Source organism: Halobellus sp. EA9 (assembly GCF_051195055.1).
Lineage (GTDB): Archaea > Halobacteriota > Halobacteria > Halobacteriales > Haloferacaceae > Haloquadratum > Haloquadratum rubicundus.
This window is the reverse complement of record NZ_JBNTJW010000003.1, coordinates 108937-220182: the sequence shown is the minus strand read 5'-3', so window position 1 is coordinate 220182 and position 111246 is coordinate 108937. Positions and strand designations below refer to the sequence as shown.

Sequence of the window (111246 nt, the reverse complement as noted above, 5' to 3'; positions counted from 1 at the left end):
GCGGCCGTCGCGTTCGCCGGCGGCGTCGGATCGATGGCGATCCTGCCCTCGGTCCTGATCGGGGGTCTGTTCGGCCTCACGGGCGCGCTGACCGGCGAGGTCATCCAGCGGATCTTCTACTCGCACTCCGACACCCACTTCGACCCGCCCGCGGCGGCGATCGTGATCAACACGTTCGCGATCGCGCTGCTCTACTTCGCGGGCGTCTTCCCGAGCGCGGCCTGGGTGCCGCTGCCCTGATAGTGGTTACTCTCGCTGTTTACCGTCGAACGCCGTCATCGGGGGCGGTATTCGGCGGGAAGAGACGAGAGTGATCACTGTGAAACAGCGCCCTCTCTCCGTTTCCTCGGACCGAGCGCCTGACCGACCGAGCCGCAGAGCGAGCGTCTGACCGATCCGGACTCCGGAGCCACCGATGCACCGCCGCCCCGTCCGCGCCCGCCCGCTCGCCAAGCCGACCGCTCGGCGGCGACACCGACCGCCGGGACGCCGTCCAAGGGGCGTGCGCGAGCGAAGCACCTTTTTACTAGGTGCGAAAAGACGCTGGTAAGAAAATACGATACAGCTATGGACCTCGACGCGCGGATCAAACGACGACAAAGACGCGAGGGCGAAAAGCGGCTGATTCGGGACTACGAGGCGCTGTCGCCGGCCGCCCACATCGAAAATCCCTCCGACCGGGGCCCGGCCTTCGAGCGGCTGCTCGATCACCTCGATCCCGTCTTCGACGGGACGCTGCCGCCGAACGCGTACGTCCACGGTGCGTACGGTGCGGGGAAGTCGGCCATCATCACGGCGCTCTTCGCGCGCCTGACGCGCCTCTCGACGCAGTCGGACGCCGTGATCCACACGAGCACGCGCGCCCGGTCGCCCTCGATCCCGGAGTTCGTCTACCTGGATCTGCGCGAGACCGCGAGCGAGTTCGCCTTCTACCACCGGATCCTCGACGGCTGCGTCGAGGAGTCGATCCCCCAGCACGGCATCAGCACCGACGAGCTCCTGGACAAACTGCACCGCGCCCTCAGCGGCTGGACCGCGGGCGCGGTCGTGGCCATCGACCACGTGGACGAACCCGAGGGCGTCGACACGGAGGGCCTCCTCGATCGGCTCTCCAGCCTGCCGAGCAACGTGAGCTGGCTCGCGATCAGCCGCACGCCGCCCGCGGAGACCGACCTGACCACCTACACCGCGACGTCGATCGAGATCGGCCGCTACCAGCGACAGATGCTCGTCGACGTGCTGATGACCCGCGCCTCCGCGGGCTTCACCCGACAGGGGCTCGATCACGACCAGGCCCGCCGGATCGCCGAGTGGGCCGAGGGCAACGCCCACGACGCCCTGGCGGCCCTGTTCCTCGCGGCCGACCGCGCGGACCGGGCGAACAGGACGCGCCTCCGCGACGAGGACGTCGAGGCCGCGATCGATGAGATCCCGCGTCCGTCGGTGTCGCTGGCACGGATGCAGTCGCTCCCGGAGAACAAACAGCGGGTGCTCAGAGAGCTCGTCGACCTCGACTCCGCGGCGCGAGCGTCCGTCGCGGACACCACCGACGCGATCAGCGACAGCCCGGACCTGGACCTCTCTCGGGGGACGGTAAAGCGGTTCCTCTACGAACTGGCCGAGGTCGGCGTCCTCGATCGGGTGCAGGCCGAGGGCCACGGCGGGAAGGGCCGCCCCCCGAGCCGACTCGAACTGCGGTTTCCCGCGCGGCTCTTCAGCCGCCTCTACGACCTCCGGCAGGCCCCCGAGAGCACCTCCTGACGAGCGCGGTCGGGACGGCTCCCGAGACGCGATCCGCGCGGCCGATAGGCTGATTACACCGTAGTCCTGTGTGACTGACGTCACTCGCCGCCCGCGCGTCCGGCGATCGGACCGCCGGCGTCCAGCCCACGATGAACAGACGATCGCTGTACTTCACCGGGCCGTACGAGACGAGCGTCAGACGGACGAGCGTCGAGCCGGCCCCCGACGAGATCTGCGTCGAGACCCGCGTTTCGGCGGTCAGCGCCGGGACCGAACTCCTCATCTACCGGGGCGAGGCGCCGACGGACCTCCCGGCCGACGAGACCCTCGACACCCTGGAGGGCGACCTCTCGTTTCCGCTGCGCTACGGCTACGCGGCCGTCGGCGACGTCGTCGCGGTCGGCGAGGCGGTCGACGACGACTGGGCCGACCGCACGGTCTTCGCGTTCAACCCCCACGAGACGCGGTTCGCCGTCCCGACCGACCTCGCCGTCCCGCTCCCCGACGGCGTCGACGCCGAGGGGATGGCGCTGTTTCCCTCCGTGGAGACCGCGACGTCGCTCGTCCTCGACGGCCGGCCGCGGATCGGCGAGGACGTCGTCGTCTTCGGCGCCGGCGTCGTCGGACTGTGTACGATCGCCGTCCTCGCGTCGTTCCCGCTCGGACGCCTGATCGCGGTCGAGCCGATCCCCGAGCGCCGGGCGCGCGCCCGCGACTTCGGCGCCGACGTCGCCGTGCCGCCGGCGGAGTTCGACGGGGCGCTCGATGCGGACGCCGACCGCGAGGGCGCCGACCTCGTGTACGAACTCTCCGGCCGTCCGGCGACGCTCGACGACGCGGTCGACGCGGTGGGCTACGACGGCCGCGTCGTCGTCGGGTCGTGGTACGGCGACGAGCCGGCGGTGCTCGACCTCGGCGCGGACTTCCACCGCGACCGGATCTCGTTCGAGTCGAGCCAGGTCAGCACGCTCGCGCCGGAGACCCGCGGCCGCTGGACGAAGGCCCGCCGCGCCGAGACCGCGCTCGATCGCCTGTGTGAGATCGACGCGAAGTCGCTCGTCACCCACCGGATCCCGTTCGACGACGCGCCCGAGGCGTACCGGCTCCTGGACGACCGCGCCGACGGCGCCCTCCAAGTCCTCCTGACGTATCCGTGAGGCGACTGCGCTCCCGCGCTTCCCTACACCGATGACACACGAACGCCCATCCACTGACGCGCCGGCCTACGAACTGACCGTCACCCGCGACTTCGTCGCCCAGCACTTCCTCACCGTGCCCGACCCGGGGCCCGAGGGCGAGGTCCACAGCCACCACTTCACCGTCGAGGTCCGCTTTTCGGGGCCCGAACTCGGCGAGTACGGCTACCTGGTCGACATCGACGCGGTCGAGGCGATCCTCGACGACCTGGAGGCGCGCTACCGCGATTCGCTCCTGAACGACCTCCCGGAGTTCGAGGGACTGAACCCCAGCGTCGAACACTTCGCGCGGCTGTTCGGCGACCGCGTCGCCGACGCGCTCGGTGATGCGACGCCGACGGGGCTGTCGGTCCGGATCTGGGAGGACGACGTCGCGTGGGCGAGCCACCGGCGCTCGCTGGAGTGAGATGAATCACGCCCGGCCGCGGTACCTCGAAGCGAAGCGCACCGTCGACGACCGCGCGTTCTCGGCGCGCGTCCGCGACCGGCTCCTGGCGGCGCTCCCGGCGGAGCCGCAGATTCTGGAGGCCGGCTCCGGGACGGGCGCGACGGTCCCGCGGCTGCGCTCGTGGGGCGTCGACGCCGGGCGCTATCGGGGCGTCGACGCCGATCCTCGCATCGTCGCGTTCGCGCGCGACGTCCGGCCGGCGGCCCTCCGGCACGCGGGCCAAGACGTCGAGAACGAGCGCACCCCACGCGACGACGAGACCCCGGATTTCACCGTCGCCGACCTCGACGTTCGGTTCCGGGTCGGCGACGCACTCGACGCCCTGGAGGCGGCCGCGGACGTCGATCTGGTGGTCGCCCAGGCGTTCGCGGACCTCGTCCCGCTCCCGCGGCTCGTCGCCGCCGCGGAGTCGGCGCTCCGGCCGGGCGGGCTGGCGTACTTTCCGATCACCTTCGACGGCGGGACGATCTTCCAGCCCGACCACCCCGACGACGACGCGATCGAGCGCGCGTACCACGCGGCCATCGACGCCCGCCCCGGCCGCGACGTCCGCGCCGGGCGACACCTCGCGGACCTGCTCCGGCGGCGGGACGGTGAGCTCCTCGCGGTCGGGGGTTCCGACTGGATCGTCCGGCCGCGGGCCGGCGCGTACCCGGCCGACGAGCGGTACTTCCTCTCGCGGATCCTGGAGTTCGTCGCCGAGGCGGTGCCGTCCTCGCCGGTCGCGGCGCCGGATCCGGATTCGTGGCTCGCGGCGCGCCGCGCGCAACTGGCGGCGGGCGAACTGACCTACGTCGCCCACCAGTACGATCTGCTCTACCGGGCGCCGATCGGTGGCTCTTTGCCGTCGGCGACGAATCGGCCCGGATAGATGCCGCTGTTCGGCCTCCTCTCTCACTCGCCGGCCGTCGACGTCGTGGTCGTCCTCGTCGCGACGGGGTTCATCTGGTTCGGTAGCGGGTGGCTCGAAACGTCCGCCGAGCGGCTCTCGGCGTACTACGGCCTGCCGCCGGTGGTGCAGGGGTCGGTCATCGTCGCGATCGGATCGAGCTTCCCGGAGCTGTCGAGCGTCGTGTTCGCGGCCCTCGCGGGGGTGTTCGATATGGGCGTCGGCGCGATCGTCGGCTCGGCCATCTTCAACATCCTCGTGATCCCCGCGCTCTCGGGGCTCGCCTCCGACCGCTCCCTGGAATCGAACCGCACGCTCGTCTACAAGGAGGCGCAGTTCTATATGATCGCCGTCTCGGTCCTCGTGGTCACCTTCGCGCTGGCGGTCATCTACGCGCCCGCACCGGACGCGACGCTCGTCGGCTACATCACCCGACCGCTCGCGGTGCTGCCGCTCCTGCTCTACGGACTCTACACCTTCATCCAGTGGCAGGACGTCGCCGACTCCGAGGCGGCGAGCGTCGACGACGGCGTTCCCGTGATTCGGCGGTGGCTCCTGCTCGCGGCCGGGCTCGTCGTCATCCTGCTCGCCGTCGAACAGCTCGTCGGCAGCGTCGAGGCGCTCTCTCACTCGTTCGGCGTGCCGGATTTCCTCGCGGGGGTCACCGTGGTCGCGGCCGCCACGAGCCTCCCGGATCTCATCGTGAGCGTCCGGTCGGCCCGCGGCGGCAACAGCCTCACCAGCCTCGCGAACGTCTTCGGCTCGAATACCTTCGACCTCTTGGTGGCGATCCCGGTCGGGGTGCTCATCATCGGGAGCGTCCCGATCGACTTCGCGACGGCCGTCCCGATGATGGGGGTTCTGACCCTCGCGACGATCCTCCTCTTCGCGGCGCTCCGGACCGACCTCTCTCTCTCACGCAACGAAGCGTACCTGCTCGCGCTCGGCTATCTCCTGTTCGTCGTGTGGGTCGTCGCCGAGACGGTGGGCGTGACGAACCTCATCAGATAGCGTTAGTAACATAAGCAAAAAAGTATGTATAGAATATAGACTCGATATTTGGCTTGGGCCCACAGAATCCCTGGAATACGCGGAACTGTCGAACCACAAATTCGTTACTTCCGCAGAGAAAACAATAAATAAAATTATATTTACTGTATAGTACCGGATTCCAGTTCGAATTGCGGAGTCTCACTCTCCCGGATCCGCTACGGACTGGCAGTGTCCCACGGCGCCGACGACGGAAGGGAATCGAGAGGGTGGGATCCGTATCCGAGAAACGATCACCGTCGCTCTCGCCGGGGCGGATATCAGCGAGCGAACAATTTATCGCCGAACGGCCAGCGGCAGTAACGGACGAAACCGATCTACCGAGGGCTCGAAACGATGAGTTTCGACGACCGCGTTCGTCGTATCGAATGCCGGCGCGACGCTCTGATAAGTAGTTTTCTCGTAGTCGGACCTTCCAGCCTCCGATACGACCGATAGTAGCGTTTGCAAGTCTTCACTGATAGTGATTACTCTCGTCTCTTCCCGCCGAACGCCGTCACCGGGGGTGGCGTTCGGCGGTAAACAGTGAGAGTAATCACTATCACTCGATCCGCTCCGTCGTGCGATCGGATGTGTCGTCAGTTGCAACCGCTACTATAGTGTCGTATATATCGAACGGGGGGATACGAATCGGTCCCGAACTCTCAGGTCGATGGGGTCCACGATGGATCGCTCATAGTCGGACTCTTTTGCTGGCGTCCCAAGGTTGCCGGTAATGGCGCAGATCCTGTACGGCTACCCGGATACGCAGTTCGTTGCGGAGTTCATCGGGAGCCCCGCGATGAACACCGTCCCGGTCACGCTCGACGAAGCGGACGGCGACGTCGTCGCGGTACACGACGGCTTCGAACTGTCGCTGCCGACCCCGGACCTGTTCACCGACCGGCCCGACTCGGGCACCTTCGGCGTCCGGCCCGAGGACATCTCGCTCGTGCGGAACGTCGGGGACGCCGCCCAGACGTTCGAGGCGGAGGTGAGCGTGACCGAACCGCTCGGGGAGTCGCTGCTGCTTCACTGCAACCTCGGCGGCGACGACATCCAGGTCAAAGCCGCGCCCCGGAGCACGATCGAACCGGGCGACCGCGTCGAACTCACCGTCGACGAGGACCGGCTCCACGTCTTCGACCCGGTCGGCGACGCCGTCAATCACTCCTCGCCGCGGGGCGCGGCCAGCGAAGAGCGCGTGAACACGCCGGAGGCCTGATCGGTGCGTCCGATCGCCCACCGGGGCTGTCTCGCGCAGTATCCCGAAAACACCCTCGAAGCGTTCCGGCAGTCCGCGGCGGCCGTCGGTATGATCGAGACCGACGTCCGGCGCTGTGGGTCCGGCGAGCTTGTGCTCTTCCACGACGAGACGCTCGACCGCGTCACCGACGCGACGGGCGCGGTCGCCGAGACGCCGCTGTCGGAGCTCAGAGAGGTGTCGATCCTCGGCTCCGAGGAACAGGTCCCGCTCCTGCGGGAGCTCTTCGAGGCCGTCCCCCCCGCGGTCGGGCTGAATCTCGAACTGAAAGCGCGGGATATCGCCCGGGAGGTGACCGAGGCGGCCGCCGACCACGACCACGACGTGCTCGTCTCTTCGTTCCACCCGAGCGAGCTCGCCGCGGCCGCCGAGGCGGGCGCCGAGACGGCGCTGCTCCTCCCGTCCGAGGAGACGACCCCCGCGGAGTTCGACGTCGGGGCCGCCCTCGACGTCGCCGCCGAGCACGCGTGTTCCAGCGTGCATCCGCACGTGAGCCTCTGTCTGGAGACCGACATCGTGGCGGACGCACACGCGCGCGGTTTCGACGTGAACGCGTGGACGGCCACGTCCGCATCCGAGATCGAGCGGCTCCGCGAACGCGGCGTCGACGGCATCGTGATCGACGACTGCGAGCACGCGGCCCTGTGCCGTGACGCGTAGGGCTCGGCACGATCCTTCTCTGTCGGCTCCGTCTGCTGTCGTTCTTCACCTTCACTCGGGCCGTCGGTCCCCGCGGTCGATCCGGCGACGACCGGTACTACTAAGTGAAGTTGTGTGAGTACTGCTAACACGGGTGTGTGCCATGTCAGGAGACGATACCCTATTCGTCCGAGAAGCGACGGGGCTAGTCAGAGACTGGTCCTCGTACGACGCAGGAATCTACGCGTTCCTGTCGGTGAACATCGTCACGTTGGGCTTCTACATCTGGACGTTCAACGCGTTCATCCCGCAGGGAAGCCCGATCTTGGCGACTCTCATCTCAGTCGTGGCGATCACGCTCCAGAACGTGGTCTACGCGACGCTCGTGGCGTCGATGCCGCGGGTCGGCGGCGACTACGTCTGGCAGAGCCGCTTGCTGTCGGGGTTCTGGGGCTTCTTCCTCTCGTGGCCCGGTTGGGTGTTCATCCTGTGGCTGTGGGTACCGATCTACGGGTCGATCCTCTCGTGGCTGGTGCTCGGTCCGGTCTCGGCGCTGTTCGGGTTCGTCGAACTGGCGAACTTCTGGAACTCCAGCCTCGGGCTGTTCGCTTCGTCGATGATCGTGGTCGCGTTCGCGTTCATCTACGTCAGCCTCGGGATGAAGTGGTACGCGCGGATCCAACAGGTGCTGTTCTACGTCGGCGTCGCGGGCCTGCTCATCTTCGTGGGCGGGCTGCTCACGACGAACCCCTCGGGGTTCCAGTCGGCGTTCAACAGCCAGATGAACGCGTGGGGGATGGACCTCACGTACAACGGGATCATCGAGGGCACCTCGGTGAGCTTCGCTCCGATGTGGAACCTCAACTGGAGCGCGTCCTACAAGCTCTTCCCGATGCTGTTGTTCTGGATAATGTGGACCGTCTGGGGATCGACCCTGTTCGGTGAGGTCCGCGAGGCGGGCGAGTTCAAGAAGATGTTCGGCGTCTTCGAGGGCGCGCTCCTCGCCGCGGCCGCGCTGGCGATCGTCCTCTGGCCGCTGTTCGACTCCGCGGTCGGATACACCTTCTACCAGGCGCTGAACTACAACTACTTCGTCGGCGCGGGCGCCCAACAGTGGCTCTCCTCGCCGACGACGATCGCAGCCATCGCGATGGGCAACGGCGTCCTCGCGAAGCTGATGGCGATCCTGATGGGCGGGTGGTTCTTCGCGTGGTCCGGAACCGTGTTCCTCTCGTCGACCCGCGTGATCTTCGCGACGGCGTTCGACCGGACCATCCCGGAGGTCTTCTCCGAGGTGAAGGGCCGCTACAACACGCCGATCTACGCCATCCTGCTGATGGTCGTCCCCGCGGCCATCCTGACGGTCATCTACTTCTTCGCGCCGGGCTTCCAGACGCTCACGCTGGCGGCGACGTTCGCGATCGCGGTCACGTTCTTCGGCACGACGATCGCGTGCCTGCTGTTCCCGTGGCGCCGCCCCGAACTGTTCTCGAAGAACCCGGTCTCGAAGTACGAGATCGCCGGCGTCCCGGTGGTCTCGATCGTCGCCGGCGTCTACGCCGTGATCCTGCTTTCGGTGTTCTACCTCTGGGCGACCGAGAGCGTCTACGGGCTCAACAACGTCACCTCGATGACGTTCCTCGGCGTCCTCTACCTGCTGGCGGCGGTCATCTACTTCGGAATGAAGTACTACCGCGCCCAGCAGGGCGTCGACCTCGACAACCTCCACTCGGAGATCCCGCAGGACTGAGCGGCGCCCGACGCAGTCGGTGACGGCCGCGTCGTTCCTTTTTTCCCGCGGTTCCTCGCTCCGTTCGCGTTCAGCCGACGATCCGCCACTCGCTACTCGGGGGCGTCGAAACAGGCCGTCGGAGGCGGGCGTCGCGGTCGCGACTCGAAGATCAAAGAATCCGGCTCAGCCCAGCTCGGGCCGCTTGTACCACTGCTTGTGCTCGCCGACGATCGACCGGAGCTTCCACCGCAGCGACTTCGAGTGGTCGTCGATCGCGGTTCGGAGGGCGTCGATCCTGCCGGCGAGTTCGCCCTCGTCGATCGGCAGGTCCTCGTCTTCGACGTACTCCTCGACGCGGTCGAGGCTGTAGGTCACGGTGCGCCACAGCCCCCAGTCGCTGCCGCAGCGGTCGGCGATGTACTCGGGATCGATCTTCTCGGTGTCGTCTCCGGGCTCGACCGGGTGGTCCGCGAGCATCGCGAGGATGTCGCGGACGTCGCGGTCGCTGACCTCGACGATCTGGAGCTTCGAGAGGAGCAGGTCCTCGATGGGGACGGTGGGGTAGTCGACGTCGATCCGCTCGCGCAGGTCCCACGCGTGACAGAAGTCGAAGCGGTCGATGATGTAGTCGGCCTTGCGCTCGTTGACCGGATCGAAGTACTCCAGGCGGAAGCGCCGCATCGTGTTGAAGCGCTCGTTTGCCTCGTAGCCCAGGTCGGCCATCATCTCTTCGACCGCGCTCTCCTCCTCGCGGGTGGCGACGAAGTCGACGTCGCGATAGCCGCGTTTGAACGGCTCCTCGCGGGCGGTCTCGGCGTGGCGGTTGATCGCCGTGCCGCCGATGAGTCGCACGGTCAGCCCGCGGTCGTCCGCGGCCTCGATGACTCGCTCGGCCTCTTCGATCGGATCCGACAGCGGTTCGGTCTGGCTCACGGCGGAATCACCTTGCTAGGTGGTAGCACCTCGTGACGGCATTTAGTTCTATCCCCGCACGAGGCCGACCACGTCGACTTCGGGCCGGAGGTCGACGATCGCCCCCTGGAGCGACGCCTCCGAGTAGACGCTCCCCGGATTGATCGCGTCGGTGTCGCCGATCTTCGTGTGCCCGCGGGACTCGTGGATGTGGCCGTGCAGCGACAGTGGCGGCTGGTACTCCTCGATGATCTCCCTGATCGCCTCGCTGCCGACGGGCTCTGTCGACTGCGCGCCGAACTTCGGCCGGAGGTCCTCGTCGAGTTCCGGCGCCTCGTCGAGCTGGGAGTCGTACGGCGGCTCGTGGAAGTTGAAGATCGCGCGGTCGTAGTCGTCGATGCCGCTGACGATTCCCTCGATCCGCTCGCGGAGTTCGTCTTCGGGCTCCTCGCGGTCGGTGTCCCACGGCGTCGGGTGGGTCCACCCCGTGCTCGCCATCTGGTACCCCTGCGGGAGGTCGACGACCTCGCCCTCGACGAGGTCGACGACGTCCGAGGACTCCCACACCTCGTCGATCTCGAACGGGTCGTCGTTGCCGGGGCAGGCGTACACCGGCGTGTCGTCCAGTTTCCCCTCGGCGAACTCGACCCACTCGCGGATCCGCTCTTGCATCTTCGTGAGGAATATCTCGTTCTGTCGCTCCTCGGCGTCGTCGGCGTTCTGGAGCTGCTCGTACTCGGCTTCGTCCATCACGTACGGGTAGTAGCCGGTGTCCTCCAGCGAGTCGAGGAACTCATCGAACTCCTCGTCGTCGTCGATCGTGTGCTCGTCGCCCTGGCGCGTGTAGGTGTACCGGTCGCCCTCGTCGACGATCGGGAAGATCGCCTTTCCTGTCGTGTCGCCGCCGAGGACCAGGACGTCGGCGTCGTAGAAGTCCGCGCTGTTGACGAACTTCCGCCAGCAGGCGCTCGATCCGTGGACGTCCGTCGCGAAGAACAACCGCGTCACGCCCGGGTCCTTCTCCATTCCCGCCGCCTCGTCGGAGGTCGTCTCCTGATTGAGCTTCTCTTTGATCGACGAGATGACTCCCATAAGCGGTCTCAATCTCTCGATTGCAATATAAAAAACTTGGGTGAAAAACGGTCCGATTCAGAGTTCGGGCTCGTCGAGGTTGACGTAGACGCTCTTCTGTCGCTGATAGTGGTCCAGCGCCTCGAGGCCGAGATCCTTCCCGAATCCCGATTGTTTGAAGCCGCCGTAGGGCGCGTCGGGCATAATCGGGCCGTACTCGTTCACGTAGACGAGGCCTGCATCGAGGTCGTCCGCGGTCCGGTGGACGAGGGAGGTCTTCTCCGTGCCGATGCCCGCGGCGAGGCCGTACTGGGTGTCGTTGGCGAGGTCGATCGCCTCCTCGTACTCGGAGAACGTCTGGATCGTCTGGACGGGACCGAAGATCTCCTCGCGGGCGATCGTCATCTCGTTGGTGACGCCGCCGAAGACCGTCGGCTCGACGTACCAGCCCTCAGCCAATGCCGGATCGTCGGGCGTGCCGCCCCCGCAGAGCAGGTCCGCTTCTTCCCGACCGGTCTCGATGTACTCCAGTACGGTCTCGAACTGGCGCCGGGAGGTCAGCGGGCCCATCGTGGTTTCCTCGTCGAGGGGGTCGCCCAGCACGTAGGATTCGGCTTTCTCGACGAAGCGCTCGGTGAACTCCTCGGCGACGGACTCGTGGACGAGCGCGCGCGAGAACGCGTCGCAGATCTCGCCAGTGCTGTAGAAGATCCCGTCCGCCACGGCATCGACGACTTTCTCTAAATCCGCGTCGGGGAAGACGATGAAGGGGGACTTGCCGCCGAGTTCGAGGGTGACGGGCGCGACTCGATCCGCGGCCGCGCGCATCACGCCGCTGCCGACGGCCGTACTCCCGGTGAAAGAGATCTTTCGGACGTCGTCGTGTTCGGCGATCGCTTGCCCGACCTCGCTGCCCGGGCCGGGGACGACGTTGAGGACGCCGTCGGGGAAGATGCCCTCCGAGAGTTGGGCCGCTCGAAGCGTCGACAGCGGGGTGTCGTTGGCGGGCTTGAGCACGCAGGCGTTACCGGCGGCCAGCGCGGGGCCGAGTTTCCAGGCGGCCGCCCACAGGGGATAGTTCCACGGGACGATCTGGCCGACGACCCCGTACGGCTCCTGGGTCGTGTAGAGGTGGACGTCCTCGCCGCCCGGAATCTCACTCCCGCGCTGGGCCCGGCAGACCGACGCGTAATACTCTAGGGTGTCGATCGCGCCCTCGACCTCGCCGCGGGCTTGCGAGATCGGCTTGCCGCAGTCTAAACACTCCAAGAGCGTGAGTTCGTCAGTGTGGTCTTCCAGGACGTCGGCCCACTCGAAGAGACGCGCCGAGCGGTCGCGGACGCCCGCGGCCTCCCACTCGTGCTCGAAGGCGTCCCAGGCGGCCTCGACTGCGGTATCGACGGTTGCGGCGTCGCCCTGGGGCACTCCGACGATCGAATCCCCAGTCACGGGATCTTCGACCTCGCTCTTCTCCCCGTGAGTGCGGAGTTCGCCGTCGATCCACGCGCCGAATTCGACGTCGGTCGTCGCTTCCTCGTGTTTCGAGCGGTGGCGCTCGATCACTGGACTCTCGCCCGATCGGGAACTGCTCATACTGTCACTCCCTGGCACGTGGGCAAAAATCTTCTTCCGGTCGCGCTTCTCGACTCTTGTGGCAAATGTTTCTGTTACATTCTCTTTTTTATACTGACTTCTCCGACTTGGGGACGGATGCCACAGTACAGCCGCGACTACCGGTCTAGTGCAGAGTGTACGGACGGTCGCCCTCGGGTCTCAAAACGATGAGCCTCGGGGAGTACTCGCTGTCGTTCCCGATCAGCGTGGAGTTCGGCAACGGCACGAGCGAGCGAACGGGCGAGGTGATCGCCGCGAAAGGCTGGGAGACCGCCCTGGTCGTCACCGATCAGGGCATCAGGGCCGCGGGGATACTCGACGGGGTCAAAGCCTCCCTCGAAACCGAGGGGATCGACTACGAGATCTACGACGACGTCGAGCCCAACCCGACCACGGCGATGGTCCACGACGCCCTAGAGACCCTGGAGGCCGGCGAGTTCGACGTGGTCGTCGCGGTCGGCGGCGGCAGCGTCATCGACACGGCCAAATGCGCGACGCTCCTGAAGACCAACTCGGGCGACCTCTCGGAGTACGAGGTGAACGTCCCCGAGGACGTCACGTCGGGGAGCATCGAGAACCACACCCACCCGTTGATCACGATTCCGACGACCGCGGGGACCGGCAGCGAGGTGGACTACTGGGCGGTGATCACCGCGCCGGACCGGAAGTTCAAGATGGCGATCGGCCAACCGCCGCTCTACCCGGACGGGCCCTACCTGGGCGCAGACGTCTCGTTGGTCGATCCGGAACTGACCGCGTCGCTGCCGCCGAGACAGACCGCCGCGACGGGCTTCGACGCGTTCTCCCACGCTCTGGAGAACCACGTCGCGGCGGGCGCGCCCGAGCTGGTCAAGCCCTATACGCGGCACGTGATGGGGCTCGTGCCGGAGTACCTCCCCGAGGCCTACGAGTCGGGCGCGATGGAGGCGCGCGAGCAACTCCTGTTCGGCTCGCATATGGCGGGCTTCTGTGAGAACTTCGCGGGCTTCGGCGCGATCCACTCGCTGGCGGAGGTGACCGGTGGAATGTACCCCGAGATCCCCCACGGCGAGGCGATCGCCGTGTTCACCCCACCGGTGATGCGGTACAACCTCGAAGCATACCCCGCTCGCTACGCGGAGGTGGCCGAGGCGATGGGCGTCGACACGTCCGGGCTATCGGAGACGGAAGCCGCACACGAGGCGGTCGCGGCGGTCGAATCCCTCATCGACGAGGTCGACCTGCCGTCGAGCCTCAGCGAACTCGGCGTCGAAGAGGACGACCTCCGTGAGATCGCCGAAAAGTCGATGGAGACGATCGAGATCCACGACAACCCCCGCGAGGCCGACGCCGAGGACCTGCTGGATGTCGCACGCGACGCCTACTGACCTTCGGCGCTTCCCCCCAGTTATTGTTCTACGGATTCCTACGCGCCGGGCGCGGTCGCCGCCAGTTCCGCTTCGAGGGACTCGACCACCTCGGACAGCGCGCGGGGGATCTCCCGATCGAGGACGGAGCCGTCGATCCGATAGGTCGGCCCGGAGACGCTCAGGGCCCCGATGACCGCGCCGTCCGGGCCGAACACCGGCTTGCCGATGCTCCGGAGCCCCTCGGTGTAGTACTGGTCGCCGACGGCGTAGCCGCGCTCCTCGGTGCGGTCCAGCTCGGCGAACAGCTCCTCGCGGGACGTGATCGTCTGGTCTGTGAGCTCGGGCATCCCCCACTTGTCGACGACGGCGTCGACCCGTTCGGGCGCGTACGTCGAGAGGATCGCGAGGCCCGAGCCGGTCGCGTGCATCGGGTAGTAGGTCCCCATATACGCCCGGTAGCGCTTCGATCCCTCGTCGCCCTCGTACTTCGCCCACTTGTGGTAGGACTCCACGATCGTGATCACGCGCCCGTGGTCGTCGACGACGAAGTCACACTCCTCTTCGGTGCGCTTTGCGAGCTCCTCGACGGCACCTTTGACCGCCGAGAACCAGTACCACTGCTCTCGGGCGTACTCGCCGTAGTTCAGGAATTTGAATCCGATGTGGTACCGGTCACCGGACTTCCGGAGAAATCCCGCCTGTTCGAGTGTGACCAGGTGCTTGTGCGCCGTGCTCTTCGCGATCCCGTGCTCCTCGACGATGTCGTGGAGCCTCGCGCCGTCTCGGTCCCGGATGGTCGACAGGATGTCGAGGGACGTCTGCGTCGTCTCCACCGTGAGTGTGCCATCTGGCATTACACCACACAACTCGGAGTGGGTAATTAATAGTTTCGCAGAATCGAACTCAGTGGTCGATAGCGAACCGAGATAACACGACCCGGAGATATCGGTATCGAGTGACACGAGAGTCCTGGCATCGGATCGTCGGACGAGACCGATGTCGATAGTGGAGTGTGAAACCAAGGATTGATTAGATTCCGAGAGTAAAAAATTACAAAGTATAATTCTATCTGGCTTACAAAAACATACAGTCTGTTATACACTGAAAAGACATTCAATATATAATTTCTAGTGGTGATCTAACGTCTAGTTCGACTGAACGAAACTGAAGTATGGTTTGAGACCAATTGCCAATTTGACTAACAAGCGTACGTCCGTTATGAAAGGGTGCGGCCGTTCGACCAGGAGATCTCCGAGATCTCTTTCTCTGCTCTCTCCGCAGATACGCCCGATCTCACTACGAGGGGCGGCAATATTTGATAAGTGTAGCGGCCGATTGTGAGGTGTTCCTCGGATCACATCGACTCGTACCAGATTCGGGATGCATACCAGTTTCATCAAGTCGAACTGGTCTGATGGGGTGTATAACGGACTCGGATAGCTGATCAGATACTGTCTTGTGTCTATAATATCAGAAATATTATTTAATAACTAAAATTGTGTATATCTCTGAGACATTTTTGAAGTCAATTGAGACGACTCAACAACTTAATTTGGTATAGAAAATCGGATTATAGCGACTCTAATTTTATCTGTAAATTACAGCAATAGTTCGATATCATATTATTCTTCTTCGTCGACGTACAGCCCGTATCGATACAGTTCGCCGTCGTACCAGAGAAGCCGTCCCGTCGCGGCCGTCTCGACGGTGTCGACTCCGAGCGCTTCGAGGACCGCGTCGAAGCCGGGCGAAAGCGGCGCGGTCTCGGCGTATCGCCCCCGGGAGAGGCACCGTTCGAGCACCTCTCGCGCGTCGGCAGCGAGGTCGCCGGGTGCCAGTTCCGCGTCGATCCGTGATCCGAAGACCACCTCGCGGAACGCCGACTCGGAGTCCGCCACCTCGATCGCCAGCGCGGTGTAGGCGGTTTCGAGGATCGGCCGGCGCGCGACCCGCACCCGGTAGGCCCAGGTGCCGCTCTCGGTCATCGTGACGACGCGCCCGTCGAAGTCGTCGGAGGCGAGTCGGCTCTCCAGCTCGGCCGGTCGGCGGAGCACGTACGCGTCGCCGCGCAGCAGGTCCGCGGATCCGGACTCGCCGTCGGTCTGCGCGTTGGCGTGGAGGATTTTCACCACTCGCGCGCTGGGCCGGTCGAGGTCGTCGACGAGGACCGCGTCCTCCGGCACCGACCCCTCGGCCACCTTCTCGATGCGGACGAACGGCCGCGCCATCCGTTCCCGTCCGGTGACGACCGACTCCGTCCGGTAGTAGGTCCCGTCGTGCCGCACGTAGGCGCCCGCGGGTAACGACTCGTAGCCGTAGGTCGTGTATCGGCCGTCCGGGAGGATCGAATCGAGCGCGGTCCGTGCGGGAGCGCCGAACAGCGGGTCGTCCTCGTCGGGGTCGTAGAGGGCGTGTTCGACCGGCGAGGCGTCGATTCGGTCGGCGGTGAGGGTGTACTCCGGCTCCGTATCGTCGGTGCCGAACGACGGGAGCGCCGCACAGCCGGCGACGGCGGTCAGTCCGGTCGCCGCCGCGCTACGGAGGAGGGCTCGTCGGGAAGGGACCATATCGGGACGCGACCGCCCTCGGGGTTGAGTCTGTCGCCCGACTCATTCGAGGTGGTAGTTTCGGTACCGCCGGATCGCGTACCGGTACGATCCGTACGAGACGCCGGCCGTGAACAGGAGATAGATCCCGGCGACGACGCCGAACACCGGCGTCGGGACGAGGCCGCCGGTGAGCAGGAACCACGTGCCGACCAGGGCGATGGCCGTGCCGATCCCGACGACCGCGAGGTAGACGAGCATCACGAGCGTCGAGGGCACGACCGTCTCGGTCCCCCAGAACTCCCGCTCCTCGTAGATGGGGTAGGCGGCGCCGAGCCCCAGCGCGAACGCCGCGGCGGCGAGGACGGATCCGGTCCCGAGAGCGCCGAACGCGACGGCCCGGACCGGGCGGAGGCCGAGCGCGACGCCGACGGCCGGGAGGCCGAGCGCGAACGGGAGGCCGAGCGCGACTCCCGCCGCGAGCCGCCCGCGCACCAGCGTCGCGGCGTCGGTGCCGCTGAGGAGCAACAGCGGGAACTGCGGCCGATCGTCGCCGATCGGATTCAGCCCGAAGGTGCCCCCGGCGAGGTACGCTCCGAGGCCGACTCCCACGCCGGCCGCGAGCGGGCCGAGCGCGCCACTCGATCCCTGGACGGCCGTCGTCCCGATCGGTCCGAGGAAGAAGACGACCATCACCAGGTGGCTGAACTCCTGGGGCTTCCGGACGGCTCGGACCAGGTGACGCCACGCGATCCGTCCGGTCTTCGCGGCGGCGAACGGCCGCGGGACGGACAGCCCGCCCTCCCGACCCGTCGCTTGCGACGTCGCGCCGTCGGCCGGCACGTCACCGAACCACAGCGCCGAGGCCTGGCGGGTCGCGACGGCGAGCCCGATCGGCGCGGACGCGACGACCCCGACGAACACGGCGACGGCGGCGAGCGTGGGCGGTCGCTGAAGCGGCGTCCCGAGTGCCGCGAGCGCGACGTACTCAGTCAGCGGGGCGACCGTGATCGCAGCGAGGACCCCTCCCACCGAGATCGACCCCTCGGCGAGGAGTTGCCCGACGGCCTGGGAGCCGAGGACTATCGCGATCAACGCCGCGACGCCCAGGACCTTCAGCACGCGACGGAACGTCGGCAGCCAGCGAAAGACGCGGAGGAGCGCCAGCCCGACGGCGTAGCCCCACACGGCGCTCCACGCGAGGAGCGGGACCGCGACGAGCGCCGCCGTCAGGAGGACGACGGGCGTGCCGAGCCCGACCGCGAACGCGACGACGAGCGCGGCGATCGGGACGCCGAACCAGGCGGCGAGCCGGCCGAGCTCCGCGCCGATGAGGCCGATCACGACCGCGCGCGGGTGGACCGTCGTGAGGAGCAGCGCCTCGCCCTCGGCGCTGCCGATCCGTTCGAGCGTCCGGAGCGTCGCGACCCCGACGAGTCCGAGCGGGAGGAGCGTCCCGGCGGGGCCGAGGAACGGGATCGCCTCGACCGATCTGGCCGTCCGTCCGAGGACGAACGCGGCCGGCAGCGAAAACAGCAGGTAACCGCCGAAAAAGAGGACGGAGACGCCGAGGCCGACGAGCCGTCGCCAGTCCCGCGAGTAGGCGCGGAGGCTCCGGCGGAACTCCGCGCGGGCGATCCGCAGGCCGTGGCGGGCGTCGCGTCGGAGCGTCATCGCGGCTCGGCCGTCGGACTCTCCGCGGACGCGGACGCCGCGTCGACGTCCGCGGCGCCGTCGCTCGTGACCGCGAGGAAGGCGTCCTCCAGCGATCCGGACTCGCCGGTCTCGGCGCGCGACTGGAGCTCCTCGGGCGTGCCCTCGGCGACGAGGCGGCCGTCGAGCAGCACGCCCACCTCGTCGGCGACCGCCTCGACGACAGAGAGGATGTGCGTCGAGAGGAAGACCGTCGTCCCGTCGTCGGCGAAGCCCGCGATCGACTCGCGGATCCGCCGCGCGGCCCGGGGGTCGAGCCCCGAGGTCGGCTCGTCGAGGAAGAGGACGTCGGGGTCGTGGAGGACCGCCTGCACGAACGCGGTCTTCTGTTTCATCCCCTTGGAGTACGCCTCGATGCGCTTGTCGGCGTCGTCGGTCAATTCGAACTTGTCGAGGTAGCGCCCGATCCGCTCGTCGGCGACCGACGGGGGGATGTCGCGGAGGTCGGCCACGTAGTCGAGCTGCTCGCGCGCGCTGAACTCCTCGTAGAGCGGCGGCGTCTCCGGGAGGTAGCCCACGCGGGAAGCGAGCGCGCGGCGGTCGCCCACGTCGACGCCGACGACGCGGACCGACCCGTCTGTCGGCTTGGTCAGTCCCGTGAGGATCCGCATCGTCGTGGTCTTGCCGGCGCCGTTGGGGCCGAGGAAGCCGTACACCGTCCCGGGCGGGATCGACAGCGAGACGCCGTCGAGCGCGACGGCCGACCGGTAGACCTTCCGCAGGTCGGTCGCCTCGATCGCCGCGTCGCCGTTCGTGGAGGGCATCGTGCGTTGTGGATTCGGCCCCGGGTGCCTAACAATTGTGGGTGCGGCCCCCCGTCCAGCGCCGCGGAGGTGCGCACGTTTTTTCCTCTCCTCCGCGTACGGCCGTCCGTCCCTATGCCCCGCTCGCGACGGTCCCTCCTCGAAGCCGCAGCCGCCACGCTCGGCGGCGTCGCGCTCGCATCGACGACCGGCTGTCTCAGCGCCTCTCGCTCGCCCGCGACTGCGACCGCGACCGAGTCGCCGTCGACCGCAACGCCGCCCGACTCGGATTCGAGCGCCGAGGTCGACTTCGGAGAGTGGCTCCCGGATCCGACGGCGACGCCGCTGCCGGACGGGTACGGCGTCCGGTACTTCGACGTCGACGGGATCCGCGCCCGGCGGGCCGCGATGCACCCGAACGCCTACGACCGGCTCCGGCGACAGATGCGCCGTCCGGTTCCCGAGGAGTTCGACGGCGTCGAGGCGGTGTCCGCCACCCTCGGCCTCGATTACGTCGCCTCGCTCGCCTTCGGCTCGTTCGATCCGGACGCGTTCGCGGCGGACCTGACGGGCGGCGATCGGCCCCCGACGTCGGCCACGCGGACACCCACGACCGCGACCCGAACGCCGTGGCCGGAGCCCGAGCGGTACGGCGACTTCGACATCTACGGGTGGGAGCGGGTGTACGCCGTCTCGCCGGACGCGGTGCTCGCGGTCCACCCGTTCTTCGACGGCGACGCGGTCGCCTGCGCGAAGGCGATCATCGACGCTCCGAGTCCCGACACCGGCCGGTACGCCGACGGCAACGACTACGTGGCGTCGATGCTCGGACGCGTCGACTCGCCCGACGCGCTCTGGTGCTATCCCGAGGCGATGGACGGGTCGACCTCGCGGGGGTTCCGCGCCGACGACATCACGGGCCAGCTGAAGGCGTGGCGGTTCTCGGCGGAGGCGGCACGGCTCACCTTCGCGAACACCTACGTCGACGCCGAGACCGCCGAAAGCGGCGAACTGCGGCGGTCCCTCGTTTCGGCGTCCGCGCGGTTCGAACCCTACGACGGCCTCGATGTCGCCGTCGACGGACGGCTGGCCTGGACCGACGGCACGGCGCCGATCGCGGCGTTCGACCACCTGTCGGCCGGCGGCCCCGCCGACGGCGTCACGACGCCCAACTGAGGGCCGGTCGGCCGCGGACGTAACACCGTTATACCGAACGGGAAAATGGCCCCCTATGGACTACCTCCCGTGGGTGATCGTCGCCCTCGTGTCGTACGGGGCGTTGGCACCGCTGACGAGCAAGGTGACAGAGGAGGTCCCGCCGGCCGTCTCGCTGTTTCTCGCCACCGCGGTCTTCCTCGTGCTCACGCTCGGCGTGATGGTCGCGACCGGCCTGAATCCGCTGTCGTACGTGGCCGACCCCCGCGCGGGCTACATCTACGTCGGCGGCGTGTTCCTCGGGGTCGGTATCCTCTCGTACTACTACGCGCTGCAGCGCGGGCCAGTGAGCGTCGTCGTCCCGATCTACGGGATGTTCATCGTCGGGAGCTCGGTGATCGGCATCCTCTTTCTCGGGGAGTCGGTGACGCCGACGCGGATCGGCGGCATCGCCTCGGCGATCGTCGCGGTCTATCTGAGTTCGGGGGCCGAGTGATATGCGACGGTACCTGGGCTTTTCGCTCCTGGCCTTCCTCACCTACAGCCTGGTGGCGCCGCTCCTGAAGATCGCGATGGAGACGATCCCGAGCACGCCGGCGGTGTTCATCTCGAATTCGGTCCTCCTCGTCGTCGTCGGCGTCGTCCTGGCCGTCCGGGGGCAGTCCCCGGTGCCGTACCTCCGCCACCGGTACACGCCGCACGTCGTCGCGCTCGGCGTGCTCCTCACCGTCGGCCTCCTGACCTACTACCGCGCGCTCGCGCTCGGTCCGGTGAGCATCGTCGTGCCGATCTACGGCCTGTTCATCGTCGTGAGTTCGGTGATCGGGATCGTCGCGTTCGACGAGGCGCTCAGCCCGCGGAAGGTGGCGGGCATCTTCTTCAGCGTCCTCGCGATCGTCCTGATCTCGATCTGATCGCTCCGAACTGTCAGGGCTGTCAGATCCGGTCCGAACTGTCTGAACTGTCCGATCCGGTCCGGTCTGCTCCGGTCTGGTCCGATTCGATCCCCGGCCTCGATCTGTGGACTGGCGCCGCAGCGACCGCAGCGACCGCAGCGACCGCAACGACTTTGTTTACTCGTGCTGATACGTCGCTCGCGATGTGCAGAATTGGTCCCCTCCCTCCGAGTCGTAGCGACACCCCGCCAGACCGACGCCCCGCCAGGTCCCCGGAGGGCCGTCGATGACGCTGTACGCCCTCGATGCGGTCGACGACGCCGGCGCCGCCGCCCGCGACCTGCTGTGGCCGTTCGACCTGGGTCGGTGGGCGCGGTTGGCGCTCGTGGTGTTCTTCGTCGGGAGCTCCGGCGTCGGCTTCCCCTTCCAGTACACGAGCGGCGTCCCCAGCGGGGGCGAGGCGCCGTCGGTCACCGCTGGCGCGCCCGAGGCCGCCCTTCCCGGCGGCACCGAACTGTTCCTGATCGGCGCCGTCGCCGCGGCGATCGTGCTCGTCGTGCTCGCGTTCCTGCTCGTCGGGTCGGTGATGGAGTTCGTCTTCGTCGAATCGCTGCGCAAAGAGACCGTCCGCGTGCGGGCCTACTGGAGCCGGTACTGGCGGCTCGGCCTCCGACTGTTCGGGTTCCGCCTCGTCGTCGGGCTGCTGTCGCTCGCCGTCTTCGCGGCGCTCGCCTTCGCGGTCTTCGGTCCGGCGTTCCTCGGATACGGCGGGATTTCCGTGGCGTTAGTCCTGCTGGCGATCCCGGTGTTCCTCGTCGCCTCGATCGTCACGGGCCTGCTCTCGGGGTTCACGACGATGTTCGTCGTCCCGATTATGCTCAAAGAGAAGCGCGGCCTGCTCTCCGCGTGGCGGCGCTTCTGGCCGACGCTCTCGGGCCAGTGGAAGCAGTACGCCGCCTACGCCGTGGTCGGATTCGTGCTCCAGCTCGCGATCGGCATCGCCGTGAGCATCGTCACGGTGTTCGTCGCGGTCGTCGCTGCCATCCCGCTCGGGATCGTCGGCCTCGTCGGCGTCGGCCTCCTCAGCGTCGCCGAGGTCGCGGGCTGGGCCGTCATCGCCGTCGCCGTCGCGGTGTTCGTGCTGGCGATGCTCGCGTTCGGCCTGCTGGCGGGCGTGCCGGCCCAGACGTACCTCCGCTACCACGCGCTGTTCGTCCTGGGCGACACCGAGGCCGACTTCGACCTGATCGAATCGCGGCGCCGCGCGATCCGGGAGTGAGTCGGAAACGGCAGGAACAATTATGTGTGCTTGCTCCAATATTACGGTATGGAGCGAAACGTCGGTCAGACTGATAGTATCGCGCGGATCGTCGTCGGCGCGCTCGCCGGCCTCGTCTCGCTCGGCATCCTCGGGAGCGTCGTTCCCGGTCCGGGGATCCTCTCGCTCGTCCTCGGGATCGTCGCGCTGCTGATGCTCGGGACGGGGCTCACGGGTCGGTGCGGCGTGTACTCGCTCGTCGGCATCGACACCTGCGAGGTGCGCTGAGCCGACGTGAGCGTCCGAGTGCCGTTCGGATAGTTTTATAACTGATTGGATATATTCACGTTCGGACCGTCGAGGTCGGTCCGACAGAGTGCGTGGAGGAAGCACGTCTGCTCGGACATATCGAGCAGTTCCCGCGCGAACGACTCGTCTTCCCCGGTGTCGACGAAGACGTGCGTCTCCACGGGCGAGGACCGGGCGGGAGTGCGCTCGCCGCTCCCGCCGGCGTCGCCGCGGGCGACGTGGGTGTCCTGGACGATCCGGTAGGCGTCCAGGTCGGCGTCGACGATGTCGGCGTAGCGGCCCATCTGCGTCATGAAGCAGAAGCCGATCCCGGCGGCGACGTAGGTCATCGGATCGGGCGCGCGTCCCTCGCCGCCGCGCCCCGGCGGGTCGTCCGAGACGAACTCGAAGACCGTCCCGATCGGGCTGAACAGCTCGACGGCGACGTGCTTCGTGCCGTCCGCTCGGAGCGTGCAGGTCCCGCGGAGGTGGAGGATCCGGTCTTGGTCTTCGGAGAGGCTGGAGCCCTCGCCGCTCGTGTACTTCTCGTCGCCGTCGGGGAGCGGTTCGGTCTCCCGTCCCGTGCGGTGGACGATCGGCGGTTGCCGCTCGTCGGCGTCCCGCGGGATCGACTCGAACAGGCCCTCGGGATCGGCTTCGACGGGGCCGTCGAGCCGCGTCACCCGATCGGGCGCGACCTCCTCGCCGTTCGCGACGAGCGCGAACGCGCTGTCGTGGACGCCGTCGATCAGGCCGTAGACGGGCGCGGTCCGGACGGCGTCGCCGACCAGGTCCCGCAGCGTTCCCTCGTCGGCGTCGGCGTCGACGGTCACGTCGAGGTCGACCGGGAGCGCGCCGCCGGTCATCGTCCCCGCCAGCGCGGAGCCGGTCATCGTGTAGTAGCTGTCCTGGGTCACTTCGAGGTCGCGGACGTCGATCCCGCGCTCGTCGGCGAGCGCGAGGATCTCGCTGGCGAAGGAGCTCACCATCCCGGTCGTCATATGCGCCAGCGGCGCGGGCGCCACGTCGTCGCCTTCGAGGTACTCGCCCTCGTCGCTGGCGAGCCGCCAGGTCGTCCCCGTGCGGGCGTCGGTCACGAGCGCTTCCTTCTGCATCCCGCCGAGCGAGCGGACGCGGGCGCGGTGCGCCTGGCCGAGCGCGGGTTCGGGCGCGTCGAGCCCCGCGACGGACTCCTCGATCGGGAAGGCGAGCGGGTAGCCAAGGTCTTCGAGCGGCGAGGTCATCGGAGCATCACCGAGCGCACGTTTCGAACTATGGATTATGAGGGTTGCGACCGCGGGTGTGACTGCGGGCCCCCGAGCCGGTCCCGGGTGCTCCTCCGAGGGATCCGCGAGCGCGTCGACGTTCCGCGCGACGCCGGACGAGCGGATGTGAGCGCCGCCGGCCGAAACCAAAGTTCGTATATCGGCGGCATCGCGTAGTGGGACACAGAATGATCGACGTCAGCGTCATCGGCTGCGGGAACATGGGGAGCGCCCTGATCACGGGGCTCGCCGAGGCCGGCGCCTACCGGATCACGGCCTACGACGTGGACCCCGAGGCCTTCGAGGCGATCGAACAGTACGCCGACCGGACGACCACCGACCTCGACGACGTGCGGGATTCGGACGTCGTCGTGCTCGCGGTCAAGCCCGACATCGTGCCGCTCGTCTTGGAGGACCTCGAACTCGACGCTGACCGGACGCTTCTCACCATCGCGGCCGGGGTCTCCCGGGCCGTCGTCTCCGCCGAGACCGACGCGGAGGTCGTCCGCGTGATGCCGAACCTCGCGGCCGAGACGCGGAACATGGCCGCGGCGGTCGCCTGGGACGAGCCGAACGAACACGTCGCGCAGATGCTCGACGACCTCGGCGAGTACGTCGTGATCGACGAGGACCTGATGCACGTCGCCACGGCGCTCAACGGCAGCGGCCCGGCCTTCGTCTTTTACCTCCTGGGCGCGATGGCCGACCGCGCCGTCGACGAGGGGCTCGCCCCCGACGACGCCGAGGTGCTGGCGGCCCAGACGTTCAAGGGCGCGGCCGAGACGGTGCTCCGGTCCGATCGGGACGTCGAGACGCTGATCGACGCGGTCTGCTCGCCCGGCGGCACCACCATCGAGGGGATGGACGTGCTGTGGGACAGCGACGTCGAGGAAGTCGTCGGCGACGCGCTGACCGCCGCGCGGCGCCGCTCCGAGGAGTTGGCCGACGACGCCGAAGGCGGAGAGCAATGAGCGGCGCGGTCGCGGACGCGGAGGTCGACCGGGCCCGCACGCTCGCGGCCGAGGCCGGCCGCGTCGTCGTCAAGGCTGGCACCAACTCCCTGACCGACGAGACCTCGAACCTCGACGACGGAAAGCTCGACAAGCTCGTCGACGACGTCGCGGACCTGATCGAGCGCGACAAGGAGGTCATCCTCGTGTCCTCGGGCGCGATCGGCGCCGGGAAGGGCCGGGCCGGCTTCGCCAGCGACGACACCGTCGAGGAGTCCCAGGCGCTGTCGACGATCGGCCAGAGCCACCTGATGCGGCGCTACACCGAGAGCTTCGAGCGCTACGGCGTCACGGTCGCCCAGATCCTCGTGACCGAACACGACCTGGAGAACCCCGAGCGCTTCACGAACTTCAAGAACACCGTCGAGACGCTGCTCGACTGGGGCGTCGTCCCCATCGTCAACGAGAACGACGCCGTCGCGACCGAGGAGATCCGGATCGGCGACAACGACATGATCTCGTCGTCGATCGCCATCGGCGTCGGCGCCGACCTGCTCGTGACGCTCACGGACGTCGACGGCGTCTACACCGGGAACCCAAAGCGCGACGCCGACGCGGAGCTGATCGAGGCCGTCGGCCGCAACTACGACGAGGTCGAGCGCATCATCGAATCGAGCGCCAGCGGCTCCTTCGGCGGGATCCGGACGAAGGTGAGCGGCGCCCGCCGGGTCAGCGAACACGGCATCCCGGCGATCATCGCGCGCTCGACAGAGCCCGACGTCTTGGAGAAGGTCGCGACCGCGCAGGCGGTCGGCACCATCTTCACGCCGATCAACGGCCACGAGGATCCCGAGTAGCCACAGATAGCCCGCGAATATCGTGGCGTTCGCACGTCTTCACTCACTCGATCACACGCTGGCGTGCGATCGGATGAGAAATCAGATGCGAACGCTACGATAGCGTAACAGGTATTGACCGTCCGCCGACTACCTTCTCACAACAGCCGATGACCGACACAGAAACCAAGATCACGCAAGCACAGTCCGCGGCGCTGGACCTCGCGAACCTCGACGAGAAGACGCGCAACGACGCCCTGCACGCGATCGCCGACGCCATCGAGGCCCACAGCGAGGAGATCCTCGAAGCCAACGCCGCCGACGTCGAGGAGGCCGAGAAGCTCCTCGAAGCCGGCGAGTACACCCAGGCGTTCGTCGACCGGCTGAAGCTCTCCGAATCGAAACTGGAGAGCATCGCCGAGATGGTCCGCAGCGTCGCCGGCCAGGAGGACCCCCTCGGGAAGACCCTCGAAGCCCGTCGCCTCGACGAGGGCCTGGAGCTGTACAAGCTGTCGGTCCCCATCGGCGTCCTCGGGACGATCTTCGAGTCCCGCCCCGACGCCCTGGTGCAGATCGCCGCGCTCAGCCTCAAGTCGGGCAACGCGGTCATCCTCAAGGGCGGCAGCGAGGCGGCCGAATCGAACCGCGTTCTCTACGAGATCATCTGCGAGGCCGCCCAGGAGGTGCCCGACGGCTGGACCCAGCTCATCGAGGCCCGCGAGGACGTCGAGACCCTCCTGGAGCGGGACGACGCGGTCGACCTCCTGATGCCCCGTGGGAGCTCGGCGTTCGTCGAGTACGTCCAGGACAACACCTCGATCCCCGTCCTGGGTCACACCGAGGGCGTCTGTCACGTCTACGTCGACGCCGACGCGGACCTCTCGATGGCCGAGGACGTCGCCTTCGACGCGAAGGTCCAGTACCCCGCGGTCTGCAACGCCGTCGAGACGCTGCTCGTCCACGAGTCCGTCGCCGAGGAGTTCCTGCCCGCGATGGCCGACCGCTACCGCGAGGCCGGCGTCGAACTCCGCGGCGACGAGCGCGCCCGCGAGATCGCCGAGATGGACGCCGCCACCGACGAGGACTGGACGACGGAGTACGGCGATCTCGTCCTCGCGGTGAAGGTCGTCGACTCCCTGAAGGCGGCGATCCGCCACGTCAACGCCCACGGCTCGAAGCACACCGAGTCGATCCTCACCGAGACCGCAGAGCACGCCGAGACGTTCATGCGGGGCGTCGACGCCGCCTCCGTCTTCCACAACGCCTCGACCCGCTTCGCCGACGGCTACCGCTTCGGCCTCGGCGCCGAGGTCGGGATCAGCACGGGCAAGACCCACGCCCGCGGGCCCGTCGGCCTCGACGGGCTGACGACGTACAAGTACCACCTGGAGGGCGACGGCCAGCTCGTCGCGACGTACAGCGGCGAGGGCGCCCGGCCGTACCTCCACGAGGACTTCGACGGCGAGTGGGTCCCCGGGCGACTCTCCGAGGAGTAGGCGTCGCGGCGGACGATCGGACCTCCGATCACATCTTTCAGTATTTTTCCTCAGAAATTCCTGAATGAGGTCTATCGTATCGAATAATAGTTCACACGCTGAAATCAAATTTGATTCTCTTCCGAAACATATATTCTGAACAGCGCGAATGGGGGCGTCTATAGATGGAGCCCCGGGAGCTGGACGCGGTCGCCCGCGACCCCTACGAACACCTCATCGAACGCGTCCAGGACGCGGTCGTCAAGTTCGAGCTGGTGGACGGCGAACCGATCGTACGGGACGTCAATCGGGCGTTCGCGGACATCTTCGGGTACGCCACCGCGGCGATCTGCGGCGATTCCCTCAACGACTGGATCGTCCCCGAGTGGCTCCTCGACGAGGCTGAGCGGCTCGACGAGCAGACGGGCGCGGGCGAGGTCAACTACCAGCGGGTGAAACGCGAGATCGACACCGGGCTCCGGGAGTTCCTCTATCGCGGCATCCCCTACGCACGCGACGACCGGCCGATCGACGGCTCCGCCGTCTACACCGACATCACGGACTTCGTCCGACAGCAACACCGCCTCCAGGTCCTGAATCGCGTGCTCTGACACAACCTCCGCAACGAGGCGAACGTCATCCTCGGCCACACCGCCCGCCTCCTGGATCAGCTCCCCGAGGGGTCCCGGCAGACGACCGGCGCGGCGGCGACGATCGAGCGCGCCGCCGACAATCTGGCGTCGCTGTCGCGGGAGGCGGGGGAGATCGACGCGGTCCTGTCGGCCACCGACGACGCCGACGTGGTCGACAGCGTGCCGCTCGTCCACCGCATCGTCGACGACCACCGCAAGCGAGCGCCGTCGGCCACCATCGCGGCCGAGCTGCCCGACCAGCTGCGGGTCCGCGGCAACGGCCACCTCAGTTCGGCCGTCAACAGCCTCGTCGAGAACGCGGTCGAGCACAACCCCGCGCCCGAACCGTTCGTCCGCATGTCGGTCCTGCGCTTCGACCCCGGCTGGGCGGAGATCCGCGTCGAGGACGACGCGCCGAAGATCCCGGCCGACGAACGCGACATCCTCACGGGGGACCTGGAGGCCACACAGACCCACCACGGCAGCGGGCTGGGGCTGTGGCTGGCGAAGTGGGTCGCCGAGAGCTACGGCGGCGAACTGCTCTTCGATGAGAGCGACCGCGGCGGCAACAGCGTCCGGATCCGCCTGCCGAAAGCGTGAGCGGCGCCTGCGTTCGCGCGGCGGCCTCGGCGCGGGCGCGGATTCATAGTGATTACTCTCACTGTTTACCGCCGAACGCCACCCCCGGTAACGGCGTTCGGCGGTAAGAGACGAGAGTAATCACTATCAGTCCGACGTCGCGGCCTCGGCGTCGAGCAGTTCCGCGAACTTCTCGCGCACCTTCTCGACCTTCGGCTGGGCGTGCATCCGGCAGTACGCGTCCGAGGGGTTCTTCTCGAAGTAGTCTTGGTGATACTCCTCGGCCGCCCAGAAGCGCTCTAAGGGCTCGATCTCGGTCACGACCTCGTCGTCGTACTCCGCATCGAGCGCCTCGACGTACGCCTCGGCCTGCCGGCGCTGCTCGTCGTCGTGATAGAGCACGATCGAGCGGTACTGCGTGCCGACGTCGGGGCCCTGGCGGTTCAGTTGCGTGGGATCGTGGGTCGCGAAGAACACCTCCAGCAGCTGATCGTAGCCGATCGCCTCGGGATCGTACTCGACCTGGACGACCTCGGCGTGGCCGGTCGAGCCCGAGCAGACCTGCCGGTAGGTGGGGTTTTCGACGTCGCCGCCGGCGTACCCCGAGGTTACGGCGCTGACGCCGTCGAGGACCGTCATCGCCGCCTCGGTACACCAGAAGCACCCGCCGCCGAACGTGGCCGTTTCGGTCGTCATCACTCCGAATTGGGCCCGGATTCGTATGTACCTGACGCGGGCTCACTCGACGTATTCGACGAGTCTGTCGACGACCAGTCCCCACGCACCCGAGTCATTCATCCGCGTCCGACTCGTCGGATCCGGCGGCGTGCTCCCGCCACTCGGCGGCGTCTTCGGCACCGAATCGCTCGTTCAGCGACGCCGTGACGCGGTGGAACTGAAAGGCGTCCCGCACCCGCTCTTCGTCGCCGATCGCCCAGTAATCGCCCTTGTGACGGACGAGGTCGCGCTCGCGGAGCCGACGGAGCACGGTGCTGATCGAACTCCGCTTCACGCCGGCTCCGTCGGCGATCTCCGCGGGCGTGAATGCCTTGTCGTCGTTCCGCGAGAGGAAGCGAACGACGCGCTCGGCGTTCGTCACCTCGGACAGCTCCTCGTCGCTCGCCTCGGCGAACGTCTCGATGTCGATCGGCACACTCGACACTGCTGTCCGCACTGTCATAACCGCCACTTCGTCAGAGCTGTCACCGACGTCAGCCGTGTACTTCCGGTGCTTACGACGCCGCTCGCCGCACCCACTCTTCGAGCGTGAACCCCGGTTCGTCCGACCGCGACACCAGTTCCCACTCGTCTGCGTCCCACTCGGGATACCACGCGTCGCCGTCGTACTCGCCGGGGACGCGGCTGAGGACCATCCGGTCGACGCGCGGCTGGAAGAGGTCGTAGATGCCGGCGCCGCCGAGGACGTACGCGCGCTCGGCGCCGAGGCCCTCGGCGATCGCGACCGCGTCGTCGACGTCGCCCGCGTGGAACGCGGTCGGGACCGCGAAGTCGCGCTGGCTGCGGCTTAGGACGATCTGGTGGCTGCCGGGGAGATCCTCCAGCATCGACTCGAAGGTCCGGCGGCCGAGGATCACCGGCGCGCCAGCGACGCGGGCGCGGTACTGGCGCTTGTCGGCGGGGATGCTCTCCCAGGGGAGTTCGCCGTCCTGTCCGATCACGCGGTTCTCGGCGACTGCGGCGACGGAGACGAGTTCCATCGCCAGCCAGTAGGGCGCGCGAGTACAAAAGCCTACGATCGAAAGGGCGTCACACGGTCCGGGATCTCCGGGACTGCGATCACATCGCTGCCTTCTATATCCGGCGGGCGGCACGTCGGGACGATGACCACGCCACCCGAAGCGCGCGACGCGGCGGACCCGCCAGCGACGCGGCAGTCGGGGTGGGAACTGCGCACCTACGGACTCCTGGCCGGCGCGGGGCTCATCTCGGTGAGCCTGGCGGCCTACGAGATCGTGCCGGCGAGCGTGACGCCGCTCATCCGGGACTCGCTCGGGATCGGCCCGACCGTCGCGGGGCTACTGGTGGGCGTGATGTTCGGGACCGCCGTCGTGGGGAGCCTCCCGGCGGGGGTCGTGCTCGACCGGACGGACTCGCGGCGCGTGATGGCGCTGGCGGTGCTGGCGCTGTTCGTCGCGGGCGTCTGGGGGTGGGTCGCGGCGCGCGGCGGCTCCTACCGGTCGGTGATCGCCTCCCGGGCGGTCGGCGGGCTGGCGTACGTCGTCGTCTGGAACGCCGGCATCGACATCGTCAGCCGGGCCGTGAGCCCGGACATCCGCGCGACGGCCGTGGGGATCTTCACCGCGAGCGGCCCCGTCGGCTTCGCGGTCGGGCAGGCGACCGGGCCCGTGATCGCGGCGCGGTTCGGCTGGCCGGCGATCTTCCCGGCCTTCACCGGCGTCGCGCTCCTGGGGCTCGTGCTCTTCTGGCCGTCGAGCCGCGGGCTCGGAGCCGCCCGCGGCGACGCGCCGTCGCTGCGGGAGTTCGGGACCGTCCTGCGGAATCCGACGGTCTGGCACCTCGGCGTCCTCGGCTTTCTCAGCTACGCGCTGTACCTGTTCATGAACAGCTGGGGCTCGTCGTACCTGAATCAGGAGATCGGCCTCTCGCTGGCGCTCAGCGGACTGCTGGTGTCGCTGTTCCCCGCGGTCGGCGTGCTCTCGCGGGTGAGCAGCGGGCTCCTCTCGGACGTGGTCTTCGGCGGGCGGCGACAGCCGGTGCTCCTCGGCTCGTTCGGGCTCGCGGCGCCGCTCGTGTTAGTCTTCACCCGCCTCGGGTCGGTGCCGCTCCTCGTCGGCGCCTTGCTGCTCTCGGGGTTCGCCATCCAGCTCACGCTCGGGCTGTCGTTCACGTACGTCCGCGAGGTGGTCACAGAGCGCGTCGCCGCGACCGCGGTGGCGTTCCAGACGAGCGTCGGCCTCGCCGGCGCGTTCCTCTCGCCGATCGCGGGCGGCGCCGTCGTCTCCCGGTTCGGTTTCGACCTCGCGTTCCTGCTCGCGGGCGCGCTCGCCGTCGTCGGCGTCGGCCTGGCCTGGCTCGCGCCCGAGCCGACGCGGTAGTCACCGGCCCCCTCAGTCGCTTACGACCAATAGCCCCGCCGCGACGACGAGGCAGGCGATGAAGCCGACGAAGGCGAGGTCGTAGCTCGCGTAGGTGGCGACGACGCCGACGTACGCCGGGCCGAGCGCGTTCGCGCTCAGGAACAGCGCCCTGGCCGCGCCGAGGTCGGCACCCATCCCGTCGTCGGGCGCGCCGTCGATGATGATCGCGTCCGCCAGGGGAAAGCCCGTCTTGTAGCCGAGCGCCAGCACGCCGATCGCGACCCAGATGGCGAGGTTCGTCGAGACCACGAGTAGTCCTCCGAGCGCGGCCGCGGCGATCAGGAGGCCGGCGACGGCGATCCCCCGCCGGGAAAAGCGGTCGCCGAGCGTGCCCGCGGCCGGCTTGACGGCGAAGCCGACCGCGAAGACGATCCCGAAGCTCAGCCCGGCGAGGCTCTCGCTGAAGCCCTTCGCCTGCGCGAGGTAGGTGGGTGCGAAGTTGATGAAGCCGCCGACCATGAAGTAAAACAGCGTGAACGCCACGAGCGTCCGCCGCTGCTGGGTGCTCTGGACGAGCCGGCCGACGGTCCCGCCGAGGTCCAGCGACGCGCTCCCGACGCGGTACCCCTCCCGCGTCGCGGTGGCGTAGACGACGGTGACGACGGCGAGCGCGATCGCGACCGGGAAGAACGGCGTCCGCCAGGTGAAGTAGGTCAGCGCGAGCACGGCGACGCCGGAGGAGACCAGCCCGCCGATGTCGGTGCCGGCGGCGTAGATCCCCAGGGCGCGCCCGCGGTTCGCGGTGAAGAGGTCCGAGAGCAGCGCCCGAGAGGGGATGGCGAACAGGCCCTTGCCGACGCCGACGACCGTCGAGGCGACGACGAACAGCACGATCCCCTGCGCGAGGCCGAAGAGGGCGAAGCCGACCGCGAGGACGACGAGCCCGGGGACGATCAGCGTCGTCCGGTTCCAGCGGTCGGAGTACTCGCCGCTCGGGTACTGGACGAGCGCGTAGGAGCCCTGGAAGATCGCCAGCGCGATCCCCGCGGTCGCCTCCGTGATCCCGAGGTCGCGGATGATCGTCGGCAGGAGCGGCGAGAGGAGAAACCGCCCGGTCTGGAGGAGCGCCCAGCCCAGCGAGACGGTGTAGAGCATCCGCCGGGCGTAGGCCGTCGTCTCGGTCGCCGGCTCCGTCGTCGCCGTCGCTTCGGTCACGTCTCGGGGTGTGCGGTCCTCGGTTACGTGGGTTCCGATTCGTCGGCGTCGACGTGAGGGATCACAGATTCGACGAGCTCTCGCCGCCGTCGATCGGCAGCGCCGTCCCCGAGACGTACGACGACTGCGGCGAGGAGAGGAACGCGACCACGCGCCCGAGGTCCAACGGCTCGCCGATGCGGCCGGCCGGGATGTCGCCGCCCCACTCGTCCAACCCCGCCTCGTAGGAGTCGTACTTCCCGGACTCGACGCCCTTCTCGATCAATGTCTCGACGCGCGGCGTCTCGTGAGTTCCCGGGAGGACGGCGTTCGCCCGGATGTCGGGGGCGAGTTCCTTCGAGGGCGTCTTCTCTAAGCCGATCACGCCCGCGCGGACGGCGTTCGAGAGCACGAGGTCGTCGACGGCCTCCTTGACGCTCACCGAAGCGATCGTCACGACCGTCCCGCCGCCGTCGGCCGCGAGGTGGGGCGCGGCCGCGCGAACGGCGCGGACGACGCTCATCACCAGCAGGTCGAAGGCCTCGTACCACTCCTCGTCTGAGGTCTCCAGGAAGGGTTTCGCCGGGGGACCGCCCGCGGAGGTCACGAGGTGGTCGAGCCGGCCGAACTCCTCGACCGGTCGCTCGACCAACCCCTCGACCGCGTCGGGATCGGTGATGTCGGCGGCGTGGCCGAGGACCGTCGCGTCCGCGGCGGCGTCCGCGCGGACGTCTTCGACCGCCTCCGACAGTCGGTCCTCGTCGCGGCCGTTGAGCAGGACGTTCGCGCCTTCGGCGGCGAGCGCCCGCGCCGAGGCCTTCCCCAGGCCGCTGCTCGATGCCGTCACCAGTGCGGCGTTGCCGTCGAGTCCGAGATCCATACCGGGGGGTGTCGCGGCGGGACCAAAACGGTTGCCGCCCCGGACGAGTGTCGGTCTCGCTTCGACGGACTGGCGGAGTATTCGGGCCAGTCCGACGACGATCGGTTCCGCTGCTCACTCCTCGGTCTCGGCCTTCCCGTCGCGGCGATCCGCCTCGCGCGCCTCGGGGTCGCGGTCGGCCGGATCGCCGTGTCCGCCGCCGCCGGGCGTCCGCACCGTGACCGTCGTCCCGGCTTCGACGTCGACGGTCGTCTTCGCCGGCACGGGCTCGCCGTCGACCAGATTTTCGCCGAGCGCGCCCGGTCCGCCGCCGGCGACGCCCGAGGGCCGACGGCGGCGCCGTTCGGTCAGGAGCGAGACGGTGGCGTCGCGCTCGACGGTGAGCGCGCGTTCGAGGCCGAGGCCGCCGCGACGCGCGCCGTCGCCGCCCGTGCCCGGTCGGAGGGCGTAGCGCTCGACGGAGAGCGGGTACTCGGCCTCCAGGACCTCGACGGGCGTGTTCAAGGTGTTCGTCATCCCCACCTGGACGCCGTCGATGCCGTCGGTCGTCGGGGTCGCGCCCGCGCCGCCGCCGATCGTCTCGTAGTACGTGAAGCCGCCCTCGCGGGAGCCGACGATGAGGTTGTTCATCGTGCCCTGGCCCTGGGCCGGCGCGCGGTCCGGAACGGACTCCGCGAGCGCCGCGAACACGACGTCTGTGACGCGCTGGCTGGTCTCGACGTTGCCGCCGACGACCGCCGCGGGCGAGGTCGGATTCAGGAGCGAACCCTCGGGCGCCGAGACGGAGACGGGGTCGTAACACCCCTGATTCGGCGGGATCTCGGGGTCGGTCAGACAGCGCACGACGAAGTAGACTGCGCTCTCGCCGACCGACAGCGGCGCGTTCACGTTGCCGGGGACCTGCGCTTCGGTCCCCGCGAAGTCGACGTCGAGGGTCGCGCCGTCGACGGTGACGGTCACCTCGATCGCGACGTCGCGGTCCGCGCCCGTCCCGTCGCCCTCCAGGACGTCGCGCGCGGTGTAGACGCCGTCGGGGATCGAGTCGAGTTCGGCCTCGATGCGGTCGCGGGAGTACTCGATCACGGCGTCGAAGGCGTCGCGGACGACATCGCCCGAGCGCGCCAGGAGATCGCCCAGTCGCTCCTCGGCCCGCTCGTGCGCGGCGAGCTGGGCGCGGACGTCCGCGCGGCGCTCGTCGGGCGTGCGCACGTTCGCCAGGAGGAGCGCGAAGACGTCGTCGACGAGGTCGCCGTCGCGGACGAGCCTGACGCCGGGAATGCGCAGGCCCTCCTCGTAGATCTCGCGCGCGCCAGCCGGCATACTCCCCGGCGTCGCCCCGCCGACGTCGGCGTGGTGCGCCCGCGAGACCGCGTAGCCGACGATCTCCCCGCCGCTCTCGGGTCGCCCCGCGACGTCGGGCGCGATCGGCGAGACGAGCGTGACGTCCGGGAGGTGCGTCCCGCCCTCGAAGGGGTCGTTCAGCGCCCAGACGTCGCCCGGCTCGGGGCCCTTCGCCATCACGGCCTCGACCGCGCGCGGCATCGCGCCCAGATGCACCGGGATGTGCTCGGCCTGGGCGACCATCCGGCCCTCGCCGTCGAACAGCGCCGTCGAGCAGTCCTGGCGCTCCTTGATGTTCGGCGAGTATGCCCCGCGGATGAGCACCTCGCCCATCTCCTCGGCGATCCCCTCCAGCCTGTTCCGGAGGATCTCCAGGGTCACCGGATCGACCGCGTTTCCGTCTTTCTCTCCGCTCATCGGTCGCCCTCCGCGTCGTCCGCTTCGGTGAGCACCAGCGCGCCGTCGTCGCGGACGCGCCCGTCCCACGCCGGCGGCACGACCGCGGTGCTCTCGGCCTGTTCGATCACCGCCGGCCCGCCCAGGGTCGTCCCGGGCGCGAGCCCCGATCGATCGTACACCGGCGTCTCGTAGCGCTCGCCGTCGCCGAATCGGGCTTCCCGCGTCTCGGTGGGAGCGCCCTCGCCGTCGGCCGCGTACCGCGTCGCCGGCGTGGGTCGCGCCGCGGTCGCCGCGACGCGGAGATTCACGAGGTCGACGGGGTCGTCCATCCGGTAGCCGTACGTCGTCTCGTGCGCCCGGTGGAACCGCTCCCGGACCGACTCGGGGTCGAAGGCGTCGCCGACGTCGACGGTGAGCTCGAAGCTCTGGCCGGCGTACCGGAGGTCGGCGCGGCGCCGTACGGTCGCCGTCTCGGGGTCGCGGGCGTCCGCGAGGACCGCGGCTTCAAGATCCGCGAATCGGTCTTCGATCGCTTCGGGGTCGGCCTCCGAGAGCGACGCGCGGTGGGTCCGGACGGCGTCGTGCTGTTCGTCCGCCGAGAGTAATCCGTACGCCGACAGCACCCCGCAGGTGAGCGGGACGACGACCGTTCCGATCCCGAGGTCGTCCGCGAGCGCGACGGCGTGCATCGGGCCGGCGCCGCCGAACGCGACGAGCCCGAACTCCCGGGGGTCGTGGCCGCGCTCGACCGTCGCCGAGCGGATCGCCCGCGCCATATTCGCGTTGGCGATGCGGTAGACGCCGCGGGCGGCCGCGGCGGGGCCCGCGAGTCCCGCCTCCTCTGCCAGCCCGGCGAGCGCGTCGTGTGCGGCGTCGGCGTCGAGCGAGAGTTCGCCGCCGAGCGCCGTCGACTCGCCGATGTACCCGAGCACGAGGTTGGCGTCGGTGACGGTCGGGTCGGTGCCGCCCTTGCCGTAGCAGGCCGGTCCCGGCACCGCGCCGGCCGAGCGCGGCCCCACCCGGAGCGCGCCGCCCTCGTCGACCCACGCGATCGACCCGCCGCCCGCGCCGACGGTGGTGACGTCGACCATCGGCGTCCGGATCGGCTGGCCGTTGATGGCCGCCTCGGTGGTGCGTTCGGCCTCGCCGTCGCGGACCAGGCTCACGTCGCTGGAGGTCCCGCCCATGTCGAACGTGACGAGGCCGCGCAGCCCGCGCTCGTCGGGGACGCCGCCCGCGGCGGCGTTCGCGCCCACGACGCCGGCGGCCGGCCCCGACATCGCCGTCGTGACCGCGTGCTCCCGCACCGTCTCGACCGACGCGATCCCGCCGTTGGCCTGCATCACGAGGGGCGCGGGGAGTCCGGCGTCGGCCGCGCGTTCGGCGAGCCGGCCGAGGTAGCGGTCGATCGCCGGCGTCACGTACGCGTCGACGACGGTGGTCGAGGTCCGCTCGTACTCGCGGAACTCCGCGAGCACCTCGTGGGACGCCGAGACGGGGACGTCGAGTTCCTCCTCCAGCACCTCGACGACGCGCTTCTCGTTTTCGGAATCCGCGTAGGCGTGCAACAGCGAGACGGCGACGCTCTCGGCGTCGCACTCGCGGATCCGCGCGGCGACCTCGCGGACTTCGCCCTCCTCGATCGGGTCGGTCACGCCGTCGGGCGTCGCGCGCTCGCCGACCTCGAAGCGTCGCCGCCGCGGGACCAGCGGCTCGGGCCGCGTCGCCGAGAGGTCGTACAGCGAGGGGCGGTCCTGCCGGCCGATCTCCAGGACGTCACGGAAGCCCTCGGTCGTGACCAGGGCGGTCTTCGCGCCCGCCCGCTCCAAGAGGGCGTTGACCGAGACGGTCATCGCGTGGGTGAACTCCTCGACGTCGGCCGGATCGACGCCCGCGGCGTCGCAGGCCTTGCGGACGCCCTCGACGACGCCGACGCTCTGATCCTCGGTGCTCGGGACCTTCGCCGTCACGAGCTCGTCGCCCGTCGCCAGCACCACGTCGGTGAAGGTCCCCCCGACGTCGGCCCCGAGCCTGATTCGCTCCGCCATACCACCCGTTCTCGACGCGGCGAACAAAAGCGTAGAGGAACCCGAAATCGGCCGGTGGAGTCAACAGGCGAGGACGCCTACGCCTCGCCAGCACCGATGAGCGACGGTCCCGAGTACGACGTCGACTTCCGCGCACACCCCGAGGAGTACGAGATCGGCCGCGGCGAAGAGGGGGCGTTCAAGATCCAGCCGTACAAAGACGAGCTCCTGCCGCTGTGGGGGATCAAGACGCTCGAAGACGCCGAGGAGGGGGCCGAAGCCATCTACGAGCGGTTTCGGGAGTACAAGGCGCGCGAGGAGTTCGTCGGGATGGATATGGCGCGGAAGTACCTCCAGATGGGCTGGACGCGGAGCCTCCGGTACGCGAAGTACCCGGGCGGACGGAAGTACGACGACGACGGGACCGAACGCGAGCCCCAGCAGTGGTACGACGAGGAGAAGTACCGGATCTCGCAGGTGTATCGGGAGTACCTGGACCGAGTGGAGTCCGACCCGGAGTACCAGCGGCGGCGGGAAGCGTGGGAGGACGGCTGACGGACGAGGTCGCTCCCGGTCGACCGACTATGGGGGTCCAGTCGCAGATGCCTCTCAGAGCCCGGAGCCGATCGCGACTCGTGAGAAAACGTCAGTTCCCGGGGCGCTCCTCGGCCGGTCGCGACTGAGCCGGCTCGTCCGAGCGATCGAGCGCGGGAAGCAGGAGGACCGCGAGCGATCTGATCCCGTGCTAGCGCACGACGCCGACGAGGTTCGCGGCGAAGACCGCGAACCCGACGCCGCTTGCGACGCCGCCGAACAGCGTCGCCGCCGCGGTGCCGGTCTCGATGCCCATCCCGGCCCACGGGACCGTCCGGGCCGCAAACACGCCCGACTCCGCGAGCGTCAGCGCCGCCGCGCCCGCGACGAGCGCCACGAGGTCGACACGCGCGAGGCGGGCGTCGTAGAGGTCGTCGATCATCGGCACGGCCTCGAAGCCGAGGCGGTCGCTGTACCGGTGGACCCAGACGATGAACGGCACGACGTGGTACAGCGTCCCCGCGACCACGAAGCCGACGACGCCGAACAGCAGGAGATTTACGCCCGCGGGCGCGCCGAAGGTGTGGGCGGGGTCGAGCGGCGCGAGGAACCACGCCCGCGCGGTCGGGACGGCCCACAGCAGCATCGCCGCCGCGGCCACGCCGTAGCGGCGGAGCATCGGCGTCCACTCGACCGTCCGCTGCCGGAGCCGGCGCCCCAGGATCACCGCCATCGCGACGACGCCGGCGACGACCAAGAGCGCCCCGAGTCGCCCCGCCAGCGAACTTCCGAAGAGCCGCCCGCCGGCCAGCGCGACCACGCCGATCGGATACCCGATCTCCTCGACGGTCCGCAGCGGGGCGTCCAGCCGGTCGAGGTCCGACTGCGTGAACATCGTCGCGAGCTGGTACAGCGCGCCGAAGACCGTCGTCAACACGACGCCGAAGACCGCGAGCGTCGCGTGCGCGGCCCGCACGTCGCCCCGGACGACCGGTAGGTCCGCGAAGACCGGGCGGACGTACCCGACCGCGAGCGCCAGTCCCAGGCCGGTGACGGCGACGAGAAAGCCCAGCGCGAGCGCGAAGTGTCGCTCGGTGACGTCCCACGGCCGCACGCCCAGGAGCGTCCGCCCGAGGTTGTAGACGAAGACCCAGAAGCCCGCCAGGAGGACCGCCCCGAACGCGGGCAGCCAGGCGTACGCGCCCGTCAGAAGGCAGCCCGCGAACCCCGCGAGCCCGACGCCGACGCCCCACAGCTGGGCCGCGGCGAGCCGCTCGGAGTGGATCGCCGTCCCCGACCACACCGGGACGAACTGCGTCATCGCGCCCATGATCGTCACGCAGACCCACCCGGCGAGCAGGAGGTGGACGTGCGCGAGGGTCGCCCGGCCGGGAGCGACGCCCAGCGGCGCGAGCGCGCCGAGGACGACCCCCGCGAGCAGGAACCCCAGCGCGACGACGAAGTGCCACAGGGGGACCGTCATCGGGGGCTGCGTGTCGGTCTCGATGTCGGCGGGGATCGCGCCCATACGCGTCGGTAACGTCCGTGAGCCCGTGTGTCTGAGCGCGAATATGTTCGCGGACAGGGTTAGGCCGCCGCCCCGCCTCGTTCCGGTGATGACAGATCGGGAAGCCGAACTGGAACGACTCGTCGAGCGCGCGCGCCAACACGAGGCGGTCGCCGACGCCTTCCTGGCGAAGAGCTTCACCGACCGGCTCGTCGTCGTCGACCTCGAAGCGAGCGAGTCGCTGCCCCGCGAGCTCGTCACGCTCTTCACGAGCCACGACTGCTACGGCGCCGACGAGGTGTACGACTGGGACGGCGAGGACTCCTCGGCCGGCGAGTTCGGCGACGCCACGCGGTACCAGTTCGTCGATCAGCGCACGCGCGGCGAGCACCGCTCCTACGTCGCCGAGTAGCCGCCCGCCCTTCGGGTGCGGTCCGCCGTGACACGTCCCGTCACAGCGCGGCCCGACGCGACACAGTCCGTCACAGCGCGGCCCGACGCGAAGATGTTCGCGCAAAGACCGATCGGTCGAGACCGTCTTCTCCCGACCGATGCCACGAATCGACTTCGAGGCCACCGGCGGATACCGCGAGGAGCGCTTCGACGCGGCCGAGGCGTTCCGCGGCGACTCGGCGAAGGCCGTCGTCACGCGCTTCGAGCCCGGCCAGTACATCCCGGTCCACGCGCCCGACAGCGACGTCGTCGTCGACGTCCGGGCCGGGCGCGGCACCGTCCGCGAGGGCGAGACGGCCCATACGGTCGGCCCCGGCGACGCCGTCGCGATCGAGGCCGGGACGCGCCGCGGGATCCGCGCCGCCGACGACGAGCGACTGGAGGCGCTTCTCGTCACCACGCCGCCGCCGACCGACGCGGAACACGAGCCGGTCCGCCGCGGCCTCGCGGCCGACGAGTTCGAACCGACCCTCGAAGAGGAATCCGACCGATGACCCGAATCGAACACCTCCCCGACCTGGAGGCCGCCCCGCACGCGAACGTCTTCCCCGACCGCGAGCCGAAGACGGTCAAACTCAGCCTCGACGCCGGCGAGCGCGTCCCGCCGCACGACCACCCCGACCGCGAGATCGTTCTGTACCTCCTCGACGGCGCGCTGCGGCTGGAGCTCGGCGGCGAGACACACGCTCTGAAGGCGGGCGACGTCGCCCGGTTCGACGGCGACCAGCAGATCTCGCCGGTCGCCGACGAGCCGAGCACCGCGCTGTTAGTCCTGGCGAAGAGCGCCGAAACCGAGTGACCGCTACTCCCCGTCGGGGTCCCATATCGCGGTGAGGACCCCGTCGTCGGTCTCTTTCGTCTCGTAGGCGACGCCCTGCTCGTCGAGCTTCGGGAACAGGAACTGCGGCACCCGGTCGTTCAGTTGGACGAACACCGTCTCGCCGTCGAGGTCCGCGAGCCGCGTCATCGTCTCCTGGAGCGGCTCCGGCGGCGGCAGGTCGCGCGCGTCGAGGAAGTCGATCGCCCGGTCGCTCGGCGCGTCGAACTCCGCGAGGTGTGTTTCGGGGTGCATACTATCGTGTACGACCCCACGTGGTAGGTATCCGACGCCGAATATATTCGCCGACGGCGCGCCACCGTTCCCAGGAACTGAAGATGTTCGGTGTGAATTATTGGGGGGCCGAGGCCAAACCACGCCCTATGAGAGACGCCGCACCTCCCCGCCGTGGCCCGAGCGACGAACCGGAGCGCGGACACCCCGGCCGCCCCGACGACTCCGCGCCGCCGGAGGGCGTCCGGAAGAAGGACCGAGCGCCCCCGGACCCGAGCGCGATCGACACCAGCCGGCGGCCGTTCGTCCTCGTCTGGGAGGTGACCCAGGCCTGCGACCTCGCGTGCGATCACTGCCGCGCGGACGCCCGGCCGGAGCGCCATCCGGACGAGCTCTCCACCGAGGAGGGCAAGCGCCTCCTCGACGAGGCCCGCTCGTTCGGCGACGGCCAGCTCGTCGTCCTCTCCGGCGGCGACCCGCTGGCGCGCTCGGACCTCCTCGAACTGATCGAGTACGGGACCGACCGCGGACTTCGGATGACGCTGACGCCCAGCGGGACGAACTCGCTCACGCCGGACGTCGTCGCGGACCTCGCCGACGCGGGCATCGAGCGCCTCGCGCTGAGCATCGACGGGGCCTCGGCCGAGGCCCACGACGACTTCCGAGGGGAATCCGGGAGCTTCGCCCAGACCGTCGCGGCCGCCCGCGCCGCGCGGGAGGCCGGCGTCCCGCTCCAGATCAACACCACCGTCTGCGCCGCGACCGTCGACGAGCTGGAAGGCATCCGCGATCTGGTCGCGGACCTCGGCGCGGTGCTGTGGTCGGTGTTCTTCCTCGTCCCCGTCGGTCGCGGCCGCGTGCTCGACCCGGTGTCGCCGGAGCGCGCCGAAGAGACGATGGCGTGGCTCTCGGCGGTGAGCGAGTCGGCGCCGTTCGGCGTGAAGACGACCGAGGCGCCGCACTACCGCCGGGTCGCCATCCAGCGCAAGCGCGACGCCAGCGACGCGCCCGGCGACGACGGGATCGGCCGCCGGCTCGGCATCACCGCCGGCGACGGCTTCGCCTTCGTCAGCCACACCGGCGACATCTACCCCTCCGGGTTCCTCCCCCGATCGGCCGGAAACGTCCGGTCGGACAGCCTCGTCGAGCGCTACCGCGAGAGCGACCTCTTCCGGTCGCTCCGCGATCCCGACGCGCTCCGCGGAAAGTGCGGCGCCTGCGAGTTCCGCCACATCTGCGGGGGGAGTCGCTCGCGCGCCTTCGCCCACACCGGCGATCCGCTGGGGAGCGACCCGCTGTGTGCGTACGTCCCCGACGGGTACGACGGCGCGATGCCGAGCGGACGCGCCGAAGCGGACTGATCCGGACAGGCGAAACGCCCGCGCGGACGCGACACCTCTCCCCGCGTGACGATCCGATGGGCGAGGGAGCCGAGCGGGGCGACGACCGGGGCCGGAGCGAGCGACAGCGCCACCGGCGTGAGCGGACCTGTAGTAGCGCTTGCAAGTCTTCACTCACTCGATCGCACGTCGTCGTGCGACCGGACGAGTAATCAGTCGCAAACGCTACCATAGTAGCTGTACCGAGCATCCGCGAGCGAAGCGAGCGGTTCACCGCCGGCGAACGGCCGGAGACCGTGACGTCGGCGGCATTTTTCCCTCCAGGTTTTTGCGCCGAGCGGTGCGCGAAGCGCACCCGAAGCGGAAAAAGGTGGGTTAGTAGAGCGGCCCTTCCTCGTCCTCACTCGGGGGCGTGTCCGGGCTCGGATCGAAGACCTCGGGGCGCTCGTCGCCCTCGACGTCGATCTCCGCGAGGAGCCCGCGGCGGGCGACGCGCGAGAGCGCGTGGTCGACGAGCTTGATGCGCTCGGGGACGGGCGTCTCGATCTCGCCGACGAAGCAGCTGCCCGGCGGGACCTTCGCGGTCTGGAGGTGCTTCTCGATCGGCGGCTCCAAGGAGCCGTCGCGGTAGCCCTTCGACCAGACGTTCCCGATCGGGTGGAAGTTCGACGAGTAGTTCGGGCCGCCGTCGACGAGGAACACCCGGACCCGCTCGCCCTGCTGGGCCTTCATAGTGCCGTACTTGTCGGGCGTGAACGGGTACTTCTCGCCGTTGAAGACCACGTAGGTCGGCTGCTCGTTCGCCATGTTCTCCATACTGAAGCCGTGGTGGCCCGTCTCGCCCACCGCCTTGTCGGTGTAGATCTCGTGTTGCCCGAGGTAGAACTCCCGGTCGACCTCCGGCAGGCCCTCTTTGGGCTCGACCACGATCATCCCGAACATCCCGCTGGAGATGTGGTAATCGAGGTTCGCGACGGCGCAGTGGTAGATGTAGGCGCCGGGGTACATCGCCTTGAACTCCATCGAGTTCTCCTTACCGGGCGCGGCCGTGGTGGCGACGTTCCCGCCGCCGGTCCCGTAGACCGCGTGGAGGTCGACGTTGTGACCCATACTGTTCTCGGGGGGGTTCTCCATCGTGAGCGAGACCGTATCGCCCTGGCGCACGCGGATCATCGGCCCCGGGATCTGCCCGTCGAAGGTCATAAAGGAGAACGTCACGCCCTCCTCGATCTCGGCGGTGACCTCCTCGACGGTCAGCGTGACGTCGTGGTGCTTCGGCTCCGACCGCGAGATCGGATCCGGGATGTCGCCCGGATCGGCGGCGACGCGGTCGACGTCGGTCGGTTTCGGCGTCGACGTCGCCTTCGCGGTCGCCGCCTGCGTCTCTTCGACGGTCTCAGCGGTCGGGGCCTGCGTCGAACACCCCGCGATCGAGGCCGCGCCGCCGATCCCCAGCCATTCGAGCGTCCGGCGTCGAGTAGTGTCGAACATTGGTCGTCATCTCCCACTTGGACGATGGCACCGGTTTTCCATATAACGCGGGCGCGGTTACTATCCCGAACAGAACCACGCGAACATATTCATTCGATGTGTGCGGACCGAAATCCGTCTGCGGTGGACAAACGAATTCCGTCGTGAGTCCCGACCTCGCCCACAGCAGTCCGCACGGGCTCTCGGCCTGTCGACGCGACGCGCCCTCCCGACGTCTCGTCGTCCGCAATGGTGGACGCGAACGTGTTCGGGACTGGAGTCATACCCTCCCCTCCGCAACCTCCGACTGCACGGCGAGGACGCGTCGCGTTCGGCGACCGCCGCGTCGCACAGGGGGACCGCGCCGCCGACTGACCACGCCGCTGCGATCATACGATGTGTGCGAATCCGCTCTCGGACGCGATGGAGCCCGACCTCGGGCCCGTGTTCGACGCGCTCACGAGCGAGCCGTGTCGCTCCATCCTCCGCGCGCTGGACCGGCCACAGACCGCCTCGGAGGTCGCCGAGCACTGCGACCTCTCGAACGGGACGGCCTACCGCGCGCTCGAACGGATGGTCACCGCGGGGCTCCTCCGGAAACAGGAGGGAGAGAACGCGGCCACCTACGCGGTGGACTTCGAGGAGGTGATCGTCCGCGCGACCGACGGCGAATTCGAACTGGAGGTCAGCGAGCCCTCGCGGTCTGCGGCCGAACAGCTCTCGGAGCTCTGGTCGGAAGTCCAGGCGGAAGCCGGCGGCGAACGGTAGCCCGGGGGATCAGCGCCGACCCGGCGCCGGGTCCCGCCCGTCGCCGTCGCGGCCGGTGAGCCAGAGAAACGCGCCGAACAGCCCCGGCGACGCGAGCGCGACCCCGAACGCGCCCGCCAAGAGGAGGCCTCCCGCCCCGGGATCGATGTTTTGTCCCCCGTCGCCGGAGCCGCCACCGCCGCGTTCGACGATCACGGCGCCCTTCATCCCGAGCGTCTCGTGGGGCGTGCAGGAGTAGGTGTAGGTCCCCGTCTCGGAGAAGGTGTGTTCGAAGGTGTGGCCCGCGGCGTCCGTGAGTTCGGACTCGAAGGCGCCGTCGGCGTCGACGACGTTGTGGGCGCTCCCGTTTCCGGTCCACTCCCAGGTGACCGTCGTCCCCGGGGAGACGCGGATCGCGGCCGGACCGAAGCCGAACGCGCCGCCGTTGGCCTCGACGCCGACCTCGACGGTCACGGAGGACTGTCCGGTCCGGTCGACGACGCCGTCGAAGTTCGAGGTGTCCGAGAGCCACGATTCGACGTCGCCCGACTGCGCGGAGACGCCCGTCGCCGCGCCGCCGAGTGCGCCGCCGGCGAGAGCCGCCGCGCCCAGTCCGCGAAGCGCCCCGCGGCGTGAGATCCGCGGCGCGCCGTCGCCGGAATCCGCCGCTGATTCGCTGTCGCTCCGTCCGCCGGCGGAAGTACCTGTCGTGGTCATCGTACAGTCGGGAGATGGTCCCCGCGACGGATAATCCGGGAGCGCGGTTCCAGATCGCTCGCGCGTCGGGCGAACATATTCGTCCAAAGGGGTTCGTCCGTCGGCGAGGACGTGGTAGATATGGCAGCGACGACGCTCGATCTCAGAGACGTACCGCCGGCCGAGCGCCACCCGAAGATCCACGAGGCGTTCGCCGAACTGGAAAGCGGCGAGACCCTCGAGCTCGTGAACGACCACGAGCCCAAGCCCCTCTTCTACGAGATGCAGGCGGAGGTCGACTCCTTCGACGCCGACGGCTACGAGGTCGAACGCCGCGGCCCGCTGGAGTTCGTCGCGAAACTCCCCAAGCAGTAGTATGCGCCGCGTTGCCGTCGATCGAACCCTCGATACGGACGCCGCCACCGTCCGGTCGCGGATGGCCGACGTCGGGCCCTTTATGCGCGCCGCCGGGTTCGACGAGGTGACCCACGAGGGAACGGACCTCCACCTCGCCAACGAGGTCGGCCCCGTCCGGATCGAACTGACCCTCGAACTGCTCGACGACGCCGACGCCGAACTGGCCTACCGCCAGCGCGAGGGCATCTTCGAGGAGATGATCACCCGCTACTACGTCACCGAGACGGAGGGGGGCACGAGAGTCGAGGCCGAAACCGAGTTCGAACTCGACGTCGCGGTGGTTGGCTCGTTCCTCGATGCGACCGTGATCAGCGCCCAGCGGCGCCGGGAGCTGACGGCGCAGTTGGACTTCCTCGCCGAGTAGCCGACTCATCGAACATATTCGGCGAAACCGTCCCTCCCGTCCGTCCGCTAGCGTTGACTATGGCGACAGACACGGCCGACTCGGACGACGAGCACGGACACGAACACGACCTCGACGCCGATCCGGTGACAGACCGCGTCCACGACAACTCCTGGTCGGCGAACCTCGAAGGGCCCGAACACGCCGAGGAACGCGCGCTCGTCGTCGAGCAGGCCCTCTCTGCGATCGAACACACCGCGCCGGGCAACCACGTGAACCTCGTGACCCACGGCGCCCACGGCCATCCCGAGTCCTACCTCTACGACGCGCTCGAATCGGCGGACGACGACCTCGAGTGGGAGTACGTCGACCAGTGCGGCTGCGGCGGCCACGTCGTCCGCGTCTACACGTAGCGACCGGACGAACGTATTCGGGATCACGGCTACCCCTCTGGGGGTCGAAGCGACGGTATGGTCGGAATCCCGTCTCCGTTCGGCGGCAGCGACGGCGGCGCGGACGCGGCCCACTTCGACGGCTACGACGCGTTCGTGCCCGAACACAACCCCGAGCCGGGGCCGTTCCTGGACGAAGCCGCGGTGCTCGACGGCGACGCCCACCGCGCCTTCCACCGGCTCACGCGCGAGGTGTTCGAAGAGCGCGGCGTCTACGATATGACCTTCGGCTACAACCTCGCGCGGCTGAACCTCGACACGCGACACCCCGACGCAGGCTTCCGCTACGCCGTAGAGGACGACGGCGACGCGCTGCGGGCGGAGTTCACGCCGACGACGGAGTTCTGCCCGCAGAGCCACACGCTCGCCGTCGGAGCCTTCCGCGCGTGGAACGGCTGCTCGGAGCGCCACGAGTACGACATCGTGCGGGTGCGCGTCCACCCGATGCACCACGAGGCCGAATCGATCAACGAGGAGCTGCGGGAGCTGGAAGAGACGTATCGGGCGGTCGGCTCGGTGCCGAGCGAGCCGGCGGGCGGCGAACCCGCGCCGGGGCGCGGTGAGGGCGGCGACTTCGGCGACCTCGGCGACCTCGGCGAGTCGGAGGAGGCCGGATACGGGCCGCAGGCGCCGTTCTGAGTCGCGAGCCCTCCGCGGCGGCCGCGCCGGGTGAAGCCCGCCACTCAAGTACCCAGAGGACGAACCCGGAGGTAATGCCGATAGTCGAAGTCACGCTCCCCGACGAGCTCCTCTCGGAGTTCGAGCAGCTAGTCGACGAGGAGTTCGTCTCCGAGGAACAGGCCGCCGAGGAACTGATCAGCATGGGCATCGACGCCTACAACGTCGACGTCGTCGACGAGAGCGAGCCCGGCGACGACTTCATGGACGGCGCGGAGAACAACCTCTTCGACACCGCGTCGGACCCGGGCAACATCGACGACGACACGCTGTAACCGCCGGGATTTTCGGCGTCAGTCGTCGGCCGGCGCGGGGCGTCGGACAGAGCCCGTCCGCCAGGAGCCCCGCCGGTACCAGGCGTACGCGATGAGCGCGCCGGCGACGTTCGAGATCGGGAACGCCATCCAGATGCCCGTCGAGCCGTACGACAGCGACGCGACGTACGCGACGGGGATCCGGATGAATCCGAGCATTATCACCGAGATCGCCGCTGCGACGAGCGTCTTCCCCGCGCCGCGGAAGCTCCCCGAGTACGAGCGCATCACGCCGATGAAGCCGAAGGTGGGCGCGACGTAGCTGAGGAAGTCGGCGCCGACGCGGATCACCTCGGGGTCGTTGGTGAAGATCGCGACGATCGGCCGGGTGAAAAGCAGCGTGACGAGCCCGACGCCCGTGAGGATGACGAGCGTCCACTTGGCGGCAAAGTCCGCGGCCAAGCCGGCGCGGTCGGGCTTCTCGGCGCCGATGTTCTGGCCGGTCATCGTCTCGACCCCGCGGGCGACTGCGATCGCGGGAAGGAAGATGACCGAGAAGACCCGCACGCCGATCCCGTAGGCCGCGACGACCGTCGTCGGGAACATCCCCACGACTATGAGCAGGAGGTTCACCGACAGCGCGCGGCCCGTCCCCTCGACGGAGGCCGGGATCCCGATGTCGAGCAGGCGGCGGAGGTAGGTGAAGTCCGGGCGCATCTGGCTCGGCCGGATGCGGACGCCGCGGACGCCCTCGACCATCACCGCGATGCCGACGAGGAACGCCAGCGCGCGCGAGAAGATGGTCGCGACTGCCGCCCCGGTGATCCCCGAGCCGGTGTAGCCCGTCATCGCAAAGAGCGTCGCCTGCAGGTCCTGGAGCCCGAGCATCCCGAACAGGGGGTTGCCGTCGAACCCGAAGATGAGGATCGGGTCCAGGGCGATGTTGAGGACGACCGAGCCGAACATCACGAGCATCGGCGTGACGGTGTCGCCGTAGCCGCGCATCAGCGCGATGAAGACGAAGAAGCCGAACATAAACGGCAGCCCGGCGGCGATCACCTGCATGTAGCTCGTCGCGAGCGGCAGCACGTCCGGCGACGCGCCGAGGAAGCGGATGAACGGGCCGACCGCGAGGAAGCCGATCGCCCCGAGGATGACAGAGCCGATCGTGGCGAAACTCACCGTCTGGGAGGCGGCGTACTCGGCCTCTTCCTCCTCGCCGGCGCCGACGTGTTGGGCGACGAGGACGCTGCCCGCGACGGACAGTCCCATCCCCAGCGAGATCAGGAGGAACACCATCGGGAACCCGAAGCTGATCGCCGCCAGCGCCTCTGTACTATATTGCCCGAGCCAGAACGTGTCCGCGAGGTTGTACGCGGTCTGGAGGAGGTTCGTGATGACGATCGGCAGCGAGAGGAAGAAGAGCGGCTTGCCGATGCCGCCGCTGGTGAGGTTCAGTTCTTCCGGCCCCTTGAACACCGACCCGAGGCGGTCGAGCAGGCTCATTCGGTCGCGCCTCCCGCGCCGACGCCCTCGGCTTTCGGACCCGCGGCGGACGACTCCGCGTCGGCCCGCAGCGCCTCGTCGACGTAGGCGTCGACGGCGTCGGCCGCCTCGTCGAGGGAGTGGCCGACGGCGACGTGGCGCGTCTGGACGCCGTTGACGTGGGTCGTCAGGAACGACGCGACCGCCTCGGGATCGACGTCGGCGCGGAAGGTCCCGTCGTCGACGCCCGCTTCGACGACCTCGCGGACGGCGTCGGCGAAGGCGTCGTCGAAGCGGCGGAGCCGCTCGCGGAAGGCGTCGTCGTAGGGGGACTGGGCCTTGATTTCCAACAGGGCGGTCTGGAAGGCCGGCGCGTCCGGGCGCTCGGTGAGGAGTTCGTCCACGAGGCCGCGGAGGCGCGCTGCGGGGGTGTCGCCGGGCGGGTCGGCGATGCGGTCTTCGAACTGGTCGTAGAGGTGGTCGAGATACGCCACGAGGAGGTCGTGCTTGCCGTCGTAGTGGTAGTGGAGCGACGCCTTGCACAGGTCCGTCTCGTCGGCGATGTCCTGCATCGTCACGTCCGCGTAGCCGTGCTTGCACACGGCGCTGTGGGTCGCGTGCAGGATCTCGGTCGGCGTATCCTCGGTCATACTGTGCGCTCCATCTCGTTGTTCGAACTGACTGTCCGGTCAGTCAAAAGGGATTCGATGCCGGGGCCGCAGCGTGGGCCGGATGCGGCGGTGACGGAAGCGCCGAGTCTCGGCCCGACAGCGAGCCCGTCGCGGACGTGAATTGTCCCGCCATACGGGAAACTGGCGCGCAACTGTCGGCGAGCTTCCGAGATTCGATATAGTATATAAACTGTCCCGCAATTTGGGATGATAGATTCTATTCGAAAAAATATCCCGATAAAATCGCAGTACAGAGACGGTATTATTTTTCGCATATGATCCCGATGTCGATTGCTGCGACGTTTTTAATATTGACTAATCGCAGGTGAGGAGTATGTCTCAGCCCGACGCGGAACCGAGGCGCGCGGACGACCTCGACGCCTACCACGTGATCGACTGCGACTGCCACTATATGGAGTCGTTCAAAGACGTCGCGGAGTACATAGACGAGCCCTGGAAGACCCGGTTCGAGGGCAGCAACTTCGACGAGAAGGGCGCAAAGCAGAACCTCAGCTCCTTCTTCCCCTTCTCGACCGGCGACCGCCAGGCCCACGGGAAGATCACCCGCGAGCACTCCTCGTACCCCGACGACCCCGAGACGCCCGAGCGAATCCGCGAGGGGATGGAGGCCATCGGCGTCGACCAGACGCTCCTGATCTCGCATCTCATCCTCGCCGGCGCGGGCACCACCGCCGACGACACCCGCCAGGCCGCCTTCGCGAAGGCCTACGTCGAGTATATGAGCGAGGAGGTGCTCGACCCCGACGACGGCATCCTCGGCCTCGCGCCGATCCCCTACTACGACGTCGAAGCCTCCCTGGAGATCCTCGACGAGATCGAGGGCCGCGAGGAGTACGTCGGCGCCTTCTTCGTGACCGCGGGCGCGACGCCGCCGCTCGGCAACCGGAAGTACGACCCGCTGTACGAGCGCTGTGAGGATATGGGCCTGCCCGCGGTGTTCCACACCGGCGGCGCCGGCCTCGACGAGTACGTCCGCGGCGGCTACCAGGAGATGCTCGAAACTCACACGCTCGGCTTCCTGGAGTCGAACATGTCTCAGATCGTCAGCCTCGTCGTCCAGGGCGTCCCCGAGAAGTTCCCCGACCTCGACATCTCCTTCATGGAGTCGGGTGTGACGTACCTCCCTTCGCTGATGACGCGCCTCGACGAGGAGTACCTCAAGCGCCCCGAGGAGGCGCCGCTCCTCGAAAAACAGCCCGGCGAGTACATCACCGACTTCTACTACGGCACCCAACCGCTGGAGGTCTCCGCCGATCCCGAGTACCTCCGGAAGTGCATCGAGATGGTCGGCCCCGATCAACTGCTCTTCGCCTCCGATTACCCCCACTGGGACTACGACCGCCCGACGACGGTCATCGACCTGCCGTTCCTCTCCGAGGCGGAGAAACGCGGCATCCTCGGCGAGAACGCCGCGGAGGTGTTCGGCCTGTGAGCGGCGATTCGACCGGCGACCTCGTGGCGGTCGGCCCCGCCGACGACTTCGAGGACGGCGACCGGGCGTTCGTCGAGGTCGACGGCGCCGAGGTGGGCGTCCTCCGGGTTGAAGGCGAGTTCTACGCGCTGCAGAACCACTGCCTCCACGACGGCGGTCCGGTCTGTAGCGGGAAGACCCACCGCAAGCTCGTCGGCGAGTTCGAAGAGCCCGGCAAGCGCGTCGAGCGCTCCTACACCGACGAGGAGTGCGTCATCTCCTGCCCGTGGCACGGGTGGTCCTACGACATCGAGACCGGCGAGCACCTCGGAAACGACGACATCGTCTTGCCCACCTACGAGGTCGTCGTCGAGGACGGCGTCGTCCACGTCGGCGACCGGCGGGCCCCGTAGCCCGACGCGGTGGGACGGCTCGCCGACCGTGCCGGGAGATTTATCGAGCCCCGATCGCTTCCAGTGATATGAGCGGGAACGGATCCCTCGTCGGCGCCGACGAGACGCTCCTGCGGATCGTCGGGGCGCTGACCGAGAGCGGTCCCGCCGGCGTCACCGAACTCGCCGAGCGGCTCGACCTCACGAAGAGCACGACCCACCGCCACCTCAAGACGCTCGCCGCCCACGGCTACGCGATCAACGACGGCGGCACCTACCGGCTCTCCCACCAGTGGTTCCACGTCGGCACGGTCGTCAAGTCCCGCCAGCCGTTCTACGTCGCCGCCAAACAGCCCCTGCGGGACCTCGCGGATCGCACCGGCGAGACGGCCTGGGCCGCCATCGAGGAGGGCGGCCGGCTGATGTTCGTCAACGGCGCGGGGTCGAACCCGACCCACAACCCCGACCTGCTCGTCGGCGACTGGTCGCCGATCACCCGGACGGCCGCCGGCAAGGCGATCCTCGCGTACCTCCCCGACGACCGCCTCGACGAGATCCTGGTGGAGACCGCGCCAGCGGCGACGGCGTCACGCCCGCCGAACTGCGGACCGACCTCGACCGGATCCGCTCGCGCGGCTACGCGATCAACCGCGGCCAGGACATCTCGGGGATCTACGCCATCGGAATGCCCGTCGTCCTCGACGAGGTGGCCGGGTCGCTGTCGTTGGCCAGCCCCTCGCGCGACCTCGTCGACGACGGGCGCGACGCGGCGCTGGAGGCGCTCTCCCGCGCCGTCGAGCGCGTCGAGCGGCGGCTGTCGGAACGCGAAGTGGCGAGCGGGCCGGGGTCTTCGTCCCGCTGATCGGCCGGGGGAGGGCGGCCCTCGCGGCGGCCGCTACTCCGCGTCGTCGGCGCCGACGAACTCCTTTATCACCTTGCTCTCGGCGCGGTGGAGCTTCTCGCTGGTCGTCGACTTGGCGAGGCCGACCGACTCGGCCAGTTCGGTCAGCGTACACGTCCGGGGCGTGTCGTAGTACCCCTCCTCGATCGCGGTCTCCAGGAGCTCGTGCTGCTCTGTGGTCAAGAGGGACTGCGTGTCGACCGACTGGGTCACGGAGACGAGATCGAAGGGGATGCCGAACTGCTCCAGGAGGTCGCCGAGCTCCGAGAGGCGCTCCCGGGAGGCGGTGACCTCGACGGTGACCTCGCCGTCGACGATGGTGATCGGGAGCTCCAGCGGGATCCCGGCCTCGCTCAGCGAACGGAGGAGGAGCGGCTCCGTGGTCTCGAACTGCACCAGCGCGCGGTCGGGCTGTGCCTCCAGCACCGTGACGTCGAAGACGGTCTCGTAGCCGTCGATCGTCGCCACGATCGCCTGGATGTTCGCGGCGGAGATCTCGACGAGCCCTACGCCTGTGTCGTCGGCGGGCATCGCCGCCAGGACGGTGAACTCCGCGTCGGGGTACTCCCGCGAGAGCGTCGAAACCCACACCTGCTCGGGGAGGTCGAGAACGAGAGTGGCTCTGGCCATCAGTACCCAAAATCCCGGCCAGCCCCATAAGTCCGCACGGAAGCCGCCGACGCCTCGTCATCGTGACTATCAGTCGCCGCTCGCTTCCGACCGCACCTCGCGCCACATCCCGGTCAGCTGCTCGGCGGCCGACGTCGAGGGCCGGGACACAGACACCGACAGGTCGTCGTCGCCGGCGGTGCGGACGACGACCGTCTCGAAGTCGATCGCGTACCGGACCTCCTCTGCGGTCTCTCGCTTCCGGACGAGCCCGGCGTCGGCGAGGCGGCGCAGTTTCTCGTAGGCCGTCGAGCGCGGCATCTCGACGGCGTCTGCGAGCTCCGTGGCCGTCTTCGGCCGGTCGAGCGCGCGGAGGAGCGCCCGACACTGCGGGTCCGCGAGCGCGGCGAAGACGGACTCCGGATCGGGCGTCAGCGCGTCGGAGAGGGGGTTCGAAGACATCGATTCGGGGCGTCGGCGCGGCGGCCACGACCGCGCGTGGGCCGGCGCGCCGTCTACTCGTGGAGCGCACGCGCGGACGGGAAGTAGTTTCCTTTCGTCTTCGGACACTCCCGAAAGAGCTCCCGCGCGGAACCTCCGAATATGTTCGACGGCGTCCGGACCGGCTGGAAGCGAGTTCACCTTATACCGCCGTCTGGCCCCCAGCACCGAGTGTAATGAGCACACCCGTAGGCGCACCCGGTTCGACGATGTCGCGTCGCGAATTCCTCGCTGCCACCGGCTCCGCCGGCGCGCTCGGTCTCGCCGGCTGTACGGCCCCGACCGAAGAGCGCGTCCAGGCGTCGCAGACGGCGAATCAGGCGACGACGGATGACTCGGTTCCCTCGACGAGTCCGCCGGAGGTCGTCGACGTCGACGAGCAGGGCGGGTCGGTGACGCTGAAGTCGACGCCCGCACACCACGCCGTCCACCCGCTGGAGACGATGGGCGGGCCCGTGGAACTGCCGCGCGTGTGGGCGTTCCAGGCCGGCGACGGCGACCCCAGCGTCCCCGGACCGATCCTCCGGACGACCGAAGGCGAGGACATGGAGGTCACCCTCGACAACACCGACGGGATGCGGCCCCACACCCTCCACTTCCACGGCGTCCGGAAGGCCTGGAAGGACGACGGCGTTCCGACGACGACCGGCATCCGCGTCGGCCCCGGCGAGAAGCACACCTACACCATCCCCGCGAACGTCCCCGGCACGCACCTGTATCACTGACACTACCAGACCCACCGCCACATCGAGATGGGGATGTTCGGCATCTTCCGCGTCGATCCGAAGGGCTACGAGCGCGCCGACCGCGAGTACTTCATGACGGTCAAGGACTGGGACTCCCGGCTCTCGCGGATGGCCGCGGGCCAGGACGCCACCTACGACCCGCAGAACCGCAAGCCCGACGTCTTCACCGTCAACGGCAAGAGCGCGCCGCGGACGCTCCACCCCGAGGACGGCTCGCCGATCATCGTCAGCGAGGGCGACCGAGTGAGAGTTCACTTCGTCAACGGCGGCTACATGAGCCACCCGCTGCACATCCACAATCACCGCTTCCAGCGGGTCGAAAAGGACGGCGGGACGATTCCGGAGGCCGCCCGCCACGAGATGGACGTGACGAACGTCGCCCCCGCCGAGCGGCACACCATCGAGTTCACCGCCGACGCCGACCCCGGCATCTACCTGATGCACTGCCACAAGGTGAACCACGTGATGAACGGCGGCTTCTACCCCGGCGGGATGCTCGGCGGCGTTGTCTACGAGTCCGCGATGGACACGGACATCTTCGCACAGCTGATGGAGTACGCCGGCTACGAGGGCTGACGGCGTCCCGCGGTTTCCCTCGGGGAACGAAACGTACATAGCAACGGGCGAATCGAACATATTCGGATCGACCGACCGGATCCGAAAACCGAGGTGCGGATTTTGATACGTCCGCTTTAGAGTGTCACTTATGAAGCTGAGACGAAAGACGATAGCGAAGGCGATCGTCGTCGTGTTCGTGTTCAACCTCGTCGTGATGGGCGCGGGCGCCTGGTTCGCCTACCAGGAGGCGCCGCCCATCCCCGAGGAGGTCGTCGGCCCCGACGGCGACGTCGTCGTCACGGACGAACAGATCCGCGACGGGAAGCGGGTCTTCCAGAAGAACGGCCTGATGAACCACGGCTCGATCCTGGGTAACGGCGCCTACTACGGCGTCGACTACACCGCCGACGCGCTGGACCTGAAGGTCCAGTATATGCGGGAGTACTACGCCCAGGAGCGGTACGGAACGGCGTACGAGGACCTCTCCTCGGAGCGCCAGGCCGCCGTCGCCGACATCGTCGAGCAGGAACTCGATACGAGCTACGACGGCGGGGCGATCCAGTACTCCGCCGCCGAGCTGTACGCGCACCGGCAGGTCCGGCAGGAGTACGTCCAGCGGTATCACGAGGGCTCGCACGCCCGCGGCGTACCCGCGGAGATGATCGAATCCGCCGAGGAGGCGCGGCAGTTCGCGGACTTCGCGATGTGGACCGCGTGGTTCTCCCACACCGACCGGCCGGGCAGTAGCCACAGCTACACCAACGACTGGCCGTACCAGCCCGGCGCGGGCAACGACGCCACCGGGGCCGCGATGACCTGGAGCGTCATCGCGATGATCCTGCTCGTCGCCGGCGCGGGCGCCGGGATCTGGCTCTACCGTTCGGTCGAACTCCCGGAGCCGAAGGCCGAGGGCATCTCCGTGCCGAAGCCCGGCGAGATGAGCGTCTTCCCGAGCCAGCGTTCCGCCCTGCGGTTCATTCCCATCGCCGCCGGGCTGTTCCTCGCGCAGGTCCTGTTGGGCGGCCTGCTGGCGCACTTCTACATCGAGCGCGCCGGCTTCTTCGGCATCGAACGCGTCTTCGGCGTCCACATCCTGCAGCTGCTCCCCTTCGCCATCGCGAAGACCTGGCACATCGATCTGGGGATCCTCTGGATCGCGACGACGTGGCTCGGCGCCGGGCTCTTCCTCCCGCCGCTCCTGACCGGCCACGAGCCGACGCGGCAGTCCACGTACGTGAACGGCCTCCTGGGCGCGCTGGTCGTGGTCGTGGTCGGCGGTCTCGGCGGCATCTGGCTCGGCGCCAACGGCTACTTCGACGGCCAGCTGTGGTGGCTCCTCGGCAACGAGGGCCTCGAATACCTCGAAGTCGGAAAGGTCTGGCAGTTCGGCATCCTCGCCGGCTTCGGCATCTGGGCGGTTCTGGCGGTCCGCGGGCTGAAGCCGCTCTTGGACCGCGAGCCGCCGTACGGCCTCGCGCATATGATCCTCTACGCGGGCGGCTCGATCGCCCTGCTGTTCACCGCGGGCTTCCTCTTCACCCCGTCGACGAACATCGCCGTCACGGAGTTCTGGCGGTGGTGGGTCGTCCACATGTGGGTCGAGGGCGCCTTCGAGTTCTTCATCGTCGCCATCGTCGGCCTGACGCTGGTGTCGATGAACCTCCTCTCGCGGCGCAGCGCCGAGAAGGCCGTGATGCTCCAGGCGCTCCTCGTGATGGGCACCGGCGTCATCGGCGTCTCCCACCACTACTGGTGGATCGGGATGCCCGACACGTGGGTCCCGATCGGGAGCGTCTTCTCCACGCTGGAGCTGATCCCGCTCGTGTTCATCCTCTACGAGGCGCTCGGCCAGTACCGCGCGATGTCGGCGGGCGAGTTCCCCTACCGCCTGCCCTTCATGTTCATCGTCGCCAGCGGCGTCTGGAACTTCGTCGGCGCCGGCGTGCTCGGGTTCTTCATCAACCTCCCGCTGATCAACTACTACGAGCACGGTACCTACCTCACCGTCGGCCACGCCCACGCGGCGATGTTCGGCGCGTTCGGCTTCCTCGCGCTCGGGATGGTCGCGTATATGCTCCAGATCGCCATCCAGCCCGCGCGCTGGGACGCCTCGTGGCTCCGGGCGTCCTTCTGGTGCTGGAACGTCGGCCTCGCGCTGATGGTGTTCGTCTCGGTGCTCCCGGTGGGCTTCCTCCAGCTGGAGACCGCTTTCACCCAGGGCTACGCCGCCGCACGCAGCCTCGCGTTCTACGAACAGCCGATCATCCAGATGCTGTTCTGGGCGCGGCTCCCGGGGGATACCCTCATCATCGTCGGGACGGTCATCTACGCCGCCGACATCCTCAGAAAGCGGTTCGTCCTCCGGCACTCCGAGGAGGACCCCGACGTGGAGGATATGGCCGTCGCCCAGGGGGTTCTGGGCGACGACTGACCGGACGCGCTCGAAGCACCGCGGCGCGATCAGTCGCGCCGTTTCTCGGTGCGCGCTTCGCGGTCGTCGATGGCCTCGTCCGAATCACTCATCGAATCACTTCGTGAGTGTCCAGTACGTACCGCCGGGACGGTCGCCCGTGACGCCTCTCTGCGGCTGACAGTGATTACTCTCACTGTTTACCGCCGGAACGCCACCCCCGGTGACGGCGTTTGGCGGTACGAGACGAGAGTAATCACTATGAGTTACTGCAAAAGTGGTGTCGATCGTGTCGCCGCGCGGCGACGCGAACGCTACGTTAGTTGCGGACGACGTTCGTCGCGCGCGGTCCCTTGGGGGACTGTTCGATGTCGAAGTCGATATCCGTCCCTTCGGTCAGATCCTCGCCGCCAACGTCTTCCATATGGAAGAACACGTCGTCGTCGGAGTCGTCCGTAGAGATGAAGCCGTAACCGCCTGCGTCGTTGAAGAAATCAACCTTACCGTTTGCCATTGCGATTAGACACAGACCGGGTATACGGTTAAGTCTTCTCCATTTGTTTTCTCATTTCGTATTTTGAAATACGAATGTCCAAAATATGCAATAACGTGAGTGCATCTGTCTATTCGACAGTTACTGACGGATTCGGTCGCTGACTCGACACAAACAGCCCGTATTCCCGACGGACCGGCAGTTTCCGCCGCGCCGGTCGAAGCTATTGGTTCCAGGGCGCGTCCTCGCGGTCGAACAGCCGCTTTCGCTCCTCGATCGACTCGATCCGTTCGACGTCCTCGTCGTCGAGCGACAGCGACGGCGCTTCGAGGTTGTCCTCCAGGTGGTCGCGCGTCGAGACCTTCGCGACCGCGCTCACGTCGAAATCCGAGAGCCAGGCCAGGATCACGCGCGCCGGGCTCACCCCGTGTTTCTCTGCGACCGCCCGCACCGGCGCGAGCGAGAGTGCCTCGCCCCGTGCGAGCGGCGACCACGCCACGACCTCGATACCGTGTTCGGCGGCATAGGGGAGCAGTTCGGCCCGCTCGCCCTCGGTCGGCGGAAGCATCGGATGGAGCTGGATCTGGTTCGCCGCGATCGGCGCGTCCAGGACCTCGCGGGCGACCTCCAGCGTCTCGACGGTGAAGTTGCCCACGCCGACGTGGTTGATGTGGCCCTCCTCGCGGAGTCGATCGAACGCGGGGAGGGTCTCGTCGGGATCGTACGCGTCGATCGGCCAGTGGACGTAGAGGAGGTCCACGTAGTCGGTCCGCAGTCTGTCGAGGCTCTCCTTCGTAGTCTCGATGACGTCGTCGTACGCGAGGTTCTGCGGGTGGACTTTCGTGGCGAGAACGACCTCGTCGCGGTCGACGTCCGACCGCTCGATGGCCTTTCCACCAGGTGTTCGTTCCCGTACATCTGGGCCGTGTCGACGTGGCGGTAGCCCAGATCGAGCGCCGTCTCGACCGCGGTGACGCACGCCTCCGGGTCGTCGTCACCGTCGCCGAGTGTGATCCCGAGATCCGAGGTCCCGAGCCCGAGCCGCGGCAGGTGAAGCGTCATATCCCCTGGAGCTGTCAAACGAGATTAAAACCACTGGTAACACTCATCACGCTGGGTGGTAAACGGCCGGTATGTCGTTCCAAGTCGAGACGGGCGAACGCGTCGACGTCCGCGACGTGACGGCCGAGGTCGCGGCGGCGGTCCCGGCGGACGTCGAACGCGGCGTCTGTACGGTGTTCGTCCCGCACACGACCGCGGGCGTCGTCGTCAACGAGAACGAGTCGCGGCTCCGCGCAGACCTCACGCGCGCGCTCGATTCGATCGTCCCGCGCGGCGACGGCTACGAGCACGACGCCATCGACGACAACGCCGACGCGCACCTGCGGGCGATGCTCTTGGGCGAGAGCGTCTCGATCCCGGTCGCCGATGGCTCCCTGGACCTCGGGACCTGGCAGTCCGTGCTGTTCGTCGAGAGCGACGGGCCGCGGACGCGCTCCGTCGAGGTCGTCACGACGCGATCGTAGGCCAGGGAGATCTATCCACTGCCGCATCGCAACCCCTTTTTTCGGTTCTCTCACACTACCGGTATGGATCTGACCGACAAGCGCGTCGTCGTGACCGGCGGTGCGGGCCTCATCGGGTCGCACCTCGCCGCCCACCTCCGCGCCGACAACGACGTCGTGGTCGCCGACGACCTCTCGAAGGGGACGCGCGACCGCGTTCCCGACGGCGTCGAGTTCGTCGAGGCCGATCTGACCGACGAGTCCGACGTCGCGCGCGTCGTCACCGGCGACGTCGACGTCGTGTTCCACCTCGCGGCCTACACCGACACCAACTACGACAAGCCCCGCCAGCTGTTCGAGGAGAACTCGGCGATGACCTACAACGTCCTCGAACGGATGGACGAGGTCGGCGTCGAGCACGTCGTCTTCACCTCGTCGTCGACCGTCTACGGCGAAGCGCCGCGACCGACGCCCGAGGACTACGCGCCGCTGGAGCCGATCTCGATCTACGGCGCGTCGAAGCTCGCCGACGAGTCGCTGTTGTCCACCTACGCGCACTCCTACGGGATGACGGCGTGGTGTTTCCGCTTCGCCAACATCGTCGGGCCGCGCCAGCGCGGCAACGTCATCCCCGACTTCATCGAGAAACTCCTCGAAGATCCGGAGACGCTCGAAATCCTCGGCGACGGCCGCCAGGAGAAGTCGTACCTCCACGTCGAGGAGTGCGTCGACGCCATCTGTCACGTCGTCGAACACGCCGACGAGGCGCTGAACATCTACAACCTCGGCACGCGGACGACGACGTCGGTCAACCGCATCGCCGACATCGTGGCTGACGAGATGGGCCTCGATCCCGAGTACACCTACACGGGCGGCGACCGCGGGTGGACGGGCGACGTGCCGAAGATGCGGCTGTCGATCGAGAAGCTCTCGGCGCTCGGCTGGGAGCCGAGCCAGTCCAGCGACGAGGCGGTCCGTCGCGCGGCGCAGGGCCTCGTCGAGGAACTCCGCGCCGAGCACGAAGCGGCATAGCCCGGGTCGGACGTCGGTCTCGGAGGTAGAATTATGTCGACTGCCCACCACGATCGAGGTATGTCGGATCAGGAGTCGGCACGGCGGGATCCCGAACAGCTACTCGACCGACTGGACACGACGGACTGTCACTACTGCGACGGCGACCTCGACGCGGGGACCTACAAGGGCTCCGAGGCGATCCTGTGTGAGGACTGCGGAACGCCGGCCGTCCGCGTGTGGTGACGACGACGAGCGCAACAGGGTCGGATCGGCGCCTCAGTCGTCTAAATAGGGTTCACAGACCAGCCGGACGCCCTGCTCGAAGTCGATCTGGGGCTCCCAGCCGGTGGCCTCGCGGATCCGCGTGATGTCCGCGCAGGTGTCGTGGACGTAGTTCTCCAGCGGGATCGGCTCGTACTCCGGTTCGACGTCGGTACCGAGGATGTCGTTGATCATCTCGACCATCTCGTTGAACGAGTACGGATCGCCCGTCCCGAGGTTGTAGACGCCGGCGAGCTCCGCTTCGGCCGTGCGGACGAGACCGCGGACGATGTCGTCGACGTGCGTGAAGTCCCGCGTCTGCGTGCCGTCGCCCCACAGCACCGGCGACTCGCCGCTGGCGATCTTGTCGGCGAACTGCGACACCGTGTTCGCGTACTCGCCTTTGTGTTCCTCGTTGCCGCCGTAGCCCTGATAGACGGAGAAGAACCGCATTCCCGCGAGCGAGAGGCCGTCGTAGAAGTCGTTGTAGTACTCCGCGTAGCGCTCCCGGCCGAGCATCGACGCGTCGTAGCCCGTCGACGCTTCGAGGTCCATATCCTCGGGGCTCGGCTCGGTCCGACTCCCGTACGCCGACGACGTCGAGGCGTAAACGAAGGTGTCACAACCGTCCTCGCGAGCCTGCTCGACGACGTTGACGAAGCCCTCGATGTTGACCCGTGCGCCCTGCCGGGGGTTCTCTTCGAGCATCTGCCGAGAGGACAGCGCCGCGAGGTGATAGACGACGTCGACGTCCGTCGGGAGGCCGTCGTCGAGGACGTCCGCTTCGACGTATTCCACGTCGTCGGAGAGGTTCGCGGGCGTGCCGAGATAGCCGTTGTCGAGCGCGATGACGTGGTTGTCCGCCGCGAGCGTGTTGGCGAGGTTCGATCCGATGAACCCCGCGCCGCCGGTGACGAGTACCCGCTTTCCTTGCATACGTATCGGGCGCCGCTCACTCGATAAAGTTGTATCGGAAATGTAAGATGATGAATCCGTTCCCGCTCAGGATGTTCAGATCCAATTGTGATCACAAATTTCGTATCTCGATATACGATTTAGCGAACGGCGATATCAGTCGAGACCGCTCAAAAAGCCGCCCTCGTCGCTCTCGCGCGCCTCGTCCGAGAAGTCGGCATCGGGTCCATCTGGTTGGTCGGCTTCGGGTTCGTCGTCGACTTCCGCATCCGATTCGTCTTCCTCCTCGGGAACCGACGGGGTCTCGACGTGGCAGGTGAGCGAAATCGACTCGCCGTTTCGCTCGGTCGGGACGGCCCACATCTGGCCGCAACCGAGGAGCGTGTGCCAGTCGTCCCCGCGGCGGTGTGAGACCGACACGAGGATCTCGTCGGTCTCGGCGTCGCGGCCGGCGTACTCGATACGGAGGAGCTCGCCGTAGACTCTCAAGCCGGCGGGGGCGTCGAGCCGAACCGGCGTCGTGTCCGTCTCGCCGTTCGGCCCCTCGACGATCACCTCGACGACGGGGACGTCCTCGTCGGGGATCGTGTAGGTGACTTCGAGGGTGTTCGCCGTGAGGTCGACGCCCGTGAGCTCGACGAACGAGGCCGATTCGCCGGTCGCGTCGGCGACCCGGCGCCGGAGCGGTTCGAGCGGGAGCCGAACGGTCTCGGAACTGTCTGCCATCTCGTCGAGGGGATACAGCGGGGAGACGTATCACTTCACCGGCGTCGCGCGGGCGAAATCAGGCTCCAACTCCGGGGGATGCCGTGATAAAGTCTATCCTGATATACGAATTCTGTACGTCTCGGATCTCTCCCACGCGGTGGACGGTAGTCGAACTTCTCACTCTCGATTCGACTCACCTCCGGTTCGGCCCATCAGGCAACGTTCAACCGTACCGCGGAACTATTAATGTAGTGTAAATACTTCTGATCCAACTGGATAGGGATGGCAGATGAGTGAATCACACAACCGATCGAACGCTCCGAAGTCGATCCGTCAACGGCGGATCCTGGACCTCGCCGCCGACGAACCGGACGCGTCGTACGCCGACATCGCCGAGCGCGTCCCGAGCGCATCGGCGGATCTGGTCGAACGCGTCCTCGAGGAATACGGCGACCCGGCGCCACCGGTGCCCGCTCCAGCCGACGGCGATGTGGACGAGTCGGAGGACGACACCGAATCCGAAACCCCGAATCAGGGCGGCGACGCGTCCGACCACTCGGACGCGGAGGTCGCACCCGCCCGGGTCGATTTGGACTCGCTGTCGGCGAAGGACCGCGAGACGCTGCGCGCCATCTACGAGCGTCCGGCCGCGACCCAGCAGGAAATCGCCGACGTCTTGGACGTCTCGCGCGCGACGGTGAGCAACCGCATCCGCGACATCGACGGCTTCGAGTGGGCTGATCGGGCGTCGCTGACGGCTGCCCTCTTCGGTTCCGACGACGATGCCTCAACACCAGGCAACGAAGATTCCAGTACGGACGCGGATTCCGCTCGCGAATCGGAGGTCGCGAAAGGTGATGCGACGTCGGAATCGCTGGATGAGACCGCCCCAGAGCCGGATGGCGCTCCCACTACGGGCACCACGTCCGAACCGGGCGCGGAGGCCGAAGCGAGTCACGCTCCAGACGTCGCTGCCGAAGATATCGACCGACTCACCGACGCCGTAGACGAACTCTCAGACCGGCTCGGGTCCGTGGAACGCCGGCTGGACGCGATCGAAGCCGGTCCCGACGAGCGCGAGAGCGAGCGCGAAGACCCGGAGGCGTCGCCCTTCGACGACCCCGAGTTCGTCCACAAGGTCGTCCACGCGTGTATGGACGCAGAGCAGGTCACCGAGGACGAGGAGCGGCGGCTCATCCGGGCCGTACTGCAGGGCTGAGTCTCACCACCCGATTTCGTCGAGGCCGGTCGCGAGTCGGTCGACGTCTTCTGCGGTGTTGTACACGTGGAGCGACGCGCGCACGGCGCCCGCCGGATCCGGAAGCGATCTGATAGCGACGTTGTACTCCTCGTTGAGTCGCTCGACGGTGGTCTCGGGGTCGTCGACGCGGACGGTGATGAGACCCGACTCGGGATCCGCCGGACTGACCAGCCGATCGTCGGGGACGTGGTCGACGAACCGCGTGGCGAGCTCACGGATGTGGGCCTCGATCGTGTCGAGACCGACGCCTTCGAGGACGTCGATCGACTTCGAGAGCGCGGCGTACGGCGCGGGACTCGTGGTGCCGACCTCGAACCGCGCCGCGCCGGGCTTGAGTTCGTAGCCGGCGTCGTCGAAGCGCTCGATGCCGCGGTAGCCGATCTGGCCGGGGTGGAAGTCGGGTGCGGCATCCGTGTCCACGTACAGGAAGCCGGCCCCCCAGAGCCCGAGCATCCACTTGTGACTCGCCATCGCGACGGCGTCTGCGCCCCACGCCGAGACGTCGAAATCGGTCTGTCCGGGGACCTGCACGGCGTCGACGAGGACGCGCGCCCCGGCGTCGTGGGCGTCCGCGACGAGTTCGGCGACGGGGAGGTGCGTGCCGTAGTTCCAGGTGAGCGCGCTCAGACACACGAGCTTCGCGTCGGCGACGGCGTCGCGGTAGGCGTCGCGATCGATGCGCCCCTCGGTGGTCGGCGCGACCCGGACTTCGCAGCCGTCGCGTTCGAGCCGCTGCCACGGGAGGATTCCGGCGGGGTGTTCGAGATCGGTGCGGACGATCACGTCGCCGGGCTCCCAGTCGATCGCCGAGGCGATGCGGTTGATGCCGTCGGTGGTGCTCTGGGTGAGCGCGATCTCGTCTTCGTCGGCGCCGACGAAGGCGGCGACGTCGCCGCGGGCCTCGTCGTACCGCTCGAACGCGTGGGGGTACGGCCCGGGATTGCGGGCGGCGTCCCACTCGTGAGCTTCCAGTGCCGCCTGTGCGGCTTCCACGACGGGACGGGGACTGGGGCCGCTGGCGCCGGTGTTCAGATACCGAACGTCGTCGAACGCCGGGACCGCCTCGCGGATATCGGCTGGCGTATCCATCACTTCCGCATCGCGCTGCCGTCACTTAGTCGGTGGTGGCCTCGGCCGCCGAGTCGGTCCCGGCGTGATATCACGGCTCACAACGGGGCGAGTCGCTTATATTCGCTGAGCGCGGCAGTTTTACGCGTGTTCGTCGGCCACGCGATGCTCGCGTTCGCCCTCGCGGCTTTAGCCGCAGAGTGGCGCGGCTGGCCGACGCGCCGCGCTCTGGCGGTCGGCGTCGCGGCCGGCGCCTTCGCGGCCCTGCCCGATATCGACGTCGCCTACGCCCTGTTCGCAGTCGACGGGTCCGAGGTCGTCGCCGCTGCCGACGCCGACGCGTTCTGGAGCGCGGCGAACCGCGTCCACCGCTCGATGACCCACTCGCTCGTCGTCGCGGCCGCCGTCAGCCCCGCCGTCGCGCTGGCGACGCTCCGCGCCGGCGAGGCCGGGCGCACGCGACTCGCCCGGAGCGTCGGCGTCGCGTTACTGATCGGCTTGGTCGGCGTCGCCCTGGCCGTGAGCGGCGCACTCGGCGGCTTCGTGATGGGCGCGTTCGTCGTCGCCGGCGTCGTGCTCGCAGCCGCCGTGCGGCGGTACGCCGACCTCTCGCCGCGCGTACTGGCGGCCGCGGCAGTGATCGGTCTCGCCACTCACCCGTGGGGGGATCTGTTCACGGGCGAACCCCCGGAACTGCTGTATCCGTTTGGCCTGGCGGTGTTCGACGGGCGCGTGGCGCTGCACGCGGATCCGACGCTGCATCTCCTGGGGGCGTTCGCCGTCGAACTGGCGACGATCTGGCTCGCCGTCCTGGTCGTAGTGCGGCTGACAGACGGCTCCGTCGGCCCGGTCTTCGATCGGAGTGTCACCCTCGGTGCGGCGTACAGTGTCGCGCCGTTGCTGTTGGTCCCGCCGACGCTCGACGTGTCGTATCACTTCGTGTTCTCGATCCTGGCGGTCGGATTGGCCTGCGGCGCCGTCGCGTGGGCGCGGTCGTTGCTCGCATCGGATGGGGACGGGAACGGGAGTTTCCGCCGATTGTCGACGGAGCGGTCCCACCTTCTACGGGCGAGTCTCTCGTATGCAGTGATCGCACTGAGCGGCGTCACGATCGCGCTGTTCGGCTACACGGCGGTCTACATCGCGCTTTAGCGTGTCGGCGCCGCCGCTTGTTCGATTTGCCCTCGAAAAATGTCCATCGGACGGCGCCCCGACGTTCGCTCGTGTACCCCTACCCGGGCGCCCGTCGGGGCGGAGTCCGTTGACCGTATCGTACAGTTCGGCGAGTCCGGTAAAAGTTTTGTGTAACCGTCTGGCGCTCGAAAGCGGATGACGGGCCGCGGGGGGTGCCTCGACGGGTGCGCTGTCAGCCCATCATCTGGCCGCCTGCGTCTTGGGCTATGTACAGGTCGAAGGGGGTATCCGCGGGCTCGTCGTCCGGGGAGAGATAGCCCGCGGCGAAGGCGGTGTACACCTGGCCGCCGGCGAGATCGAGGTCGAATTCGGCGACGACGTCGCCGTCGTTGCCCTCGGTGTCGCCGCGGACCTGGAGCGTGTACGCGCCAGCGGGGACCTCCACGTAGCCGGATTCGCCGTACGCGACGCCGTCGTAGAGCGCGTCGCCGCTGGATGCCACTGTCACGTCGACCGCGGGTGCGTCGGGCGACGCGTGGACCAGACGGACGCGCGCGGTTTCGTCGCCGGGGTCCGAGTTGTCGTCTTCGAGGATCAGCGGCTCGAAGGCCTGATCGGCCTCGTCGCCGACCTCACCGATCGCCGCGATCGTGTACGCGGTGTCGGCCTCGACGGGGATCGTTCCGGAGAACACGGCCGTGTCCGGGCTCCCCGCCGGAGTGATCTCGACCGACCGATCGCCCGCGGGCACGTCGAGGTAGCCGCTGACGGCGCCAAAAGCGACGTCTTCGAGGACCGCGCTGCCGTCGACGTAGACGTCGACGTTGGGGGCGTTCGGCGACAGATGGCCCACGCGGACCGCGGCCGTGCCCATCGGCGTTTCCGTCTCGGTCGCGGTCTCGGTCGGCGTCGGCGTGTCCGTCGGCGTCGCCGTATCGGTCGCGGTTTCGGTTCCGTTCCCGCCGGCGCCGCAGCCGGCGAGGCCGGCGATGAGGCCGGTACCCATTCCGAGCAGTACGCGCCGCCGCGAGGTGGAGGATCTGTCTGGTGACATCCGGTTCTGACCAGGAGTGACAGACTGATAACCCATTTCGCAATTCGGGCTAAATTTCCCCTCAAGTCCGGGTAAAGTGGCTTCAAACTGGCTCTGAACCGATATCTGGCTGCGGCTCCCGAAAGGCCTAAATGCGCTTTGTTCGGACTACTGAACAGTTCCTCGGCGCGCGTTCCGAGGTCGGAGCCACGAACGATGCACCCACGAACCGTGACGGGGCGGACGGAAGCACCCGGGGTCGCGGGCGGGTCGGCCTCGCTGTCGTCGGGAGAGTCGTCTCACTGCGCCGGTGCCGGTGGATTCTTAACAGCGTGCGGAGAACGTCGGCAGGGATGGAGACGGTCCTCTGGCAGACGCTCGCCGGCACACGCGGAGGACCGAACCGTGCTCGTATCCTGCGCGCGCTCGACGAACGCCCGCGGAACGCCAATCAGCTGGCCGAGGAGGTCGATCTGGCGTACAACACGATCAGACACCACCTCGACGTCCTCGAAGACAACGGGATCGTCACCAGCAGCGACGCGGACTACGGCACGGTCTACCTGCCGAGCGACCGGGTGCGGAACCACTGGGAGACGGTCGAGACGATACTCGCCCGCATCGATGAGTAATATGAGCCACACAGTACCACGCCGACGTTCGCGTTCGAGACCGCCCACAGTCCACGGGGGCGAGAGCCGATGACGCTGATGCTGGACGCGGCGCGGCTCGCGGCGACCGTCAACATCGTCCTCCTCCTCGCCGTGCTGTGGGTGTGGGTCGGCACGTATCGGGAGGTCCGCGCGCCGTTCACGCTCGGGTCGATCGTGTTCGGGACGTTCCTCCTGGCGGAGAACGTCGTCGCGCTGTACTTCTACTTCACCGCGCCGGCGATGCCGACGGTAGCCGTACAAGTGATGATGCTGCTGCAGATCCTCGAGACCGGCGGCATCGGTGCACTGACCTACATCACCTGGCAGTAGTCCCCGGCACCGGCAACCCAAGCCCCCAGTCCGACTACTTACGTCGCCGCCGACCGTTCGAACGACGTGACACTCCGCAACGCAAGCGACACGTTCGACATCGGCGGCGAACTGACGATCCACCGGCTCGGGTACGGCGCGATGCGGCTCACCGGCGAGGACGTCATCGGCGAGCCCGAGGACGTCGAGAACGCGCGACGCGTCCTCCAGACGGCGGTGAGTCTCGGCGTCGACTTCATCGACACGGCTGACTCGTACGGTCCCGGCGTCAGCGAGCGGCTGATCGGCGAGACGCTCGCGCCCTACGCCGACGACCTCGTGGTCGCGACAAAGGGCGGTCTCGTCCGGAACCGCGAGGGCGAGTGGCTCAAGCGCGGCGATCCCGACTCCCTCCGCAACGCGGTCCTCTGTAGTCTGGATCGACTCCGGACCGACACGATCGACCTGTATCAGTACCACCGCGTCGACCCCGACGTCGACATCGAGGACTCCGTGACCGCGCTCGCGGAACTCAAAGACGACGGCGTGATCGATCACGTCGGCCTCAGTAACGTCAGCATCGAGCAGTTGGAAACGGCCCGCGAGGTCGTCGACATCGCCACCGTTCAGAACCAGTACAACCTCGGGAACCGCGAGTCCGAGGACGTCTTGGAGGTCTGTGAGGCCGATGACATCGGCTTCATCCCGTGGTTCCCGCTCGGCGCCGGCGACCTCGGCCAGAAGGAGTCCGTGCTCGCGGACGTCGCGGACGCCCACGACGCGTCCACCTACCAGGTCGCGCTGGCGTGGCTCCTCCAGCATTCGGACGTCATCCTCCCGATTCCGGGCACCTCGTCGATCTCGCACCTCAAGCAGAACGTCGCCGCCTCGCATCTGGAACTGACCGACGAGGAGATGCGGCGGTTGGACGAGTGACCGAGTAGGGAAACTTTTGCTGTTGGATACGTAGTTCCTCTGGGGTGAGAGTATGCCCCTCGTACCGCACTACCCGACAGACGAACCTCGGCGTGAGCGCCGCGCTCCGGACATCAACGATATCGTCGAAGATATCCTCGGGAGCGGCGACGACGACCCCCAACCGGTCGTCGGCTGAACCCGAGGCGGGGTGCGGCACCATTTTTTCGAGGGCGGAACCGACCACCGCAGCGGACATTGTCACACCAGAATCCCACCGAGTGTAGCGACATCTCTTTGCATACTGAGACATCGGAAAGAGATATCTATCCGAGGCGTTTCGCGATATCCGGGTTCTTTACTGAGGGTCAGGCGGAATCCCGTGTTCGTGTGATTTGAATTTCATCCCAAATTTTGCGATGAGTACAACGCAATCCGAATTCTATTCAATTACGATAAAAGTAGACTGAATAGAAAACTACTATTTTGCGTATCCGAGATTAACTCCCGGACAGTACTATACGTATTATTTTATTATAAGAAGAAATATCATTTCAAGTATTTAAGCAACTGGTTCTAGCGATTGAGTATGTCTCACAATCAGGGAAAAAAACACCAAAAATATAAATCTATAGAGCGCTATGGAGAATCGTATGACGAACAATCGGACTCGTCGGAGATTCCTCGAAGCGACTGGGATTGCAGGCATCGCGGCTCTCGCGGGCTGCAGCGGGAACGGTGGCAGCGGCGGCGACAGCGACACCGAGACGAGCGGCGGAGGCGGTAGCGACACCACCACCGAGAGCAGCGGCGGCGACGGCGGGACGAGCACGCGCCTCAGCTGGCACGCTGGCGGCACCGGCGGCACGTACTACCCGCTCTCGAACGAGTTCAAGACGATCGTCGAGGAGAACACCGACTACTCGCTGACCGTCCAGTCGACGGGCGCCAGCGTCGAGAACGTCGGGAGCCTCGCCGACGGGTCCGCGGACTTCGCGCTCATCCAGAACGACATCGCCTACTTCGCGAAGAACGGCACCGGCATCGAGACGTTCCAGGGCAACGCGATCGAGAACCTCCGGGGCGTCGCCACGCTCTACCCCGAGACGATCACGATCGTCACCCTCCAGAGCACGGGCATCGAGACGCTCTCGGACCTCAGCGGCGCGACGATCAACACCGGCGACCTCGGCTCCGGCACGCAGGTCAACGCCCAGCAGATCCTCAAAGCGGTCGGCATCACCGATTACAACGAGCAGAACGCCGGCTTCTCGCAGGCGTCCGAACAGCTCGCCAACGGCGACATCGACGCGGCGTTCGTCGTCGGCGGCTGGCCGGTCGGCGCCATCGAGGACCTCGCGACGACGAACGACATCCACATCGTCCCGATTGCCGGTGAGAACCGGAAGGCCGTCAAGGAGGCCGCCTCCTGGTTCGCTAACGACACGATCCCCGCCGGCACCTACAGCGGCGTCGATCAGGCGGTCGAGACCGTCGCCGTCCAGGCGATGATCGCCACGCGCGCCGGCCTCTCGGCGGACGTCGTCGAGACCGTCACCGCGGCCATCTTCGACAACGTCGAGGACCTCACGATCAAGACCGACTTCATCTCGGCCGACAGCGCACAGGACGGGATGTCGATCGAACTCCACGAGGGCGCGGCCGCGTACTTCGACGCGTAAGCGCCTGCGGCAGTTCGTACGGACCACCGCAATCGCAGCCGGCGGGGACCCGCATCCCTTTTCGGGACCAGGCCACACGAGCGGCGTGACCGGCCGCGGGGTCGCCGCGCCGCACCATCGGGCCGGCTGGCGTCGCTTCCAGCGGCTGCCGTGCCCACCCTGTGACGGTGGTCGCTCCACCCGCCTCGGCGCGCCGGGAACTGAACACGACACCCGTGATCCGGAACACACTCGAAGGCGAACGAGTCGGTCGCGTTCTCGTAGCCGCGGCGCTCGCGGTACTCCTCCTCTCCGTCGGCGTCGCCGTCGCGGTCCCGACCGGGCAGGTCCTCGTCGTCGAGGACCTGGACACTGGCGAGGAGTACATCACCCAGCCCGTCGACGACGGCAGCACGGTCGCGCTCGAATACATGCACAGCGTCGAGAAGACCCGCGTCTACGACGAGTACCGCGTCGACGGCGACACGCTCGTCAACACCCGAATGGAGTTCGAGTCCTACGGCTGGGGGCTTCCCGCCCGCGTCAACGTCACCAACGTCAACGGGACGCTCGTCTACGAGCCGCCTGGCGGCATCACCGAACTGGAGAGCATCGCGGTCTCGCCGGGCCGGATCGCGGACCACACGCTTATCGTCGACGACCGACAGTATGACTTAGTCGCGGCCACGAACGGCAACGACGTTCGGATCCACATCGAGCGGCGGACACTACTCGAAACACTCCTATGAGCACGAACGACCACGACGACGGCGGCGAGCCACCCGAAGCAGAGGTCGAGGAACTATCCAGGGAAGAAGCCGAGGAGCTCATCGACGAGATCGAACGTCGACGCTCCCTGAAGGGGTTGGCCGCCCTCGCGGTCGCGGTCATCGGCATCCTGTTTTCGCTCTTTCAGCTGTTCCTCGCGGCGCGGAGCTTCACCTTCTCGATTCCCATCCCGCTGGCCTCCGACTGGCAGGTCTCGCTGCAGCTCCTGCAGGCCAACGCGGTCCACGTCGCCTTCGCGCTGACGCTGACGTTCCTGATGTTCCCCGCGAGTATGGGCGACGGATTCCTCTCGCGAGCGCTCGGGCGCGTCGTTGACGCCGCCACCGACCCCTTCGACGCGGGCAATCCGATCGCCCGCGCCGTGACCGGCGTCCGCGACCTGTTCCGATGGGCGTTCGTCGATCCGAACCGCTCGCGCGTCACGCCGTTCGACGTGGTCTGTATGATCACGGCGGCGCTGTCGGCGTACTACTTCCTCACCGAGTTCTCGGAGATCCAGGACATACGGGTCTTCGGCCTCGAATCCGGCGCTCCCGTCACCGAGCTCTACCCCTTCCTCGCGCCGGTCCTCGGCGGCGTCCCCGTCCTCAGCGAGGTCTCGTGGGCGCTCATCCTCGGTGCCCTCGGCGTCCTCCTGGTGCTCGAAGCCACCCGTCGAACGCTCGGCCTGCCGCTTATGATCATTGTCGCCACCTTCATCGTCTACGCGCGCTGGGGCTACCTCATCAGCGGCAACACGCCGTTCCTCGGGCTGCTCGCGATCCCGCAGCTCACCTGGCCCGACATCATCCAGAACCTCTGGTACAACACCGAAAACGGGGTCTTCGGGATCCCCGTCACCGTCTCGGTGAGCTTCATCTACATCTTCATCCTCTTCGGCTCCTTCCTGGAGATGAGCGGCGCCGGCCAGTGGTTCATCGACCTCGCGTACGCCGCCACCGGAACAAAAAAGGGCGGCCCCGCGAAGGCGAGCATCCTCGCCAGCGGCTTCATGGGGACGATCTCGGGCTCGTCGATCGCTAACACCGTCACCACGGGCGCGTTCACGATCCCGCTGATGAAGCAGTCCGGGTACTCGCCGGAGTTCTCCGGCGCCGTCGAGTCGTCGGCGTCGTCCGGCGGCCAGATCCTCCCGCCGGTGATGGGCGCGGCGGCCTTCCTGATGGTGCAGTACACCGCGACGCCCTTCGCCAACATCATCGTCCTCGCGACGATCCCGGCGATCGTCTTCTTCTTCGGCGTCTGGGTGATGGTCCACCTCAAGGCCGTCCAGGAGGGCATCGGCGGCGTCGACGCCGCCGAGACCGTCTCGGTGGCCGAACATCTGAAACGGGGCTGGTTCTACCTGGTCCCGATCGCGCTCCTGCTGTTTTATCTGATCATCGAACGGCTGTCGGTGTCGCGGTCGGCTTGGTTCACCCTGGTCGCGCTGGTCGCACTCATCACGTTCATCGCGGCCTACAGCGAGGAGACGCGGCTCACCCTTCTGGGCTCGCTCGCGGCGATCTTCGCGATCGACCTGGGGAGCTTCGTCGTCGCCGGCGTCCCGTTCACGGGACTGCTCGGCGGAGCGGGCGGGGCTGGCCTCCCGGTGGCCGAGGCGTTCGGCCTCGTCGGTCCGCGGATCGGCTGGTACGCGATGCTCGCCGCCGCGCTGACGATGCTGTACCACACCGACGTCCAGTCGAAGTACCTCGATCTCGACCCCACGGTGCAGAACGCGGCGGAGTCCGCGGGCGACCGGACCGGGAGAGACCTGGGCGACAATCAGCTGTTCAGGGTCGGCACCTTCGTCGTCAAGTCGATGGAGGAGGGCGCGCGGACGGCCGTCCCCGTCGTCGTCGCGGTCGCGGCCGCGGGGATCATCCCCGGCGTCATCAGCGTCTCCGGGCTGGGGCCGAACCTCACCTCGCTGCTCTTGGCGCTGTCGGGCGGCTCGATCGTCGTGATGCTGCTCGTCACCGCCGTCGCCAGCATCATCCTCGGGATGGGGATGCCGACGACCGTCACCTACATCATCTTGATCTCGATGCTCGCCTCGCCGCTCGTCCAGTTCGGCATCCCGCTTCTCGCGGCACATCTGTTCATCCTCTACTTCGGCGTCATCGCCGACATCACCCCGCCGGTCGCGGTCGCGGCCTACGCCGCCAGCGGCGTCGCCAAGTCCGACCCCTTCGAGACCGGCGTGAAGGCGTTCTCGCTGTCGCTGAACAAGGCGATCGTCCCCTTCGCGTTCGTCCTCGCGCCCGGGATCGTCCTCCTCAGGAAGAAGGCCGACGCCGCCGACCTCCCGCTTCGCGAGCAGTACCGCATCGTCAACTTCGCCGACCTCGCGGAGCTCTCGTACTCGGTGCCGGAGATCCTCGTGCCCGTGATCGGGGTGTTCCTCGGCGTCGTCGCGCTCGGCGCGACCGTCATCGGCACGCTCTACGGATCGGTCAACCGCGCCGAGCGCGCGGGCTTCGCGCTCAGCTCGCTCCTCCTTATGGCGCCGCAGCTGCTCTCGACGTCGGTGTTCGACCTCCTCGGCTTCGCCGGCGTCACCATCTCGGTGAACGCGCTCCTCTTGGACCTCACGCTGCGCGGCGTCGGGTTCGTCGTCTTCGTCGCGCTCGCGGCCAAGAACAAGCGCGAAGCGGGGGCGACCCGGACCAACCCTCGGGGCGTTTCGACCTGATCGCTCCGAGCCGAGGGACGGCTGCGCCCGCGTAGGCCGCCCGACCGATAACTAAACGTAGGCGGGCGTTAGACGGACGCACAAGACTGCACTCAGACCGCATCACCGACCGACGCCGGGTCCCGACGTCGCCGTCGTCGACGGCGCTCGCCGGACAGCGTCGGACCGACCACGGAGACCACCTATGTCGATCACAGCTAAGTTACACATCGAACACGAACACCTCGCGCTCGTCCCGACCCTCCAGCGGCTCGGCGACGTTGACATCCGCGTGATCACCCAGGGCACGACCGATCCGGGCTCGACGTACTTCCCGTTCCTCATCGAATACGACGACCCCGACGAACTCGAAGCGGCGCTCGAAGACGACGTCACCGTCGAGGCCTTCGAGCTGATCGACCGCACCGGCGACACCGCCATCTACTACATCGAGCACACGCCGCAGACCCGCCTTATCAGCGGGATCGTGACCGACGAGAACGGCTTTCTCGTCCACACCGAGACCAAAGACGGCGGCTGGCTCGTCCACCTCCTCTTGCCCGACCGCTCGGCGTTGAACTCGATCTGGGAGTACGCCATCGCCAACGACATCGCGCTCGACATCATCGAGATCTACAGCAACGAGGACGCCAGCGGCCAGTCCTCGTACGGCCTCACGGACGAACAGCGCGACGCGCTGCAGTTGGCCTTCTCGGAGGGCTACTTCTCCGAACCGCGCGACATCTCCCTCAGCGAGGTCGCAGACCGGATGGACCTCTCCTCGACGGCGATGAGCGGTCGCCTCCGCCGCGGAATGCGAAACCTCATCGCGGCGACGATCGCGGATCGGGACCACGAACAGACGGACTGACAGAATACGAGCATAATTATTTGAGCCGACAATAGAACCATTGCAACGGATCGCGTAGCGGCTAGTATGACCAGCCGGCCGGGGATCGACACCTGGAAAGCACACCAGACGGCGTTCGACCGGGTCCGGAGCGTCGCCCTCACGCTCTCGGAGCCCAGGTCCGCCGGGTGGATCGCCGAGAGGGCCCGCGTCGCGGACAACACCGCGCGGGATCACCTCCAGCGGCTCGTCGAGATGGACGTCCTCCGAACCACCGCGACGGACGGCGCGACGCGGTACGCCCCCGATCCCCTCTACACGCGGATGCGAGCGCTCCGGGACCTCCTCGACGGACGCGACCGCGACGACCTCCTGGCGCTCAAAGCGGACCTCCAGGCACAGATCGAGACCTGGCGGGACCGGTACGAGGTCGACTCGCCGACCGACCTCCGCGAGCGGGCCGCCGAGACCGACACCGCGAGCGAGACGCGCGATCTCCGTCAGACCGCGAACGACTGGGACATCGTCCGGTACCGCCTCCGCCTCGTCGAAGACGCGGTCGAACACTACGCCGAATACGCCGGTGGCGCCCCCACGCCCGCCTGAACTGCGATGTTCGCGTTCGACGGCGGCTACGACCCGGGAGCAGCGTCCCACACCGTCCTGCTCGAGCTCCGCCGGACGGTCGAACGCCATCCCGCCGTCCGTCACGCACGCGGCGATCCGCCGGATAAGTTCACCCGCGTCGAGGCCGCGATCGACCCGTCCGCGCTCGAGAGCGACGTCGACGAGGGGACGCTGACGATCCGCTGGTACGCGGGCGAGACTGTCGACGCCCGCCCCGAGTTCGCCTTCCACTACAGCGACGCATCCGGTTTCGACTGCGGGTGGCACCACGAGCCGAACCCACACGTCGACGGCTGGGCCCACTACCAGGAGCGTTCGACTGACGAGGAAGCGTACGACTACGAGGCCATCTCGTTCGGCGGGCTCCATCCGGTCCCGCTCCGCTGGGAGATACTCGACCGCCTCGAAACGAGGCTCGGAGCGGCCTGACGTCGGAGTCCCGTTCTCACTCGTCCGTCACGGCCACCGCGTCGCCGACGCGGAGCCGACGCCCGCGGTCCGCATCGAACGGGCGCGCGAGGATCATCGCTATGTAGAAGTGATCGAACGCGTCCTCGTCGGCCCACGCCGGGAACGTCGCCTCGCGCTGTCGAATGAACCGCTCGCGGAAGCCGGATAGCTCCTCGCCGGTGTCGGGGTCGCGCGCCGGCACGACACACCGCCCGCACGGGTCGAGCCCCTCGAACCGGACGTCGCCGACGCGGAACCCCGGCGCGTCGGCGCTCACGAATCGGTCCTCCCAGAACGCGGGGACGTCTGCGACCTCGACGTTCGCGCGGAGCCGCCGGCGCACGCTCCCGACGCCCAGGTCGTCGAACCACGACGCGATCTCCGCCAGCGTGCCGCTACTCAGCACCGACAGCCCCATCTCGCGGCGGTCGACGTACCCGCGCTCGGCGTCGCGTTCGAGCGTGAGGTCGCGGTCGAAGAAGTCGCAGAACCACGCCTCGGCGCGCTCGCGCTCCCGCTTCTCGGAGAGCACGAACTCCTCGGTCTCGCCCGCGGGCGTCTCCACGGCGAACGCCCCCGAGTCGGGATCGAAGTCCGTCGAGAGGTCGTGGACGCGGTCGGTGCGCTTGCCGTTGAGGACGTCGCCGTCGGCGTCGAAGAGCGCGAACTCGCGGTCGTGTTCGAGGGTGCCGCCGGCGAGCACGTCCGCGGCGTCGACCTCGACGCCGTCGAGACCCTTCACCGGATACACTCGGAGGCGGTCGAGTCGTGCCATCGCTACGGTGTCTGTCGGGACGCGTATTCACGGTGGCGCTGCCCGTTCGTAGGGAGCGACGTTCGTCGATCCGCTCCGTGCCGGCGCCGGCGCCGTCCTACCGATCGACCTTCACCGGGCGGAGCGCGGTCGCATCCCTGTCGTAGCCGAGCCAGACGCTGAGCACGACCGCGACCAACACGAGGTACACCGGAAACAGGAGCGCGAGCGTGTACGCGAACAACAGCAGTGTCAGCGCACCGGTCCAGTACAGCAGCCCGATGACGGCGAGGCCGACGATGGCGCCGGCGACGACCCCGAGGCGGAACGCGCGCGCGGCGTCCGGTCCGGGAGCGGGGCGAGACGCATTCATATGTCTGTTTTGAGGCGGAGAATCATAAGCGATGTGCGGGAAGGGTTGGTCTAGCACGGCGCTTCGCCCGGTGCGGGATAAAAGTACGTCACTATCAGGGTGATCTTTTATTGAGGTTTGTTGTGTTGATCCAGAAGATGTCAGGGGACCACCCGAACCACCCGAGTATCGACCAATCCGACAGAGTGCTCCCGCGGAACCTCCGCCAGACGGGCGATCCGGGGATCCAGATGCTGGTCTCGACCCGCGTCCGCAAGTCGCCGTTCTTCGACAAGTCGTTCAACGAGGAGGGCGCCTGGCGCTGTACGGTGTACAACCGGATGTACCACCCGCGCGGCCTCGTCGAGCCCGAAGACGGCGGCGCGATGGCCGAGTACGAGGCGCTGACCGAGAAGGTGACGCTGTGGGACGTCGCCGTCGAGCGCCAGATCCGCGTGAAGGGTCCCGACGCGGAGGCGCTCACGAACTACGTCATCACCCGCGACGCCACCGAGATCGACGTGATGCACGGCAAGTACGTCATCCTCTGTAACGAGGACGGCGGCATCCTCAACGACCCGATCCTCCTCCGCGTCGAGGAGGACGAATTCTGGTTCTCCATCTCGGACTCGACGCTGATGCAGTGGCTCCAGGGCGTCAACGTCGGGAAGGACTTCGACGTCGAGATCGACGAGATCGACGTCGCCCCGATGCAGATCCAGGGTCCGCGTGCGGAAGACGTGATGGTCGATGTCGTCGGCGAGGAAGTATCGGAGATCCCGTACTACGGCCTGATGGAGGCCGAGATCAACGGCGCGCCCGTGCTCATCAGCCAGACCGGGTTCTCGGGCGAGGCCGGCTTCGAGATCTACGTGCGCGACGCGATGCAGAACGCCGAGCGCGTCTGGGACCCCGTCCTCGACACGGTCAAGGACCACGGCGGACGGCAGATCGCGCCGGGTCACCACCGCCGCATCGCCGCCGGTATCCTCTCGTGGGGCCAGGATATGGACCACGAGACCTCGCCGTTCCAGGTCAACCTCGGGTACCAGGTCCCCGACGACAAGGACGCCGACTACATCGGCAAGGAGGAGCTCGAACGCCAGCAGGAGCTCATCGAAGACGGCGAGTACCCGTTCAACCTCAAGCTCGTGGGCCTCAAGATGGCCGGCGAGCCCATCCGCGACTACGCGCCGGACTTCTGGATCGTCTCCGACCCCGACACGGGCGAGGAGTGCGGATATATGACGTCGCCGTGGTGGAATCCCGACCTCGAGACGAACATCGGGCTCGGGTTCGTCCCCGCCGACAAGCTCCAGGCCGAGACCGACGCGCAGCTCAACGACGAGATCTACGAGGAGGACCTCGACATCGAGTTCCAGGTCCACCTCCCCGAGGAGTACGCCGAAGACGAGGGCGAGCCGGTGTACGCGACGGTCGCCGAAGTGCCGTTCAAGGAGTCGGTCAACCCGAGCGCCCGCGAGCAGGCCAAGCTGAACGCGCGCCAGGACGCTCAGTCCGACTGAGCGCGCGACCCGCCCGTCCGAATCTGACTCGACGGCTGCCTGGCTGCCCGGACGGGACCCCGCGGTCCTTCGAGTGCCGTTCTCTCCCGCTTTCTTTCGATTTCCACGCGCCCGCGGCGGCGACTGTCTCCGCCACCACGGGCGGCGATTCGATGAAACTCCTCTGATACCGCGGCCGGTGTCGACGACGCGACGCGCCTCAGCCGCCGGCCGCGTTAGTCGCACTGCGTCGACGACGCGACGCGAGCGTGTTCTACGGCGTCGCCGAGGTGGTATCCGGTCCTATCCGGTGAGCGTCACCGGCCGGTCCGCCGAGAGCATTACGTCCTGGGTGATGCTTCCCAGGATCACCTTTTGGACGCCCGAGCGCTTGCGGCCGCCCATCACGATCCCCGTGGCGTCGCGCTCCTCCGCTTCGTCGATGATCGTTTGTGCGACGCCGCCGCCGACGGCGACCCGTTCGGTGTCGATCCCGGCGTCTTCGAGCGCGTCTGCGGCCTCCACCGCGGCGTCGACGTCCTCGAACTCGTGCGGCGGCGCGCCCTTGTAGTCCTGTTCGGGGAAGACGTACAGCACCGTTGCCTCGACATCCTCCGGCGCGTCCGGGAAACTCGTGACGTAGTCGACCTGGTGGCCCACGCGCTCGGCGCTGGCGTCGACCGGGAGCACCAACCGCCGCGACCCCCGCTCGATCGACATCTCCCGCCCGGTGATCGTCACCGGCCGCTCGGTCGAGACGAACACGTCGTGGACCGTGCTCCCGAGCAGCACCCGCGCGACCCCCGAGCGCTTGCGGCCGCCCAACACGAGTTCGTCGGCGTCGACGTCGTCGGCGACGTCGAGAATCTCCTCGGCGATCGTCTTTCCGCCCTCGACGCGTCGGTCTACTGACACGTCGTGTTCTTCGAGGAACTCCGCGGCCGTCACGGCGGCGCCGATCTCCGTGAAATCGACGCCGGCGTCCGTCTCCAGGGCGTCCGGCGGGACCACGTACAGGACCGTCACCGCGGCGTCCGACGCGCGCTCTGCGAGCGTCAGCGCGTATTCGGCCTGACTGCGCGCCCGCGCCTCGTTTCCGTCGACCGGGACAAGCACCTGATACATACTCGGGGTTGATATTGATAGCCTGACAAATAAATCGATCGCCGGTCGCGATCCGCGGCGATCAGTCGTCGGCGGGCCGGTGCGTGTCGACGGCCCGCGAGCGGCGAGCGCCTACTCGTAGAGGCCGTACTCGTCGGTCAGTTCGTCGACGCGGGCCGCGACGGCGGAGACGGTCTCCTCGTCGTGTGGGTCGTCGACGACGCGCGCGATCAGGTCGGCGACCTCCCGGCAGGTCGACTCGGTGAAGCCGCGGGTCGTGACCCCGGGCGTCCCGATCCGGACGCCGCTGGGGTTGAACGCCGACCGCGTCTCTCCGGGGACCGTGTTCGCGTTGAGGACGATCCCGGCCGACTCCAGCGCCGACTCGACGTCCTTTCCGGGCGTGTCGGGATGCGAGGGCCGGAGGTCGACGAGGAGGAGGTGATTGTCGGTGTCGCCCGAGACGAGGCTGAAGCCGTGGTCCTGCAACTGCTCGGCCAGCGCCTTCGCGTTCGCGACGGTCTGTTCGGCGTAGGCCTCGAACTCGGGGGAGAGCGCCTCGCCGAACCCGACGGCCTTGCCCGCGATGTTGTGCATCGCCGGGCCGCCCTGCGCGCCGGGGAACACCGCCGCGTCGATGTCATCGGCGTGTTCCTCGTCGCACATCACGATGCCGCCCCGTCCGGCGCGGATGGTCTTGTGGGTCGACCCCGTCACGAAGTCCGCCACGCCGACCGGCGACTCGTGGACGCCGGCGGCGACGAGCCCCGTGATGTGAGCGATGTCCGCGAGGTGGTAGGCGTCGACCGACTCAGCGATGTCTTGGACGCGCTCCCACTCGACCTCGCGGGGATACGCGGAGTATCCGGAGACGACGATATCGGGCTCGAACTCTTCGGCCTTCTCGGCGAGCCCCTCGTAGTCGATGTAGCCCGTCGCCTCGTCGACCTCGTACTGCTCGACCTCGTAGGTCTTGCCCGCGAAGTTCGCGGGGTGGCCGTGCGAGAGGTGGCCGCCGTGGGTCAGGTCCAGCGAGAGGATCTTGTCGCCCGGCTCTAGCGTCGCCAGGTAGACCGACATATTCGCCTGCGAGCCCGAGTGCGGCTGGACGTTGACGTGTTCTGCGCCCCACAGCTCCTTCGCACGCTCGATCGCCAGTTCCTCGACCTCGTCGGCGTGCTCACAGCCCGCGTAGTAGCGCTCGCCGGGATACCCCTCGGCGTAGTTGTTCGTCAGTTCGGAGCTTTGGGCCTCCATCACGGCCTCGCTCACGTGGTTCTCGCTCGCGATCATCGACAGCGTCTCGTTCTGCCGCCGGCGTTCGCCCTCCAGGGCGTCGGCCACGGCGGGGTCGACCTCCGCGACAGTCTCGTACGTCATATTCCAGTCTCGGGACCCGCTCGGGATAATCTTACTTCCGACAGAACCTGACGGTCCGCCGAGGGGCTGTGTTCGTCGCCGCGGCCCGCACAGATCCTATCCGCGTTCCGAGACGACGAGGGAGAGCGTGCGGACTCATAGTGACGACTCTCGTCTCTCACCGCCGAACGCCACTCGGTAAGGGCGTTCGACGGTAACCAGTGAGAGTAATACTATCAGTCGAGACGGCCGCGCCGCCACTGCTCCAAGTCGGGCGTCTGGTTGAAGGTGTAGATGTGGACGCCGCGGATGTTGTAGGTCTCGTCGTCGACGTACGGCGCGAGCCCGTCGATGAGGGCGTCCGGCTTGTAGGTCCCGCGCGAGCCGACGAGCTGCTTGACGAAGCCCAGGATTCCCGTGGTCTTCCGGAGGAACTTCACGGAGTCGCCGACGCCGACCTTCTGGGAGATGCTGAGGAGCCGCTGGTACTTCATCACGCCGGGGATGCCGACCTCGATCGGGAGGTCGACCCCGCGGTCGCGGATCTCCTCGATCCACTCCAGGATCGTGTCGGGATCGTAGCACAGCTGCGTGACGATGTAGGTCGCGTACGGCGCCTTCTTCTCCATCTCCTCGGCGAGCTCCGCGTCGGAGATGAAGTCGTGGCCCTCGGGGTAGCCCGTGATGCCGATCTCCTCGAACTCGTGGTCCAGGTCGTCGAGCGCGACGAGCAGGTCGTAGGCGGACTCGAACTCCCCGACCGGCTCCTCCTTGTCGCCGCCGGGCACGAAGATGTCGGTGATCCCCGCGTCCCGGAGCCGGCCGCAGATCTCGTCGAGCTGTTCGGGCCCTTCGATGTACCGGGCCGCGATGTGCGGGACGACCTCGTAGCCGGCCGCTGCGGCCTCTTCCGATCGTTCGACGGTCCGCTCGATCCCGAGCTTCGGGGAGGTCGTGATCGCGACGCTGGCGCCGTCCGGCAGCGCTTCGATCTCGTCGTCGAAGCTGTCGAACGGCATCAGCTCGAACCGCGCCTCGGTCAGCAGGAACTCCGCACCGGTCTTCGTGCCGCGTTGGGTACTCAATGCCATACCGTCAGAAAGAGTCGGATCCACTTTTGTTTATGGGCCGGCGTCTCGCCCGGACGCCATCGGCGCAGGCCCCCGCCGTCAGGCGCCGTCGGGCGTACACTGGCGGATCCGCGCGGTCACCGTCTCGACGCTGACCTCGCGCGCGGCGGCCTGGGACGCCCGACACAGCACCAGATCGAGGACGTTGAGCTGGCGGAGCAGCTGCCGGGTCCGATCGTGGCCCAGACCGAGCTCGCGCTGGACGTCGTAGAGCGTCCGCGCGTCGACGACGGCCGCCACGACGTCCGGCAGCGTCAGCGACTCGGGGAGGCCGATCCCGTCGGCGACCAGCTGCTCGTCGGGCAACGACTCCGGCGCGACCCGATCAGCGGGCTCCGATCCCGTGCGGTCCTCGGCCGGCGTCGCCGCGGCCTCCGCGTTTCGGCTCCCATCGCCTTCGTCCCCGCGTCCGTCGGCGTCGCTCCCGTCCTCGGGGGCCGTTTCGTCGCTGGGAGCGGTCTCGACGACGCTCTCGTCCGGCTCGTCGGTCCCGTCGTCGGCCGAACCGCTCCGGGCGTCGTCGCTGTTGTCCGGCGTCCGCCCGGCGCCGCCGAGTTCGTACGACGTCGGTGAGTGGACGTCGGCGTCGATCATGTACCGGCGCACCGTCTCCGCGGAGACGTCCATCTCGATCCGCTCGCTCATCTCCGCGAAGGTGTCACAGACCTCGTAGAGCCGCGCCAGGTACGCCACGTCCTCGTAGGGCGGGACCGACTCGTCGCGGGCGGCCGCGAGCCCGTCGGCCCCGTCCGCCTCGTCGTCGGCGTCCCCGCCCTCATTGTCGCTCGCGTCGTCGGCGTCCGTGGAATCCACGCCGCCGAATACGTCGGCCTCCGCCTCGGGCGGCTCGGACGCCTCGGGCGTCTCTGGCGACGGCGCCGATCCGTCGCTGTCGCGCGGGCGATCGCTCCCGCGGCGGAACGACCCGCCGGCACCGCTGGCGCCGCTCGCGACGTCGCGGCCGCCGACGCGGTCCTCGACGACCGAGCCGTCGTCGGCGTCGGCCGACCGGATCACGATTTCGAGGGTCGCCGCCACCGACTCCGTCTCGAGCGTCGCCTCGACGGCGCGGACCGAGACGTCCGTTCCGTCGCCGGCGTCGAGGCCCGCCGCGTCGATCCCGGGGAGTTCGAGCCCGAACACGACGCCCGAGTCGGCGCCGTCACCGAGCGGTTCGAGCGACACGCCGCTCTCGTCGGCGCCGTCGGCGAGGGCGGAAAGCGGGATCGCGACCTCGACCGTGGCGCACAGCGCGTCGTCCTCGTCGCCCGCGGCCGCCTCGGCCCGGCGGACGGTCCGCCCGCCCGCCCCGAGCTGTTCGATCACGGACGCGAGCGCGTCGAACGAGGAGTGCGGCTGAAACGCCATCTCTGTGATAACATACGACACATTGTGACCGGTTAACGGTGCGTGTGGAATGGTGAGGGTTTTCAAATACTCGGGGTTCTGACCCGACGTGTTTTCCCGAGTGGGGCGGTCCGCTCGGTCGGTCGCGACGCCCTCATAGTGAGAGTAATGACTATCAGACGACGCTCGCGATGCTCGCCAGGCGCTCGCCGGTGACGACGACGCGCCCCCGGGCGACCGAGTAGACCACCCCGTCGCCGCTGGCGCGGATCGTCTCCAAGTGCTCGAACGACGAGGGGTCGTACACCGTGCCGATCTCCTCGCCCTCCGCGATCTCGTCGCCGACCGACAGGTCCGCGCGGAGCTCGAAGAGCCCCGACGCCTCCCCGAACACCCGGGGCAGGTCGTCGCGGAGGAGCCGCTGTGTACCCGTCGGCTCCGCGGGCTCTGCCACCACGTCGCGTTCGCGGAGGACGTTCCACACGCCCGCGACGCCGGTCTCGACCGCGGGACGGCTGACCGTCCGACTGTTCGAGAGCTCGGCTGTGATCGCGGGCACGCCGGCGCGGGCGGCCGCCTGCCGGAACTTCCCCGCGAAGTCCTCGCCGCCGTCGGCTCCGTCGCCCCCGTCCCCGTTCCGCTCTTCGATCGGGTCCTCGTCCGCCAGGAGGAACTCGGTCCCGAACGCCTCCGCGAGCGACCGCGCGGCCGGATCCGACTCCCGAAACCGGACGTGTTCGAGCATCTCCGGCATCCCCGTGTGGAGGTCGACCGCGGCGTCAGCGGTCGAAACGAGCGGCCAGAGGTTCGCGACCAGCCGCTCCTGGAAGCTCCCGCCGGCATCGCCCGGCCAGATGCGATTGAAGTTCGCGTTAAACGCGTCGATCGCCTCGGGCGTCAGATACGACCGGTGGTCGAACGCGATCGGGTTCGCCACCGGGACCGCGACGACCGTGCCCGCGACCTCGGCGTCGCAGAGGCGCTCGTGGAGGCGCCGCAGTACCGCGGGGCCGTTGAGTTCGATGCCGTGCTGGGCGGCCTGGACGTACACCGTCGGCCCCGCGCCGCCCTCGTAGCGGTGGACCGTCACCGAGAGGTCCCGACCGGAGGGAAAGCGCCCGAGGCGCCGATCGCTCGTCGAGTGACTCACCGGGGCGTACTCCATACTCGAGACCGGGCGTCGGCGGGACAAAAACCCCGGGTTTGGGAACGCTCCGCCCGAGGGCCGTACGTTTATCGGTCCGCTTTGCCACGAACCGGGTATGGACCTGGAGACCACGACCTGGACCGACGCCAAGGCGGCGGAGACACACCTCGCTCTGCTCCCGGTCGGCAGCACCGAACAGCACGGCCCCCACGCCCCGCTCGGCACCGACACCCTCGACGCCGAGGCGGTCGCGGACGCGGCCACCAAGCGGTACCGCGATCCGGTGATGGTGGCGCCCGCCGTTCCCGTCGGCGTCGCCGAGGAGCACCGCCACTTCGCGGGGACCCTCTGGACGAGCGAGGACACCTTCCGCGCGTACGTCCGCGACGTCGTCGGGAGCCTCGCCAGTCACGGCTGGGACCGCGTCGTCGTCGTCAACGGCCACGGCGGGAACATCTCGGCGCTGAAGGAGGTGACCGCGCGGATCGTCCGCCGCGACGACGCCTACGCCGTCCCGTTCACGTGGTTCGACGAGGTGGGCGACCACAGTTCGGATATGGGCCACGCCGGGCCGCTGGAGACCTCCCTCCTCCGCCACACGAACCCCGAGACCGTCCACGAGGACCGCCTGGAGGAGGCCGCGGCGGGCGGCAGCGACCGCTGGGGCGACTGGCAGGGCCGCGTGAACCTCGCGGTCGACTCCGAGGAGTTCACCGACAACGGCGTCGTCGGCGACCCGCGCGAGTCCAGCGCCGACCTGGGCGCGGAGCTCCTCGACCGCTCGGCCGACGCGCTGTGTGCGCTTCTCGATGCGATCCGGGAGCGCGATCCGGGACCTCGCGCGACGGAGTGATCCGCCGGGGTAATCCACGAAATATTAGAAAATTGATTATTCAAGGCCGCTCGTCCTAATTCATTTCGTCAATGGGGTCGTCACCGTCTAGCCGCAACACGTATTTTGCCGTCCACGCCAAGAGGGGACATCACCTATGGATGCAACTGAAGACTTGCCGGAGCAAGCGGGAACTGTCATCGTCGGCGCTGGCATCGTCGGCTGCAACCTCGCGTACCAGTTGACGCAACTGGGGCGTGAGGACGTCGTCGTCGTGGACCAGGGGCCGATGCCCACGACTGGCGGGTCCTCGACGCACGCACCGGGGATTATGTTCCAGACCGCGGAATCGAAGGAACTCTCGCAGTTCGCCGATTACAGCCGCCGCGTTTACTCGGATCTTGAAGGGGCCGACGGCCAGCAGGCCTACAACGAAGTCGGCGGCATCGAAGTCGCGCGGTCCGAAGAGCGGATGGACTTCCTTCAACGGCGCGTCGAGCACGCTGAAGCGTGGGGTATCGATGACCCACAGTTGCTCTCGCCCGAAGAAGTCACCGAGCATCTGCCGCTGGTTGACGACGAGCAGATCCTCGGCGGGTACTACTCGCCGTCCGACGGACAGGTCTCTGGCGTCGTCGCCTGCGACGCCCTCGCCCGGGAAGCAATCGACCGCGGCGCGACGTTCGTGCCGCACACGCGCACAGAAGACGTCGAGACCACCGGTGGCGCGGTCCAGAGCGTCGTCACGGAGCGCGGGGAGATCGAGTGCGACGAAGTCGTGGTCGCAACGAACATCTGGGCGCGGCAGTTGGGCGAGAAACTCGGTGTTCACCTCCCGGTCGCACCGGTCGAGCACCAGTACACGATGACCGAGTCGCTCCCGGAACTCGCAGAGAGCGCGGTCGACGTCACCGACCACCCCCTCTTCGAGAACTACGAGAACGTCTCCGGCGAGAAGGCAACGCGACTGCTCGTGGGCCCGGACCGACCGATCCTCCGGGACCAAGACAACGCGATGTACTTCCGCACCCACGGCGATTCTTACGGGATCGGTTCGTACAACCACGAGCCGATCGTCCCCGATCCGCAGGAACTCGGCGGCAACGACCCCGACGGCGAGCAGGGTTCCGTCCACGAGTTCACCGAGCAGCATATGAACACTGCGACGCACCCGGACCGGCCGGACAAGGCGCCGCGACAGGCCAGCGACAAACTCCTGCCCGCCACCGACGGCGCGAATCTGGACTTCAAGTACAACGGGATGTTCTCGGAGTCGCCGAACGGGTTGCCGATCCTCGGTCCCGTCGAGCAGTACGACGGCCTCTGGACCGCGACGGCAATCTGGGTTACACACGCAGGCGGGGCGATGCGCGCCCTCGCCCAGTGGATGGAGACCGGCGTCCCGCAACTCGACGGCGAGCCGATGGATCTGGCACACTGCGACGTCAACCGCTTCGACGAACACGAGGGCAGTTGGGACTTCACCCGCGACATCGGCGCGGAGGAGTACCGCATCGTCTACAACGTGATGCACCCCAAGTGGGTCTGGACGGAGAACCAGCGGGACGTCCGCCGGACGCCGATGTATCACTCCCACAAGGAACTCGATGCCGAACTGTGGGCCGAAGCGGGCTGGGAAGAACCGCAGTGGTTCGAGTCCAACGCAGACCTCGTCGAGAAGTACGAGGATCAGATCCCCGGCCGCGACGAGTGGACCGGCAAGTACTGGTCACCGATCGAGGGCGCGGAGGCGCTGAACGTCCGCGAGAACGTCGGCCTCCACGATATGACCTCGTTCAACAAGATCGAGGTCGTCGGGAGCGACGCCGGTGCGTTCGTCCAGCGGCTCTGTACGAACGATATGGACCTCGCGGTCGGCGACGTGAAGTACACGCTGATGTGTAACGACGCCGGCGGCGTCCGGGCCGACATTACGGTCACCCGTACCGACGAGGACCGCTACCTCCTCCTGACGACGGGCCGAGAGGTCGGAAACAACCACGTCGCCTGGGTTCGAGCGCACTCGCCCGACGACGTCGTCGTCAACGACGTGACCTCCAGTCTCGCCGCGATGGTGTGCACGGGCCCCAACGCTCGGAAGGTGCTCTCGGAGGTCACTGACGTCGACCTCTCCGACGAGGCCTTCCCGTTCTTCAGCAGCCAGGAGTTCTTCGTGAAGAACATTCCTGTCCGTGCGCTCCGCGTGTCTTACGCCGGCGAACTCGGCTGGGAACTGTACACGCCCTCGGAGTACGGCGAGCGCCTCTGGGAGTACCTCCTCGAAGCCGGTGAAGCGTATGGGCTGCGCCCGTACGGAAACGGCGCGCTCAACGCGCTCCGCATCGAGAAGGGCTTCCGGCTGTGGGGGCAGGATCTCCACACCGAGCACAACCCATACGAGGCGGGCCTCGGTTGGGCCGTCGACACCGACACCGACTTTATCGGCAAGGACGCCCTCTCGGACTCGGTGGCGGCGGTCGCCGACGGCGGCGAACCGAGCCAGGAAGTCGCCTGCCTGACGCTCGACGACGAGAGCGAGACGATCCTGCCACACCGCCCGGTGTTCGCGCCTGACGGCGGGGACGCACTCGGATACGTCCACAGCGCGGAGTACGGCTACACGGTGGGCGCGTGTGTCGCCTACACCTACCTCCCGCCCCAGCACGCCGAACCGGGGACCAAAGTGGAGATCCTGTACGAGGGCGAGCGGTACGCTGCGACCGTGCGTGAGGAACCGCTCACGTAACGAGCAGGGACCGCTGCTGCCCCGTCGTATCGCCAGACTGTCAGACTGTGGTTCGCGCACACGAGGGCGCGAGACTAGTTTTCGGCTGACCGACAAAAAGAGGCTATTTTTCGCTTTTGCTCCGGTAAACGCCTCTTTGCTGTCGGGAGGCGAACGGCCACCGTTGTCTTTATGCCCGTGAGAGCGACACCGACGGACGAGAACGAATGAGCACGGACCTTCCACAGCAGGCGGAGACCGTCGTCGTCGGCGCCGGGGCGGTCGGTTGCAGCGTCGCCTACCACCTCAGCGAGCTCGGTGCCGAGGACGTCGCCGTCATCGACCAGGGACCGCTCCCCGTCACCGGCGGGTCGTCGGTCCACGCGCCGGGGATCATGTTCCAGACCTCGCCCTCGAAGATCCAGACCAAGGCGGCCCACTACACCAGCCGCCTCCTCTCGGACGCCGGGGTCTACGACGAGGTCGGCGGCATCGAACTCGCCCGGAGCGAGGACCGGATGGACTTCCTCCGCCGCCGCGTAGAGTGGGCCGAGTCCTACGGGCTCCCGGACCCCCAGCTCCTCACGCCCGAGGAGGTCACAGAGCACCTCCCGCTCGTGGACGAAGACGAGATCCTCGGCGGCTACTACTCCCCCACGGACGGCCGCGTCGACGGCATCGCGGCGCTCCAGTGGTACATCGCCAACAGCCACGGCGCCGACTTCTACGGCAACACCGAGGTCACGGACCTCGACGTCGCCGGCGGGGAGATCACCGCCGTCCACACCGACCGCGGCACGATCGAGTGCGACCGCTGCGTGATCGCCACCAACAACTGGGGCTACCAGACCGGACAGCTCGCCGGCCTGGACCTCCCGATCGCGCCCGTCGAGCACCAGTACGTCGTCACCGAGCCCCTCGACGAACTCGCGGACCACGAAAGCAGCGTCGGCGAGAACACCGAGGGCCTGGCCGTGCCCGGCGACCGCGACATCCAGGAGTACATGAGCGAGGGGCCGCACCGCCCCGTCGGCCGCGACCAGGACAACTCCCTGTACTTCCGTACCCACGGCAACAGCCTGGGGATGGGCTCGTACAACCACGAGACGCTCTCGGTGGATCCCGACGCGATGGGCAAGAACTCCGAGGACGGCCAGGCGTCCGTCCACGGCTTCACCCGCGAACACTGGGAAGAGCCCACCCATCCCGACAGGGAAAAGTCCGCGAAGCAGGCCTTCGACGAGCTCCTGCCCGTCACCCAGGACGTCGACTACGAGATGACCGAGAACGGCATCTTCGTCTTCACGCCCGACGGGATGCCCGCGGTCGGCCCGACGAAGGTCGAGGGCCTCTGGAGCGCGCTCGCCATCTGGTGGACCCACTCCGGCGGCTACGGCAAGATCGTCGCCGAGTGGATGGAGAACGGCGTCCCCCGCCTGCCCTCGGGCCCGGTCGACACCGGCGGCGTCCACGTCCGCCGCTTCGAGCCCCACGCGGGCGAGAAGGACTACTTCGTCGACAAGGGCGCCACGCGCTACCGCCAGGTCTACAGCATCGTCGAGCCGCGCTGGCAGCCCGAGAAACACCGCGGCCTGCGCACGAGCCCCTTCTACCACCAGCAGAAGGAACTCGGCGCGGAGTTCTACCAGTCCGGCGGCTGGGAGTCCGCCCAGTGGTACGACTCGAACGAAGACCTCGTCGAGGAGTACGACGAGCAGATCCCCGCACAGGACGGCTGGCAGGGCATCAATCGATCGAAGATCGAGGGCGCCGAACATCTTCACACCCGCGATGCGGTCTCGATGTTCGATATGACCTCGTTCAGTTCCATTATGGTCGAGGGCGCCGACGCCGGCGACTTCCTCCAGCGGATGTGCAGCAACGACGTCGACATCGGCGTCGGCGACGTCCGCTACTCCTTGCTCCTGAACGAGGGCGGCGGCATCCTCGCGGACGTGACCGTCGTCCGCCTCGGCGACGACGAGTATATGGTCACCACCGGCGGCGGCAACTCCCCCGGCATCCACGGCGGCTGGCTCGAAGACCACGCCCCCGAGACAGTCTCCGTGACGGTCGAGGAGGGCGCAAAGAGCACCATCGGGCTGTGGGGGCCGAAGTCGCGCCTCCTGCTCCAGCGCTGTACCGACGCCGACGTCTCCGACGACGGCTTCCCGTACTTCAGCGCGAAACAGATCTACGTGGGCGAGGTGCCCGTCGTCGCGCTGCGGGTCTCCTACGTCGGCGAACTCGGGTGGGAGCTGTGGGCGCCGAGCGAATATGGAAATCGCCTCTGGGAGACGCTCTGGGAGGCCGGCCGGGACCTCGACGTCCGCCCGATGGGCGGCGGCGCGCTCTCGTCGATGCGCTTGGAGAAGGGCTACCGCCTGTGGGGCACCGACATCGACACCGACTCGAACCCCTACGAGGCCGGCCTCGGCTTCGCCGTCGACCTCGACACCGACTTCGTCGGGAAGGAGGCCCTCGAAGCGGCCGAGGCGGAAGGTATCGACAGCGAGATCACGCCGATCACGCTGGACGACTCCGACGACGTCCTGCTCTCGGGCCGTCCCGTCCTCGTCGACGGCGAACCCCAGGGGTACGTCCAGGCGGCCGACTACGGCTACAGCATCGGCGAGTCGATCGCCTACACCTACCTCCCGACGGAGTACACGGAGGCCGGCACCGACGTCCAGGTCCGGTGTGAGGGCGAACTGTACGAGGCGACCGTCCGGGACGAGCCCCTGTTCGACCCCGGCCGCGACAAGATCATCCGCTGAGACCTCCCCCTTTCAGTACCTATGACCGACACCGAACCCAACTCCGACCCGAACGCCTTGCCCGTGCAGTACGTTGACATCGAACGCGCCCGCGAGCGCATCGACGACGACACCGTCGTGAAGCAGACGCCGGTCGAAAAGAGCACCTCGCTCGGGGGGTTCGTCGACGCGGAGGTGTACCTGAAGATGGAACACCTCCAGTGGACGGGCTCGTTCAAGACCCGCGGCGCCTACAACAAAATCAGCCAGGACGTCGCCGACGGCGTCGAGGAGTTCGTCGCCGCCAGCGCCGGCAACCACGCCCAGGGCGTCGCGCTCGCGGCCACGAAGTGCGGCGCCGACTCGACGATCTACATGCCGACCGACGCCCCGCAGGCGAAGGTCGACGCGACCCGGAGCTACGGCGCGACCGTCGAGCTCGTGGGCAAGGACTTCCAGGAGACGATGAGCCACGCGCAGGCCGCCGTCGAGGACAGCGACGCGGAGTTCGTCCACGCCTACGACGACGTCGACATCATCGCCGGCCAGGGGACGCTGGGCGCGGAGATGTACCACGACTGCCCCGACGCCGACACCGTGATCGTCCCCATCGGCGGCGGTGGCCTGATAAGCGGCATCTCGACGGCGATCAAACACCTCTCGCCGGAGACCCGCGTCGTCGGCGTCCAGGCCACGGGCGCCGAGACGGTCCACGAGAGTCTCGACAAAGGCATCCCCGTCACCCTCGACGAGGTCGACACCATCGCCGACGGTATCGCGACGGGCGGCATCTCCGAGGCGACGCTGTCGGTCATCCAGGCGAACGTCGACGAGGTCCTCACCGTCACCGACACCGAGATCGCGCGGGCGATCCTCCTCCTGATGAAGCGCGCGAAGCAGGTCGTCGAGGGCGCGGGCGCGGCCTCCGTCGCGGCGCTCCTGAGCGACGACCTCGACGTCTCCGGCGAGACGGTGATGCCGCTGCTCTGCGGCGGCAACCTCGATATGACACAGCTCCAGACCGTTCTGGTTCACGCGCTCACCCAGCGGAAACAGCGCATCCGCCTCCGGGTCCGCATCGACGACCGGCCGGGGAAGATGGAGGACATCTCCGGGATCATCGCCGACCAGGGCGCGAACATCCACGACGTCCGCCACGACCGCTCGGTGGCGGACCTGGAGGTCGGCGAGGCGTACCTCGTGTTCACCGTCGAGACCAGCGGCGCCGAACACGCCGCGGGCATCGTCGACGCCATCGAAGCCGAAGAGTACAGCGTCGAGGACGTCACGCGCTCGACGGGCTGAGGGGCGAGGGGCGAGGACTGAGAGCGATGTCGCTCCTGCGGCCGCGTTTTATTGCCGTGACGGCACGAGCGACGGACGACTCGATGGACGGTTATTCGGACCGTATCGACTAACAACGAAAACGAAAAAGTCGAATCGAGCGCGGACGCCTCGATTCAGGCGTGACCGCGGCTCTCCAGCTCTTCTTCTACGGCCGGCAGTACCTCGTGGAGGTCGGCGATGACCGCGTAGTCGGCCTTCTGGACGATCGCCGCCTCGGGGTCTGTGTTCACCGCGAGGACGTTCTCGGCGCCCTTACAGCCGACCATGTGCTGGACGGCGCCGCTGATCCCACAGGGGATGTAGATCTCGGGCGCGATCTTGTTGCCGGTCTGGCCGATCTGGTCGTCGTGGGGCCGCCAGCCCTCGTTGACCGCGGCGCGCGAGGAGCCGACCGCCGCGTTGGGGATGTCGCCGGCGAGCGACTCGATCTCCGAGAAGTGGCCGTCGGTCCCGCGGCCGCCGGAGACGACGACCCGGGCCTCCGCGAGCGGGACGCCCTCGACGTCGGACTCCTCGACCTCGGTGAGTCGGACGCGGGTGTCGTCGTCTTCGAGGTCGGGCGCGAACGCGCTGACGTCGGCGGGCTCGCCGCCCGCCTCGCTCGCCGAGATCTCGTTGGCCGCGACGGTGAGGAGGTTGGTCTCGGCGTCGAGTTCGGCGTGCTCGGTGAGCGTGCCGCCCCAGCGCTGGCGGGTGATCTCGTAGGTGTCGCCGACCTCGACGTCGGTCACCTCGGCGGCCATCGACACGTCGAGCTTGGCCGCGGCGTGCGCCAGCGTCTCCGCGCCGCGGTCGGTCCCCGGAGCGACGATCGCTTCGGTGCCGGTCGCCTCGGCGCACTGAATCACCGCTCGCGCGTACGCTTCTGGCGCGTACGCGTCCAGCGCGTCGTGGTCGACGGCGTTCACCACGTCGGCACCGTAGGCGCCGACCTCCTCGGCGACGCCCTCGGCCTCGGGGCCGAACGCGATGACTTCCAGCGCCTCGTTCGCACCGGCCGCGACGTCGCGGGCGAGGGTGAGCGCTTCCAGCGAAATGTCGTCGACGGCGCCGCCCTCGTGTTCGACTAACGCGAGTACCATTGTTATAGCACCTCCAGTTCTTCGAGGACGTCGACGACGTCGCCCGCGGCGTCGGGGCTCTCGCCGAGGATCTCCGCGGGGCTGTCGTCGGTCTCGGGCACTTCGAGTTCGACCAGTTCGAGCTCCTCGTCCGTCGCCTCGGGCTCGACGGTATCGACGGTGGCCTTCCGGGCCTGCATCTTCGCCCGCATCGAGGGGTACCGCGGCTCGTTCAGCCCCTCCTTGACCGTGATCACGGCGGGCAGTTCGACCTCGTAGACCTCGGCGCCGCCTGGGATCTCCCGCTTGGCGACGGCGGTATCGCCGTCGACCTCCAGGTCCTTGATCCCGGTGACGCAGGGGACGCCGAGCTGTTCGGCGACGCGGACGCCGACCTGGTGGTTCGCCGCGTCGGCGGACTCGTTCCCGAACAGGAACAGATCGAAGTCCGGCTTCTGCGCCTCGACGGCCGAGGCGACGGCGTTCGCGGTGGCCTTCGGGCCCCACTCGCCGCCCTCCGTTTCGAGGAGCATCCCGTCGTCGGCGCCCATCGCGATCGCCGAGCGGAGCTGCTCTGTGGCCTCGTCCGCGCCGAGCGTCAGCGCGGTGAGGGTGCCGCCGTTCTCTTCGACCAGCTGGACGCCCTCCTCGACGGCGCACTCCTCGTGCGGGCTGAACGTGAACCCGAGCGAGCTGGTGTCGATGTCCTGCTTGTCCTCTGTCAGTACGATCTTCGCGCCCGTTTCGGGCACGCGCTTGATTGCTGTGAGTACTTCCATGGTGTTTCTTGTCGTTGGTGGTCGGCGGTGTGCGGACGGCGGGCAGCGGGCGGCCCGCCGCCGCGACGTGGCGTGGTCGAATCCGGCGCTGGCCGGCGTTCAGTACTCGTTACGGAACAGGCGGTCGCCCTCGGGGTCGAAGACGCCGCCGTGGCCGACGACCTCGACCTCGACGGGGTACTGCTGGCCGAAGTACTCGACCTGCAGCTCCTCGCCCTCGTTGGCGTACTCCTGGGGCAGGTACGCGAGCAGGAGGTGCTTGCCCACAGAGGGTCCGGTCCCGGCGGAGGTGACGTAGGAGCGACGTCCCTCGTCGTCGATGAGGACCTCGCCGTTCTGGTCGAGCACCGGCTCGCCGCCGGTCATATACCGCGGCTCGCCGCCGTCGGGCGCGTGGTCGGTGACCGACAGCGTACAGAGCGTCGCCGCGTTCTCCTCTTCGATGGCCTCGGCGTAGGCCTCCTTGCCGATGAAGTCGGCGTCCTTGACGCCGTGGAAGTCCAGCCCCGCCTCGGCGGGGTTGTAGTCGATTTCGAGCTCGGCGCCCATCAGCCGGTAGCTCTTTTCCATCCGGCCGGTCTCGCCGTAGACGCCCGTGCCGACCGGGCGGATGTCGTACTCCTGGCCGGCCTCGTAGATGGTGTCCCAGAGCTTCTGGCCCTGGTCCATCGGGGCGTACAGCTCCCAGCCGTACTCGCCGACGTAGGAGATGCGGAAGGCCTTGGCCGTCACCGGGCCGATGGTGACCTCCTTCATGTCCGCGAAGTCGAAGGTGTCGGTCGACATCTCCTCTTCGGCGACCTCGTTCAGCAGCTCTTGTGCGTTCGGCCCCCAGACGCCGAGGGTACACAGCTCGGAGGAGCGGCCGATGAGCTCGGCGTCGCCTTCGAGGTGCTTCTTGAACCACGTCTTGTCCTGCCCGGCGTGGGCGCCGCCGGTGATGACGCGGTAGTGGTTGTCGCCGAGGCGCGCGACCGTGAGGTCGGAGACGAACCCGGCGTTCGGCGCGAGCACCGGCGTGTACGCGGACTCGCCGACGTCTACGTCCATCTCGGCGACACAGAGGTTCTGCATATTCTCCGTGGCGTCGCTGCCGATGATGTCGAAGATGCCGAAGCCGGTGTCGCCGATCATCCCGACGTTGTCGCGCATATGGAGGTGCTCGGCGAGGATGATCTCGGACCACCAGCGGCTGTCCCACTCGTTGGGTCGCTCGAGGTCTTCGATCTCGTCTTCGTACTCCTCGACGAGGTCGGCGTTGGACTCGTACCAGCGCGGGCGCTCCCAGCCGCCGGCCTCGAAGAACTCGGCGTCGAGTTCTTCCTGACGGTTATAGAACGCGCTCGTCCGGAGCGGCCGCGTCGACTGCCACTGCTCGCGCGGGTGGACGATGCCGTAGATCTTCTGGTAGCCCTCGTGGCCGCGGCTCTTGACGAACTCCCTGGTCTCGCCGTACTCGTCGAAGCGCGCGACGTGGTCGTGGGCGACGATGTCGATGTCGGGGTGGCCCTGGGTCATCCACTTGGAGACCTCGCGGGCGATCGCGGGCGCCTCCTTGATCCAGATGGCCGCACAGGACCACAGCCCGTCGACTTCCGGGATCGGGCCCAAAAGCGGGTGGCCGTCCGGCGTCACGGAGAGGAGGCCGTCGATGGAGTGGCGGATCCCGGCGCTGGGGTCGTCCAGTACGTCGGGAATGATCTCCAGGGCGTGCTCCATCGACTGCTCGAAGGCGTCCTCGGTCAGCGGCGGCTGGGTCGGCGACAGCGGCGCCTCCTCGATGGAGGGCACGTCCTCGACGTCCCAGAGGATCGGCCGGTGCTCGTAGGAGCCGACCTCGATGTCGTTGCCGTGCTGGCGCTCGTACATCTGGGTGTCCATGTCGCGGACGACCGGGTAGTTGATCTCGCCCTCGCCCTCCTCGAAGCGGTCGATCGGGCCGACCGAGACCATCTGGTGGACCGCCGGCGACAGCGGGATGTCGACGCCGGCCATGTCGGCGATCTTCGGGCTCCACAGCCCCGCCGCGATGATCACCTCATCGGCCTCGACGGTGCCCGCGTCGGTCTCGACGGCCTGGATCTCGCCGTTCTCGACGTGGAGGTCCGTCACTTCGGTGTTGGCCGCGGTCCGGAGCGCGCCCTTGTCCTTGGCCTGCTGGCGGTAGAGCTCGCCGGCCCGGAGCGGGTCACACGTGCCGGCGCCCTTGCTGTAGAAGCCGCCTTTGATGATGTCGGTGTTGACGTAAGGGACGAGATCTTCGACCTCTTCGGGGGTCAGCAGCTCGGCCTCCTCGCCGAAGGACTTCGCGGAGACGACGCGCCGCTTCAGCTCCTCCATCCGCTCTTCGGTGCGGGCGACCTCGATCCCGCCGGAGTTCTCGAAGGTGTCGAACTCCCTGTATATGTCCCGGCTGTCGGAGGTCAGCTGGGTCATGTCCTTGCTATGCTCGACCGGGAAGATGAAGTTCGACGCGTGCCCCGTGGATCCGCCCGGGTCCGAGAGCGGACCCTTGTCGATCAGGAGGATGTCGTCTCGGCCGCGCTCGGCCAACTCGCCCGCGAGCGAACTGCCGACGATCCCGGCCCCGATGATGACTGTACCTGCGCGATCTGGGAAGTCGTTCGTGCTCATTCTGTGGTCTCTCTCGTAGATCCGTTGTCCGCTGTTGCGTTCGATTCGCCCACGACGGCGGGTGTGCTCCCCGAACGTGCGTTTTCTAACGGTTCGACAACACTGTTCTACACCTAACGATAATTAACTACCCCCGGAATATTGAATGCCATTTTATGCCGGCCGCTCAGGCCGGGCGACCGCCCCGCACCTACACCAGAAGAAACAGCGCGAACGGAATGACGAACAACAACACGAACAGGCCGAACAGTCCGAGGCCGTAGCTCACAAGACTCGCGCCGAGCGCCGTCCACGCCGGATGGTCGAACCGAGCAGGCGGATTCATACTCGCCTCTGGGAGCGAACCGGGCAAAATACTGGCGGGCGAGCTGCGCCGAACCTCGAAATATAGGACGAATTATAATTTGTGGTTCCTCGATGTCAACGCTCCTGCCGGCTGAGTCTCCCGATCGGGCGGAATCGAAATCGTGTGTGGGCACCGAGGTCGACAGTCCGACCGATACACGCCGCGTGCAGTCGGTACGCGGCGGAATCAGCTACTCGCGCGCACGGCCAGGCGGACTAACTTTTATGCCAAGATTGTCGAATCAATCGGTATGGTCGCCGAAGGAGCCACTACCAGGCCGACGTTCTGGCGCATCGGACACCTCGGCGAGGTGGTCTTCTACCTCCTCGCCGCCGTCGCGATCGCGATCTTCGCGTACGGCCTCTACCGGAACGTCGAGCGCTACACGTCGGGCCAGGAAGACTGGTTCGACCGCCTCGATGATCTGCCGGGCCGGATCGTCGACGCGACACGCATCGTTCTCTCGAACCGCAAACTGTTGGACCGCGACACCGCCGGCGGCGTGATGCACGCCCTCATTATGTGGGGCTTTCTCACGCTGCTGATCGGCACGACGATCCTCGCGATCGATATGGACATCTACCAGCCGGCGACCGCCGCGCTCGGCGCCGAGCAGTCGTTCTTCGTCGGCGACTTCTACCTCTCGTACTCGCTCGTGATGGACGCGATGGGCCTGCTCTTCGTCGTCGGCGTCGGCGTCGCGCTCTACCGCCGCTACGCCGCCCGCGAGGAGCGCCTCTGGGGCAAGCACACGAGCCTCGAAGACGACCTCTTCATCTGGGCGCTCTTCCTCCTCGGCGTCGGCGGCTACCTCGCCGAGGGGATCCGCATCCTCGGCACGGGCTTCCCCGGCTTCGAGACGGTGAGCTTCGTCGGGTGGTTCCTCGCCGAGGCGCTGGCGGTCGCCGGGATGAGTCAATCGATTGCGGCCGCCGTCTACCCGGCGGTCTGGTGGTCCCACGCGCTCTTGGCGCTGGCGTTCGTCGCGGCCGTCCCCTACGGCAAGCCGTTCCATATGCTCTCGTCGTACGTCAACATCGTCACCCGCGACGAGAAGGCCGGCGCGCGCCTGCCGGGCATCCCCGCGGACCTCGACGCCGACACCGGCGCCGAGTCCGTCGACGACTTCACCTGGAAGGAACTGCTCGATCAGGACGCCTGTACCAAGTGCGGCCGCTGTTCGTCCGTCTGTCCGGCCAAGGAGTCCGGCCGGCCGCTCGATCCCCGCGACGTCATTCTCGATCTCAAGCAGTACCGGGAGGCGGTCGACGCGGGCGAGCGCGAGGAGGTCGACATCGTGACCGACGGCGGCGAGAGCGTGATCGACGCGGCGACGATGGAGTCCTGTATGGCCTGTATGGCCTGTATGGACGCCTGCCCCGTCGACATCGAGCACCTCAAGTCGTTCACGCGGATGAACCGCCAGCTCACCGACACGGGTCAAGTCGACTCGAACGTCCAGGACACCTTCGACAACATCATGGCGATGGGCAACACCTTCGGCGACCCGCCGGACGCCCGCGCCGACTGGGCCCAGGAACTGGAGTTCGACCTCGCCGACGCCCGCGAGGAGGACGTCGAGTACCTCTGGTACGTCGGCGACTACCCGAGCTACGACGAGCGGAACAAGCAGGTCGCCCGCTCGCTGGCGAAGATCCTCGAACACGCCGACGTCGAGTACGGCATCCTCTTCGAGGACGAGAAGTACGACGGCAACGACATCCGCCGGCTGGGCGAGGAGTTCCTCTACGTCGACCTCGCGGGCCACCACGTCGAGTGCTTCGAGGCGGTCGACCCCGAGAAGATCATCTGCACCGACCCCCACTCCTACAACACCTTCAAGAACGAGTACCCGGAGGTCGAGTACGAGGACTTCGCCGACGAGCCGCTGATGGACTTCGAGTTCGACGGCGAGTGGAACGCCGACGGCGAGACCGAGGTGTTCCACTGGACGCAGGCCGTCGAAGAGCTCGTCTCCGAGGACCGACTCGGGCTCCGCGGCGACGAGCTCGATTACACGGTCACGTATCACGACCCCTGCCACCTCGGCCGCTACAACGACGAGTACGAGGCCCCGCGCGAGCTCATCCGCGCGACGGGCGCGACCCTCTCGGAGATGCCGCGGAACCGCTCGAACTCCTTCTGCTGCGGCGGCGGCGGGGGCGGCCTTTGGATGGACATCGACGAGGAGACAAAGCCCAGCGAAGAGCGGATGCGCGAGGCCTTAGAGGACACGCCCGCCGGATCGGCCGTCGAGAAGTTCGTCGTGGCGTGTCCGATGTGTATGACGATGTACGAAGACGGGATGAAGACCGGCGGCTACGAGGACGACATCGAGATCGTCGACGTCGCGGAGCTACTCGTCGAGGCCCTCGAGGCGGGCCCCGGCGTCGACGCCGCGGGCGCGGGGCGAGCGGCCGGGCAGGCCGACTAGCGGTCGAACTCCCGCTCTGCGCGGAAACTTATTTGTAAGCGCGTCGTGAGCATTCGCTCGCAGCGATGTACGACCAGATACTGATACCGTACGACGGGAGCAACGAGGCACGAAAAGGCGCAGAGCACGGCATCGAACTGGCCGCAGCGCTGGGAGCGAGCGTGACGGCGCTCTACGTCATCGATCTACCCGGAGCGCCGCGGGCGCTCGCGCTCCGCGACGACGAAGAGGAGGTCCGCAAGCAGTACCAGGAGTACGGCGAGGAGGCCCTCGACGAGATCTGCGCCGTCGCCGAAGAGCACGGCGTCGACTGCGAGACCGCCTTCAGGACGGGGTCGCCGTCCGAGGAGATCGCCGAATTTGCCGACGACGAGGGGATGGACGCCATCGTAATGGGGTCGGCGTACCGGGGCACGCTCGGGTCACTCCTCGGGGGCACGACGGACAAGGTCGTCCGGACCGCCCGCGTGCCGGTGATAACCCAGCGGATGAAGATGGAAGAGATCTGAGGTGAGCGCGAGGCCGTCGGCGCGCCGACGGGAGTCGATCACTCCCGCACGAGTCGATTTTCGCGGAAGTAAATGACGATGCTGGCGCTGAGGAACAACAGGCCGGCCACGGTGTAGTTTCGGAGCGTCATCGCCACGAGCGCCGCGCCGAAGAGCGCGACGACGACGACGATCGCCGCGGTCGCGAGCGGATTCTGCATACTCGCACAGTCGGCCGATCGGACATAAACGTAGTGTCGACCGAAGACCGTCGCGACTGCTCACGCGTGTTCTCCCTCCGTCGAATCGGTACACCGTTTATGCCGAGCGGACAGCGAAGAACACAAATCATTCGTGAGGTGGCACTCCCGTCTACGTTCGAACGCGGAAAGCGCACGCCCCGGTCGAACCACATGAAATCAGCGTCGCGGTCGCTCACGAGCGCCGCGGTGGGGTGATTCGGCATATGGGGGTCGTTTCCACGTCTCAAAACGCCCGTGTGAGTCGCTTACTGGTGAATATTGCTAACCTTTATTATAGTAGAACAATTGGAAGTCTATGAGGTTGTGTAGCACTCCACTCAGGAGGCACGACAACCACGCGTGACGAGTGGTTACGGCTCACGAAGATTGCATCGTCCACAGACTGAGAAAGCGGCAGAATGGACCGAGACGCCGATGAGATACCGAGGCCTCGGTTTGAGGACCGCACAATGATAACGAACGATCAACATCGATTCGGTAACGCGGAGGTAGAGTATGTCAGACAGTGATCAGACCGGCGAGATGTCCGACGGACTGCAGGTCGAACTGTTCCATCCGGAGTCGGACCGCGAGCCCGGCGACACCAACATCCAGAAGTATGGGTTCGACATCCATCCAGTCGTCTTCCCGGTGGCACTGGCGATCATCGCGCTCTTCATCGCGGTGACCGTCATCCTCGGAAAGCAGGCCTCGGCCGCGTACACGTGGCTGTTCAACTTCATCGGGGAGAACTTCGGCTGGTTCTATCTCCTTGCGGTGAACATCTTCATCGTCGTGTTGCTGTACTTCGCGTTCGGGAAGTACGGCAACATCAGGATCGGCGGCGTCGAAGCCGAAAAGGAGTTCAGCGACTTCTCGTGGATGGCGATGCTGTTCAGCGCCGGGATGGGCATCGGCCTGATGTTCTTCAGCGTCCTCGAGCCCGTGTACTACTTCCTCAACGTCCCCGGCTACTGGGGCGTCGAGGCGGGGACCGGCGCCGCCGCGTCCGCGGCGATGGCACAGACGTTCTTCCACTGGGGCTTCCACCCGTGGGCCATCTACGGTCTCGTCGGCCTCGGCCTGGCGTTCTTCTCGTTCAACCGCGGCCTGCCGCTCACCTTCCGGTCGATCTTCTGGCCGCTGCTCGGCGACCGCATCTACGGGTGGCCGGGGCACCTGATCGACCTCGTGACGGTGTTCGCGACGCTGTTCGGCCTGGCGACGTCGCTGGGTCTCGGCGTCGCGCAGGTCAACCGCGGGATCCAGTACGTCTCGACGGAGATCCTGGGGCTCTTCGCGAGCTTCCCCAACAACACGTTCACCCAGATCCTCCTCATCGCGGGGATCACCAGCATCGCGACGGCGTCCGTCGCCGCCGGCCTCGACGGCGGCGTCAAGCGCCTCAGCACGATCAATCTCTACCTGATGTTCGCGCTGCTCGGCTTCCTCATCATCGTCGGCCCCACCATCTTCATCCTCGGTGCGTGGGTCGAGGGCCTGGGCACCTACTTCCAGAACATCGTCAAGCTCGGCTTCTACCGCGGCGCGATGGGTGCCGGCGGCGGCACCGTCACCGCCTGGACGGTGTTCTACTGGGGCTGGTGGATCGCGTGGTCGCCGTTCGTCGGGATGTTCATCGCGCGCATCTCGAAGGGCCGGACGGTCCGCGAGTTCGTCCTCGGGGTGCTCTTCCTCCCGTCGCTGTTCTCGACCATCTGGCTGTCGACCTTCGGTGGGAGCGCCCTTCAGGGCGCCCTCGGTGAGGGTACCAACGCCGTCGTCAGCGCGTACAACGAACTCGGCTACGCCGGCTTCGAGACGCTCGGGATGTTCGTGATGCTCAATCAGTACCCGCTCGGCGCCATCTCGGCGTCGCTGGCGACGCTGCTCGTCATCACGTTCTTCGTCACCTCGTCGGACTCGGGCTCGCTGGTCGTCGACCACCTGACCTCCGGCGGCAAGCACGACGTGCCGAAGGCCCAGCGCATCTTCTGGGCGGTCACCGAGGGCGCCGTCGCGGCGGTGCTCCTGTACGGTGGCGGCCTCAGCGCGCTCCAGACGGCGGCCATCACCACGGGGCTCCCGTTCGCGGTGATCCTGTGTCTGATGTGCTACACCGTCTACCTGGGTCTGGACAACGAGTACCAGATCCTCGAATCCGAGGAGTTCGCCGAGCGCATCCAGGATATGACCGAAGGGGGCGACGTCGACATCGCCACCACCGGCGGCGACGTGGTCACGGACGTCTCCGGAGGTGACGACTCGGTCAGCGGAGACTGACGCTCACGACCCGGTCTCTCCTCCCGGCTGCCGCCGGCCCGGAGATCCGAGATTTCCGATCGAACCGTTGGCTCGACCATCGACGGCCGTTGCGGATCCCTTCTCTCCGTTCGACGCGCATCCACAAACGCCCGTGAACGGCCGTGCTACCGATCGTCTGTCATCGGCAGTGCCCGCAGGTAACAGAAGTCCAGTCGAGGCCGGCCCTCGGGTGCCGTCGCCAGCCGCCTCAGTAGTAGTCCCACTCGTCGTCGTTGCCGCCGCGACTGACGCCGTCGTCGTTGTCGTCTTCGTCTGGCCACTCGATGCCGCCGTCGAAGAAGTGCCTGTAGACCAACGCACCGGCTGCGATTAGCATCAGGATCAACACCAGCGTCGCGGCGAGGCTGGCGAACTGCGCGATCGACTGCAGGGAGCCGCCGAACTGGAGCACGAGTGAGGACATACCGGAAATAGCGCCGCGAGGAGAAAGAGTCTTTCTCAGGGCCGAACCGCGTTCGTCGCCGCTCGCACCGCGGTCGACGCTCTCTCACTCTGTCGCCTCCGACTCGACGGTGCGGGCCCCGTGGACCCACCGCCGGGTCGGCGCGCCGAGTCCGATCGCGGGCACCAGAAACCACACGAGGATGGCCGGAAGCGTGGGCAGGACGAGCCACGGAACGGCGCTCAGGACGCTGCCGACGACAGCCCCGTGCCACGGCCGCCGGGCGCCCTCCATCTCCGTGAGGACGGTTCCGACCACGAGGTAGCCCAGCCCGGCGAAGCTAGCCCCGACGAGCCCGACGACGAGGACCCACCCCTGGACCATCGTCGCGCCGCCGACGCCGACCCTGGCGGCCTGGCTCAGGACGTAGCCGCCGATGAATCCGACGAGTGCGAACGGGAGGAGGCCGTAGAACACCGCAATCAGCGAGGTCGATCCGACTCGATCGACCGCCCGGTCGACGAAGTCCTCGCGGCGATCGATAAGCGTCACCGCGGCGATCAGAACGGACACGAACGATAGCCCGGCGTACGCCGGTCCCGAGAGCCCGAAGAGGGCCGACGGATCGCCGATCTGTGCGGTGACGCCGACGATCGGGGTGGCAGCGTACGTCATACCCTTACCTCGGCGGAATGACGGGAAAATCTGTCGCCCGGCGGCAGCGAATCGGCCGGGTCATTTTTGATGTAGAATGTCTAATAGACCTGTATGGCAGGGTCGATCGGGGCGCTCTGGGAGGTGACAAAGCGCGCGAGGGACCGACTCGTCGGCTGGGACCGACTGGTCGCGACGGGCGAGGCACTCTTCGGCGTCGCAAAGGGCGTCGCCGAGCGGATCGTCAGCCCACTCCGTCGGGGCGACGGCCCCAACAAATTCCGGCTGTCGGCGATGGACACCGCGACGACGACCTACGACGGCGACGACGGGTGGGCCTCGCGGCCGCCCGCGGTCCTGGAGTGTCCGCGTTGCGGCGGCGACATCCCCCAGCACCACGCCCGCGACGACATCGACTGCCCCCACTGCGTCGCGGAGTTCAGCTACCGGGAGTTCCCCGAGTTGGAGCTCAAACACCTGACCTGTCCCGTCTGTCGGAGCGAGATGACCCACGGCCAGCGGCACCCCGAGTCCTTCGACATCGTCGAGTGGGCGACCTGTAACGGCTGTCGGTACCACTGGGAGTTCAAGCACTCCTACTCGTAGCCTACTCCGCGTCGTCCTCGGCGGGCGCGAGCCGCCCCTCCGCCGCCGCGACGGCGGCGAGGTTCTCCCGGACGTCGTGGACGCGGACCACGTCAGCGCCGCGGTCGGCCGCCAGCGCCGTGCCGGCCAGCGTGGGCGCCAGGCGGCCGTCGTCGGCGTGGTCGGCCGCCTTGTACATCGACTTCCGCGAGTGGCCGACGAGCACCGGACAGCCCAGGCCGCGAAGCTCTCCGAGGCGGTCGATCAGGGCGTGTGACTCCGCGGGCGACTTCCCGAACCCACAGCCCGGATCGATCACGATCTGCCCGCTGTCGATGCCCGCGCGCTCGGCCCGCAGCACCTGTTCGAGCAGTTCGTCGACCACGTCGGCGACGACGTCGTCGTAGATCGGATCCTGGTCCGGATCGACCGGGACGGACAGGCTGTGCATCAACACGAGCGCGGCGTCGTGGTCGGCGACGACGAACGGCATCGCGGGGTCTGCGAGCCCCGAGACGTCGTTGATGATGTCGGCGCCAGCTTCGAGGGCCGCGTCGGCGACCTCGGCCTTCCGGGTGTCGACCGAGATCGGGACGCCGAGGTCCCCGATGGCCTCGACGACGGGGACGACGCGGTCGATCTCCGTCTCGACGGGCACGGGCTCGGCGCCCGGCCGGGTGCTCTCGCCGCCGACGTCGATGACGTCGACGCCGTGCTCGGCCATCGCCTCGGCCTGCTCGACGGCGGCCTCGAACGCCTCGTACTCGCCGCCGTCGTGGAAGCTGTCGGGGGTGACGTTCAGGATTCCCATCACCGCGGTGCCGTCGTCGGCGATCGCCCCCAGTCCGGCCGCCTCGGGGACCTCTGTCGGATCCAGCCGCTCGCGGAGCTGGTCGGCCACGCGCCGCAGCCCGTGTCCCTCCTCGTCGAGCGCGGCCGCGAGCTCGCGGAGTTGCGCCGTCGAGCCCGCGAGGACGGTCGCCACGAGCTTCTCGGGGCTGCCCGCGCGCGAGCGGCGACACTCGCCGCCGACCGCCGCGAGGTGCTCGGCCACGCGCTCGGCCTGTTCGGGGCGAAGCAGCGTCCGGAAGATCCGGCGATCGACGCCCGATCGGGACGCCGCCGACTCCGCGACCGGGGCGGTCTCGCCGTCGCCCTCCGATTCGGGCTCGAATGCCGCGTCGACGAACGCGGCGTCGACGTGGGCGTCGCGCGTCGAATCGACCGGCGTCAGCAGTCGCGTCCAGCGGTCACGCGCCTCGGCCACGGTGTACAGCGACCCCGAGACGAGCACGAAGTCGTCGGGGCCGGCGGCCTCTATGGCCTGCTCTGTGGCCTCGGGGACCGACGGGACCGTCTCGACGCGGTCGGCGTGGTCGGCGAGGGTCTCGGCCAGCGCCTCGGCGCCCTCGGCGCGGTCCAGATGCGGGCGCGTCGCGTACGCGACGTCGACCGCGGGGAGCGACGCCGCCATCTCCCCGTAGTCCTTGTCGGCCATCGTCCCGAACACGAGGTGGAGGTCGTCGTACTCGTAGCGCCCGAGGAGATCCGAGAGCGTCGCGGTCGCGCCGGGGTTGTGCGAGCCGTCCAGGACGATCATCGGCTCGGTCTCCATAACCTCGAAGCGGCCGGGCCAGGTGACGGCTCGCAGGCCCTCGGCGATCGTCGCGGCGTCGACGTCGGCGACCTGCCGCGCCAGCGTCGCCGCCACGCCCGCGTTCGTCGCCTGGTGTTTCCCGAGCAGCGGGAGCTTCGTCTCCACCGTCCAGTCCGGGCCGGCGATCGAGACCTCGCTTTCGACCTTCGAGTGCATCCCCCGCTCCTCGGCGACGACGTCGGGGTCCGATTCGGCCGGACCGACCGAGATGGCGTCTGTCACCTCGCGGATCGCATCGAGCGCCGCGCCGTCGGCCCCGGTGACGAGCGGCCGGCTCGCGGGCGCGACCTGGGCCTTGTCCGTGGCGATCTCCTCGATCGTCTCGCCCAGCAGCTCGGTGTGTTCGAGGCTCACGCTCGTGACCGCGCTGGCGACGGGGTCGACCGCGCTCGTCGCGTCGTAGCGGCCGCCGATCCCGACCTCCAGCACCGCGACGTCGACGTCCATCTCGCTGAAGTGCCGGAGCGCGACCGCGGTGAGCACCTCGAAGTGGGTGGGCACGTCGTCGTCCGCGCGGAGGCGGTCGATGCAGGGCTCCAGTTCCGCGGCGTACTCGGCGATCTTGGACTTCGGCACCTTCCGGCCGTCGACGCGGACCTGCTCGCGAAAGTCGTTCAGTCCGGGCGAGGTGAAGAGCCCGACGCTCACGCCGGCGCGCCGAAGGACGCTCTCCAGCATCCGCGCGGTGCTGCCCTTCCCGTTCGACCCGGCGACCTGGACCGCGTCGACGTCGAGGTGCGGGTCGCCGAAGTGCGAGAGCATCCGCGCGGTGGTCTCGATCCCGAGCTTCGGCCGGCGTCGCTGAAACGAGGTCAGGTACTCGGCGGCCTCGTGGTAGTTCATACCAACGTATCGGCGTCGGTCGCCTGATTAACCTATCGCAGCGAGACCGCTCCGGGCGGAAAATACTCAGATATCGTATGTATGCGAGAAAGTCGAAATAACCGATAATGTCGGACGATATCGGGGTGGCATTGCCCACACGAACTGCCGCATCCGGAGGTCCATTAGTGGACTATATCCCGAATATACTGCGTTAGAGGCCGATTCGCAGCTCTTACAGCCATCGAGATCACGGTTCGAGCACCATCCTTTCTCCGACCTTATCGGACGAGTTTTCGGTGACCGGTCGGCGCGACGAAACACGAATTATCGGATATCGGTTACTTTTTTCCGGTACGCTTACGTAGCCTCCCCGGAACACCGACAACAATGTCTGACGAAGACGGTGGCTTCCCGACAGACTACGAGATCGCACAGGACGCCGAGAAGGAACATATCACGGACGTACTGGACTCCTGGGGCGTAAGCTCCGACGACATCGAGCAGTACGGCGACTACAAGGCCAAACTGACCCACGACGCGGTGAACCGCTTCCGCGACCAGGTCGACGAGAAGGAGGGCAACCTCGTCCTGGTGACGGGGATGACGCCGACGCCGCTGGGCGAGGGCAAGACCGTCACGACGGTCGGCCTCGGTCAGACGCTCAATCACGTCGGCGAAGACGCGCTGATCGCCATCCGCGAGCCCTCGCTGGGGCCGGTCTTCGGCGTCAAGGGCGGCGCGGCCGGCGGCGGGTACTCGCAGGTGCTCCCGATGGAGGACATCAACCTCCACTTCACGGGCGACCTCCACGCGCTCACCTCCGCGCACAACCTCATCGCGGCGATGCTCGACGCGAAGATCTCCCAGAGCGACGAGTTCGACGTCGACGTCAACGACGTCTCGTGGCCGCGCGCGATGGACATGAACGAGCGCGCCCTCCGCGACATCGTCGTCGGCCTCGGCGGCTCCTCCGGCGGCACCCCCCGTGAGAGCCGCTTCCTCCTGACGGCGGCCTCCGAGCTGATGGCCGTTCTGTGCCTCGCCGAGGACCTCGCGGACCTCAAAGAGCGCATCTCGCGGATCATCCTCGCGTACACCGAGGACGGCGAGCCGATCACCGTCGACGACATCGACGCGACCGGCCCCGCCGCGATGCTCCTGAAGGACGCCATCAAGCCGAACCTCGTCCAGACCATCGAGGGCACGCCCGCGTTCGTCCACGGCGGCCCCTTCGCGAACATCGCCCACGGCACCAACTCCCTCATCGCCGACAAGGCGGCCTTCGGGATGGGCGATTACCTCGTCACCGAGGCCGGCTTCGGCTCGGACCTCGGCGCCGAGAAGTTCATGAACATCGTCTGCCGCCTCGGCGATATGACGCCGAACGCGGTCGTGCTCGTCTCCACCGTGCGCGCGCTCAAGTACCACGGGATGGGGATGTGGCCCGTCGACCTCGACGAGGTCAAGGAGGCCGGCATCGAGGAGCTCGAAGCCGGCTTCGCCAACCTCGACAAGCACGTCACGAACCTCCAGAAGTTCGGCGTCCCGGTCGTCGTCGCGCTCAACCGCTTCCCCGACGACACCGACGAGGAGATCGAAGCCGTCATCGAGCACTGCCGCGAGGACCTCGGCGTCGAGATCGCCGAGTCGAACGTCTTCGCGGAGGGCAGCGAGGGCGGCGTCGACCTCGCAGAGCACGTCATCGACGCGGTCGAGGAGAACGACCCCGAGGACTTCGAGCACCTCTACCCCGACGACGCGCCGATCAAAGAGAAGATCGAGACCGTCGCGACCGAGATCTACGGCGCCGACGGCGTCAACTTCACCGGCAGCGCCGAAGACGACATCGAGCGCCTGGAGGACCTCGGCTTCGACGAGGTGCCGGTCTGCCTCTCGAAGACCTTCCACTCCCTCAGCGACGACCCCTCGAAGAAGGGCGCGCCCGAGGACTGGGAACTGGAAGTCCGCGAGCTCTACCCCTCGGCGGGCGCGGGCTTCATCGTCGCGCTGACCGGCGACGTCCTCGACATGCCCGGGCTGCCGGCCGAGCCGGCCGCCGCCGGGATGGACATCGACGCCGACGGTAACATCAGCGGCCTGTTCTAGGTCGCCGCGCTTCGTCCCGCGGTTCTGTTTTTCACGCTACTCGTTCTCTTCGGCGATGACCCACAGCGCCCGGTAAAGGTCCCACAGCGAGCACTCACAGCCTTCGGCCACCGACCGGTAGGCCGCCAGGTACGTCCCGTAGTCGTCGACCGCCGGCGGGTCCGGGTAGTCGCCGTCGAGCGCGCCCAGTTCCCGGAGGAGGTCCCACTGGCGGCTGTCGATCACGACGTAGCGGTCGGGATCGATGAACTGGCAGAACGCCGATCCGATCGCGACGTCGACGCCCGCGAGGTCTGACAGCGCCGCGATCATCTCGCCGACGCCGTCGGCGTCGACGGCCGCGGCGATGGCGTCGTGGACGTCCTCGTAGTCGTTCTCGTCGTAGGCCGCCTCCAGTTCCCGGCGGTCGGCGTTCGGCATCCGGCCGAGGAAGCGGCGGCCGTACCACTGGACGACCCACTCGGCGTCGCGCCAGCCGTAGTCGCCGCCGGCGAGCGTCTCCGGCAGCAGCTCGACGTGTTCGTCCTCCTGGGTCGACAGCGGCTGGTACTCGGGATAGTCCGCGACGTACGCTTCGACGTCCGCTGGCGTGAGTTCCATACGGGCGCTACGTCCGCCGGGGTTCTTAGCGTGGCGCTTGCGGACCACCGCCCGGACGACCAGATTCGAATCTCCCGGGATTCCGTGTATCGACGCTCTCAGCACTCAATGGCGAAAATCCCAGAATCTGAGTATCTACACGCCTTTTTATTATAAATTCACGCTAACGAGCGGGTAATGTCGCCTGAAGTCGCACGACTCGGACACGTCGCACTGGAGACACCGGATCTGGACGAGTCGCTGTCGTTCTACGTCGACACCTCCGGGATGGAGATCGTCGAGCGAACGGAGGAGACGGCGTACCTGCGAGCCGTCGAGGAGTACGACCACCACTCGCTCAGCCTGACCGAAGCCGACGAGGCGGGCGTCGACCACATCGGCTGGCAGACCGAAGAGCCCGAGCACGTGGGGGCCTTCGCCGAGCGACTCGAAGAGCGGGGGATAGAGGTCACGTGGGTCGAAGCGGGCGCCGAAGCGGGGCAGGGCGAGGCGATCCGCTTCGAGGTCCCGAACGGCCACCGCTTCGAGTTCTACGGCGAGATGGAAAAGCCCGAGCCGCCGAAGGAGCGCCGCTCGAAGCTCAAGAACCGCCAGTACGACCCCACGAACAACCACCCGATCGCGCCGAACCGGATCGACCACCTCCAGATCTGGGACCAGGACGCGAAGGAGTGCGCCGAGTGGATCCAGGACGTGCTGGGCTTCCAGCTCCAGGAGTACTACGACCTCCAGGACGGCTCCCGGTGGGGGACGTTCCTCAGCGCCTGCGGCGTCAAGATCGACCTGGCGATCGTCCAGTCCGAGAACGACGACGACCCCGCCGCGGTCCACCACATCGCCTTTGAGGTCGACGACGCGAACGACCTCTTCGCGGCGCACAACGTGCTGAACGAAAACGACGTCCCGGTCGACGGAATCGGCCAGCACGGGATCTCCCGCGGCGAATTTATGTACGGCCGCGATCCGACGAGCGGCCACCGGATCGAGTTCAACACGGGCAGTTACCTCACGCTGGACCCGCACTGGGAGCCGGTCGCCTGGGAGGAAAACGACATCAGCGACGGCGACGATCACCAGTGGATCGGCGGCATCGACTCCCTGAAGCGCGTGACGTACTGATCGCCGTTGTATAGACAATAACACAACCAATTTCTGATACGTATTCTCGGCGTCCGTCCGATCGCGGGTCCGGACACCCGCAATCGATTCCGAACCACCGGTGGGGGTCATCCGGGCAAAACGGCCATCTCGGGGTATCGTCCGGGTATCTCGGCACCAGTACGTGAGAAAGATTCATACGGTTGGCAGAGTAGTTTTTCAAACGAGATGACCCACCACGCGGAGGAAACAAATTATGTCAAGTGAAAAACAAGACCAGGAGCCGGTGAAGACGATCTGTCCGTACTGCGGCGTCGGCTGCGGCATCCAGGTAAAGCCCGGTGAGGATCCGAGCGATATGCGGTTCATGCCGTGGGGCGACGCGCCCGTCAACGACGGCCGCGTCTGCATCAAAGGCGGCGCGGCGACGCAGGTCGTCGACCACGAGGACCGACTGACAGATCCCCTCATCAAAGAGGACGGCGAGTTCCGTGAGGCCACCTGGGAGGAGGCCTACGAGCGCATCGTCTCCGAGATGGAGGAGATCCGCGACGAGTACGGTCCCGACGCGATGGGCTTCTTCGGCTCCTCGAAGACGATGAACGAGGAGAACTACCTCCTCCAGAAGCTCGCGCGCCGCTTCGGCACCAACAACGTCGACAACTGCACCCGGATGTGCCACGCCTCGACGGTGTGGGCGCTCCGGACGAGCCTCGGCGCGGGCGCGATGACAAACAGTATGGAGGACCTCCAGGAGGAGGCCGACCTCTTCTGGATCCAGGGCGCGAACCCCGCCGAGCAGCACCCCATCGCCAACAGCAACTACTTCCGCCAGGCGATGCTCGACGGCGCGACCGTCATCCAGGTCGACCCCCACGCGAACAAGACGACGCGCTCGTTCGACATCGAGGAGACCGAGCGCCACCAGCACCTCCAGCTCAAGCCCGGGACCGACATCCCGCTTCTCAACATCGTCCTCAAGACGATCCTGGAGAACGACTGGGTCGACGAGGAGTTCATCGAAGAGCGCACCGAGGGCATCGAGCACCTCCGCGAGACGCTCGAAGACTTCGACAAGGAGGCCGCCGCCGAGGAGTGCGGCGTCCCGCTCGAAGACATCGAGCTCGCGGCCAAGAAGTACGCCGAGGCCGACAACGCCGCCATCTTCACCGGGATGGGGATGAGCCAGCACGCCTGCGGCGTCGACAACGTCCAAAACGAGATCAACCTCGCGCTCATCACCGGCAACGTCGGTCGCCCCGGCACCGGCGTCAACCCCCTGCGCGGCCAGAACAACGTCCAGGGCACCTCCGACGTCGGCGCGATGCCGAACGTCCTTCCCGGCTATCAGCTCGTCGACGACGACGAGGCGCGCGAGAGCGTCGAGGAGGTCTGGGGCTTCGAGATCCCCGACGAGCCCGGCCTGACGAACGTCGAGATCACCTCCTCGATCGGCGACGGGATCCACGGGATGTACGTGATGGGCGAGAATCCGGTAATGTCGGAGCCGGACGCCAACCACGTCGCCGAACTCCTCGACGAGGTCGAGTTTATGCTCGTCCAGGACATCTTCATGACCGAGTCCGCCGAGTACGCCGACG

At 67.8% G+C, this 111246-nt stretch carries 105 protein-coding genes and 5 pseudogenes (2 of these 110 cut by a window edge); 65 read left to right on the top strand and 45 right to left on the bottom strand.

Annotation, left to right across the window (positions count from 1 at the left end):
* The 9 genes from ACQUQ0_RS05840 to ACQUQ0_RS05800 all read left to right on the top strand — a co-directional run.
* Positions 1 to 240 carry the final stretch of a hypothetical protein gene (locus ACQUQ0_RS05840; protein ID WP_435183764.1) on the top strand. Its footprint begins 858 nt before the window's first position, so only the last 240 of its 1098 coding nucleotides appear in the window; its start codon lies off the left edge, out of view; its stop codon occupies positions 238 to 240.
* 327 nt (positions 241 to 567) lie between these two features.
* A complete protein-coding gene (locus ACQUQ0_RS05835; RefSeq protein WP_435183763.1) occupies positions 568 to 1761 on the top strand; it encodes a Cdc6/Cdc18 family protein in 1194 nt (397 codons plus the stop codon).
* 131 nt (positions 1762 to 1892) lie between these two features.
* Positions 1893 to 2900, top strand: a complete 1008-nt coding sequence (locus tag ACQUQ0_RS05830; RefSeq protein ID WP_435183761.1) for a zinc-dependent alcohol dehydrogenase — start codon at positions 1893 to 1895, stop codon at positions 2898 to 2900.
* Between the two features lie 31 nt (positions 2901 to 2931).
* The gene (locus ACQUQ0_RS05825) at positions 2932 to 3345 is read left to right on the top strand and encodes a 6-pyruvoyl trahydropterin synthase family protein (RefSeq protein ID WP_435183759.1); all 414 of its coding nucleotides are present in this window, start codon (positions 2932 to 2934) and stop codon (positions 3343 to 3345) included.
* A gap of 1 nt (position 3346) precedes the next feature.
* On the top strand, positions 3347 to 4258 hold the full coding sequence (locus ACQUQ0_RS05820) for a class I SAM-dependent methyltransferase (RefSeq protein ID WP_435183757.1): 912 nt from the start codon (positions 3347 to 3349) through the stop codon (positions 4256 to 4258).
* Complete coding sequence (locus tag ACQUQ0_RS05815; RefSeq protein WP_435183755.1) at positions 4259 to 5287, top strand: sodium:calcium antiporter; 1029 nt, start codon at positions 4259 to 4261, stop codon at positions 5285 to 5287. It begins immediately after the preceding gene.
* A 754-nt stretch (positions 5288 to 6041) separates the two neighbouring features.
* The gene (locus ACQUQ0_RS05810; protein WP_435183753.1) at positions 6042 to 6530 is read left to right on the top strand and encodes a TOBE domain-containing protein; all 489 of its coding nucleotides are present in this window, start codon (positions 6042 to 6044) and stop codon (positions 6528 to 6530) included.
* A gap of 3 nt (positions 6531 to 6533) precedes the next feature.
* Positions 6534 to 7229, top strand: a complete 696-nt coding sequence (locus tag ACQUQ0_RS05805; protein WP_435183751.1) for a glycerophosphodiester phosphodiesterase — start codon at positions 6534 to 6536, stop codon at positions 7227 to 7229.
* Between the two features lie 142 nt (positions 7230 to 7371).
* Positions 7372 to 8958, top strand: a complete 1587-nt coding sequence (locus ACQUQ0_RS05800) for an APC family permease (protein ID WP_435183750.1) — start codon at positions 7372 to 7374, stop codon at positions 8956 to 8958.
* Between the two features lie 165 nt (positions 8959 to 9123).
* Here the strand turns inward: ACQUQ0_RS05800 and ACQUQ0_RS05795 are convergent, their stop codons facing one another.
* The 3 genes from ACQUQ0_RS05795 to ACQUQ0_RS05785 are packed head-to-tail and all read right to left on the bottom strand — an operon-like array spanning position 9124 to position 12516.
* Entirely contained in the window at positions 9124 to 9873 is a 750-nt protein-coding gene (locus ACQUQ0_RS05795; RefSeq protein WP_435183749.1) for a hypothetical protein, read from the bottom strand.
* 48 nt (positions 9874 to 9921) lie between these two features.
* Entirely contained in the window at positions 9922 to 10944 is a 1023-nt protein-coding gene (locus ACQUQ0_RS05790; RefSeq protein ID WP_435183748.1) for a metallophosphoesterase family protein, read from the bottom strand.
* Positions 10945 to 11001: 57 nt separating this feature from the next.
* Positions 11002 to 12516, bottom strand: coding sequence for an aldehyde dehydrogenase family protein (locus ACQUQ0_RS05785; RefSeq protein ID WP_435183747.1), 1515 nt, complete (start codon positions 12514 to 12516; stop codon positions 11002 to 11004).
* 188 nt (positions 12517 to 12704) lie between these two features.
* Here ACQUQ0_RS05785 and ACQUQ0_RS05780 point away from each other — a divergent pair, with 188 nt between their 5' ends.
* A complete protein-coding gene (locus tag ACQUQ0_RS05780) occupies positions 12705 to 13904 on the top strand; it encodes an iron-containing alcohol dehydrogenase (protein ID WP_435183746.1) in 1200 nt (399 codons plus the stop codon).
* 38 nt (positions 13905 to 13942) lie between these two features.
* On the opposite strand, the gene ACQUQ0_RS05775 is transcribed toward ACQUQ0_RS05780, so the two are convergent.
* The 4 genes from ACQUQ0_RS05775 to ACQUQ0_RS05760 form a co-directional block, all read right to left on the bottom strand.
* Positions 13943 to 14740: an IclR family transcriptional regulator gene (locus ACQUQ0_RS05775; protein ID WP_435183745.1), complete on the bottom strand. Its 798-nt coding sequence runs from the start codon at positions 14738 to 14740 to the stop codon at positions 13943 to 13945.
* A 768-nt stretch (positions 14741 to 15508) separates the two neighbouring features.
* Complete coding sequence (locus tag ACQUQ0_RS05770; RefSeq protein WP_435183744.1) at positions 15509 to 16453, bottom strand: hypothetical protein; 945 nt, start codon at positions 16451 to 16453, stop codon at positions 15509 to 15511.
* A 42-nt stretch (positions 16454 to 16495) separates the two neighbouring features.
* On the bottom strand, positions 16496 to 18106 hold the full coding sequence (locus ACQUQ0_RS05765) for a hypothetical protein (protein ID WP_435183743.1): 1611 nt from the start codon (positions 18104 to 18106) through the stop codon (positions 16496 to 16498).
* Positions 18103 to 18909, bottom strand: a complete 807-nt coding sequence (locus tag ACQUQ0_RS05760) for an ABC transporter ATP-binding protein (protein WP_435183742.1) — start codon at positions 18907 to 18909, stop codon at positions 18103 to 18105. Before ACQUQ0_RS05760 ends, ACQUQ0_RS05765 begins: the two co-directional genes overlap by 4 nt.
* A 114-nt stretch (positions 18910 to 19023) precedes the next feature.
* On the opposite strand from ACQUQ0_RS05760, the gene ACQUQ0_RS05755 reads away from it, so the two are divergent.
* The 5 genes from ACQUQ0_RS05755 to ACQUQ0_RS05735 all read left to right on the top strand — a co-directional run bounded on the left by ACQUQ0_RS05755 (position 19024) and on the right by ACQUQ0_RS05735 (position 22485).
* The gene (locus tag ACQUQ0_RS05755; protein ID WP_435183741.1) at positions 19024 to 20064 is read left to right on the top strand and encodes a hypothetical protein; all 1041 of its coding nucleotides are present in this window, start codon (positions 19024 to 19026) and stop codon (positions 20062 to 20064) included.
* A 55-nt stretch (positions 20065 to 20119) separates the two neighbouring features.
* Positions 20120 to 20539, top strand: a complete 420-nt coding sequence (locus ACQUQ0_RS05750; RefSeq protein WP_435183740.1) for an EamA family transporter — start codon at positions 20120 to 20122, stop codon at positions 20537 to 20539.
* Position 20540: 1 nt separating this feature from the next.
* A complete protein-coding gene (locus ACQUQ0_RS05745) occupies positions 20541 to 20957 on the top strand; it encodes an EamA family transporter (protein ID WP_435183739.1) in 417 nt (138 codons plus the stop codon).
* A gap of 268 nt (positions 20958 to 21225) precedes the next feature.
* Positions 21226 to 22218, top strand: coding sequence for a DUF7544 domain-containing protein (locus ACQUQ0_RS05740; protein WP_435183738.1), 993 nt, complete (start codon positions 21226 to 21228; stop codon positions 22216 to 22218).
* 48 nt (positions 22219 to 22266) lie between these two features.
* Positions 22267 to 22485 (top strand): YgaP family membrane protein, encoded by a 219-nt coding sequence (locus ACQUQ0_RS05735; protein WP_435183737.1) that lies wholly within the window; start codon positions 22267 to 22269, stop codon positions 22483 to 22485.
* 35 nt (positions 22486 to 22520) lie between these two features.
* Here the strand turns inward: ACQUQ0_RS05735 and ACQUQ0_RS05730 are convergent, their stop codons facing one another.
* The gene (locus ACQUQ0_RS05730; protein WP_435183736.1) at positions 22521 to 23729 is read right to left on the bottom strand and encodes an OsmC family protein; all 1209 of its coding nucleotides are present in this window, start codon (positions 23727 to 23729) and stop codon (positions 22521 to 22523) included.
* A gap of 209 nt (positions 23730 to 23938) precedes the next feature.
* Here ACQUQ0_RS05730 and proC point away from each other — a divergent pair, with 209 nt between their 5' ends.
* The 5 genes from proC (at position 23939) to ACQUQ0_RS05705 (ending at position 28243) form a co-directional block, all read left to right on the top strand.
* Positions 23939 to 24721, top strand: coding sequence for a pyrroline-5-carboxylate reductase (gene proC / locus ACQUQ0_RS05725; protein ID WP_435183735.1), 783 nt, complete (start codon positions 23939 to 23941; stop codon positions 24719 to 24721).
* Positions 24718 to 25557, top strand: coding sequence for a glutamate 5-kinase (gene proB, locus ACQUQ0_RS05720; protein ID WP_435183734.1), 840 nt, complete (start codon positions 24718 to 24720; stop codon positions 25555 to 25557). The genes proC and proB overlap by 4 nt, the downstream gene beginning before the upstream one ends.
* 113 nt (positions 25558 to 25670) lie before the next feature.
* A complete protein-coding gene (locus tag ACQUQ0_RS05715) occupies positions 25671 to 27032 on the top strand; it encodes a glutamate-5-semialdehyde dehydrogenase (protein ID WP_435183835.1) in 1362 nt (453 codons plus the stop codon).
* A 164-nt stretch (positions 27033 to 27196) separates the two neighbouring features.
* Entirely contained in the window at positions 27197 to 27622 is a 426-nt protein-coding gene (locus ACQUQ0_RS05710) for a PAS domain S-box protein (protein WP_435183732.1), read from the top strand.
* Between the two features lie 189 nt (positions 27623 to 27811).
* The gene (locus ACQUQ0_RS05705) at positions 27812 to 28243 is read left to right on the top strand and encodes an ATP-binding protein (RefSeq protein WP_435183731.1); all 432 of its coding nucleotides are present in this window, start codon (positions 27812 to 27814) and stop codon (positions 28241 to 28243) included.
* A 126-nt stretch (positions 28244 to 28369) separates the two neighbouring features.
* Here the strand turns inward: ACQUQ0_RS05705 and msrA are convergent, their stop codons facing one another.
* From msrA to ACQUQ0_RS05690, 3 genes are all read right to left on the bottom strand, one after another.
* Entirely contained in the window at positions 28370 to 28918 is a 549-nt protein-coding gene (gene msrA, locus ACQUQ0_RS05700; protein ID WP_435183729.1) for a peptide-methionine (S)-S-oxide reductase MsrA, read from the bottom strand.
* 94 nt (positions 28919 to 29012) lie between these two features.
* Positions 29013 to 29375 carry a MarR family transcriptional regulator gene (locus ACQUQ0_RS05695; RefSeq protein WP_435183728.1) on the bottom strand — a complete coding sequence of 121 codons (363 nt, stop codon included), beginning with the start codon at positions 29373 to 29375 and terminating at the stop codon, positions 29013 to 29015.
* 79 nt (positions 29376 to 29454) lie between these two features.
* On the bottom strand, positions 29455 to 29940 hold the full coding sequence (locus ACQUQ0_RS05690) for a dihydrofolate reductase (RefSeq protein WP_435183727.1): 486 nt from the start codon (positions 29938 to 29940) through the stop codon (positions 29455 to 29457).
* 123 nt (positions 29941 to 30063) lie between these two features.
* Here ACQUQ0_RS05690 and ACQUQ0_RS05685 point away from each other — a divergent pair, with 123 nt between their 5' ends.
* Positions 30064 to 31299 (top strand): MFS transporter, encoded by a 1236-nt coding sequence (locus ACQUQ0_RS05685; RefSeq protein ID WP_435183725.1) that lies wholly within the window; start codon positions 30064 to 30066, stop codon positions 31297 to 31299.
* 12 nt (positions 31300 to 31311) lie between these two features.
* Here ACQUQ0_RS05685 and ACQUQ0_RS05680 read toward each other — a convergent pair whose 3' ends face one another.
* The 4 genes from ACQUQ0_RS05680 to ACQUQ0_RS05665 form a co-directional block, all read right to left on the bottom strand.
* The gene (locus ACQUQ0_RS05680; protein WP_435183834.1) at positions 31312 to 32436 is read right to left on the bottom strand and encodes an MFS transporter; all 1125 of its coding nucleotides are present in this window, start codon (positions 32434 to 32436) and stop codon (positions 31312 to 31314) included.
* A gap of 121 nt (positions 32437 to 32557) precedes the next feature.
* Positions 32558 to 33355 (bottom strand): SDR family oxidoreductase, encoded by a 798-nt coding sequence (locus tag ACQUQ0_RS05675; RefSeq protein WP_435183724.1) that lies wholly within the window; start codon positions 33353 to 33355, stop codon positions 32558 to 32560.
* Between the two features lie 114 nt (positions 33356 to 33469).
* Entirely contained in the window at positions 33470 to 35113 is a 1644-nt protein-coding gene (locus tag ACQUQ0_RS05670) for a hydantoinase B/oxoprolinase family protein (RefSeq protein ID WP_435183723.1), read from the bottom strand.
* Positions 35110 to 37143, bottom strand: a complete 2034-nt coding sequence (locus ACQUQ0_RS05665; RefSeq protein ID WP_435183722.1) for a hydantoinase/oxoprolinase family protein — start codon at positions 37141 to 37143, stop codon at positions 35110 to 35112. Before ACQUQ0_RS05665 ends, ACQUQ0_RS05670 begins: the two co-directional genes overlap by 4 nt.
* Before the next feature lie 96 nt (positions 37144 to 37239).
* Between ACQUQ0_RS05665 and ACQUQ0_RS05660 the strand changes: the two genes are divergently transcribed.
* A complete protein-coding gene (locus ACQUQ0_RS05660) occupies positions 37240 to 37677 on the top strand; it encodes a DUF4385 domain-containing protein (protein ID WP_435183833.1) in 438 nt (145 codons plus the stop codon).
* A gap of 190 nt (positions 37678 to 37867) precedes the next feature.
* On the opposite strand, the gene ACQUQ0_RS05655 is transcribed toward ACQUQ0_RS05660, so the two are convergent.
* On the bottom strand, positions 37868 to 39184 hold the full coding sequence (locus tag ACQUQ0_RS05655) for a hypothetical protein (RefSeq protein ID WP_435183720.1): 1317 nt from the start codon (positions 39182 to 39184) through the stop codon (positions 37868 to 37870).
* Between the two features lie 88 nt (positions 39185 to 39272).
* On the opposite strand from ACQUQ0_RS05655, the gene ACQUQ0_RS05650 reads away from it, so the two are divergent.
* The 3 genes from ACQUQ0_RS05650 to ACQUQ0_RS05640 all read left to right on the top strand — a co-directional run bounded on the left by ACQUQ0_RS05650 (position 39273) and on the right by ACQUQ0_RS05640 (position 40415).
* The gene (locus tag ACQUQ0_RS05650) at positions 39273 to 39575 is read left to right on the top strand and encodes a hypothetical protein (RefSeq protein WP_435183718.1); all 303 of its coding nucleotides are present in this window, start codon (positions 39273 to 39275) and stop codon (positions 39573 to 39575) included.
* Between the two features lie 139 nt (positions 39576 to 39714).
* Positions 39715 to 40110: a cupin domain-containing protein gene (locus tag ACQUQ0_RS05645; RefSeq protein WP_435183717.1), complete on the top strand. Its 396-nt coding sequence runs from the start codon at positions 39715 to 39717 to the stop codon at positions 40108 to 40110.
* Positions 40107 to 40415 carry a cupin domain-containing protein gene (locus tag ACQUQ0_RS05640; protein WP_435183716.1) on the top strand — a complete coding sequence of 103 codons (309 nt, stop codon included), beginning with the start codon at positions 40107 to 40109 and terminating at the stop codon, positions 40413 to 40415. Before ACQUQ0_RS05645 ends, ACQUQ0_RS05640 begins: the two co-directional genes overlap by 4 nt.
* A gap of 3 nt (positions 40416 to 40418) precedes the next feature.
* On the opposite strand, the gene ACQUQ0_RS05635 is transcribed toward ACQUQ0_RS05640, so the two are convergent.
* Positions 40419 to 40688, bottom strand: a complete 270-nt coding sequence (locus tag ACQUQ0_RS05635) for a DUF2249 domain-containing protein (protein WP_435183715.1) — start codon at positions 40686 to 40688, stop codon at positions 40419 to 40421.
* Between the two features lie 128 nt (positions 40689 to 40816).
* On the opposite strand from ACQUQ0_RS05635, the gene ACQUQ0_RS05630 reads away from it, so the two are divergent.
* The gene (locus tag ACQUQ0_RS05630; RefSeq protein ID WP_435183714.1) at positions 40817 to 42028 is read left to right on the top strand and encodes a TIGR04053 family radical SAM/SPASM domain-containing protein; all 1212 of its coding nucleotides are present in this window, start codon (positions 40817 to 40819) and stop codon (positions 42026 to 42028) included.
* 354 nt (positions 42029 to 42382) lie between these two features.
* On the opposite strand, the gene nirK is transcribed toward ACQUQ0_RS05630, so the two are convergent.
* Positions 42383 to 43498, bottom strand: coding sequence for a copper-containing nitrite reductase (gene nirK, locus ACQUQ0_RS05625; RefSeq protein WP_435183713.1), 1116 nt, complete (start codon positions 43496 to 43498; stop codon positions 42383 to 42385).
* A gap of 375 nt (positions 43499 to 43873) precedes the next feature.
* Between nirK and ACQUQ0_RS05620 the strand changes: the two genes are divergently transcribed.
* Entirely contained in the window at positions 43874 to 44245 is a 372-nt protein-coding gene (locus ACQUQ0_RS05620; RefSeq protein ID WP_435183712.1) for a DUF7342 family protein, read from the top strand.
* A gap of 183 nt (positions 44246 to 44428) precedes the next feature.
* Here ACQUQ0_RS05620 and ACQUQ0_RS05615 read toward each other — a convergent pair.
* Positions 44429 to 44941, bottom strand: a pseudogene (locus tag ACQUQ0_RS05615) (halocyanin domain-containing protein); the annotation flags it as partial.
* A gap of 120 nt (positions 44942 to 45061) precedes the next feature.
* On the opposite strand from ACQUQ0_RS05615, the gene ACQUQ0_RS05610 reads away from it, so the two are divergent.
* The 5 genes from ACQUQ0_RS05610 (at position 45062) to ACQUQ0_RS05590 (ending at position 47085) form a co-directional block, all read left to right on the top strand.
* Positions 45062 to 45295, top strand: a complete 234-nt coding sequence (locus ACQUQ0_RS05610; RefSeq protein ID WP_435183711.1) for a DUF2249 domain-containing protein — start codon at positions 45062 to 45064, stop codon at positions 45293 to 45295.
* 1 nt (position 45296) lies between these two features.
* The gene (locus ACQUQ0_RS05605) at positions 45297 to 45701 is read left to right on the top strand and encodes an SRPBCC family protein (RefSeq protein ID WP_435183710.1); all 405 of its coding nucleotides are present in this window, start codon (positions 45297 to 45299) and stop codon (positions 45699 to 45701) included.
* A 59-nt stretch (positions 45702 to 45760) separates the two neighbouring features.
* Positions 45761 to 46093 (top strand): CGCGG family putative rSAM-modified RiPP protein, encoded by a 333-nt coding sequence (locus tag ACQUQ0_RS05600; protein ID WP_435183709.1) that lies wholly within the window; start codon positions 45761 to 45763, stop codon positions 46091 to 46093.
* Positions 46094 to 46150: 57 nt separating this feature from the next.
* Positions 46151 to 46771 (top strand): hypothetical protein, encoded by a 621-nt coding sequence (locus ACQUQ0_RS05595; RefSeq protein ID WP_435183708.1) that lies wholly within the window; start codon positions 46151 to 46153, stop codon positions 46769 to 46771.
* 74 nt (positions 46772 to 46845) lie between these two features.
* Complete coding sequence (locus ACQUQ0_RS05590; RefSeq protein ID WP_372390210.1) at positions 46846 to 47085, top strand: DUF7120 family protein; 240 nt, start codon at positions 46846 to 46848, stop codon at positions 47083 to 47085.
* Positions 47086 to 47103: 18 nt separating this feature from the next.
* Here the strand turns inward: ACQUQ0_RS05590 and ACQUQ0_RS05585 are convergent, their stop codons facing one another.
* A complete protein-coding gene (locus ACQUQ0_RS05585) occupies positions 47104 to 48570 on the bottom strand; it encodes an MATE family efflux transporter (RefSeq protein WP_435183707.1) in 1467 nt (488 codons plus the stop codon).
* Entirely contained in the window at positions 48567 to 49199 is a 633-nt protein-coding gene (locus ACQUQ0_RS05580; protein WP_435183706.1) for a TetR/AcrR family transcriptional regulator, read from the bottom strand. Before ACQUQ0_RS05580 ends, ACQUQ0_RS05585 begins: the two co-directional genes overlap by 4 nt.
* 355 nt (positions 49200 to 49554) lie before the next feature.
* On the opposite strand from ACQUQ0_RS05580, the gene ACQUQ0_RS05575 reads away from it, so the two are divergent.
* From ACQUQ0_RS05575 to ACQUQ0_RS05560, 4 genes and pseudogenes are all read left to right on the top strand, one after another.
* Positions 49555 to 50673, top strand: coding sequence for an amidohydrolase family protein (locus ACQUQ0_RS05575; RefSeq protein ID WP_435183704.1), 1119 nt, complete (start codon positions 49555 to 49557; stop codon positions 50671 to 50673).
* Positions 50670 to 51065, top strand: coding sequence for a Rieske (2Fe-2S) protein (locus tag ACQUQ0_RS05570; RefSeq protein WP_435183703.1), 396 nt, complete (start codon positions 50670 to 50672; stop codon positions 51063 to 51065). The genes ACQUQ0_RS05575 and ACQUQ0_RS05570 overlap by 4 nt, the downstream gene beginning before the upstream one ends.
* Before the next feature lie 68 nt (positions 51066 to 51133).
* A pseudogene (locus ACQUQ0_RS05565) lies at positions 51134 to 51601 on the top strand (IclR family transcriptional regulator); the annotation flags it as partial.
* Entirely contained in the window at positions 51526 to 51906 is a 381-nt protein-coding gene (locus tag ACQUQ0_RS05560) for an IclR family transcriptional regulator domain-containing protein (RefSeq protein ID WP_435183831.1), read from the top strand. The pseudogene ACQUQ0_RS05565 and the gene ACQUQ0_RS05560, both read left to right, overlap by 76 nt.
* 33 nt (positions 51907 to 51939) lie before the next feature.
* Here the strand turns inward: ACQUQ0_RS05560 and ACQUQ0_RS05555 are convergent, their stop codons facing one another.
* Positions 51940 to 52575, bottom strand: coding sequence for a helix-turn-helix domain-containing protein (locus ACQUQ0_RS05555; RefSeq protein ID WP_435183702.1), 636 nt, complete (start codon positions 52573 to 52575; stop codon positions 51940 to 51942).
* 69 nt (positions 52576 to 52644) lie between these two features.
* Positions 52645 to 53016: a helix-turn-helix domain-containing protein gene (locus tag ACQUQ0_RS05550; RefSeq protein WP_435183701.1), complete on the bottom strand. Its 372-nt coding sequence runs from the start codon at positions 53014 to 53016 to the stop codon at positions 52645 to 52647.
* A gap of 215 nt (positions 53017 to 53231) precedes the next feature.
* Here ACQUQ0_RS05550 and ACQUQ0_RS05545 point away from each other — a divergent pair.
* A pseudogene (locus tag ACQUQ0_RS05545) lies at positions 53232 to 54377 on the top strand (multicopper oxidase domain-containing protein).
* 130 nt (positions 54378 to 54507) lie between these two features.
* Positions 54508 to 56790 (top strand): nitric-oxide reductase large subunit, encoded by a 2283-nt coding sequence (locus ACQUQ0_RS05540; protein ID WP_435183700.1) that lies wholly within the window; start codon positions 54508 to 54510, stop codon positions 56788 to 56790.
* 298 nt (positions 56791 to 57088) lie between these two features.
* On the opposite strand, the gene ACQUQ0_RS05535 is transcribed toward ACQUQ0_RS05540, so the two are convergent.
* Together ACQUQ0_RS05535 and ACQUQ0_RS05530 are read right to left on the bottom strand one after the other, a co-directional pair.
* Complete coding sequence (locus ACQUQ0_RS05535; protein ID WP_372390199.1) at positions 57089 to 57283, bottom strand: cold-shock protein; 195 nt, start codon at positions 57281 to 57283, stop codon at positions 57089 to 57091.
* A gap of 202 nt (positions 57284 to 57485) precedes the next feature.
* A pseudogene (locus ACQUQ0_RS05530) lies at positions 57486 to 58324 on the bottom strand (aldo/keto reductase).
* A 71-nt stretch (positions 58325 to 58395) separates the two neighbouring features.
* Here ACQUQ0_RS05530 and ACQUQ0_RS05525 point away from each other — a divergent pair.
* The 3 genes from ACQUQ0_RS05525 (at position 58396) to ACQUQ0_RS05515 (ending at position 60024) form a co-directional block, all read left to right on the top strand.
* On the top strand, positions 58396 to 58788 hold the full coding sequence (locus tag ACQUQ0_RS05525) for a secondary thiamine-phosphate synthase enzyme YjbQ (RefSeq protein ID WP_372390197.1): 393 nt from the start codon (positions 58396 to 58398) through the stop codon (positions 58786 to 58788).
* A gap of 63 nt (positions 58789 to 58851) precedes the next feature.
* Positions 58852 to 59799, top strand: a complete 948-nt coding sequence (locus tag ACQUQ0_RS05520) for an NAD-dependent epimerase/dehydratase family protein (protein ID WP_435183698.1) — start codon at positions 58852 to 58854, stop codon at positions 59797 to 59799.
* A gap of 60 nt (positions 59800 to 59859) precedes the next feature.
* Entirely contained in the window at positions 59860 to 60024 is a 165-nt protein-coding gene (locus tag ACQUQ0_RS05515) for an HVO_A0556 family zinc finger protein (RefSeq protein ID WP_435183697.1), read from the top strand.
* A gap of 33 nt (positions 60025 to 60057) precedes the next feature.
* On the opposite strand, the gene ACQUQ0_RS05510 is transcribed toward ACQUQ0_RS05515, so the two are convergent.
* Entirely contained in the window at positions 60058 to 60978 is a 921-nt protein-coding gene (locus ACQUQ0_RS05510; protein ID WP_435183696.1) for an NAD-dependent epimerase/dehydratase family protein, read from the bottom strand.
* 135 nt (positions 60979 to 61113) lie between these two features.
* Positions 61114 to 61683 (bottom strand): hypothetical protein, encoded by a 570-nt coding sequence (locus tag ACQUQ0_RS05505; protein ID WP_435183694.1) that lies wholly within the window; start codon positions 61681 to 61683, stop codon positions 61114 to 61116.
* A gap of 271 nt (positions 61684 to 61954) precedes the next feature.
* On the opposite strand from ACQUQ0_RS05505, the gene ACQUQ0_RS05500 reads away from it, so the two are divergent.
* Positions 61955 to 62884, top strand: coding sequence for a winged helix-turn-helix transcriptional regulator (locus tag ACQUQ0_RS05500; protein ID WP_435183692.1), 930 nt, complete (start codon positions 61955 to 61957; stop codon positions 62882 to 62884).
* Positions 62885 to 62887: 3 nt separating this feature from the next.
* Here ACQUQ0_RS05500 and ACQUQ0_RS05495 read toward each other — a convergent pair whose 3' ends face one another.
* Positions 62888 to 64015, bottom strand: a complete 1128-nt coding sequence (locus tag ACQUQ0_RS05495; protein ID WP_435183690.1) for an aminotransferase class V-fold PLP-dependent enzyme — start codon at positions 64013 to 64015, stop codon at positions 62888 to 62890.
* Positions 64016 to 64141: 126 nt separating this feature from the next.
* Here ACQUQ0_RS05495 and ACQUQ0_RS05490 point away from each other — a divergent pair, with 126 nt between their 5' ends.
* Positions 64142 to 65146: a metal-dependent hydrolase gene (locus ACQUQ0_RS05490; protein WP_435183688.1), complete on the top strand. Its 1005-nt coding sequence runs from the start codon at positions 64142 to 64144 to the stop codon at positions 65144 to 65146.
* A gap of 229 nt (positions 65147 to 65375) precedes the next feature.
* Here the strand turns inward: ACQUQ0_RS05490 and ACQUQ0_RS05485 are convergent.
* Positions 65376 to 66182 (bottom strand): annotated as a pseudogene (locus ACQUQ0_RS05485) (DUF4397 domain-containing protein); the annotation flags it as partial.
* Between the two features lie 332 nt (positions 66183 to 66514).
* On the opposite strand from ACQUQ0_RS05485, the gene ACQUQ0_RS05480 reads away from it, so the two are divergent.
* From ACQUQ0_RS05480 to ACQUQ0_RS05435, 10 genes are all read left to right on the top strand, one after another.
* Positions 66515 to 66793, top strand: a complete 279-nt coding sequence (locus ACQUQ0_RS05480; RefSeq protein WP_435183687.1) for an ArsR/SmtB family transcription factor — start codon at positions 66515 to 66517, stop codon at positions 66791 to 66793.
* Between the two features lie 69 nt (positions 66794 to 66862).
* Positions 66863 to 67144, top strand: a complete 282-nt coding sequence (locus tag ACQUQ0_RS05475; protein WP_435183686.1) for a hypothetical protein — start codon at positions 66863 to 66865, stop codon at positions 67142 to 67144.
* A 66-nt stretch (positions 67145 to 67210) separates the two neighbouring features.
* Positions 67211 to 68059 (top strand): aldo/keto reductase, encoded by an 849-nt coding sequence (locus ACQUQ0_RS05470; RefSeq protein WP_435183684.1) that lies wholly within the window; start codon positions 67211 to 67213, stop codon positions 68057 to 68059.
* A 52-nt stretch (positions 68060 to 68111) separates the two neighbouring features.
* Entirely contained in the window at positions 68112 to 68237 is a 126-nt protein-coding gene (locus ACQUQ0_RS05465) for a hypothetical protein (RefSeq protein WP_435183683.1), read from the top strand.
* Between the two features lie 454 nt (positions 68238 to 68691).
* On the top strand, positions 68692 to 69720 hold the full coding sequence (locus ACQUQ0_RS05460) for a TAXI family TRAP transporter solute-binding subunit (RefSeq protein WP_435183682.1): 1029 nt from the start codon (positions 68692 to 68694) through the stop codon (positions 69718 to 69720).
* A gap of 218 nt (positions 69721 to 69938) precedes the next feature.
* The gene (locus tag ACQUQ0_RS05455; RefSeq protein ID WP_435183830.1) at positions 69939 to 70448 is read left to right on the top strand and encodes a DUF1850 domain-containing protein; all 510 of its coding nucleotides are present in this window, start codon (positions 69939 to 69941) and stop codon (positions 70446 to 70448) included.
* Positions 70445 to 73165, top strand: coding sequence for a TRAP transporter permease (locus ACQUQ0_RS05450; protein ID WP_435183680.1), 2721 nt, complete (start codon positions 70445 to 70447; stop codon positions 73163 to 73165). The genes ACQUQ0_RS05455 and ACQUQ0_RS05450 overlap by 4 nt, the downstream gene beginning before the upstream one ends.
* Positions 73166 to 73349: 184 nt before the next feature.
* Positions 73350 to 74015 (top strand): helix-turn-helix domain-containing protein, encoded by a 666-nt coding sequence (locus tag ACQUQ0_RS05445; RefSeq protein ID WP_435183679.1) that lies wholly within the window; start codon positions 73350 to 73352, stop codon positions 74013 to 74015.
* A gap of 66 nt (positions 74016 to 74081) precedes the next feature.
* Positions 74082 to 74600: a DUF7342 family protein gene (locus tag ACQUQ0_RS05440; RefSeq protein WP_435183678.1), complete on the top strand. Its 519-nt coding sequence runs from the start codon at positions 74082 to 74084 to the stop codon at positions 74598 to 74600.
* Between the two features lie 6 nt (positions 74601 to 74606).
* Positions 74607 to 75050, top strand: a complete 444-nt coding sequence (locus ACQUQ0_RS05435; RefSeq protein WP_435183676.1) for a hypothetical protein — start codon at positions 74607 to 74609, stop codon at positions 75048 to 75050.
* Between the two features lie 16 nt (positions 75051 to 75066).
* On the opposite strand, the gene ACQUQ0_RS05430 is transcribed toward ACQUQ0_RS05435, so the two are convergent.
* Complete coding sequence (locus tag ACQUQ0_RS05430) at positions 75067 to 75846, bottom strand: MOSC domain-containing protein (protein WP_435183675.1); 780 nt, start codon at positions 75844 to 75846, stop codon at positions 75067 to 75069.
* A 97-nt stretch (positions 75847 to 75943) separates the two neighbouring features.
* Positions 75944 to 76198 (bottom strand): hypothetical protein, encoded by a 255-nt coding sequence (locus ACQUQ0_RS05425; RefSeq protein ID WP_435183673.1) that lies wholly within the window; start codon positions 76196 to 76198, stop codon positions 75944 to 75946.
* Between the two features lie 137 nt (positions 76199 to 76335).
* On the opposite strand from ACQUQ0_RS05425, the gene ACQUQ0_RS05420 reads away from it, so the two are divergent.
* A complete protein-coding gene (locus ACQUQ0_RS05420; protein WP_435183671.1) occupies positions 76336 to 77703 on the top strand; it encodes an aminomethyl transferase family protein in 1368 nt (455 codons plus the stop codon).
* Positions 77704 to 77985: 282 nt separating this feature from the next.
* Here the strand turns inward: ACQUQ0_RS05420 and ACQUQ0_RS05415 are convergent, their stop codons facing one another.
* The 5 genes from ACQUQ0_RS05415 to ACQUQ0_RS05395 all read right to left on the bottom strand — a co-directional run bounded on the left by ACQUQ0_RS05415 (position 77986) and on the right by ACQUQ0_RS05395 (position 83787).
* Positions 77986 to 78807 carry a universal stress protein gene (locus tag ACQUQ0_RS05415; protein WP_435183670.1) on the bottom strand — a complete coding sequence of 274 codons (822 nt, stop codon included), beginning with the start codon at positions 78805 to 78807 and terminating at the stop codon, positions 77986 to 77988.
* A gap of 111 nt (positions 78808 to 78918) precedes the next feature.
* Positions 78919 to 80166 (bottom strand): serine hydroxymethyltransferase, encoded by a 1248-nt coding sequence (glyA, locus tag ACQUQ0_RS05410; RefSeq protein ID WP_435183669.1) that lies wholly within the window; start codon positions 80164 to 80166, stop codon positions 78919 to 78921.
* A gap of 215 nt (positions 80167 to 80381) precedes the next feature.
* Positions 80382 to 81236, bottom strand: a complete 855-nt coding sequence (locus tag ACQUQ0_RS05405) for a methylenetetrahydrofolate reductase (protein ID WP_435183668.1) — start codon at positions 81234 to 81236, stop codon at positions 80382 to 80384.
* 78 nt (positions 81237 to 81314) lie between these two features.
* The gene (locus ACQUQ0_RS05400; protein WP_435183667.1) at positions 81315 to 82643 is read right to left on the bottom strand and encodes a hypothetical protein; all 1329 of its coding nucleotides are present in this window, start codon (positions 82641 to 82643) and stop codon (positions 81315 to 81317) included.
* A gap of 154 nt (positions 82644 to 82797) precedes the next feature.
* The gene (locus ACQUQ0_RS05395; protein WP_435183665.1) at positions 82798 to 83787 is read right to left on the bottom strand and encodes a succinylglutamate desuccinylase/aspartoacylase family protein; all 990 of its coding nucleotides are present in this window, start codon (positions 83785 to 83787) and stop codon (positions 82798 to 82800) included.
* Positions 83788 to 83884: 97 nt separating this feature from the next.
* Here ACQUQ0_RS05395 and ACQUQ0_RS05390 point away from each other — a divergent pair, with 97 nt between their 5' ends.
* The 4 genes from ACQUQ0_RS05390 to ilvA all read left to right on the top strand — a co-directional run bounded on the left by ACQUQ0_RS05390 (position 83885) and on the right by ilvA (position 91387).
* Entirely contained in the window at positions 83885 to 84622 is a 738-nt protein-coding gene (locus ACQUQ0_RS05390) for a creatininase family protein (protein WP_435183664.1), read from the top strand.
* Between the two features lie 136 nt (positions 84623 to 84758).
* Positions 84759 to 87347 carry a GcvT family protein gene (locus ACQUQ0_RS05385; RefSeq protein WP_435183663.1) on the top strand — a complete coding sequence of 863 codons (2589 nt, stop codon included), beginning with the start codon at positions 84759 to 84761 and terminating at the stop codon, positions 87345 to 87347.
* Positions 87348 to 87553: 206 nt separating this feature from the next.
* Entirely contained in the window at positions 87554 to 90103 is a 2550-nt protein-coding gene (locus ACQUQ0_RS05380; RefSeq protein ID WP_435183662.1) for a GcvT family protein, read from the top strand.
* Positions 90104 to 90124: 21 nt separating this feature from the next.
* Complete coding sequence (gene ilvA, locus ACQUQ0_RS05375; RefSeq protein WP_435183661.1) at positions 90125 to 91387, top strand: threonine ammonia-lyase; 1263 nt, start codon at positions 90125 to 90127, stop codon at positions 91385 to 91387.
* A 155-nt stretch (positions 91388 to 91542) separates the two neighbouring features.
* Here ilvA and ACQUQ0_RS05370 read toward each other — a convergent pair whose 3' ends face one another.
* The 4 genes from ACQUQ0_RS05370 to ACQUQ0_RS05355 form a co-directional block, all read right to left on the bottom strand.
* The gene (locus ACQUQ0_RS05370) at positions 91543 to 92511 is read right to left on the bottom strand and encodes an electron transfer flavoprotein subunit alpha/FixB family protein (protein WP_435183660.1); all 969 of its coding nucleotides are present in this window, start codon (positions 92509 to 92511) and stop codon (positions 91543 to 91545) included.
* 2 nt (positions 92512 to 92513) lie between these two features.
* Positions 92514 to 93269, bottom strand: coding sequence for an electron transfer flavoprotein subunit beta/FixA family protein (locus ACQUQ0_RS05365; RefSeq protein ID WP_435183658.1), 756 nt, complete (start codon positions 93267 to 93269; stop codon positions 92514 to 92516).
* A gap of 99 nt (positions 93270 to 93368) precedes the next feature.
* The gene (locus ACQUQ0_RS05360; protein WP_435183657.1) at positions 93369 to 95903 is read right to left on the bottom strand and encodes a GcvT family protein; all 2535 of its coding nucleotides are present in this window, start codon (positions 95901 to 95903) and stop codon (positions 93369 to 93371) included.
* Between the two features lie 190 nt (positions 95904 to 96093).
* Positions 96094 to 96228: a hypothetical protein gene (locus ACQUQ0_RS05355; protein ID WP_372390075.1), complete on the bottom strand. Its 135-nt coding sequence runs from the start codon at positions 96226 to 96228 to the stop codon at positions 96094 to 96096.
* Positions 96229 to 96499: 271 nt separating this feature from the next.
* Here ACQUQ0_RS05355 and ACQUQ0_RS05350 point away from each other — a divergent pair, with 271 nt between their 5' ends.
* Both ACQUQ0_RS05350 and ACQUQ0_RS05345 read left to right on the top strand, forming a co-directional pair.
* Positions 96500 to 98683: a (Fe-S)-binding protein gene (locus tag ACQUQ0_RS05350; protein ID WP_435183655.1), complete on the top strand. Its 2184-nt coding sequence runs from the start codon at positions 96500 to 96502 to the stop codon at positions 98681 to 98683.
* 65 nt (positions 98684 to 98748) lie between these two features.
* Positions 98749 to 99192, top strand: coding sequence for a universal stress protein (locus ACQUQ0_RS05345; protein WP_435183654.1), 444 nt, complete (start codon positions 98749 to 98751; stop codon positions 99190 to 99192).
* Between the two features lie 38 nt (positions 99193 to 99230).
* Here ACQUQ0_RS05345 and ACQUQ0_RS05340 read toward each other — a convergent pair whose 3' ends face one another.
* Entirely contained in the window at positions 99231 to 99392 is a 162-nt protein-coding gene (locus ACQUQ0_RS05340) for a hypothetical protein (protein WP_372390071.1), read from the bottom strand.
* A gap of 537 nt (positions 99393 to 99929) precedes the next feature.
* Between ACQUQ0_RS05340 and ACQUQ0_RS05335 the strand changes: the two genes are divergently transcribed.
* On the top strand, positions 99930 to 101696 hold the full coding sequence (locus tag ACQUQ0_RS05335; protein ID WP_435183652.1) for a BCCT family transporter: 1767 nt from the start codon (positions 99930 to 99932) through the stop codon (positions 101694 to 101696).
* 229 nt (positions 101697 to 101925) lie between these two features.
* Here ACQUQ0_RS05335 and ACQUQ0_RS05330 read toward each other — a convergent pair whose 3' ends face one another.
* Positions 101926 to 102141, bottom strand: coding sequence for a hypothetical protein (locus tag ACQUQ0_RS05330; RefSeq protein ID WP_435183650.1), 216 nt, complete (start codon positions 102139 to 102141; stop codon positions 101926 to 101928).
* 84 nt (positions 102142 to 102225) lie between these two features.
* A complete protein-coding gene (locus tag ACQUQ0_RS05325) occupies positions 102226 to 102795 on the bottom strand; it encodes a hypothetical protein (RefSeq protein ID WP_435183648.1) in 570 nt (189 codons plus the stop codon).
* Positions 102796 to 102888: 93 nt separating this feature from the next.
* Here ACQUQ0_RS05325 and ACQUQ0_RS05320 point away from each other — a divergent pair, with 93 nt between their 5' ends.
* A complete protein-coding gene (locus ACQUQ0_RS05320) occupies positions 102889 to 103380 on the top strand; it encodes a hypothetical protein (RefSeq protein ID WP_435183647.1) in 492 nt (163 codons plus the stop codon).
* Between the two features lies 1 nt (position 103381).
* Here the strand turns inward: ACQUQ0_RS05320 and folP are convergent, their stop codons facing one another.
* The gene (folP, locus tag ACQUQ0_RS05315) at positions 103382 to 105859 is read right to left on the bottom strand and encodes a dihydropteroate synthase (RefSeq protein ID WP_435183646.1); all 2478 of its coding nucleotides are present in this window, start codon (positions 105857 to 105859) and stop codon (positions 103382 to 103384) included.
* 369 nt (positions 105860 to 106228) lie between these two features.
* On the opposite strand from folP, the gene ACQUQ0_RS05310 reads away from it, so the two are divergent.
* Positions 106229 to 107947 (top strand): formate--tetrahydrofolate ligase, encoded by a 1719-nt coding sequence (locus ACQUQ0_RS05310; protein WP_435183645.1) that lies wholly within the window; start codon positions 106229 to 106231, stop codon positions 107945 to 107947.
* 36 nt (positions 107948 to 107983) lie between these two features.
* Here ACQUQ0_RS05310 and ACQUQ0_RS05305 read toward each other — a convergent pair whose 3' ends face one another.
* The gene (locus tag ACQUQ0_RS05305; protein ID WP_435183644.1) at positions 107984 to 108547 is read right to left on the bottom strand and encodes a hypothetical protein; all 564 of its coding nucleotides are present in this window, start codon (positions 108545 to 108547) and stop codon (positions 107984 to 107986) included.
* A 177-nt stretch (positions 108548 to 108724) separates the two neighbouring features.
* Here ACQUQ0_RS05305 and ACQUQ0_RS05300 point away from each other — a divergent pair, with 177 nt between their 5' ends.
* Both ACQUQ0_RS05300 and fdhF read left to right on the top strand, forming a co-directional pair.
* Positions 108725 to 109666 (top strand): VOC family protein, encoded by a 942-nt coding sequence (locus tag ACQUQ0_RS05300; RefSeq protein WP_435183643.1) that lies wholly within the window; start codon positions 108725 to 108727, stop codon positions 109664 to 109666.
* Positions 109667 to 109901: 235 nt separating this feature from the next.
* Positions 109902 to 111246, top strand: partial view of a formate dehydrogenase subunit alpha gene (gene fdhF, locus ACQUQ0_RS05295; protein WP_435183641.1) — the 5' portion only. It continues 782 nt past the right edge of the window; the window shows 1345 of its 2127 coding nt (coding positions 1–1345); the start codon lies at positions 109902 to 109904; its stop codon lies off the right edge, out of view.

What these genes read in the sequence shown, in the direction of transcription:
- ACQUQ0_RS05665 (WP_435183722.1), bottom strand. Translation starts at nt 37,143, where the DNA reads ATGGCGGAGCGAATCAGGCTCGGGGCCGACGTCGGGGGGACCTTCACC.
- ACQUQ0_RS05395 (WP_435183665.1), bottom strand. Translation starts at nt 83,787, where the DNA reads ATGGAGTACGCCCCGGTGAGTCACTCGACGAGCGATCGGCGCCTCGGG.
- ACQUQ0_RS05445 (WP_435183679.1), top strand. Translation starts at nt 73,350, where the DNA reads ATGTCGATCACAGCTAAGTTACACATCGAACACGAACACCTCGCGCTC.
- ACQUQ0_RS05385 (WP_435183663.1), top strand. Translation starts at nt 84,759, where the DNA reads ATGGATGCAACTGAAGACTTGCCGGAGCAAGCGGGAACTGTCATCGTC.
- ACQUQ0_RS05635 (WP_435183715.1), bottom strand. Translation starts at nt 40,688, where the DNA reads ATGCACCCCGAAACACACCTCGCGGAGTTCGACGCGCCGAGCGACCGG.
- proC (WP_435183735.1), top strand. Translation starts at nt 23,939, where the DNA reads ATGATCGACGTCAGCGTCATCGGCTGCGGGAACATGGGGAGCGCCCTG.
- ACQUQ0_RS05505 (WP_435183694.1), bottom strand. Translation starts at nt 61,683, where the DNA reads ATGGCAGACAGTTCCGAGACCGTTCGGCTCCCGCTCGAACCGCTCCGG.
- ACQUQ0_RS05540 (WP_435183700.1), top strand. Translation starts at nt 54,508, where the DNA reads ATGAAGCTGAGACGAAAGACGATAGCGAAGGCGATCGTCGTCGTGTTC.
- ACQUQ0_RS05335 (WP_435183652.1), top strand. Translation starts at nt 99,930, where the DNA reads ATGTCAGACAGTGATCAGACCGGCGAGATGTCCGACGGACTGCAGGTC.
- ACQUQ0_RS05640 (WP_435183716.1), top strand. Translation starts at nt 40,107, where the DNA reads ATGACCCGAATCGAACACCTCCCCGACCTGGAGGCCGCCCCGCACGCG.
- ACQUQ0_RS05345 (WP_435183654.1), top strand. Translation starts at nt 98,749, where the DNA reads ATGTACGACCAGATACTGATACCGTACGACGGGAGCAACGAGGCACGA.
- ACQUQ0_RS05655 (WP_435183720.1), bottom strand. Translation starts at nt 39,184, where the DNA reads ATGGGCGCGATCCCCGCCGACATCGAGACCGACACGCAGCCCCCGATG.
- ACQUQ0_RS05590 (WP_372390210.1), top strand. Translation starts at nt 46,846, where the DNA reads ATGCCGATAGTCGAAGTCACGCTCCCCGACGAGCTCCTCTCGGAGTTC.
- glyA (WP_435183669.1), bottom strand. Translation starts at nt 80,166, where the DNA reads ATGACGTACGAGACTGTCGCGGAGGTCGACCCCGCCGTGGCCGACGCC.
- ACQUQ0_RS05710 (WP_435183732.1), top strand. Translation starts at nt 27,197, where the DNA reads ATGGAGCCCCGGGAGCTGGACGCGGTCGCCCGCGACCCCTACGAACAC.
- ACQUQ0_RS05730 (WP_435183736.1), bottom strand. Translation starts at nt 23,729, where the DNA reads ATGACCTCGCCGCTCGAAGACCTTGGCTACCCGCTCGCCTTCCCGATC.
- ACQUQ0_RS05580 (WP_435183706.1), bottom strand. Translation starts at nt 49,199, where the DNA reads ATGACCGAGGATACGCCGACCGAGATCCTGCACGCGACCCACAGCGCC.
- ACQUQ0_RS05835 (WP_435183763.1), top strand. Translation starts at nt 568, where the DNA reads ATGGACCTCGACGCGCGGATCAAACGACGACAAAGACGCGAGGGCGAA.
- ACQUQ0_RS05500 (WP_435183692.1), top strand. Translation starts at nt 61,955, where the DNA reads ATGAGTGAATCACACAACCGATCGAACGCTCCGAAGTCGATCCGTCAA.
- ACQUQ0_RS05360 (WP_435183657.1), bottom strand. Translation starts at nt 95,903, where the DNA reads ATGAGCACGAACGACTTCCCAGATCGCGCAGGTACAGTCATCATCGGG.
- ACQUQ0_RS05420 (WP_435183671.1), top strand. Translation starts at nt 76,336, where the DNA reads ATGTCAGGGGACCACCCGAACCACCCGAGTATCGACCAATCCGACAGA.
- ACQUQ0_RS05355 (WP_372390075.1), bottom strand. Translation starts at nt 96,228, where the DNA reads ATGAATCCGCCTGCTCGGTTCGACCATCCGGCGTGGACGGCGCTCGGC.
- ACQUQ0_RS05650 (WP_435183718.1), top strand. Translation starts at nt 39,273, where the DNA reads ATGACAGATCGGGAAGCCGAACTGGAACGACTCGTCGAGCGCGCGCGC.
- ACQUQ0_RS05735 (WP_435183737.1), top strand. Translation starts at nt 22,267, where the DNA reads ATGGAGCGAAACGTCGGTCAGACTGATAGTATCGCGCGGATCGTCGTC.
- ACQUQ0_RS05790 (WP_435183748.1), bottom strand. Translation starts at nt 10,944, where the DNA reads ATGGGAGTCATCTCGTCGATCAAAGAGAAGCTCAATCAGGAGACGACC.
- ACQUQ0_RS05305 (WP_435183644.1), bottom strand. Translation starts at nt 108,547, where the DNA reads ATGGAACTCACGCCAGCGGACGTCGAAGCGTACGTCGCGGACTATCCC.
- ACQUQ0_RS05365 (WP_435183658.1), bottom strand. Translation starts at nt 93,269, where the DNA reads ATGGAAGTACTCACAGCAATCAAGCGCGTGCCCGAAACGGGCGCGAAG.
- ACQUQ0_RS05535 (WP_372390199.1), bottom strand. Translation starts at nt 57,283, where the DNA reads ATGGCAAACGGTAAGGTTGATTTCTTCAACGACGCAGGCGGTTACGGC.
- ACQUQ0_RS05775 (WP_435183745.1), bottom strand. Translation starts at nt 14,740, where the DNA reads ATGCCAGATGGCACACTCACGGTGGAGACGACGCAGACGTCCCTCGAC.
- ACQUQ0_RS05740 (WP_435183738.1), top strand. Translation starts at nt 21,226, where the DNA reads ATGACGCTGTACGCCCTCGATGCGGTCGACGACGCCGGCGCCGCCGCC.
- ACQUQ0_RS05525 (WP_372390197.1), top strand. Translation starts at nt 58,396, where the DNA reads ATGTCGTTCCAAGTCGAGACGGGCGAACGCGTCGACGTCCGCGACGTG.
- ACQUQ0_RS05330 (WP_435183650.1), bottom strand. Translation starts at nt 102,141, where the DNA reads ATGTCCTCACTCGTGCTCCAGTTCGGCGGCTCCCTGCAGTCGATCGCG.
- folP (WP_435183646.1), bottom strand. Translation starts at nt 105,859, where the DNA reads ATGAACTACCACGAGGCCGCCGAGTACCTGACCTCGTTTCAGCGACGC.
- ACQUQ0_RS05400 (WP_435183667.1), bottom strand. Translation starts at nt 82,643, where the DNA reads ATGGCGTTTCAGCCGCACTCCTCGTTCGACGCGCTCGCGTCCGTGATC.
- ACQUQ0_RS05520 (WP_435183698.1), top strand. Translation starts at nt 58,852, where the DNA reads ATGGATCTGACCGACAAGCGCGTCGTCGTGACCGGCGGTGCGGGCCTC.
- ACQUQ0_RS05610 (WP_435183711.1), top strand. Translation starts at nt 45,062, where the DNA reads ATGGCAGCGACGACGCTCGATCTCAGAGACGTACCGCCGGCCGAGCGC.
- ACQUQ0_RS05555 (WP_435183702.1), bottom strand. Translation starts at nt 52,575, where the DNA reads ATGGCCAGAGCCACTCTCGTTCTCGACCTCCCCGAGCAGGTGTGGGTT.
- ACQUQ0_RS05670 (WP_435183723.1), bottom strand. Translation starts at nt 35,113, where the DNA reads ATGAGCGGAGAGAAAGACGGAAACGCGGTCGATCCGGTGACCCTGGAG.
- ACQUQ0_RS05585 (WP_435183707.1), bottom strand. Translation starts at nt 48,570, where the DNA reads ATGAGCCTGCTCGACCGCCTCGGGTCGGTGTTCAAGGGGCCGGAAGAA.
- ACQUQ0_RS05380 (WP_435183662.1), top strand. Translation starts at nt 87,554, where the DNA reads ATGAGCACGGACCTTCCACAGCAGGCGGAGACCGTCGTCGTCGGCGCC.
- ACQUQ0_RS05800 (WP_435183750.1), top strand. Translation starts at nt 7,372, where the DNA reads ATGTCAGGAGACGATACCCTATTCGTCCGAGAAGCGACGGGGCTAGTC.
- ACQUQ0_RS05785 (WP_435183747.1), bottom strand. Translation starts at nt 12,516, where the DNA reads ATGAGCAGTTCCCGATCGGGCGAGAGTCCAGTGATCGAGCGCCACCGC.
- ACQUQ0_RS05815 (WP_435183755.1), top strand. Translation starts at nt 4,259, where the DNA reads ATGCCGCTGTTCGGCCTCCTCTCTCACTCGCCGGCCGTCGACGTCGTG.
- ACQUQ0_RS05620 (WP_435183712.1), top strand. Translation starts at nt 43,874, where the DNA reads ATGTGTGCGAATCCGCTCTCGGACGCGATGGAGCCCGACCTCGGGCCC.
- ACQUQ0_RS05405 (WP_435183668.1), bottom strand. Translation starts at nt 81,236, where the DNA reads ATGGCATTGAGTACCCAACGCGGCACGAAGACCGGTGCGGAGTTCCTG.
- nirK (WP_435183713.1), bottom strand. Translation starts at nt 43,498, where the DNA reads ATGTTCGACACTACTCGACGCCGGACGCTCGAATGGCTGGGGATCGGC.
- ACQUQ0_RS05645 (WP_435183717.1), top strand. Translation starts at nt 39,715, where the DNA reads ATGCCACGAATCGACTTCGAGGCCACCGGCGGATACCGCGAGGAGCGC.
- ACQUQ0_RS05830 (WP_435183761.1), top strand. Translation starts at nt 1,893, where the DNA reads ATGAACAGACGATCGCTGTACTTCACCGGGCCGTACGAGACGAGCGTC.
- ACQUQ0_RS05480 (WP_435183687.1), top strand. Translation starts at nt 66,515, where the DNA reads ATGGAGACGGTCCTCTGGCAGACGCTCGCCGGCACACGCGGAGGACCG.
- ACQUQ0_RS05415 (WP_435183670.1), bottom strand. Translation starts at nt 78,807, where the DNA reads ATGTATCAGGTGCTTGTCCCGGTCGACGGAAACGAGGCGCGGGCGCGC.
- ACQUQ0_RS05440 (WP_435183678.1), top strand. Translation starts at nt 74,082, where the DNA reads ATGACCAGCCGGCCGGGGATCGACACCTGGAAAGCACACCAGACGGCG.
- ACQUQ0_RS05760 (WP_435183742.1), bottom strand. Translation starts at nt 18,909, where the DNA reads ATGCCCTCCACGAACGGCGACGCGGCGATCGAGGCGACCGACCTGCGG.
- ACQUQ0_RS05680 (WP_435183834.1), bottom strand. Translation starts at nt 32,436, where the DNA reads ATGCTCTACACCGTCTCGCTGGGCTGGGCGCTCCTCCAGACCGGGCGG.
- msrA (WP_435183729.1), bottom strand. Translation starts at nt 28,918, where the DNA reads ATGACGACCGAAACGGCCACGTTCGGCGGCGGGTGCTTCTGGTGTACC.
- ACQUQ0_RS05575 (WP_435183704.1), top strand. Translation starts at nt 49,555, where the DNA reads ATGTCTCAGCCCGACGCGGAACCGAGGCGCGCGGACGACCTCGACGCC.
- ACQUQ0_RS05685 (WP_435183725.1), top strand. Translation starts at nt 30,064, where the DNA reads ATGACCACGCCACCCGAAGCGCGCGACGCGGCGGACCCGCCAGCGACG.
- ACQUQ0_RS05390 (WP_435183664.1), top strand. Translation starts at nt 83,885, where the DNA reads ATGGACCTGGAGACCACGACCTGGACCGACGCCAAGGCGGCGGAGACA.
- ACQUQ0_RS05370 (WP_435183660.1), bottom strand. Translation starts at nt 92,511, where the DNA reads ATGGTACTCGCGTTAGTCGAACACGAGGGCGGCGCCGTCGACGACATT.
- ACQUQ0_RS05320 (WP_435183647.1), top strand. Translation starts at nt 102,889, where the DNA reads ATGGCAGGGTCGATCGGGGCGCTCTGGGAGGTGACAAAGCGCGCGAGG.
- ACQUQ0_RS05430 (WP_435183675.1), bottom strand. Translation starts at nt 75,846, where the DNA reads ATGGCACGACTCGACCGCCTCCGAGTGTATCCGGTGAAGGGTCTCGAC.
- ACQUQ0_RS05600 (WP_435183709.1), top strand. Translation starts at nt 45,761, where the DNA reads ATGGCGACAGACACGGCCGACTCGGACGACGAGCACGGACACGAACAC.
- ACQUQ0_RS05300 (WP_435183643.1), top strand. Translation starts at nt 108,725, where the DNA reads ATGTCGCCTGAAGTCGCACGACTCGGACACGTCGCACTGGAGACACCG.
- ACQUQ0_RS05750 (WP_435183740.1), top strand. Translation starts at nt 20,120, where the DNA reads ATGGACTACCTCCCGTGGGTGATCGTCGCCCTCGTGTCGTACGGGGCG.
- ACQUQ0_RS05515 (WP_435183697.1), top strand. Translation starts at nt 59,860, where the DNA reads ATGTCGGATCAGGAGTCGGCACGGCGGGATCCCGAACAGCTACTCGAC.
- ACQUQ0_RS05630 (WP_435183714.1), top strand. Translation starts at nt 40,817, where the DNA reads ATGAGAGACGCCGCACCTCCCCGCCGTGGCCCGAGCGACGAACCGGAG.
- ACQUQ0_RS05510 (WP_435183696.1), bottom strand. Translation starts at nt 60,978, where the DNA reads ATGCAAGGAAAGCGGGTACTCGTCACCGGCGGCGCGGGGTTCATCGGA.
- ACQUQ0_RS05425 (WP_435183673.1), bottom strand. Translation starts at nt 76,198, where the DNA reads ATGAATGCGTCTCGCCCCGCTCCCGGACCGGACGCCGCGCGCGCGTTC.
- ACQUQ0_RS05475 (WP_435183686.1), top strand. Translation starts at nt 66,863, where the DNA reads ATGACGCTGATGCTGGACGCGGCGCGGCTCGCGGCGACCGTCAACATC.
- ACQUQ0_RS05435 (WP_435183676.1), top strand. Translation starts at nt 74,607, where the DNA reads ATGTTCGCGTTCGACGGCGGCTACGACCCGGGAGCAGCGTCCCACACC.
- ACQUQ0_RS05350 (WP_435183655.1), top strand. Translation starts at nt 96,500, where the DNA reads ATGGTCGCCGAAGGAGCCACTACCAGGCCGACGTTCTGGCGCATCGGA.
- ACQUQ0_RS05690 (WP_435183727.1), bottom strand. Translation starts at nt 29,940, where the DNA reads ATGGAACTCGTCTCCGTCGCCGCAGTCGCCGAGAACCGCGTGATCGGA.
- ACQUQ0_RS05770 (WP_435183744.1), bottom strand. Translation starts at nt 16,453, where the DNA reads ATGGTCCCTTCCCGACGAGCCCTCCTCCGTAGCGCGGCGGCGACCGGA.
- ACQUQ0_RS05765 (WP_435183743.1), bottom strand. Translation starts at nt 18,106, where the DNA reads ATGACGCTCCGACGCGACGCCCGCCACGGCCTGCGGATCGCCCGCGCG.
- ACQUQ0_RS05310 (WP_435183645.1), top strand. Translation starts at nt 106,229, where the DNA reads ATGTCTGACGAAGACGGTGGCTTCCCGACAGACTACGAGATCGCACAG.
- ACQUQ0_RS05755 (WP_435183741.1), top strand. Translation starts at nt 19,024, where the DNA reads ATGCCCCGCTCGCGACGGTCCCTCCTCGAAGCCGCAGCCGCCACGCTC.
- ACQUQ0_RS05810 (WP_435183753.1), top strand. Translation starts at nt 6,042, where the DNA reads ATGGCGCAGATCCTGTACGGCTACCCGGATACGCAGTTCGTTGCGGAG.
- ACQUQ0_RS05460 (WP_435183682.1), top strand. Translation starts at nt 68,692, where the DNA reads ATGACGAACAATCGGACTCGTCGGAGATTCCTCGAAGCGACTGGGATT.
- ACQUQ0_RS05340 (WP_372390071.1), bottom strand. Translation starts at nt 99,392, where the DNA reads ATGCAGAATCCGCTCGCGACCGCGGCGATCGTCGTCGTCGTCGCGCTC.
- ACQUQ0_RS05675 (WP_435183724.1), bottom strand. Translation starts at nt 33,355, where the DNA reads ATGGATCTCGGACTCGACGGCAACGCCGCACTGGTGACGGCATCGAGC.
- ACQUQ0_RS05325 (WP_435183648.1), bottom strand. Translation starts at nt 102,795, where the DNA reads ATGACGTACGCTGCCACCCCGATCGTCGGCGTCACCGCACAGATCGGC.
- ACQUQ0_RS05605 (WP_435183710.1), top strand. Translation starts at nt 45,297, where the DNA reads ATGCGCCGCGTTGCCGTCGATCGAACCCTCGATACGGACGCCGCCACC.
- ACQUQ0_RS05745 (WP_435183739.1), top strand. Translation starts at nt 20,541, where the DNA reads ATGCGACGGTACCTGGGCTTTTCGCTCCTGGCCTTCCTCACCTACAGC.
- proB (WP_435183734.1), top strand. Translation starts at nt 24,718, where the DNA reads ATGAGCGGCGCGGTCGCGGACGCGGAGGTCGACCGGGCCCGCACGCTC.
- ACQUQ0_RS05465 (WP_435183683.1), top strand. Translation starts at nt 68,112, where the DNA reads ATGCCCCTCGTACCGCACTACCCGACAGACGAACCTCGGCGTGAGCGC.
- ACQUQ0_RS05820 (WP_435183757.1), top strand. Translation starts at nt 3,347, where the DNA reads ATGAATCACGCCCGGCCGCGGTACCTCGAAGCGAAGCGCACCGTCGAC.
- ACQUQ0_RS05825 (WP_435183759.1), top strand. Translation starts at nt 2,932, where the DNA reads ATGACACACGAACGCCCATCCACTGACGCGCCGGCCTACGAACTGACC.
- ACQUQ0_RS05660 (WP_435183833.1), top strand. Translation starts at nt 37,240, where the DNA reads ATGAGCGACGGTCCCGAGTACGACGTCGACTTCCGCGCACACCCCGAG.
- ACQUQ0_RS05450 (WP_435183680.1), top strand. Translation starts at nt 70,445, where the DNA reads ATGAGCACGAACGACCACGACGACGGCGGCGAGCCACCCGAAGCAGAG.
- ACQUQ0_RS05780 (WP_435183746.1), top strand. Translation starts at nt 12,705, where the DNA reads ATGAGCCTCGGGGAGTACTCGCTGTCGTTCCCGATCAGCGTGGAGTTC.
- ACQUQ0_RS05495 (WP_435183690.1), bottom strand. Translation starts at nt 64,015, where the DNA reads ATGGATACGCCAGCCGATATCCGCGAGGCGGTCCCGGCGTTCGACGAC.
- ACQUQ0_RS05550 (WP_435183701.1), bottom strand. Translation starts at nt 53,016, where the DNA reads ATGTCTTCGAACCCCCTCTCCGACGCGCTGACGCCCGATCCGGAGTCC.
- ilvA (WP_435183661.1), top strand. Translation starts at nt 90,125, where the DNA reads ATGACCGACACCGAACCCAACTCCGACCCGAACGCCTTGCCCGTGCAG.
- ACQUQ0_RS05595 (WP_435183708.1), top strand. Translation starts at nt 46,151, where the DNA reads ATGGTCGGAATCCCGTCTCCGTTCGGCGGCAGCGACGGCGGCGCGGAC.